This is a genomic window from Amycolatopsis sp. NPDC034160 (assembly GCF_055575355.1).
In genome coordinates this window covers 1-105,840 of the sequence record NZ_JBVISU010000028.1, presented here as the reverse complement: position 1 = coordinate 105,840, position 105,840 = coordinate 1, and the positions used below count along the sequence as shown (strand labels likewise).

The 105,840-nt window shown below is 68.4% G+C and carries 97 protein-coding genes and 2 pseudogenes; 50 read left to right on the top strand and 49 right to left on the bottom strand.

The genetic code is table 11. The features are described from left to right. Window positions 1–95: 95 nt before the first annotated feature. The 3 genes and pseudogenes from ACZ54P_RS36130 to cmtR all read right to left on the bottom strand — a co-directional run. Window positions 96–569: pseudogene (locus ACZ54P_RS36130) on the bottom strand (class I SAM-dependent methyltransferase); the annotation flags it as partial. Window positions 570–579: 10 nt separating this feature from the next. Then, the gene (locus ACZ54P_RS36125) at window positions 580–1,248 is read right to left on the bottom strand and encodes a cation efflux transmembrane domain-containing protein (RefSeq protein ID WP_465466106.1); all 669 of its coding nucleotides are present in this window, start codon (window positions 1,246–1,248) and stop codon (window positions 580–582) included. Further along, on the bottom strand, window positions 1,245–1,586 hold the full coding sequence (gene cmtR, locus ACZ54P_RS36120) for a Cd(II)/Pb(II)-sensing metalloregulatory transcriptional regulator CmtR (RefSeq protein ID WP_465466105.1): 342 nt from the start codon (window positions 1,584–1,586) through the stop codon (window positions 1,245–1,247). Before cmtR ends, ACZ54P_RS36125 begins: the two co-directional genes overlap by 4 nt. Window positions 1,587–2,084: 498 nt before the next feature. Between cmtR and ACZ54P_RS36115 the strand changes: the two genes are divergently transcribed. From ACZ54P_RS36115 to ACZ54P_RS36100, 4 genes are read left to right on the top strand one after another with little or no spacing between them, the layout of a single operon-like run. Further along, window positions 2,085–3,506, top strand: a complete 1,422-nt coding sequence (locus tag ACZ54P_RS36115; RefSeq protein ID WP_465466104.1) for a family 2B encapsulin nanocompartment shell protein — start codon at window positions 2,085–2,087, stop codon at window positions 3,504–3,506. Continuing rightward, on the top strand, window positions 3,503–4,891 hold the full coding sequence (locus tag ACZ54P_RS36110; protein WP_465466103.1) for a family 2B encapsulin nanocompartment shell protein: 1,389 nt from the start codon (window positions 3,503–3,505) through the stop codon (window positions 4,889–4,891). The genes ACZ54P_RS36115 and ACZ54P_RS36110 overlap by 4 nt, the downstream gene beginning before the upstream one ends. 47 nt (window positions 4,892–4,938) lie before the next feature. Further along, on the top strand, window positions 4,939–5,802 hold the full coding sequence (locus ACZ54P_RS36105) for a geranyl diphosphate 2-C-methyltransferase (protein WP_465466102.1): 864 nt from the start codon (window positions 4,939–4,941) through the stop codon (window positions 5,800–5,802). 34 nt (window positions 5,803–5,836) lie between these two features. Beyond that, window positions 5,837–6,979, top strand: coding sequence for a family 2 encapsulin nanocompartment cargo protein terpene cyclase (locus tag ACZ54P_RS36100; RefSeq protein ID WP_465466101.1), 1,143 nt, complete (start codon window positions 5,837–5,839; stop codon window positions 6,977–6,979). Window positions 6,980–7,048: 69 nt separating this feature from the next. Here the strand turns inward: ACZ54P_RS36100 and ligA are convergent, their stop codons facing one another. From ligA to ACZ54P_RS36085, 3 genes are all read right to left on the bottom strand, one after another. Further along, window positions 7,049–9,040, bottom strand: coding sequence for an NAD-dependent DNA ligase LigA (ligA, locus tag ACZ54P_RS36095; protein ID WP_465466100.1), 1,992 nt, complete (start codon window positions 9,038–9,040; stop codon window positions 7,049–7,051). 51 nt (window positions 9,041–9,091) lie between these two features. After that, window positions 9,092–10,189 (bottom strand): calcium:cation antiporter, encoded by a 1,098-nt coding sequence (locus ACZ54P_RS36090; RefSeq protein ID WP_465466099.1) that lies wholly within the window; start codon window positions 10,187–10,189, stop codon window positions 9,092–9,094. 83 nt (window positions 10,190–10,272) lie between these two features. Further along, window positions 10,273–10,518 carry a hypothetical protein gene (locus ACZ54P_RS36085; protein WP_465466098.1) on the bottom strand — a complete coding sequence of 82 codons (246 nt, stop codon included), beginning with the start codon at window positions 10,516–10,518 and terminating at the stop codon, window positions 10,273–10,275. Between the two features lie 264 nt (window positions 10,519–10,782). Between ACZ54P_RS36085 and ACZ54P_RS36080 the strand changes: the two genes are divergently transcribed. Then, complete coding sequence (locus ACZ54P_RS36080) at window positions 10,783–11,325, top strand: hypothetical protein (protein WP_465466097.1); 543 nt, start codon at window positions 10,783–10,785, stop codon at window positions 11,323–11,325. A gap of 222 nt (window positions 11,326–11,547) precedes the next feature. Here the strand turns inward: ACZ54P_RS36080 and ACZ54P_RS36075 are convergent, their stop codons facing one another. Together ACZ54P_RS36075 and ACZ54P_RS36070 are read right to left on the bottom strand one after the other, a co-directional pair. After that, the gene (locus ACZ54P_RS36075) at window positions 11,548–12,603 is read right to left on the bottom strand and encodes a fatty acid desaturase family protein (RefSeq protein ID WP_465466096.1); all 1,056 of its coding nucleotides are present in this window, start codon (window positions 12,601–12,603) and stop codon (window positions 11,548–11,550) included. Between the two features lie 143 nt (window positions 12,604–12,746). Beyond that, complete coding sequence (locus tag ACZ54P_RS36070; RefSeq protein ID WP_465466095.1) at window positions 12,747–13,688, bottom strand: glycoside hydrolase family 43 protein; 942 nt, start codon at window positions 13,686–13,688, stop codon at window positions 12,747–12,749. 184 nt (window positions 13,689–13,872) lie between these two features. Here ACZ54P_RS36070 and ACZ54P_RS36065 point away from each other — a divergent pair, with 184 nt between their 5' ends. Then, a complete protein-coding gene (locus ACZ54P_RS36065; protein WP_465466094.1) occupies window positions 13,873–14,265 on the top strand; it encodes a hypothetical protein in 393 nt (130 codons plus the stop codon). A 262-nt stretch (window positions 14,266–14,527) separates the two neighbouring features. Here the strand turns inward: ACZ54P_RS36065 and ACZ54P_RS36060 are convergent, their stop codons facing one another. Both ACZ54P_RS36060 and ACZ54P_RS36055 read right to left on the bottom strand, forming a co-directional pair. Further along, a complete protein-coding gene (locus ACZ54P_RS36060; protein ID WP_465466093.1) occupies window positions 14,528–14,944 on the bottom strand; it encodes a hypothetical protein in 417 nt (138 codons plus the stop codon). A 119-nt stretch (window positions 14,945–15,063) separates the two neighbouring features. Next, on the bottom strand, window positions 15,064–15,927 hold the full coding sequence (locus ACZ54P_RS36055) for an alpha/beta fold hydrolase (RefSeq protein ID WP_465466092.1): 864 nt from the start codon (window positions 15,925–15,927) through the stop codon (window positions 15,064–15,066). 137 nt (window positions 15,928–16,064) lie between these two features. On the opposite strand from ACZ54P_RS36055, the gene ACZ54P_RS36050 reads away from it, so the two are divergent. Both ACZ54P_RS36050 and ACZ54P_RS36045 read left to right on the top strand, forming a co-directional pair. Further along, window positions 16,065–16,982 carry an AurF N-oxygenase family protein gene (locus ACZ54P_RS36050; RefSeq protein ID WP_465466091.1) on the top strand — a complete coding sequence of 306 codons (918 nt, stop codon included), beginning with the start codon at window positions 16,065–16,067 and terminating at the stop codon, window positions 16,980–16,982. 1 nt (window position 16,983) lies between these two features. Further along, window positions 16,984–18,489, top strand: a complete 1,506-nt coding sequence (locus ACZ54P_RS36045) for an FAD-dependent oxidoreductase (RefSeq protein WP_465466090.1) — start codon at window positions 16,984–16,986, stop codon at window positions 18,487–18,489. A 205-nt stretch (window positions 18,490–18,694) separates the two neighbouring features. On the opposite strand, the gene ACZ54P_RS36040 is transcribed toward ACZ54P_RS36045, so the two are convergent. The 4 genes from ACZ54P_RS36040 to ACZ54P_RS36025 all read right to left on the bottom strand — a co-directional run bounded on the left by ACZ54P_RS36040 (window position 18,695) and on the right by ACZ54P_RS36025 (window position 22,163). Then, window positions 18,695–18,919 carry a hypothetical protein gene (locus tag ACZ54P_RS36040; protein WP_465466089.1) on the bottom strand — a complete coding sequence of 75 codons (225 nt, stop codon included), beginning with the start codon at window positions 18,917–18,919 and terminating at the stop codon, window positions 18,695–18,697. 117 nt (window positions 18,920–19,036) lie between these two features. After that, window positions 19,037–19,198 (bottom strand): hypothetical protein, encoded by a 162-nt coding sequence (locus ACZ54P_RS36035; RefSeq protein ID WP_465466088.1) that lies wholly within the window; start codon window positions 19,196–19,198, stop codon window positions 19,037–19,039. Window positions 19,199–19,252: 54 nt separating this feature from the next. Continuing rightward, window positions 19,253–20,515: an NAD(P)/FAD-dependent oxidoreductase gene (locus ACZ54P_RS36030; protein WP_465466087.1), complete on the bottom strand. Its 1,263-nt coding sequence runs from the start codon at window positions 20,513–20,515 to the stop codon at window positions 19,253–19,255. 109 nt (window positions 20,516–20,624) lie between these two features. Beyond that, window positions 20,625–22,163 (bottom strand): PucR family transcriptional regulator, encoded by a 1,539-nt coding sequence (locus tag ACZ54P_RS36025; RefSeq protein ID WP_465466086.1) that lies wholly within the window; start codon window positions 22,161–22,163, stop codon window positions 20,625–20,627. A gap of 172 nt (window positions 22,164–22,335) precedes the next feature. Here ACZ54P_RS36025 and ACZ54P_RS36020 point away from each other — a divergent pair, with 172 nt between their 5' ends. The 3 genes from ACZ54P_RS36020 (at window position 22,336) to ACZ54P_RS36010 (ending at window position 26,602) form a co-directional block, all read left to right on the top strand. Then, on the top strand, window positions 22,336–23,904 hold the full coding sequence (locus ACZ54P_RS36020; protein ID WP_465466085.1) for a discoidin domain-containing protein: 1,569 nt from the start codon (window positions 22,336–22,338) through the stop codon (window positions 23,902–23,904). An 89-nt stretch (window positions 23,905–23,993) separates the two neighbouring features. After that, complete coding sequence (locus ACZ54P_RS36015; RefSeq protein WP_465466110.1) at window positions 23,994–25,553, top strand: discoidin domain-containing protein; 1,560 nt, start codon at window positions 23,994–23,996, stop codon at window positions 25,551–25,553. 17 nt (window positions 25,554–25,570) lie between these two features. Continuing rightward, window positions 25,571–26,602: a TolB-like translocation protein gene (locus ACZ54P_RS36010; RefSeq protein WP_465466084.1), complete on the top strand. Its 1,032-nt coding sequence runs from the start codon at window positions 25,571–25,573 to the stop codon at window positions 26,600–26,602. Between the two features lie 275 nt (window positions 26,603–26,877). Here ACZ54P_RS36010 and ACZ54P_RS36005 read toward each other — a convergent pair whose 3' ends face one another. Next, entirely contained in the window at window positions 26,878–29,874 is a 2,997-nt protein-coding gene (locus tag ACZ54P_RS36005; RefSeq protein WP_465466083.1) for an RICIN domain-containing protein, read from the bottom strand. Window positions 29,875–30,272: 398 nt separating this feature from the next. Between ACZ54P_RS36005 and ACZ54P_RS36000 the strand changes: the two genes are divergently transcribed. The 4 genes from ACZ54P_RS36000 to ACZ54P_RS35985 all read left to right on the top strand — a co-directional run bounded on the left by ACZ54P_RS36000 (window position 30,273) and on the right by ACZ54P_RS35985 (window position 38,584). Then, window positions 30,273–31,199, top strand: coding sequence for a hypothetical protein (locus tag ACZ54P_RS36000; protein ID WP_465466082.1), 927 nt, complete (start codon window positions 30,273–30,275; stop codon window positions 31,197–31,199). A 305-nt stretch (window positions 31,200–31,504) separates the two neighbouring features. Further along, the gene (locus ACZ54P_RS35995; RefSeq protein ID WP_465466081.1) at window positions 31,505–35,806 is read left to right on the top strand and encodes a DNA/RNA non-specific endonuclease; all 4,302 of its coding nucleotides are present in this window, start codon (window positions 31,505–31,507) and stop codon (window positions 35,804–35,806) included. Between the two features lie 15 nt (window positions 35,807–35,821). Then, window positions 35,822–36,400, top strand: coding sequence for an SMI1/KNR4 family protein (locus ACZ54P_RS35990; RefSeq protein ID WP_465466080.1), 579 nt, complete (start codon window positions 35,822–35,824; stop codon window positions 36,398–36,400). Window positions 36,401–37,030: 630 nt separating this feature from the next. Beyond that, window positions 37,031–38,584 (top strand): sigma-70 family RNA polymerase sigma factor, encoded by a 1,554-nt coding sequence (locus ACZ54P_RS35985; protein WP_465466079.1) that lies wholly within the window; start codon window positions 37,031–37,033, stop codon window positions 38,582–38,584. 29 nt (window positions 38,585–38,613) lie between these two features. Here the strand turns inward: ACZ54P_RS35985 and ACZ54P_RS35980 are convergent, their stop codons facing one another. Together ACZ54P_RS35980 and ACZ54P_RS35975 are read right to left on the bottom strand one after the other, a co-directional pair. Further along, window positions 38,614–39,390, bottom strand: a complete 777-nt coding sequence (locus ACZ54P_RS35980; protein WP_465466078.1) for an SDR family oxidoreductase — start codon at window positions 39,388–39,390, stop codon at window positions 38,614–38,616. A 65-nt stretch (window positions 39,391–39,455) separates the two neighbouring features. Further along, window positions 39,456–41,237: an asparagine synthetase B family protein gene (locus ACZ54P_RS35975; RefSeq protein WP_465466077.1), complete on the bottom strand. Its 1,782-nt coding sequence runs from the start codon at window positions 41,235–41,237 to the stop codon at window positions 39,456–39,458. Between the two features lie 296 nt (window positions 41,238–41,533). Between ACZ54P_RS35975 and ACZ54P_RS35970 the strand changes: the two genes are divergently transcribed. Next, on the top strand, window positions 41,534–42,673 hold the full coding sequence (locus tag ACZ54P_RS35970; protein ID WP_465466076.1) for a cytochrome P450: 1,140 nt from the start codon (window positions 41,534–41,536) through the stop codon (window positions 42,671–42,673). A 130-nt stretch (window positions 42,674–42,803) separates the two neighbouring features. On the opposite strand, the gene ACZ54P_RS35965 is transcribed toward ACZ54P_RS35970, so the two are convergent. Next, window positions 42,804–44,198: a KamA family radical SAM protein gene (locus ACZ54P_RS35965; protein ID WP_465466075.1), complete on the bottom strand. Its 1,395-nt coding sequence runs from the start codon at window positions 44,196–44,198 to the stop codon at window positions 42,804–42,806. A gap of 142 nt (window positions 44,199–44,340) precedes the next feature. Between ACZ54P_RS35965 and ACZ54P_RS35960 the strand changes: the two genes are divergently transcribed. From ACZ54P_RS35960 to ACZ54P_RS35950, 3 genes are read left to right on the top strand one after another with little or no spacing between them, the layout of a single operon-like run. Then, window positions 44,341–45,951 carry an amidohydrolase gene (locus ACZ54P_RS35960; protein ID WP_465466074.1) on the top strand — a complete coding sequence of 537 codons (1,611 nt, stop codon included), beginning with the start codon at window positions 44,341–44,343 and terminating at the stop codon, window positions 45,949–45,951. Window positions 45,952–45,960: 9 nt separating this feature from the next. Further along, complete coding sequence (gene lnt / locus ACZ54P_RS35955; protein ID WP_465466073.1) at window positions 45,961–47,553, top strand: apolipoprotein N-acyltransferase; 1,593 nt, start codon at window positions 45,961–45,963, stop codon at window positions 47,551–47,553. Between the two features lie 26 nt (window positions 47,554–47,579). Next, the gene (locus ACZ54P_RS35950; RefSeq protein ID WP_465466072.1) at window positions 47,580–48,347 is read left to right on the top strand and encodes a polyprenol monophosphomannose synthase; all 768 of its coding nucleotides are present in this window, start codon (window positions 47,580–47,582) and stop codon (window positions 48,345–48,347) included. Here the strand turns inward: ACZ54P_RS35950 and ACZ54P_RS35945 are convergent. Further along, window positions 48,301–49,098, bottom strand: a complete 798-nt coding sequence (locus ACZ54P_RS35945; protein ID WP_465466109.1) for a DeoR/GlpR family DNA-binding transcription regulator — start codon at window positions 49,096–49,098, stop codon at window positions 48,301–48,303. The two genes, ACZ54P_RS35950 and ACZ54P_RS35945, sit on opposite strands and share 47 nt — an antisense overlap. Window positions 49,099–49,149: 51 nt before the next feature. On the opposite strand from ACZ54P_RS35945, the gene ACZ54P_RS35940 reads away from it, so the two are divergent. The 3 genes and pseudogenes from ACZ54P_RS35940 to ACZ54P_RS35930 all read left to right on the top strand — a co-directional run bounded on the left by ACZ54P_RS35940 (window position 49,150) and on the right by ACZ54P_RS35930 (window position 52,385). Then, complete coding sequence (locus ACZ54P_RS35940) at window positions 49,150–49,524, top strand: DUF4406 domain-containing protein (protein ID WP_465466071.1); 375 nt, start codon at window positions 49,150–49,152, stop codon at window positions 49,522–49,524. 125 nt (window positions 49,525–49,649) lie between these two features. Next, entirely contained in the window at window positions 49,650–51,575 is a 1,926-nt protein-coding gene (locus ACZ54P_RS35935; RefSeq protein WP_465466070.1) for a hypothetical protein, read from the top strand. Beyond that, window positions 51,550–52,385: pseudogene (locus ACZ54P_RS35930) on the top strand (dihydrodipicolinate synthase family protein). The gene ACZ54P_RS35935 and the pseudogene ACZ54P_RS35930 overlap by 26 nt, the downstream one beginning before the upstream one ends. A 95-nt stretch (window positions 52,386–52,480) precedes the next feature. Here ACZ54P_RS35930 and ACZ54P_RS35925 read toward each other — a convergent pair. The 3 genes from ACZ54P_RS35925 to ACZ54P_RS35915 form a co-directional block, all read right to left on the bottom strand. After that, window positions 52,481–52,828, bottom strand: a complete 348-nt coding sequence (locus ACZ54P_RS35925; protein WP_005151365.1) for an RNA polymerase-binding protein RbpA — start codon at window positions 52,826–52,828, stop codon at window positions 52,481–52,483. 226 nt (window positions 52,829–53,054) lie between these two features. Then, the gene (locus tag ACZ54P_RS35920; RefSeq protein ID WP_465466069.1) at window positions 53,055–53,813 is read right to left on the bottom strand and encodes a thymidine kinase; all 759 of its coding nucleotides are present in this window, start codon (window positions 53,811–53,813) and stop codon (window positions 53,055–53,057) included. 30 nt (window positions 53,814–53,843) lie between these two features. Further along, window positions 53,844–55,244, bottom strand: a complete 1,401-nt coding sequence (locus tag ACZ54P_RS35915; RefSeq protein ID WP_465466068.1) for an MFS transporter — start codon at window positions 55,242–55,244, stop codon at window positions 53,844–53,846. A gap of 234 nt (window positions 55,245–55,478) precedes the next feature. On the opposite strand from ACZ54P_RS35915, the gene ACZ54P_RS35910 reads away from it, so the two are divergent. After that, a complete protein-coding gene (locus ACZ54P_RS35910; RefSeq protein WP_465466067.1) occupies window positions 55,479–56,189 on the top strand; it encodes a transglycosylase family protein in 711 nt (236 codons plus the stop codon). Window positions 56,190–56,216: 27 nt separating this feature from the next. Here the strand turns inward: ACZ54P_RS35910 and ACZ54P_RS35905 are convergent, their stop codons facing one another. Next, on the bottom strand, window positions 56,217–57,011 hold the full coding sequence (locus tag ACZ54P_RS35905; RefSeq protein WP_465466066.1) for a glycerophosphodiester phosphodiesterase: 795 nt from the start codon (window positions 57,009–57,011) through the stop codon (window positions 56,217–56,219). Between the two features lie 66 nt (window positions 57,012–57,077). Here ACZ54P_RS35905 and ACZ54P_RS35900 point away from each other — a divergent pair, with 66 nt between their 5' ends. Next, window positions 57,078–57,461 carry a hypothetical protein gene (locus ACZ54P_RS35900; protein ID WP_465466065.1) on the top strand — a complete coding sequence of 128 codons (384 nt, stop codon included), beginning with the start codon at window positions 57,078–57,080 and terminating at the stop codon, window positions 57,459–57,461. Between the two features lies 1 nt (window position 57,462). Here ACZ54P_RS35900 and ACZ54P_RS35895 read toward each other — a convergent pair whose 3' ends face one another. Continuing rightward, a complete protein-coding gene (locus tag ACZ54P_RS35895) occupies window positions 57,463–58,443 on the bottom strand; it encodes a tyrosine-type recombinase/integrase (protein ID WP_465466064.1) in 981 nt (326 codons plus the stop codon). 615 nt (window positions 58,444–59,058) lie between these two features. Between ACZ54P_RS35895 and ACZ54P_RS35890 the strand changes: the two genes are divergently transcribed. Further along, the gene (locus ACZ54P_RS35890; protein ID WP_465466063.1) at window positions 59,059–59,898 is read left to right on the top strand and encodes a class I SAM-dependent methyltransferase; all 840 of its coding nucleotides are present in this window, start codon (window positions 59,059–59,061) and stop codon (window positions 59,896–59,898) included. Window position 59,899: 1 nt separating this feature from the next. Here the strand turns inward: ACZ54P_RS35890 and ACZ54P_RS35885 are convergent, their stop codons facing one another. The 4 genes from ACZ54P_RS35885 to ACZ54P_RS35870 are packed head-to-tail and all read right to left on the bottom strand — an operon-like array spanning window position 59,900 to window position 62,596. Beyond that, a complete protein-coding gene (locus tag ACZ54P_RS35885) occupies window positions 59,900–60,541 on the bottom strand; it encodes a class I SAM-dependent DNA methyltransferase (RefSeq protein ID WP_465466062.1) in 642 nt (213 codons plus the stop codon). Window positions 60,542–60,551: 10 nt separating this feature from the next. Further along, window positions 60,552–61,310, bottom strand: coding sequence for a putative protein N(5)-glutamine methyltransferase (locus tag ACZ54P_RS35880; RefSeq protein WP_465466061.1), 759 nt, complete (start codon window positions 61,308–61,310; stop codon window positions 60,552–60,554). Beyond that, window positions 61,307–62,074 carry an NAD(P)-binding domain-containing protein gene (locus ACZ54P_RS35875; RefSeq protein ID WP_465466060.1) on the bottom strand — a complete coding sequence of 256 codons (768 nt, stop codon included), beginning with the start codon at window positions 62,072–62,074 and terminating at the stop codon, window positions 61,307–61,309. Before ACZ54P_RS35875 ends, ACZ54P_RS35880 begins: the two co-directional genes overlap by 4 nt. Window positions 62,075–62,080: 6 nt before the next feature. Continuing rightward, entirely contained in the window at window positions 62,081–62,596 is a 516-nt protein-coding gene (locus tag ACZ54P_RS35870) for a DinB family protein (RefSeq protein ID WP_465466059.1), read from the bottom strand. Between the two features lie 144 nt (window positions 62,597–62,740). On the opposite strand from ACZ54P_RS35870, the gene ACZ54P_RS35865 reads away from it, so the two are divergent. The 6 genes from ACZ54P_RS35865 (at window position 62,741) to ACZ54P_RS35840 (ending at window position 67,571) form a co-directional block, all read left to right on the top strand. After that, window positions 62,741–63,274 (top strand): RNA polymerase sigma factor, encoded by a 534-nt coding sequence (locus ACZ54P_RS35865; protein ID WP_465466058.1) that lies wholly within the window; start codon window positions 62,741–62,743, stop codon window positions 63,272–63,274. Window positions 63,275–63,292: 18 nt separating this feature from the next. Continuing rightward, window positions 63,293–63,751 carry a redoxin domain-containing protein gene (locus ACZ54P_RS35860; RefSeq protein WP_465466057.1) on the top strand — a complete coding sequence of 153 codons (459 nt, stop codon included), beginning with the start codon at window positions 63,293–63,295 and terminating at the stop codon, window positions 63,749–63,751. Window positions 63,752–63,783: 32 nt separating this feature from the next. Continuing rightward, window positions 63,784–64,389, top strand: a complete 606-nt coding sequence (locus tag ACZ54P_RS35855) for a TetR/AcrR family transcriptional regulator (RefSeq protein ID WP_465466056.1) — start codon at window positions 63,784–63,786, stop codon at window positions 64,387–64,389. Further along, complete coding sequence (locus ACZ54P_RS35850; protein WP_465466055.1) at window positions 64,373–65,992, top strand: acyl-CoA dehydrogenase family protein; 1,620 nt, start codon at window positions 64,373–64,375, stop codon at window positions 65,990–65,992. Before ACZ54P_RS35855 ends, ACZ54P_RS35850 begins: the two co-directional genes overlap by 17 nt. Window positions 65,993–66,403: 411 nt before the next feature. Beyond that, a complete protein-coding gene (locus ACZ54P_RS35845) occupies window positions 66,404–66,835 on the top strand; it encodes a hypothetical protein (protein WP_465466054.1) in 432 nt (143 codons plus the stop codon). Window positions 66,836–66,923: 88 nt separating this feature from the next. After that, window positions 66,924–67,571: a DUF4865 family protein gene (locus ACZ54P_RS35840; RefSeq protein WP_465466053.1), complete on the top strand. Its 648-nt coding sequence runs from the start codon at window positions 66,924–66,926 to the stop codon at window positions 67,569–67,571. Here ACZ54P_RS35840 and ACZ54P_RS35835 read toward each other — a convergent pair. Both ACZ54P_RS35835 and ACZ54P_RS35830 read right to left on the bottom strand, forming a co-directional pair. Beyond that, a complete protein-coding gene (locus tag ACZ54P_RS35835) occupies window positions 67,508–68,668 on the bottom strand; it encodes an SWIM zinc finger family protein (protein WP_465466052.1) in 1,161 nt (386 codons plus the stop codon). The two genes, ACZ54P_RS35840 and ACZ54P_RS35835, sit on opposite strands and share 64 nt — an antisense overlap. Beyond that, window positions 68,665–71,382, bottom strand: a complete 2,718-nt coding sequence (locus ACZ54P_RS35830) for an SNF2-related protein (RefSeq protein ID WP_465466051.1) — start codon at window positions 71,380–71,382, stop codon at window positions 68,665–68,667. The genes ACZ54P_RS35835 and ACZ54P_RS35830 overlap by 4 nt, the downstream gene beginning before the upstream one ends. Window positions 71,383–71,452: 70 nt before the next feature. Between ACZ54P_RS35830 and ACZ54P_RS35825 the strand changes: the two genes are divergently transcribed. Further along, window positions 71,453–72,247 carry a TetR/AcrR family transcriptional regulator gene (locus ACZ54P_RS35825; RefSeq protein ID WP_465466050.1) on the top strand — a complete coding sequence of 265 codons (795 nt, stop codon included), beginning with the start codon at window positions 71,453–71,455 and terminating at the stop codon, window positions 72,245–72,247. Between the two features lie 6 nt (window positions 72,248–72,253). Here ACZ54P_RS35825 and ACZ54P_RS35820 read toward each other — a convergent pair whose 3' ends face one another. Both ACZ54P_RS35820 and ACZ54P_RS35815 read right to left on the bottom strand, forming a co-directional pair. After that, the gene (locus ACZ54P_RS35820) at window positions 72,254–72,508 is read right to left on the bottom strand and encodes a hypothetical protein (protein ID WP_465466049.1); all 255 of its coding nucleotides are present in this window, start codon (window positions 72,506–72,508) and stop codon (window positions 72,254–72,256) included. A gap of 107 nt (window positions 72,509–72,615) precedes the next feature. Continuing rightward, window positions 72,616–73,653, bottom strand: a complete 1,038-nt coding sequence (locus ACZ54P_RS35815) for a hypothetical protein (RefSeq protein ID WP_465466048.1) — start codon at window positions 73,651–73,653, stop codon at window positions 72,616–72,618. Between the two features lie 83 nt (window positions 73,654–73,736). On the opposite strand from ACZ54P_RS35815, the gene ACZ54P_RS35810 reads away from it, so the two are divergent. Then, entirely contained in the window at window positions 73,737–74,870 is a 1,134-nt protein-coding gene (locus ACZ54P_RS35810; RefSeq protein ID WP_465466047.1) for a glycosyltransferase, read from the top strand. Between the two features lie 95 nt (window positions 74,871–74,965). Here the strand turns inward: ACZ54P_RS35810 and ACZ54P_RS35805 are convergent, their stop codons facing one another. After that, a complete protein-coding gene (locus ACZ54P_RS35805; protein ID WP_465466046.1) occupies window positions 74,966–75,457 on the bottom strand; it encodes an anthrone oxygenase family protein in 492 nt (163 codons plus the stop codon). Window positions 75,458–75,489: 32 nt separating this feature from the next. Next, entirely contained in the window at window positions 75,490–76,317 is an 828-nt protein-coding gene (locus ACZ54P_RS35800) for a Rossmann-fold NAD(P)-binding domain-containing protein (RefSeq protein WP_465466045.1), read from the bottom strand. Between the two features lie 81 nt (window positions 76,318–76,398). Between ACZ54P_RS35800 and ACZ54P_RS35795 the strand changes: the two genes are divergently transcribed. Beyond that, window positions 76,399–77,337, top strand: coding sequence for an AraC family transcriptional regulator (locus tag ACZ54P_RS35795; protein WP_465466044.1), 939 nt, complete (start codon window positions 76,399–76,401; stop codon window positions 77,335–77,337). On the opposite strand, the gene ACZ54P_RS35790 is transcribed toward ACZ54P_RS35795, so the two are convergent. Then, a complete protein-coding gene (locus tag ACZ54P_RS35790) occupies window positions 77,316–78,269 on the bottom strand; it encodes a helix-turn-helix transcriptional regulator (RefSeq protein ID WP_465466043.1) in 954 nt (317 codons plus the stop codon). The two genes, ACZ54P_RS35795 and ACZ54P_RS35790, sit on opposite strands and share 22 nt — an antisense overlap. A 198-nt stretch (window positions 78,270–78,467) precedes the next feature. Continuing rightward, window positions 78,468–79,271 (bottom strand): pentapeptide repeat-containing protein, encoded by an 804-nt coding sequence (locus ACZ54P_RS35785; RefSeq protein ID WP_465466042.1) that lies wholly within the window; start codon window positions 79,269–79,271, stop codon window positions 78,468–78,470. 273 nt (window positions 79,272–79,544) lie between these two features. Between ACZ54P_RS35785 and ACZ54P_RS35780 the strand changes: the two genes are divergently transcribed. After that, window positions 79,545–80,726: a S8 family peptidase gene (locus ACZ54P_RS35780; protein WP_465466041.1), complete on the top strand. Its 1,182-nt coding sequence runs from the start codon at window positions 79,545–79,547 to the stop codon at window positions 80,724–80,726. 83 nt (window positions 80,727–80,809) lie between these two features. On the opposite strand, the gene ACZ54P_RS35775 is transcribed toward ACZ54P_RS35780, so the two are convergent. Then, window positions 80,810–81,637 carry an SGNH/GDSL hydrolase family protein gene (locus ACZ54P_RS35775; RefSeq protein WP_465466108.1) on the bottom strand — a complete coding sequence of 276 codons (828 nt, stop codon included), beginning with the start codon at window positions 81,635–81,637 and terminating at the stop codon, window positions 80,810–80,812. A gap of 153 nt (window positions 81,638–81,790) precedes the next feature. Here ACZ54P_RS35775 and ACZ54P_RS35770 point away from each other — a divergent pair, with 153 nt between their 5' ends. Further along, window positions 81,791–83,014 (top strand): PucR family transcriptional regulator, encoded by a 1,224-nt coding sequence (locus ACZ54P_RS35770; RefSeq protein WP_465466040.1) that lies wholly within the window; start codon window positions 81,791–81,793, stop codon window positions 83,012–83,014. Here the strand turns inward: ACZ54P_RS35770 and ACZ54P_RS35765 are convergent. Then, window positions 82,973–83,824: a helix-turn-helix transcriptional regulator gene (locus tag ACZ54P_RS35765; RefSeq protein WP_465466039.1), complete on the bottom strand. Its 852-nt coding sequence runs from the start codon at window positions 83,822–83,824 to the stop codon at window positions 82,973–82,975. The two genes, ACZ54P_RS35770 and ACZ54P_RS35765, sit on opposite strands and share 42 nt — an antisense overlap. Window positions 83,825–83,909: 85 nt before the next feature. Here ACZ54P_RS35765 and ACZ54P_RS35760 point away from each other — a divergent pair, with 85 nt between their 5' ends. Further along, on the top strand, window positions 83,910–84,689 hold the full coding sequence (locus ACZ54P_RS35760; RefSeq protein WP_465466038.1) for an SDR family NAD(P)-dependent oxidoreductase: 780 nt from the start codon (window positions 83,910–83,912) through the stop codon (window positions 84,687–84,689). A 99-nt stretch (window positions 84,690–84,788) separates the two neighbouring features. Beyond that, on the top strand, window positions 84,789–86,426 hold the full coding sequence (locus tag ACZ54P_RS35755; protein WP_465466037.1) for a WXG100 family type VII secretion target: 1,638 nt from the start codon (window positions 84,789–84,791) through the stop codon (window positions 86,424–86,426). A gap of 120 nt (window positions 86,427–86,546) precedes the next feature. On the opposite strand, the gene ACZ54P_RS35750 is transcribed toward ACZ54P_RS35755, so the two are convergent. After that, window positions 86,547–87,146, bottom strand: coding sequence for a TetR/AcrR family transcriptional regulator (locus tag ACZ54P_RS35750; RefSeq protein ID WP_465466036.1), 600 nt, complete (start codon window positions 87,144–87,146; stop codon window positions 86,547–86,549). A 97-nt stretch (window positions 87,147–87,243) separates the two neighbouring features. Here ACZ54P_RS35750 and ACZ54P_RS35745 point away from each other — a divergent pair, with 97 nt between their 5' ends. Together ACZ54P_RS35745 and ACZ54P_RS35740 are read left to right on the top strand one after the other, a co-directional pair. Continuing rightward, entirely contained in the window at window positions 87,244–87,621 is a 378-nt protein-coding gene (locus ACZ54P_RS35745; protein WP_465466035.1) for a carboxylesterase family protein, read from the top strand. Further along, complete coding sequence (locus ACZ54P_RS35740; RefSeq protein WP_465466034.1) at window positions 87,576–87,905, top strand: carboxylesterase family protein; 330 nt, start codon at window positions 87,576–87,578, stop codon at window positions 87,903–87,905. Before ACZ54P_RS35745 ends, ACZ54P_RS35740 begins: the two co-directional genes overlap by 46 nt. Window positions 87,906–88,364: 459 nt before the next feature. Here the strand turns inward: ACZ54P_RS35740 and ACZ54P_RS35735 are convergent, their stop codons facing one another. Further along, window positions 88,365–89,066, bottom strand: a complete 702-nt coding sequence (locus ACZ54P_RS35735; RefSeq protein WP_465466033.1) for a class I SAM-dependent methyltransferase — start codon at window positions 89,064–89,066, stop codon at window positions 88,365–88,367. Between the two features lie 455 nt (window positions 89,067–89,521). On the opposite strand from ACZ54P_RS35735, the gene ACZ54P_RS35730 reads away from it, so the two are divergent. After that, entirely contained in the window at window positions 89,522–89,941 is a 420-nt protein-coding gene (locus tag ACZ54P_RS35730; RefSeq protein ID WP_465466032.1) for a hypothetical protein, read from the top strand. Here the strand turns inward: ACZ54P_RS35730 and ACZ54P_RS35725 are convergent. Together ACZ54P_RS35725 and ACZ54P_RS35720 are read right to left on the bottom strand one after the other, a co-directional pair. Further along, the gene (locus tag ACZ54P_RS35725; protein ID WP_465466107.1) at window positions 89,938–90,681 is read right to left on the bottom strand and encodes a dienelactone hydrolase family protein; all 744 of its coding nucleotides are present in this window, start codon (window positions 90,679–90,681) and stop codon (window positions 89,938–89,940) included. The genes ACZ54P_RS35730 and ACZ54P_RS35725 overlap by 4 nt on opposite strands. Window positions 90,682–90,755: 74 nt before the next feature. Continuing rightward, window positions 90,756–91,535: an MBL fold metallo-hydrolase gene (locus ACZ54P_RS35720; protein ID WP_465466031.1), complete on the bottom strand. Its 780-nt coding sequence runs from the start codon at window positions 91,533–91,535 to the stop codon at window positions 90,756–90,758. Between the two features lie 89 nt (window positions 91,536–91,624). Between ACZ54P_RS35720 and ACZ54P_RS35715 the strand changes: the two genes are divergently transcribed. Further along, window positions 91,625–92,251 (top strand): CGNR zinc finger domain-containing protein, encoded by a 627-nt coding sequence (locus ACZ54P_RS35715; RefSeq protein ID WP_465466030.1) that lies wholly within the window; start codon window positions 91,625–91,627, stop codon window positions 92,249–92,251. 48 nt (window positions 92,252–92,299) lie between these two features. Here the strand turns inward: ACZ54P_RS35715 and ACZ54P_RS35710 are convergent, their stop codons facing one another. Further along, window positions 92,300–93,433, bottom strand: coding sequence for an FAD-dependent oxidoreductase (locus ACZ54P_RS35710; protein WP_465466029.1), 1,134 nt, complete (start codon window positions 93,431–93,433; stop codon window positions 92,300–92,302). Beyond that, the gene (locus ACZ54P_RS35705) at window positions 93,430–94,104 is read right to left on the bottom strand and encodes a TetR/AcrR family transcriptional regulator (protein WP_465466028.1); all 675 of its coding nucleotides are present in this window, start codon (window positions 94,102–94,104) and stop codon (window positions 93,430–93,432) included. The genes ACZ54P_RS35710 and ACZ54P_RS35705 overlap by 4 nt, the downstream gene beginning before the upstream one ends. Window positions 94,105–94,351: 247 nt before the next feature. Here ACZ54P_RS35705 and rox point away from each other — a divergent pair, with 247 nt between their 5' ends. After that, window positions 94,352–95,779 carry a rifampin monooxygenase gene (rox, locus tag ACZ54P_RS35700; RefSeq protein ID WP_465466027.1) on the top strand — a complete coding sequence of 476 codons (1,428 nt, stop codon included), beginning with the start codon at window positions 94,352–94,354 and terminating at the stop codon, window positions 95,777–95,779. A 39-nt stretch (window positions 95,780–95,818) separates the two neighbouring features. Here rox and ACZ54P_RS35695 read toward each other — a convergent pair whose 3' ends face one another. Beyond that, a complete protein-coding gene (locus tag ACZ54P_RS35695; RefSeq protein WP_465466026.1) occupies window positions 95,819–96,265 on the bottom strand; it encodes an Lrp/AsnC family transcriptional regulator in 447 nt (148 codons plus the stop codon). A 93-nt stretch (window positions 96,266–96,358) separates the two neighbouring features. On the opposite strand from ACZ54P_RS35695, the gene ACZ54P_RS35690 reads away from it, so the two are divergent. Beyond that, a complete protein-coding gene (locus tag ACZ54P_RS35690) occupies window positions 96,359–97,228 on the top strand; it encodes a TIGR03619 family F420-dependent LLM class oxidoreductase (RefSeq protein WP_465466025.1) in 870 nt (289 codons plus the stop codon). After that, the gene (locus tag ACZ54P_RS35685; protein WP_465466024.1) at window positions 97,225–97,650 is read left to right on the top strand and encodes a nucleoside deaminase; all 426 of its coding nucleotides are present in this window, start codon (window positions 97,225–97,227) and stop codon (window positions 97,648–97,650) included. The genes ACZ54P_RS35690 and ACZ54P_RS35685 overlap by 4 nt, the downstream gene beginning before the upstream one ends. On the opposite strand, the gene ACZ54P_RS35680 is transcribed toward ACZ54P_RS35685, so the two are convergent. Continuing rightward, on the bottom strand, window positions 97,641–98,795 hold the full coding sequence (locus ACZ54P_RS35680) for a cytochrome P450 (protein WP_465466023.1): 1,155 nt from the start codon (window positions 98,793–98,795) through the stop codon (window positions 97,641–97,643). The genes ACZ54P_RS35685 and ACZ54P_RS35680 overlap by 10 nt on opposite strands. A gap of 306 nt (window positions 98,796–99,101) precedes the next feature. Here ACZ54P_RS35680 and ACZ54P_RS35675 point away from each other — a divergent pair, with 306 nt between their 5' ends. Next, entirely contained in the window at window positions 99,102–100,214 is a 1,113-nt protein-coding gene (locus ACZ54P_RS35675; RefSeq protein WP_465466022.1) for a tyrosine-type recombinase/integrase, read from the top strand. On the opposite strand, the gene ACZ54P_RS35670 is transcribed toward ACZ54P_RS35675, so the two are convergent. After that, a complete protein-coding gene (locus ACZ54P_RS35670; RefSeq protein WP_465466021.1) occupies window positions 100,205–100,393 on the bottom strand; it encodes a hypothetical protein in 189 nt (62 codons plus the stop codon). The two genes, ACZ54P_RS35675 and ACZ54P_RS35670, sit on opposite strands and share 10 nt — an antisense overlap. Before the next feature lie 25 nt (window positions 100,394–100,418). Here ACZ54P_RS35670 and ACZ54P_RS35665 point away from each other — a divergent pair, with 25 nt between their 5' ends. After that, on the top strand, window positions 100,419–100,931 hold the full coding sequence (locus ACZ54P_RS35665) for a CGNR zinc finger domain-containing protein (RefSeq protein ID WP_465466020.1): 513 nt from the start codon (window positions 100,419–100,421) through the stop codon (window positions 100,929–100,931). Here the strand turns inward: ACZ54P_RS35665 and ACZ54P_RS35660 are convergent. Continuing rightward, complete coding sequence (locus tag ACZ54P_RS35660; protein WP_465466019.1) at window positions 100,928–102,142, bottom strand: hypothetical protein; 1,215 nt, start codon at window positions 102,140–102,142, stop codon at window positions 100,928–100,930. The two genes, ACZ54P_RS35665 and ACZ54P_RS35660, sit on opposite strands and share 4 nt — an antisense overlap. Window positions 102,143–102,294: 152 nt before the next feature. On the opposite strand from ACZ54P_RS35660, the gene ACZ54P_RS35655 reads away from it, so the two are divergent. After that, window positions 102,295–103,050 (top strand): SDR family oxidoreductase, encoded by a 756-nt coding sequence (locus ACZ54P_RS35655; protein WP_465466018.1) that lies wholly within the window; start codon window positions 102,295–102,297, stop codon window positions 103,048–103,050. A 59-nt stretch (window positions 103,051–103,109) separates the two neighbouring features. Then, on the top strand, window positions 103,110–103,985 hold the full coding sequence (locus tag ACZ54P_RS35650) for a LysR substrate-binding domain-containing protein (protein ID WP_465466017.1): 876 nt from the start codon (window positions 103,110–103,112) through the stop codon (window positions 103,983–103,985). Here the strand turns inward: ACZ54P_RS35650 and ACZ54P_RS35645 are convergent. After that, the gene (locus ACZ54P_RS35645; protein ID WP_465466016.1) at window positions 103,982–104,446 is read right to left on the bottom strand and encodes a MarR family winged helix-turn-helix transcriptional regulator; all 465 of its coding nucleotides are present in this window, start codon (window positions 104,444–104,446) and stop codon (window positions 103,982–103,984) included. The genes ACZ54P_RS35650 and ACZ54P_RS35645 overlap by 4 nt on opposite strands. A 98-nt stretch (window positions 104,447–104,544) precedes the next feature. On the opposite strand from ACZ54P_RS35645, the gene ACZ54P_RS35640 reads away from it, so the two are divergent. Then, complete coding sequence (locus ACZ54P_RS35640; RefSeq protein ID WP_465466015.1) at window positions 104,545–105,621, top strand: epoxide hydrolase family protein; 1,077 nt, start codon at window positions 104,545–104,547, stop codon at window positions 105,619–105,621. Window positions 105,622–105,840: the final 219 nt, after the last annotated feature.

The window sequence follows — 105,840 nt, the reverse complement described above, 5'->3', positions numbered from 1 at the left end:
CGTCCGCACCAGCACCCACCGCGTCACCGCACTAGCCAAAGCCATCCTCACCCTCGAATACAGCCTCAGCTAACCAAGATGGAAAAGGCTCAATGCAGGCCGCGGATCGCACGCGACGAACTCGCGATGTGGTCGAGCAGGATGAGCCGTCCACCTGGCCGGAGGACACGGGCCATTTCCCGCAACGCCCTGTCGTGATCCGGGATGGCACAGAGCCCGAGCGTGCAGAGCACGGTGTCGAACGAACCGTTCTCAAAGGGCAGGTCGTGGGCGTCGGCCCGCCGGAGCGTCACCGGGTGGCCGAGGCGTTCGGCGCGGCCGCGGGCGATGGCGAGCATGCCGTCGCTGAGGTCGACGCCGGTGAGGGTGACGCCGTCGGGATAGAGCGGCAGGTTCAGCCCGGTCCCGACGGCGACCTCGAGGACGTCGCCGGTGGCCTGGCCACAGGCCCATGCCCGGGAATCACCGAAGAGCTTCCGGTCGAGAAACTGCATTTCCCGGTCGTATCCCTGGGATTTGCCGTCCCAGTAGCGATTCCACCTGGTGCGGCGATCGGCGGACCGGGTCATGGCGCTCCTTTCAGCAGCAGTGCTCGCCGCGCCAGGCTTCGCGACCTTCCTTGAGCGCGACGGCGGCGATGACGAGCGCGACCAGCGGATCCGCCCAGTACCAGCCGAGGAGGCTGTTCAGCAGCAACCCGACGAGCAGCACACCGGAAAGATAGGTGCAGAGCAACGTCTGTTTGGAGTCGGCGACGGCACTCGCGGAGCCGAGTTCGCGTCCGGCGCGGCGCTGGGCGAGCGACAGGAACGGCATCACGACCAGCGAGATCGCCGCCAGCACGATGCCGACGGTGGAGTGCTCGGCCTGGTCGGCGCCGAACAGGGTGCGTACGGACTCGACGGTGACGTAGGCGGCCAACGCGAAGAAGGACACCGCGATGACCTTGAGCGTGGTGCGTTCACGGGCTTCAGGGTCCGCGCCGGAGAACTGCCAGGCGACCGCGGTGGCGGAGGCGACTTCGATGACCGAGTCCAGCCCGAAGCCGATCAACGCGGTCGAGGAGGCCATGGTGCCGGCCGAGATGGCCACGATGGCCTCGATGACGTTGTAGGTGATCGTCGCCCCGACCAGGAGCCGCACCCGGCGCGACAGCTGGGCGCGCCGATCCGGGTCGACCGTGGACGTCGTGGTGCAGCAGCCATCCGTGCAGCCGCCGGTCTCGCGGGGAAGAGCGCGCTCGGTCATCGGAGCACCCGGAGGCTGGTGTCGTCGTCGACGCAGGGCTCGGCCGTGTCGACGGCGAGCACGACCTGCACCAGTTCACGGAGTGCGCGGGCAAGATGCTCGTCGGCCAGCGCGTAGCGGACCTGGCGGCCTTCGTAGGTGGCCACGACTAGTCCGCAGCCCCGCAGGCAGGCGAGATGGTTCGACACGTTGGACCGGCTCAGACCGAGTTGTCCCGCCAGTTGACCGGGGTAGCTCACGCCGTCGAGCAGGGCGACCAGGATCTTGCACCGGTTCGGGTCGGCGAGGGCACGGCCCAGCCGGGCGAGCGCGGCACCGTGGGTTTCACACGTCAGCACAGCCAGGACAGTACAGCTTCGGCTGACCTATCAGCAAGGACTGAACTATGACCCGTGCGTACTCAGGGCACGGTGGTCGCCCGGGAGTGACTTACACGACGGGGTGTCCGGACGCGACCCTCTGTTTCGTCGCGGTCTGTCAAGTCGCCGTCGAGCCTGCGCGGAGAGGCGACCCGAAAGTGATCGTCCTGCTCACTCCAACGGCCGCATCGTCGGCGCCGCAGGGAGTTTCGCGGCAGCTTCGCATAACACCTCAGAACAAGTACTGGACCGATTGTGTGAGTATTTTCATTTGCCCGGTCACATTGCCAAAAGGCTTCGACGGCAATGTCGAAACCGGCATTCGGGTGGCCTTTCCTCATTACCCGAAAGTGCGCTTGTGCGGGCAAAACACCTTGCTATGTTGATCCCTGCGGGGCCGTCACCTCGGGGAATACCGGCACTCCGCGGTTTGTGGATCTTGTTTGTTCGCATGACTATCGAAGGGTGGACCTTGCTGTGACCGTGACCGAATCGGACACTTCCGCCGAAGGTGTCCAGGGGCCGGGAAATCCGCAGCTGAGTTTGGGTCGGGCCGCCGCGCGCAACCTGGCGACCACGACCAAAACCGTCCCGCAGATGCAGGGCATTTCGTCTCGCTGGCTGCTGAAGATGCTCGAATGGGTTCAGGTCAACGGTGGCGCTTATCGGGTCAACCGGCGGCTCAATTACGCGGTCGGCGACGGACGGGTGACGTTCTCGAAGGTCGGGACCGAAGTGACCGTCATCCCGGCGGAACTCGGGGAACTGAAGCCGCTCAAGGGTTACGACGACGAAGAAGTTCTCGCCGAACTCGCCCGCCGCTTCGAACAGCAGGAGGTGGCCGCCGGCGACGTACTCGTCGAGTTCGGGCATCGCGCCGACCGGGTCTATCTCATCGCGCACGGCAAGATCACCAAAACCGGCCCCGGCCCTTACGGCGAGGAGACCGCGCTCGGCGTGGTCAAGGATGGCGACTACTTCGGCGCGCAGGCACTCGTCGCCGGTGACGGTATCTGGGAGTTCACCGCCAAGGCGGCCACCGCCTGCACCGTGCTGACGCTGAGCCGCCAGGCCTTCGAGCAGATCCTGGAGCAGTCCGAATCACTGCAGGCGCAGATCGAGCTGGCGTCGCAGGACACCGGACGGTCCAACGACTTCGGCGAGGCCGAGATCGACATCTCCTCCGGCCACGACGGCGAGCCGCTACTACCGGGCACGTTCGTCGACTACGAGACCTCGCCGCGCGAATACGAACTGAGCGTCGCCCAGACCGTGCTGCGGGTGCACAGCCGGGTCTCCGACCTCTACAACCAGCCGATGGACCAGACCGAGCAGCAGCTCCGCCTGACCATCGAGGCGCTGCGTGAGCGGCAAGAACACGAGATGATCAACAACTCGGACTTCGGCCTGCTGCACAACGCCGACTTCACCCAGCGGATCGCCACGCGCACCGGCCCGCCGACCCCGGACGACTTCGACGACCTGCTCGCGCTGGTGTGGAAGGAGCCCGGCTTCTTCCTCGCGCATCCGCGCACGATCGCCGCGTTCAGCCGCGAGTGCAGCAAACGCGGTATCTATCCCACCGGCGCCGACCTCGGCGGGCACAAGGTGCCGTCCTGGCGCGGCGTCCCGATCCTGCCGTGCAACAAGATCCCGGTGGGCCGGAGCAACACCAGTTCTGTGCTGCTGATGCGCACCGGCGAAAAGAACCAGGGCGTGGTCGGCCTGCGCCAGATCGGCCTGCCCGACGAGTACGAGCCGGGCCTGAACGTCCGCTTCATGGGAATCTCGGAGCAGGCGATCATCTCCTACCTCGTCAGCACGTACTACTCCGCCGCCGTGCTCGTGCCGGACGCGCTGGCCGTGCTCGAAGCCGCCGAACTCGGCCGCGAAGGATGACGGCCACTACGCCGGAGGCCGACCGGCGGCTGAGTCTCGGCCCCGCGGCCGCGCGGAACCTGACGACGACCACCAAGACGCGGCCGCAGATGCAGAGCATCACGCCGCGCTGGCTGCTGAAGCTGCTGCCTTGGGTCGAAACGAAAGGCGGCACCTTCCGGGTCAACCGGCGGCTGACCTACGCCATCGGTGACGGGCGGGTGAGCTTCACCAACGTCGGCACCGAGGTCCGGGTCGTCCCGCAGGAACTGGCGGAACTGGCGCTGCTGCGGGGTTTCGACGACGAGGACACGCTCACCGCGCTCGCCGATCGCTTTGTGCAGCACGAGTACCGGCCCGGCGACACGATCGTCGGCCACGGCACCCCGCTCGACGAGGTCGTATTGGTCGCGCACGGCAAGGTCGCCAAGGTGGCGCCGGGTGAGTACGGTGGCGAGTCGACCATCGGGAGCATGGCCGACGGTGATCATTTCGGCGAGGAGATGCTCGCCGGGATCGAGCGGAACTGGCCGTACACGGTCAAGGCCATCACCCCGGTGATCGTGTTGACCCTGCGCTCCGAAGACTTCGCCGACCTCAACGGCCGGTCCGAGGCGATGCGCCGCCACGTGCAGGACATGCTGGCGCAGGGCACCAAACCCCAGAACGCCAAGGGCGAGGCGGAGATCGGGATGTCGTCCGGGCACGACGGCGAGCCACCGCTGCCGGGCACGTTCGTCGACTACGAGACCACGCCGCGCGAGTACGACCTGGCCGTCGCCCAGACGTCGCTGCGCGTGCACACGCGGGTGACCGATCTCTACAACGGGCCGATGGACCAGTTCGCCGAGCAACTCCGGCTGACCGTGGAGGCGCTGCGGGAGCGGCAGGAGCACGACCTGATCAACAATCGCGAGTTCGGCCTGCTGCACAACGCCGACCTGAAATCGCGGTTCCAGACCCGGTCGGGCCCGCCGACACCCGACGACATGGACGAACTCGTCAGCCGCCGCCGCAAGACGAAGTTCTTCCTCGCCCATCCGCGCGCGATCGCCGCGTTCGGCCGGGAATGCACGCGCCGCGGCCTGTATCCGGAGGGCACCACGGTCGACGGAAAGGTGGTCGCCGCGTGGCGCGGGGTGCCGCTCCTGCCGTGCGACAAGATCCCGATCACCGACACGGGTACGTCGTCGATCCTCGCCATGCGGACCGGCCTGGAGGACAACGGCGTGATCGGGCTGCACCAGACCGGTCTGCCCGACGAGTACGAGCCGGGCCTGAACGTGCGGTTCGACGGCATCACCGAACAGGCCGTGGCCACTTACCTGGTCAGCACCTACTACTCGGCCGCGGTGCTCGTGCCCGACGCGCTCGGCGTCCTGGAGAACGTCGAGGTCGCGCGGTGACCCCTCGAACCACACCGAACCTGAACGCCCGCGAAAGGACCACACACGTGACAGTCGCTCGTACCCCCGCTCCCGCCAAGGTTCTGCGCACCGAATACCAGAAGTCGGTGGCGTCGTACTGGAACAAGGAGAAGGATCCGGTCAACCTGCGGCTGGGCGACGTGGACGGGCTCTATCACCACCACTACGGGGTGGGCGAGGTCGACTGGTCGGTGCTGGAAGGGCCGGAGAGCACCCGCGACGAGCGGATCATCGCCGAGATGCACCGCTTGGAGACCGCGCAGGCCGACGTCCTGCTCGATCACCTCGGGGACGTCGAACCGGACGACCGGCTCCTCGACGCCGGCTGCGGCCGCGGCGGGTCCAGCATCATGGCCAACGCGCGGTTCGGCTGTCACGTCGACGGGATCTCGATCTCGGAGAAGCAGGTCGAGTTCGCCAATCACCAGGCGGAGATCCGCGGGGTCGCCGACAAGGTGCGCTACCACTTCCGCAACATGCTCGACACCGGCTTCGAAACCGGCTCGCGCAAGGCGATCTGGAACAACGAAAGCACCATGTACGTGGACCTCTACGACCTCTTCGCCGAACATGCGCGGCAGCTGGAGTTCGGCGGGCGCTACGTCACCATCACCGGGTGCTACAACGATGTGACCGGTGGGCGGTCCAAAGCCGTCGCGCAGATCGACCAGCACTACACCTGCAACATCCATCCGCGCAGCGCGTACTTCAAGGCGATGACGGCGAACGACCTGGTGCCGATCTCGGTGGTGGACCTGACGGCGGACACGATCCCGTACTGGGAGCTGCGGGCGAAGTCGTCGGTGGCTACCGGGATCGAGGGACCGTTCCTCGACGCCTACCGCGAAGGAAGTTTCCACTACCTGCTCATCGCAGCGGACCGCGTCTGATCCCGCATTCACTGAGACCATCGGAGTGACCGCGATGACGGAACATGGCGCTCTGGCCACGCTTCTGGCCGGGCCGAGTGGACTGGGAACGTCCGCCGCGCGCCTGGCGGCCCGGCTCGCACACACCCCGGCGGCTGCGGAGACCCCGCTGCCGCCGGGGCCTGCAACCGGGCTCGACCCCGGGTACGCGTACCGGCCGTGGGGTGACGGGTCGGCGCCGCCGCTGTACTGCCCGGTCACCGAACGGATCAACGATCCGCTCGCGGCGGAGGTCGACCGGCGGCTGGTCGAGTGGGCGGGTGAGTGCGGATTCGACGAGGAGGAGTGCGAGCAGATCGGGAAGGCGGGCTTCGGCAGGCTGGTCATGCTCGCCCACCCGGACTGCGAGGATCCCGACCGGCTGCTGATCTCCGCGCGGCTCAACGCGGCCTGGTGGGCGGCGGACGATCTGTACGCCGACGACACCTCGCTCGGCGCGGTCCCGGCGGAACTGCCGCCGAAGCTCGCGCTGGCGATGGCCGCCATGGACCCGGTGCCATCGCTGGGCGAATTCAGCCGCGAACTCGACGAAGCGCTGCGGAACGACCGGGTTCTCGTGGCGCTGAACTCGGGGACGGACTTCCTGCGGCAAGCCGGGACGGCCGCTCAGGTCCAGCGTGTCTGCTATTCGACCTTCGCGATGTTCGTGAGCTGGACCGCCTACGCGGCATGGCGCCACAGCGGCAAATACCCGCCGGCGTGGGAGTATCTCGCCGCCCGGCAGCACGACAGCTTCTACACCTCGATGACGCTGATCGACGTCCTCGGCGGCTACGAACTGACGTCGAACCTCTACTACGACCCGAGGGTCCGCGATGCGGCGATCCAGGCGGGCACGGCGGCGGTGCTCGTCAACGACGTGCATTCGGTCGCCAAGGATCTGGAGGACGAGTCGCCGCCCTGCAACGCGGTCCTGCTGATCGCCGGAGACCGGAAATGCTCGATCGAGGAGGCCACGGCGATCACCGTCGAACTGCACAACGACGTCGTCCGCGACTTCCAGGCGGCGCACGAGCAGTTGAGCGGGGTTCCTTCCGTCGAACTGCAACGGTTCCTGCGTGGGTTGCGGGGGTGGATGGGCGGCGGGTTCGAATGGCACTCGACGAGCCCTCGGTACCGGACGAAGCCCAGCGTTTAGTCCTCTAGATGCGGTAGTTCGTGACACGAACCTCCGCATCTAGAGGACTAAACGCGGGCAGGCCAGCGGCTAGACGACGCCTGCCGCGATCAGCTGCTGCCAGATCACACCCTGGTCCACGACCTCGACTTCGAGCTTCTCGGCCTTGGTGATCTTGCTCGCCCCGACGTCGGCGCCGGTGATGAGCATGTCCGTATTCGCCGAAACCGACGACGCGGTGGTCGCGCCGGCCTTCTCGCACAACCGCTGGAAGGTCGGGCGCGGCACCTTTTCGCCGGAGCGGGGGTCGCTGATCGACCCGGTGACCACGACGGTCTTGCCCTCCAGCGGCGCACCGGCCACGACGACCGGCGGAAGGTCCTCTTCGCGTACGTCCAGCGAGACACCGACCTCTCGCAGCCGCTCGAGTTCGGGACGCAGCCGGGTGAGGTGCTCGATCAGCGAAGCGGCCACCTTGGGGCCGATGTCCTCGACGGCCACGAGTCCTTCCTCGCCTGCCTCGATGACCGCTTCCAACGAACCGAAACCGGCCCGGCACAGACGTGCGGCCGTACCCTCGGAGGCCATCGGGATCGCCAGCCCGATCAGCGCCCGGCGCAGACCGACGGCCCGGCTCGCGTCGATCGACTCGATCATGCGGGTGGCGGAGATTTCGCCGATGCGGTCGAACTCCAGCAGCCGCTCTTTCGTGAGCCGGTAGAAGTCCGATGGGTGTTCGAGGATCCCGGCCTCGGCGAGCCGCTCGATCCAGACCCCGCCGATCGCGTCGATATCCGCCGCGGCCCGGGAGGACCAGTGGATCAGCCGACGCACGGTCTGGGCTGGGCAGGCGAGGTTGGTACAGAACAATTCCCGGCTGTTGCCCTGTTCGGTCAACGGCTCTTCGCAGGAAGGGCACACCGACGGCGGCACGATCTCGCGCTCCTCGCCGGTGCGCTTGGCGGCGTCCAGGACACCGGCGACGAACGGGATGACGTCGCCGGCGCGGCGAACCAGCACGGTGTCGCCGATCTTGATGCCGCGGGCTCGGATGACCTCTTGATTGGCCAAGGTCGCGCGGGTGACCGTGCCCCCGCCGACGAACACCGGCTCCAGCCACGCCACGGGAGCGATTTTGCCGGTCTTTCCGACATCCCAGACGACGTCGGTGAGCACGGTCGTCTTCTCCTCGGCGGCGAACTTGAACGCCATCGCGCCACGAGGTGAGCTCGACCGGGTTCCTGCGGCGGCGTAGGCGTCGCGATCCGCCAGCCGCAGCACGGCACCGTCGAGGTCATAGTCGAGTTCGTTGCGCTGCTGCTCGATGGTCGTGATGACGGCTTGCGCCGCCTCGGCGTCGTCGCAGTGGCGCATGTCGGCGGCGGTGAATCCGAGTGTCCGCAGCGCGCCGTCCAAGTCGGTTTCCACACTGTCGGGTTCGGTGGTCAGGTCGAAGGCGAAGAACCGCAGACGTCGTTCGGCGACGGTGGCCGGGTCCTTGGCGCGCAGCGTGCCGGCGGCGGCGTTGCGCGGGTTGATCAGCGGTTTGTCCGGATGCGCCTTGTTGTAGGCGGCGAAGGTGGAGCGCAGCATGACCGCCTCGCCACGCACCTCGACCCGGCCGGGCGCGTCGACCTTGTCCGGGACGCCGTCGGTCAGCGCCCGCACCAGCATGGTCACGTCGTCGCCGGTGGTCCCGTCACCACGGGTCACCGCACGCGCGAGCCGACCGTTCTCGTAGACCAGGGCCAACGACAGGCCGTCCAGCTTCGGCATGACCACCACCGACTGGCCGGGGAATCGGGCGAAGAACGCCGCGACCTGTTCGGGTTTGGTCGCCTTCTCCAGCGACAGCATCGGGCGCGAGTGCCGGATGGGCGCGTGCAGCACGGCGGGCGCGCCGACCTGGTCGAGTGGATTCGGATCCGGGGTCAGCTCGGGGTTGGCCTCGATGAGCCCCCGCAATTCGTCCTCGATCGCGTCGTACTCGGCGTCGGCCACCTTCGGCGAGCCCCGGTAGTAGGCGTCGCGAAGGACGACGATCTGATCGGCGAGTTCTTGGATGCGGTCCCGAGCGTTCACGGGGCAGAGATTACCCGTGACCTCCGACAAACAGCGTCCGAAGAGAACGTGTCACGGGTTGATGGCAAGCACGAGGAACGAGGCGAGCAGCACGAGATGTACGCCGCCCTGCAGGCGGGTGGCGCGGCCGGGGACCACGGTGAGCACGCTGACCGCGATCGTGAGCGCGAGCAGCACGATGTGGGTCGCGCCCAGGCCCAGCAGCAGCGGTCCGTCCAGCCAGATCGACGCCAGCGCGATGGCCGGGATGGTGAGTCCGATGCTCGCGATCGCCGACCCGTAGGCCAGGTTGAGGCTCGTCTGCATCCGGTCGCGCCGCGCGGCCCGCGTCGCGGCCAGCGTTTCGGGCAGGAGCACCAGCAGGGCGATCACGACACCGACGAACGACTGCGGGAAACCGGCCGCGCGGACCCCCGCCTCGATCGCGGGCGATTCGACCTTCGCCAGTCCGACCACGGCGACCAACGCGACGAGGAGCAGCCCGAGACTGGTCAACGCGGCTTTGTCGGTCGGCGGCTCGGCGTGCACTTCCTCCTTGATGGAGCCGTCGGTGTCCACCGGCAAGAAGAAGTCTCGGTGGCGCACCGTTTGAGTGAGCACGAAGAGGCCGTAGAGCAGCAGGGAGGCGATCGCGGCGAAGGTGAGCTGTGTGCCGCTGAAGGCCGGGCCGGGGGTGCTGAAGGTGAACGTCGGCAGCACGAGGGTGACCGACGCGAGCGTGGCGACGGTGGCGAGGGCGCCGCCGCTGCCTTCCGGGTTGAAGTGCGCTTCGCCGTAGCGGCGGGCGCCGACCATGAGCGAGATGCCCACGATGCCGTTCGTGGTGATCATCACCGCGGCGAACACCGTGTCGCGGGCCAGCGTCCCGGCCTCGGGGCCGCCGGAGGACATCATCGTGACGATCAAAGCGACCTCGATGACCGTGACCGCGATCGCCAGCACCAGCGAACCGAAGGGTTCCCCGACGCGGTGCGCGACCACTTCGGCGTGGTGGACCGCGGCCAGCACGGTCGCACCGAGGGCGATCGCGACGATGGCCACCGGGACCGGGCCCAGCTCGCGGCCCCAGCTCAGTGTCAGCACCACTATGGCGAGGACCGGCGTGACGGTGGTCCAGGACACGGGGAATCGGCTGCTGGAGGTGGCCATGACGTCACCTTCGCACACCCTGCGTGACATCGCCGTCCAGCGGTCTCGTGAGTGGTAATGACGGTTCTAACCGTCATTACCACTCACGAGACGCGGGCGCCGGGGACCTTGACCGTGATCCACCGGTCGGACGCCACGATCCGCTGCAACCGGAAGCGGCACAGGGTGTGGAACATTTCGCCCAGCTCCTCAGGATCGATCCGCCCTTCGAGGTCACGCCTGCTCGCGTTGAGCACCCGGCTGATCACCGCGGCGGGCACGCGGCCGCCGAACTCGCCCATCAGCCAGACACCGATTTCGCCGATCTCGTCCGTGCACCGCGCGGTCATCAGCCTGACCTCTCCCCATCGACGTGTCGCCGGCTCGCCCGGCGAGGGGGTGACTCGCCATGACGAACCTTGTGACGGAGAACTCGTGAGATTGCTCCGCTCGGCGTAACGGGCTGGTCGGCGGGGCCCGGGCGCCGACGTTTGCACAGAACCGTGTAGCGGCGCTGAGTGATCTCCGGGAAAACCCCGATGTGATCGACATCGGCCTGTGCCAGCCTCGGTAGTGACCATTATGGACAGTGCCGAGAGGAGAGTACACGCGTAGTGACCCCAGCAAGGGATGAAGAAACCGAGCGGTGGATCGCGGAATTGACGGCCTTGACCGAGCTGTACCGGGCGGCGGAGGCGGCGGGCTCGGAGGAGGTGGTGTCACACGAGGGGTGGCATACCGGAGCACGGATCGGGACGAGCGCCGCGAACGGGCGATTACTGGCCTATCACGATTCGGGTCCCGAGGCGGAGTGCGTTTTCCGGGAGGGGGAGCGCACGCTGTTCAACATCATGAGCGGCGGATACGGGAACGACACCACCGAGCGAGGCTTCGCGGTGTGGAGTTCGCGGCCTGGTGTGCTCGGGGCGGTCGACGCCGGGGTGAGCAGACTGGAGGTGGCCGACCCGGACGGCGTGGTCGTCCCGGCCGAAATCGTGGCCCACACCTTCGCCGTGGACGTGGATTTAGGCCCGGAGCCTCGCACGGTCGACGAGGTCTTCGCGCCGTGGGAGCCACCGGAGCTGACGGTCCGGGTGTACGGCGAGGGCGACGCGTTGCGGTACGAAGGACCACTGCTCGCACCTAGCCGGTCCTGACGGCGTGCGGGTGCCGGGCGATATCTCGGCCGGCACCCGCTACCGCGCCCGCTCACGAACCGGCAGTGACCGGCTCGTGCCGGATGGGGAAGTTCACCGAGTTTGGCGATGAAGCACGCGTCATGCGCCTGCTTGTGCAGTGCCTCGACCCGCTCGATCGCGACCGGGTCGGCGACGGCCACCGCGACGCCGAAGCCCGCTGCGCGTCGCCGAACGTGGCCGTCAGGTTCCCGGCAGCGCGAGCCGGAGGATCTTCCGGACGACCGAACCGAGCTGTTTCGAAAGGGAACCGGTGTTGTAGGGCAGGCCGTGCTTCTCACAGATTTCCCGCACTTCGGCGGCGATCTGCGGATAGCGGCGGGAGGGGATGTCCGGGAACAGGTGGTGCTCGATCTGGTGGCTGAGGTTTCCGGACAGCAGATGGAACAACGGGCTTCCGGAGATGTTCGCGGAACCGAGCATCTGGCGCAGATACCACTGCCCGCGACTCTCGTTCTCGCTCTCGTCCTCGGTGAAGACCTCGGCGCCGTCGGGGAAATGTCCGCAGAAGATGATCGCGAACGCCCAGAGGTTCCGCGTCAGGTTGGCGGCGGCGTTCGCGGTCAGGGTGAGTGGCGCCAAGGGACCGGTGAGCAGCGGGAAGACCAGGTAGTCCTTTCCCGTCTGCCTGGCGAGTTTGCGGAGCATCGGCCCGAGTAGTGGCCGGAGGTCCGACCAGCTCCGGCGTCTTTGCACGATCCTGTCCGCCTCGAGGTCGTGCAGCATGATGCCGTACTCGAAGAACAGCGCCTGCGCGGCCGCGTAGAGCGGGTTGCCGAGGTAGTACGGATGCCATTTCTGGTCTTCGGTGATCCGCAGGATGCCGTAGCCGACGTCGCGGTCCTTGTCGAGAATGTTGGTGTAGGTGTGGTGCATGAAGTTGTGCGAGCGGCGCCATTGCTCGCTCGGGCAGACCATGTCCCATTCGAAGGTCCGCGAATTGAGGGTGGGATCCTTCATCCAGTCGTACTGGCCGTGCAGGACGTTGTGGCCGATCTCCATGTTGTCGAGGATCTTCGACAGCGCCAGCGCGCCGACGCCGGCGAACCAGGCGGGCGGGAACCAACCGGCGAACAGCAGTGTCCGTCCTGACAACTCGCAGAGCCGTTGTACCGCGACGACGGTTCGGATGTAGTCGGCGTCGGCCGCGCCGAGGTCGTCGACGACGCGACGGCGAAGCGTGTCCAGGTCCTCGCCGATCTGGTCGATTCGGGCGGGGTCGAGTTCCTTGGTGGTCATCGAGCGATCTCCTGTGGCACGGCCGGATTCACCTTCGCTGGTTCGGCCGCGGTCCAGGGCACGCCTCTTCAGGGTAGGGCGGGCCGGTCGGGACGGTGTTCGGCCACGTGGGTGGTTCGTGGTCCGCCAGACGGACGCGCCGCTCAGCCGAGCTGGGGAAGGTCGTTCGGGAACGTGATGGGCAGCTGGAACAGCCCACGCGCGGTGCGGCCGCCGCCGAGCCAGCCGTGGAAGTAGATATGGCCGTCCACGACGTCTGCGCCACCTGGTGCGTCGACCTTGCCGCCGAGCAGATCGGTGGACAGGAACTGCGCGTCGGCTTTCACGAACGGTCCGTTCAACGCCGGCGCCGAAGCGTATCCGGTGTGGTAGCCGGAACTCTGGAAGGTGTCGGCCGAGTAGAACAGCAAGAACCGGCTCGCGGTCTTCACCACCGCCGGTGCCTCGACGACCGCCTTTTCGGAACTGAGATCCGCACGGAGGAGTTCGATACGCGGGCCGGTCAAGGTCCGGCCGTCAGCCAGCAGCTTCTGCGACCAGATCGCCGCCGGCGGGCCGACCGCCGCGCCGTCGCTCTTGTAGAGCAGGTACCGCGAGCCGTCGGAGTCCACAAAGGTCTGCGGGTCGATGTCACCGCTGTCCTCGGGTACGCAGATCAGCGGGCTTTCCCCTGCGGGCGTGTACGGTCCTTCGATTTTCGCCCCTGTCGCGACCCCGATGCACATCTCTCCTCCGGGGGCCACCGCCGCCGAGAAGTAGAGCAGGAACGTGCCGTCGGAAAGCCGGGTGACATCGGGGGCCCAGAACCCGCCGTCCGGTTTGGCCCACTTCGGAACCGCGGCCAGCGCGTCGCCGGCCACCCGCCAAGGACCTTCCGGCCCGGGAGCGCTCGCGTACGGAACTTTCACCGCGCCGGTGCTCGTGGAGAAGGCGAAGTAGCCGGAGTCGGTCTTCACGATGTCGGGGTCGGGAAAGTCCTGGCCGAGGAGGAGTCGCGGGGTGCCGATGGCGGAAGCCGGGGGAGCGATCGTGAGGCTCATGGCGATGACCACGACAAGCGCCAGGAGACGGTACTCGATCTTCATGCCCGATTTTCTCGACACGATGACGTGGTCGGCAGCCTCACGGGGGCGCTGTCACCGGGAAGCATGCACTTGTCGTTCACCCGGTCCCGGTGGATTCATCCGCTCGCCAACGGGGTAGTGGATGATAAGCATGGGCGTATCATATGCATAGCGCAATCATTTGGCGCTGAGGCGAGGAGCGAGCATGATCAAAAGCAAGTGGGTCACCGGTCAGGCCGCGGACCATTCCGGAGACGTGCTGGTCAGCGTCACCGCGTTGACGCTCGACGGCTTCCGGAATACGCCAGGCGCCTACCGGGCGGGCTGCGTGCTCAGCCGCGAGTGGCCTCGGCTGCCCGGTGCGATCGGCCAGTGGTTGTGGGCCGAACCGCTGCGACGGCGACTGGGGTCGGTCTCGGTGTGGCGCGACCGCGATGGCCTTCGTGGTTTCGTCGGGCTGCCTTCTCACGTGGCGATCATGCGGAAGTATCGCGACCTCGGCACCACTCGCGCTACCACTTGGAACGCCACGGACGTCGATCCGGTGGTCATCTGGCGAAGGGCGGAACGGTGGTTGCGAGATGTCCCTGGAACTTGAGATGCCACGGCCATCCGGTCGTGAGTGGCGATTCAGGTTAGAGCCAAACGTGTTTTAGGTACCTACGGGGGCGAGTTCCCTCGGCTCAGCCGAGGAAACTCGCCCTTCACCCCTTCCCCAGTACATGAAGGCCCCCTTCCTTGCGCCTAGCGCAAGGAAGGGGGCCATCACGTACTTCACGCAGACAACGCCGCAGGGCGTGGGTCCAGTGGGTCGTGAGTGGCGATTCGGGTTAGAACCCGAATCGCCACTCACGACGGAATCAGACGTGCGTGACCAGGAGTGTCACGCCCGCTTCGCCGCCGCAGTCCACCATGACCGGTCCGACGCCGTTGCCGATGTGCTGCGCGAGCTTGGCCTTGGCGACGAAGCGGCCGGGCCCTGGGTCGATGATCCTGATGTCGACCAGTGCCGGATTGGCGACCAGGCCGCCGATGACGGCTTTGAGTCCGGTGCCGCCGTTGCAGCTGCCGGTGATCGTGACTTCCTGGCCGCGCTGAGTGGTGGGGTTAGGCGAGACGTTGACGGTCGCGCGGGTCCCCTTGGGCGGCTGCTGTTGTTGTTCGATTTGAATGCTCCCTGCGGGGTTCGCCGATGCGGCGCTGATTCCGGTGGCTCCTGCGACGATCGCGGCTCCAGCGACGGCGATCGTCGTGACGATCCGGCGGCTGACTGCCATGATCACTCTCCCTCTCCAGGTGTCCATAGAGGACACTGCATCCCCGTGATGTGAGGCTCGTCCGGTAAGTCGGCGAGGACGTCGGCCAGGGTTCCCCAGCGCCCGGATTGTGTCCTGGGTCACCCGGTCTGGGCGTGCTTGCCGGTGGCGGTGCTGTCGATGAGATCGGCCAGTGTCGTGGCCGCCTCTTCGGGAACCCAGTGGCTGATGCCGGGCAGGATTTCCAGCCGGTACCTGCCGTCGACGTACTGGCCGGCGAGTTCGGCGCCGCGACGGGACAGGGCAGTGTCGCCGTCGCTCCACACGTGCGTGGTCGGCACGGAAACCCGGGTGGGCAGAGACGCCGGGCGTTGCAGGAGCATCGCGCGGTACCAGTTCAGGCCGCCGGTCAGAGCGCCGCCGGCGAGGATCTCCTGGTGGACCTGGTCGATCTGAGCCGCTGTCATCCCCGTTTTCGCGAGCGTGCGGTCCACTACGCGCGGCCAGAGCCGCATGACGAGTTCGGGCAGCCAGGGGAGCTGGAAGAAGAACATGTAGTAGGACCGGATGACCTGGTCGCTGGTCAGCATCGCGCGCAGGAACGCCGAAGCATGGGGGACCGACACGGTGGTCAGCGACCTGACCAGGTCCGGCTGCTGGGCCGCGGTCGCCCAGGCGACGTTGGCGCCCCAGTCGTGTCCGACCAGATGTACCGGTCCGGCGCCGATGGCGTAAATCAGTGCGACGGTGTCGGCCACGAGACGGCTCGACCGATAGGCGAAGCGGCCGCGTGGCCGTGCGCGGGGGGAGTAGCCGCGCTGGTCGGGTGCGATCGTGCGGTACCCGCGTTCGTTGAGCAGCGCGGCGGTCTCGGCCCACGACGCGCCGGTCTGGGGGAATCCGTGCAGCAGCACGACGACGACGCCATCGAGCGGGCCGGTGTCGCGTACGTCGAAGGTGAGCCCGTCGTGATCGAACGAGCCGATGCGGCGCGGCGTGGTCATGAGCGGTCTCCTCGTTGGCCGTGGAGTCGGCCCGCCGCCCCCACTCGCGACCGGGCCATTTAGGTGTTACCTTGGGTAACAGTGAATTACGGTAACGTCTAAAACTACACCCAGCCGACGTAGTCAGGGAGGTCCGTATGACCAGCACCGATGTGCCGCGCACCGCGGGGACGGCCGGTAGCGGCCGCCACGAGACCGCGCAGCGACTCCTCGATTCCTCCGCGATGCTGTCCTACGACCCGGCCACCGAAGTGGACTGGGAAACGCCTTTGGACAAGGACTTCCACGGCGCCAGCCCCGAGTGGAGCACTCTCTACGGGACGAGCTACTGGGCTGAGATGACCCCGGAGCAGCAGAAGGAGCTCACGCGCCAAGAGGCCGCCTCGGTCGCGAGTACCGGTATCTGGTTCGAGATGATCCTGCAGCAGATGGTGCTGCGCGATTTCTACGCCAAGGATCCGACCGACCCGGCGTTCCAGTGGGCACTGACCGAGATCGCGGACGAATGCCGTCATTCGATCATGTTCGCTCGTGGTGCGGAGAAGCTCGGCGCGCCCCCGTATCGTCCGCGCAAGCTCGCCGTCGAACTCGGCCGCGTCTTCAAGGCGACGGCCACCGGTGAAGCGGCGTACGCGGCGATCCTCGTCGCCGAAGAAGTCCTCGACGTCATGCAGCGCGACTGGATGCGTGACGAGCGGGTGGTCCCGTTCGTGCGGACCATCAACAACATCCACGTCGTCGAAGAATCCCGGCACATGAAGTTCGCCCGCGAAGAGACGCGTCAACAGCTGGAGGGCGCGGGCTTCCTGCGCCGCCGGATCAACGCGCTGGTCATCGCGATCGCGTCGTACTTCATCGTCAGCAGCATGGTCAACCGCGACGTCTACAAGAACGCGGGACTCGACACCCGGCGCGCGCTGCGCGAGGCGAAGGCCAACGAACACCACAAGGCGATGATGCGGTCCAGCTGTGCCGGCCTGATGGAGTTCCTCGGCTCGTGCGGCCTGCTCACCAAGCCGGCTCTGGTGTTCTACAAGCGGGCGAACCTGATCTGACATGGCCTTCGCGATCACTCAGACCTGCTGCAACGACGCCACCTGCGTGTCGGTCTGCCCGGTCAACTGCATCCACCCGACACCGGACGAGCCCGATTTCGGCACCACGGAGATGCTCTACGTCGATCCGGCCTCGTGCATCGACTGCGGGGCCTGCGCGGACGCCTGCCCGGTGGACGCGATCTTCCCGGTCGACCTGCTGACCGGGCCTCTGCGGGCCTACGAGGGGCTCAACGCGCAGTACTATGCCGACAGGGAAACCGTGCCGTCGGCCGACCCCGCGCCGAACTTCCACCGTTGGGGTCCTCCCACCTTCGGCCGCGCGATTCCGAGCGACTTCGCGCCGCCGGACATCGCCGTCGTCGGCACCGGTCCGGCCGGCATGTACGCCGTCGAGGATCTGCTCCTGCACACGAACGCGAGGGTCACCCTGATCGACCGGCTACCGGTCGCGGGCGGCCTCATCCGCTTCGGTGTCGCCCCGGATCACCCTGCCACGAAACGGATCGGCGAAGCCTTCTCGCGTTTCCACGAGCACCCGCGACTGCGGATGCGCTTGGGCACCCAGGTCGGCCACGATGTCACCGTCGACGAACTGGCCGAGCGCCACGACGCGGTCATCTACGCCGTCGGGGCGTCGTCCGCACGCGGCCTCGGCCTGGACGGCGAGGATCTGCCGGGAAGCATCGCCGCGACCACCGTCGTCGGCTGGTACAACGGCCATCCGGACGTGCCCGCGAACGCGGTGGAGCTGTCCGCGGAACGAGTCGTGCTGGTCGGCACCGGCAACGTCGCGCTGGACGTGGCCAGGATCCTCACTGCCGATCCCGCCACGCTGGCGGACACCACGATCGCCGCGCACGCGTTGGAACGGTTGCGTACGAGCAAGGTCCGTGAGGTCGTCCTGCTCGCCCGGCGCGGGCCGGAGGACGCGGCCTACACCACGCCGGAGCTGCTCGCGCTGGCACAACGCGCCGGGGTGCCGCTCGTCGTCGACGACGCGGATCCTCGCACCGCGGCCGCGATCGAGGCGGGCATTGGAAAAGCGAAGCTGCTGCGCGGACTCGGCCGCGAGACCGTCGACTGGACCGGCCAGCCGGTCGCGGACGCACGCCGGATCGTCGTGCGCTTCCACTCCGCTCCCACCGAGATCGTCGGTGACACGCAGGTCCGAGGCCTCCGTGTCACCGGTCCGGACGGGCCGGTCGAGATCATCGCTGGGCAGGTCGTACGCGCGGTCGGGTACCGCGGAAGCTCGGTGCCGGGCCTGCCGTTCGACGAAGCGCGCGGCACGATTCCGAACACCGCGGGCCGCGTCGACGGTCGCAGCGGTGCCTACGTGGTCGGCTGGATCAAACGCGGTCCCTCTGGCGGGATCGGCACGAACCGGACCTGTGCGGGGGAGACCGTCGCGACCCTGTTGGCGGACATCACTTCCGGCCGGCTGCCGGTACGGGCACGACGCTCCCCGATCGCCGCGTTGGCAGCGCGTTTCCGCGGTCGTTGACCTCCTGACCGTCGTCGCGAGGCAGGCAATGCTGTCGTGGTCACGGGACTGTCGTGCGTGACTGTGTGGATTTCGGGTCATCTGACGTCCCGAAATCCACACAGTGCCGGGCAAGATCTTGGCGGACGCGCTGCACCCGCGCGCCGACACCACTGGCTGACTCACGGCGGCGAATTTCCGGCGCGGGCCGCTGGAGCCGGTCGGCTCAGTCCTGCGGGTGGCGGAACTTCCGGGCGAGGTGGAAGATCCCGGCGGCGACCAGACCAGTGACCAGCCCGAGCACCAGGAAGAACCACCCGATTCCCTGGCCACTGGAAGCGACGATGCTGATGCCCGCCACCACCAGCATGACGGCCATCAACGTGGTTGTCGTTGCCCTCCAAGTGAACGGCGACCGGTTGTCGACGTCCTTGGTTGTGTCGGCTTTCATGGCCCTCTACTACCCGGATAGGGCTTGCATCAATCCCGGGTTCTGCGTTCATTCCACTTCGCCGAACCGCAGCCGACCCCGTCATGAACTCGGGAACCAAACGGACACGACACCTGCCTACCCGGCAGTCCTGACGTCACCTTCCGCGTCGGTCAGTGGGTCTCGGTTCGCGGGTGGCCGCCGGAAGGCGCCCGCGTCGGCGGCGAATCCGATCGCGGCTTTCAGCAGAAGGTCCTTCTCGGTGCGCAGCAGGGCGATCTCGGCGCGGAGTCGGTCCACTTCGGACTGATCGGCCGGGGAAGTTCCGTTGTCTGGGAGCATTTTTATCCGAACTCAGCGAAGGGGGTCGAAAGGTCGCAGGGCTTCAGGTTGTTTGCCGGTGGTGATGTGCTCGGCGAGGAGGCGGCCGGTGATCGGGCCGTGGGTCAGTCCCCACATCCCGTGCCCGCCCGCGACGTAGAGCCCGGGGGTGCCTGTTACGCCGATCACGGGCCGTCCGTCGGTGGTGACCGGGCGGGAGCCGACCCATTCGTCGGTGCGCCGGTCCCAGTCCAGTCCGGTGAGGAACGGCCGAGCCGAGGCGATGATCGCGTCGATCCGGGCCGGATGCAGTGGTGCGTCCGGTTTCCGGAACTCCATCGTCCCGGCCACACGGAGGCCGCCCCGGTACGGCGTGCACGCCACGCGGATGTCCGGCAGATAGAGCGGCCCCGGGACCGGACGGTCGGTCGGCACGGTGAAGGAGTAGCCGCGTCCGGCGCGCACGGGGACCTTGACTCCCCACTTCCGCCCGAGGTCCCCAAGCCAGGCCCCGGTCGCGAGGACGACAGCGTTGGCGTTCACTGTCTGGCCCGTCTTCGACAGCACACTCAGCGCGTGGCGGTGCGCGCGCAGGGCCGCGACTTCGAAGCGGTGACGGATCGTGCCGCCCCGGCCGACCACAGCCCGAGCCAGCGATTCGACGAATCGGCCCGGGTCCACGTAGCGCTGGCCGTCGATGCGGACACCGGCGCCGAGCCTCGCCGTGGCCTGGGGGAATCTTTCGGTGAGTTCGGGCGCGGTGAGCCGGGTGTAGGAGGTGTCCTGTCCGGTTTCGCCGATGCGCCGTAGTTCAGTGATCAGCCTCGCGGCGTGGTCGGCGGTCTCGAACGCCGCCGTGATCGGCGCTTCGATGGTCGGCGCATCCACTCCGTTCGCGGTGAGGACGTCGAAGGCCTCCAAGCATTCCTCGTTCAGCGGCGAGTTCGCCTCGACAGCGCGAGTCCACGAGCGGTCGCCGCAGTTCGCGGCGAACCGGGCGAGGAACGACCACAGCCGTGGATCGGGGGACGGCGGAACGTGCAGGGGCGCCTGCCGGTCTAGTAACGTCCGCAGTCCGTAGCGCAGGACACCGGGTTCGTTGAGCGGGATCGCGAGACCGGGGGAGAGCCATCCGGCGTTGCCCCACGACGCGCCCGCCGCGATGCCCTCGCGATCCAGCACCGTGACGTCTACGCCGCGTTCCTGCAGGAACCACGCGGTCGAGAGGCCGACCACGCCGGCGCCGATCACGATCGCCGAACGCGGGCCGCCGTCGATCCGGTCGAGTTCGCCCATGAATTCCTCCGCTGCACGGGTGGTGCTTTCGCGGTCAGGATGACTCGGATCCAGGCGGTGGCGATTGTCCGGATCCGACAAACAGGGCGGGTGGTTTTGGCGGCGACGGTCAAGAGGCAGGGGCGGACACGGCCAGTTCGATGATCATCGCCAGCCGTTTCGCGGGCTGGTCGAGCCGGAGTTCGGTCACTTCGGTCATCTTCCGGAGCCGGTAGCGGATCGTGTTGGGGTGGACGTCCAGCCGCTCGGCCGCCTCCGCGAGATCTCCTTGTGCCTCGAGCCAGGCCCGCAGCGTCGCGACGTAGCTGGTGCCGTTCGCGCTGTCGTGCCGCCGCAACGCGGTGATCGGGCCGCGAGCCGGTGCCCGGCCGGACGCCGCGGCGGCCCGCAGCCGTTGCACCAGGATGTCGTCCCAGGCTTCGTCGTAGGCGATCGCGGATTCCGTGGCGGGCCGCACGCCGTGCAGCGCGAGGCATTCGTCGGCTTCCCGCCTGCCGGCGGGCAGCTCCGCGGACGTCGCGCCTGCCCCGATCCCGGCCAGCATCGTCACCTGCCGGGGCAGCGCCTCCCGGATCGAACTGACCCACGCCCTGGCGGCCTCTACGTCGTCCCCGGGCAGGACGGTGTAGACGGTGTTGCTGAACAAGGTGCTGCGACCCGCCCGTGACCAGCCGAAACCGGTGGTCGCCCGCTCGAACGCGAGCAGGAGCGCGGCATGGCGTTCGTCGCCGATATGGGCCTGCAGCGCGATCACCCGGAACCGGCCTGGAGGGAGGCCGAGCCTGCTGAGCACCGCCGCGGCGTCCGGTGTGCCCTCCACCAGCCGGATCACCAGATCGGATTCGACCTGCCGCTCCAGGTCCGCGCTCGCCCGGGAGCGCAGCAGGTGCAGGCCCACCGTGCGTGAACTGTCCCGCAGGACCGCACACCGGGCCTCGGTCAGCGGCCGGTCGCATTCCACCCAGATCGAGCCCAGCATCTCCCGGCCCGCGCGGACCGCGACGACCATGCGCCCGGTCAGCCCGTGTTCGGGATCGGCCTCGACGAACAGCGGCTCATCGGAGGCGGCGAGGTGCCCGAACACACCACGCCGCTCGAACAGCTCGCGGACCGGTTCGGGAACGCGCCTGCCGAGGATCGTCTCCAGCCGTGCCCGGTCGGCCAGGTGCTGGCGGCTGGAGTAGGCGAGGACCCTGGAGAGCCGGTCTTCGATGGTCACCGCGCTGCCGAGTGCGTCCGCCAAGCTGTCGGCCAGCGCGAACAGGTCAGTCGGCCCGCGGCCTGACTCGGTCTCGCGCCCTTCCAGTACGAGCCCGTAGACCACGCCGGCGAGCTGGCCCCACGACACGTCCGGTTCGACCAGCAGCACCGCGACACCGCCGCGCTCCGCATGTTCGGTCGCCTCCGGGTCCGGCGGCGCCGATCCTCGGACCAGGACGACCGACGCGTGTGCCGCGGCGGCCAGGCCCACGGCCGTCGTGACGGAGTCCGTGCCGACGGCGAGATAGACGTCCCCGCGCAGGTCACGTGGATCGGCGGCGTCGTGCATCACCACGTCGCGCAAGGCCGCCTCGCGCGATATCGGGCAGCACCACAGTCGCGCCCCGTATCCACCCAGGACGTTCACGAGCCGATCCAGCGTCACCATGGTCGCGACCTTGCCATCAAATGGTGCCGGACTCGACGCGTTCACCCGTTGACTGTGAGTTTAAGAACCTTTTACACTGCGATAGTTAGGAAACTTACTTAACGAACGCGACCCGGCTGACGACGCCGCCCACCGCCGGTACTCGCCGACTCCGCAACGTCGAGGAGTTCGCATGAAACGGAGAACACCCCTGGCCGGGGTCGCGGTGGCGGCTCTGGTCCTGCTGGGGCAGACACTCATCTCTTCAGGTACCGCCGCGCAAGCGGAATCCCTGCTGTCCGCGGGGAAACCGACCACGACCTCGTCGGTCGAGGGCACCGGCTTCGAGGGCGGCAACGCCGTCGACGGCAGTACGACGACCCGGTGGGCGAGCGAGGAGGGGGTGGATCCGCAGTGGATCGCCGTCGACCTCGGCGGCACCGCGACCATCACCAAGGTCAGACTGAACTGGGAAGCCGCCTACGCCAAGACCTACAAGATCCAGGGCTCGGCCGACGGCAGGACCTGGACCGACATCAAGTCGGTGGTCGGCGGTGACGGCGGCATCGACGAGCACCTCGGTCTCAACGCGTCCGCGCGCCACATCCGTGTCCACGGTACGGCCCGCGGCACGACCTATGGCTATTCACTGTGGGAGCTGGGAATCTACGGTGACTCCGTCGGCGGCGGCGACACCCAGGCGCCGACGGTACCCACCGGACTCGCCGCGACGGCGACCACCGCGGACAGTGTCACCCTTCGCTGGACCGCGTCCACTGACAACATCGGGGTCGCCGGGTACGAGGTGCTCCGCGACGGGAACGTCGTCGGAACCACTGCGACGACCACCTACACCGACAGTGGCCTGGCGTCCGGAGTGGAATTCGGCTACTCCGTGCGGGCTCGGGACGCGGCGGGCAACGTCTCCGCGGCGAGTCCGGTGGTCAGGGCCAAAACCCAGCCCGGCGGCACCGGCCCCGTCACCCTCGCGCTCGCGGGTGACATCGCCAACCCCGAACTTTTCTCCACCCACCAGGGGACAGCGAACCAGGTCGCCAGGATCAACCCGCAGTACGTGCTGACCGTCGGCGACAACCAGTACCACAAGGGCACCATCTCCGAGTACCGCTCCCACTACGACAAGACGTGGGGCAAGTTCAAGAGCATCACCAAGCCCACGACGGGAAACCACGAATGGGACGACCAGCTCAGGGGCTATAAGGAGTACTTCGGCGCGATCGCGTACCCGCAGGGCCTGCCGTACTACAGCTACGACATCGGTGATTTCCACTTCGTCGCGATGGACTCGAACCCGATCTACACCGGCGGTGGCTCCGAGCAGGTGACCTGGCTGCGCAACGACCTGGCGAAGAACACGAAGTCCTGCGTCATCGGGTACTGGCACCATCCGCGCTTCAACTCGGGGAACTCCGGTGACAAGAAGCAGATGGCGCCCCTGTGGAACGAGATGGCCGCCGCGAAGGCGGACATGGTGATCGCCGGGCACGATCACCACTACGAGCGGACGAAGCCGCTGGACGTCAACGGACACGTCGACGAGGCCAACGGGGTGCGATCGGTCATCGCCGGTATCGGCGGCGACTACCTCTACAGCGACTACCGGGCGCGCGAAGGGGTCGAGAAGATCCTCGCCAAGCACGGCGTGATGAAGCTGATGCTGAACGGGAAGTCCTACTCCTGGGAAATCCACGACACGAACGGGAATGTGCTCGACAAGGCGGGCCCGTACACCTGCCGCTGATCACCCGTGGTCCGGTGCCGTCCGCGGCACCGGACCCGGTCTGTTGTCCACGACGACGTAGGCCTCATCCAGGAGTACAGGTGAATCGAATGGTGAAGCCGGGCATCGCCGCGATCGCGGCGATCGTCCTGCTCGCTCAGCCCGTGACCGCTTCCAGCGCCACGGCCGGACCGGTGGAATCACTGCTGTCGGTCGGCAAACGCACCACCACCTCCACCGTCGAGAACGAGAGCTTCAGCGGCGCGCTCGCCGTCGACGGCGATTCGACGACCCGCTGGGCGAGCCTGGAGGGCGATCCACAGTGGATCGCGATCGACCTCGGCGGACCCGCGGACCTCAGCGGGGTCAAGGTCTTCTGGGAATCGGCCCACGCCAAGGACTACGAGGTCCAGGTTTCCGACGACGGCCAGAACTGGCGCGCGGTCAAGACCGTCATGGGCAGTGACGGCGGCATCGACGAGTTCACCGGCCTGAACACCTCCGCGCGGCACGTCCGGATCTTCGGTACGGCGCGGGCGACCGTGTACGGGTACTCGCTGTGGGAACTGGAGGTCTACGGCGTCCGCACCGGCGACGGTGACATCCAGCCACCGTCGGTGCCGACCGGCCTCCGGCAGAGGTCGTCCACCACCGAAAGCATCACGCTCGGCTGGACTCCGGCGAACGACAACGTCGGTGTCGTCGAATACGAAGTACTGCGCAACGGCAATGTCGTCGGCCGGTCCCCGGTGACGTCCTACACCGACACGTCGCTGGCGTCCGGCTTCGACTTCCAGTACGCGGTGCGGGCGCGAGACGCGGCGGGGAACCTGTCCGGATCGACCGTGCCGGTGAAGGCGGCCACCCGGCCATCGGCCTCCGACGGCATCGTCATCGCGCTCGCCGGCGACATCGCCAAACCCGAGCTGCCGTCCGAGCACCAGCGGACGGCCGAGCTGGTGAGCAGGATCAAACCGCGATACGTGCTGACGGTCGGCGACAACCAGTACGTCGACGGCACCATCGAGGAGTTCCGGTCCTACTACGACAAGACCTGGGGCGAGTTCAAGAAGATCACCAAACCCACGCCGGGCAACCACGAATGGAACAACGACCTGACGGGATACCTGCAGTACTTCGGGAAGATCGCGGCACCCAAGGGAAAGCCGTACTACAGCTTCGACGTCGGTGACTTCCACTTCGTCGCGCTCGATTCGGACCCTGTGTACAACGGGGGCGGCGCCGAACAGATCGCTTGGCTGCGCAAGGACCTCGCGAGGACCAAGAAATCCTGTATCGCCGGATATTGGCACCACCCGCGCTTTAACTCCGGGAACTCCGGAGACGCGAAGAGCATCGCTCCATTGTGGAACGAGCTGGCCAAGGCGAAGGCGGACGTCGTGTTCGCCGGGCACGATCACCACTACGAGCGGACGAAGCCGCTGGACGTCAACGGACACGTCGACGAGGCCAAGGGGGTGCGATCGGTCATCGCCGGTATCGGCGGCGACAGCCTTTACCTCGATTACAAGGCCCGAGAAGGCGTCGAGAAGATCCTGGGCAAGCACGGGGTGATGAAGCTGGTGCTCAAGGGAAAGAGTTATTCCTGGGAGATCATCGGCACCAACGGGGAGCTGCTCGACAAGGCGGGACCGTTCCGCTGCCGATGACGGCGCAAGGAGACAGGGTGAAGCTTCCGGTGAAGTTCGTCGTGGCGCTGGCGGGTGTCGCCGCCCTCGCCGCCGCCTCGGCGGTGTACGTGGTGCAGGCCAAGGCGAACAGCCCCGAGCGGCGGGCGGCCGACGCGGCGGTCGCGGTGGACTCCTCGCGGCCGGTCGTGCTGGGGGAGCAGGGGAGGCTGCTGTTCCGCAACGAGGCGCCGGGGCCGGGCTACGGCAACGTCGCCTCGGTCCCCGGCTCCGATCCCGGCGGGCCACGACGGATCAGTTCGCTGGCTTGCGAGCGGTTCTTCGCGGCCGCGGACCGCGGCCTGTGCCTGGCGAAGGAACCCACGCCGATGCCCGGCGCGGTCGCCCGGTTCGTCGATCCCGCGCTCGGCGAGGTGAAGCGGGTGGACGTCCCGGGAATCCCCAATCGGGCCAAGTTGTCGCCCGGCGGCCGGATGGGAAGCTGGACCACGTTCGTCACCGGTGACTCCTACTCCAAGCCCGGCACCTTCTCGACCCGGACGGCCATCATGGACCGCGAGCGCAACGAGCTGTCGAGCAACATCGAGGGCATCCCGCTCCGGATCGGGGACGTGCCCCAGCGTGGGGAAGACGTCAACTACTGGGGTGTCACCTTCGCCGCCGACGAGCGGACGTTCTTCGCCACGGTCGCCACCGGTGGGCGAACGTATCTGGCGCGGGGCGACAACGAGGCCTGGAACGCCCACACGCTGCGGGAGAACGCGGAATGCCCGTCGTTGTCGCCGGACGGCACGAAACTCGCGTTCAAGAAACGGGTGGCGGACGGCGACGTCCAGCCGTGGCGGGAGCATGTGCTGGACCTGGCGACCATGCGCGAGACCCCGCTCGCGGAGACGCGCAGTGTGGACGATCAGGTGGTCTGGCTCGACAACGACACGATCGCCTACGGCCTGCCACGCGGGAACGGGAAGGAGAGCGACATCTGGTCCGTGCCCGCGGACGGCAGCGGCGCGGCGCGGCTGCTGGTCCCCCTTGCCTCGTCGCCATCGGTCACCACGGCCGCGCGATGAGCTCAGGCGCTGTCCGGGGCGAACCTGCCGCCCTCGCCGTGCCGTGAAGGACCCCGTCCCCAGTACATGATGGCCCCATTCCTTGCGCTCAGCGCAAGGAATGGGGCCATCATGTACTTCCCGCAAGCAAGGCCGCAGGCCACGGGCAGGTACCTAAGAGCGGGTTCGCCAGAACTCGAATCGCCACCCACGACCACGCACGACGGCCGCGACCCGATACCGGGGCCGCGGCCGTCGTCGTTCACACCTCGATTCTCACGAAACGCGGCGTTCGATCAGCGGGGGTAGACGGTCCACCGCTGATGTACTTGCCCGCTGTCCACCTGCTGGATCACGGCGGTGGCGTTGGGGTCCTGGGCACCGGCCGCTTCGACGATCTTCGCCGAATGCACGCTGCGCAGGGCAACCGAACCGTCCGCGGTCGTGGTGAACTCCCACTGCTGCGTCGACCCGTAGTGGCACTGGTACTGGACGATCGGGTTTCCGTTGCTCAGCTCGCCGTAACGCAGGTCCAGGCACTTGCCGGAGTGGCGGTTCTTCAGCGCGTAGACGTTGTTCCCGAGATGGGTCACGTCCCACAGCTGCTTGACGCCGCCGACACAGTCCCACAGCTCCATGCCGGCGAGGTCGTTCAGCGCACCTTCCCCGATGAGCCCCGCCGTCTGGATGCAGCGGCCCGACTTGGCGCCCCTGAGTTCGACGGTGTTGTGGGGAACGGCGGCGACGCGGTAGGCGATGGTTCCGCCGTTCTCGCTGCTCCAGTCGATCCGGCCGTTCTGGAACACGCTGCGCTTGCCCAGCGGCAGACCGGCCTCGTCCGACTTCGGGTAGCCCAGGTACGACCGCTCCGCGCCCATCGCCTTGTACTTCAGGCTGATGTTCCCGAAGACCATCCGGGCACCGGTGCTCGGATGCCAATAGATCGAGCTGGAACCGATCGAGAAGTCGGCTACCCTGCCCACACCGTCCAAAGTGGCCCGGATGTCGCCCGTCGGGTACCCGAGGGAACCGGTCTCGTAGCCGTACTCGGCGAACTTCCGGTGGATGTCCCCGTTGATCGCGACGGTGCCGTTGCGCGTGAGGTAGATCGAACCCGCCGTGAAGCGCTGCATGGGGCTGCCGTCCGGACCGAAGGTGCCGGCGTCGGCTGCGGGATAACCCATCCCCGCCTCGAAGCCCATGGCGGCGAACTTCCGGTGGATCTCGCCCTTGACCTGCCGGATGGCACTCCCTGGCACGTAGTAGATGGTGCCGGTGACGAAACGGCTGTGGCGGACGTTCGTGCCGCTGACCGTTGCCTCGTCGGCGACCGGGTAGCCGTACGGACCGGTTTCGCCGCCCGACGCCATCCAGATGTCGCCGATCATGCCGAAGACGATGCGGGCGCCCGTCGACGCGCTCCAGACGATGTGAAGATTCTGCCCGCCCATCGTCGGCTTGACGATCCGGAGCACCTGACCGTTGTTGTCCTTGGTCGGTACCTGGTCGGTCATCGCGCCGCCGACCCCGGACGGGCCGCCCAGCGCGAGGAGCTTGTCGAGGACCGGTCCGTTGTAGACCACCTGCACCGCGATGCGCTGGTTGGTGCCGTCATTGCCCGCGGTGAGGTAGAGCCTGCCGTTGTCGTACACCCGGTGGCCCAAGGTGACCCCGTTGGCGGTTCCTCCGGGAACGAAGTCACCGACGGGCTTGCCGAGCTTGTCGCGCAACGGCTTCTCCGCGGCATAACGCCGGTCGATCGGATGCGGTGCCTGAGGGGCTTCGGCGTGCCACTTCGTCGCGATACCGTAGGAGTCGTCGTCGATCGCACCGGTGACGAACAGGTACTTGCTCGAACTACGCGACGGACGGATGGAGACGCTGGACGCGTCACCGCGCACGCACCAGGTGGCGTCGCCCTTGTACGCGCTCGAGCCGTCGCTCGGGTCGGAGTAGGCCGTCACCCGCTGGGACTGCGGGGGAATGAACGCCGCGTTGGCCGCCGAGGATGCTCCCGAACGCCAGCGCAGGTAGTGATTGGGCCGGCTGACCGACTGGAACGAGAAGCATTCCGGATTGCTCAGGCCCGGCTCGATCCGCCACTGCGCTTCCGGCCGATTGCCCGGCTGCCACTGTTCGAGGACGATGTCGCCGTTGCGATCGGTGAGGTAGACGTCGATGCCGCTGCGCGCGTCGACGCGCAGGGTCTGGACCAGGTTCTCGTACTGGCCGGTCCGGAGGAACTTCTCGCGGTCGCTGCGCTTGGCGGCGAGGGCCGCGTCGGCCGCCGCGACGAGTGCGGGCCGGATCAGCTGGTTCGCCGCGCGGGTGCGCAGTTCGGTGATCTGGCGGATGTACTCCTGATCGCGTTTGTTCAGCTCGTTCACGATGTCGCGCAGGTGCGCTTCCTCGGCGCCCTGGTTGATGAAGAAGGTCCAGTCGGCGGGGTCGAGGCTGCCGACGGCGTCTTCGGCGGCGCCGTGCACCTCGGTGTCACGGGGCACGGACTTCCAGATTTCGACGACGAAGTCCCGGTCCTTCAGGTTGATCAGGTACTCCAGTCGCGTCTGGGGCACGGATCCCAGCGTGTGCGACACGGCGTTCGCCTTGGCGGCTTTCGCCCGCTCGGCGGCCTTGGCCGCTTCGTCCTTGGTGGCGTCGTCCTGGATCACCCGATCCACGTCTTTCCTGTGCTCCACGAAGAGCCCGACAGTCAAGAAGCGCCACTGGTCGTCCGCGGTACCCCGCAGGGCGGCGCGTGCGGCTTCTTTGACCGCCATGTCCTTGTAGCCGTCGGCGTTGAGGTCCAGGTGGACGATGAAGTCGAAGATCGACTTGGCCAGGACGGTGTTGTCGGCGGGGATGCTCAGGGTCGAGGCGGCCAGCGCCTTGGCGGCGCGTTCCTGTTCCTGCTGTTGCCGTCGCTCGGTGACGATCTTCTCGTCTTCCCGGTGCGCGTCGTGGATGCCGACCTTGATCCACTGGGTGGACGTCGCCTCGCCGTCGGCGGCGAGGGCGGCGATGGCCGTCTCCTTGAGCTTCTGGTGCTCCGGTTCGAGGGGGTGCTGCTTGTCGATGTCGTCGGCCGCGTAGTACATCGCGGCGACGAAGCCCCGGTCGCTGAGAACCAGCAGATCGGGTCCGGCGACGATCTTCAACACGGCGGCGGCGTTGCCCTTGTCGATATCCGTGGACTGCGCCGCGGCCGAGGGTGCCGATTGTGGCGCGGCGACGGCCGTGGCGGGCATCGCGACATTGGCCGCCGTCGCGACGATCGCGGTGGCGACGATCAATCTTTTGATAACCCCTCTTCGCCGTGCCGATGGCACGCCGGAGGGACCCCAGTATCCGTTCAAGACATCCTCTCCCTGAATAAAGCACACGAGGCCGGAATTCGGTCTCCATCGCGCGTGCGATCAGGAGATCAGGTCACGACAAAAAAGGACCGCGACTGTGACGTGGATCACGTCCTTTACGGGTGTTGTGCCCATGTGCCATAGTCGTCTTCTGCGTGCGTAGGCACGCATTTCTGGGGTCTGGGGTTCTGGGGATGAGACTTCGTGTAATGATCGGCGCCCTCATGCTGTCGATCATCGGGATAAGCGCCAATGTCGCTACGGCGAATGGAGTAACAGGAACGGCCAAAAGTTCTAATGTCCCGGGTATCGAGAATTCGATTTACTATCCGATCGTGCGGCAAAACGCCCTGTACCACTCGGAAGACCTGGTCAGGGTGGCGGCATGGCAGGCGCTGCGCTCGGGCGAAGGTGAGCCGGCACTGCGGGAGTTCGTCCGGAACGGGTTCTCCGCGGCCAGGAAGCGCGCCGAGGACTACCACGCGCGCAACAAGGAGTTCGCGCGCCGGGTCATGAACAACTACAGCGCGCAGTATTCGCCGAACGTGCACGCCGAGGCCACGGCTGCGTACAAGGGCACCTCCGCTCAGCAAGAGCAGTTCTTTCGAACAGGTTTCGCTGCGGCGAAGGCGCTCGACGACGCCGCCCGCGAGGCTGATGAGCAGCACAAACAGCAAATTCTCGACGAGGATCGCGCGTTCGTGCGCTTGCTGGCGGAGTTCGATCCGGGCGAGCAGGTGCGCTTGGCCGCGCAGTACGCGTTGCGCGCCGGGGGCACGGACAGTCACCTCCGGGCGTTCTTCGCCTCCGAGTGGATGGCGGCGTCCGCCACGGACATCGAGATCTTCCGGATCCGCACCCAGGAGGCCGGAGTCCGCTTCTACGCCCTGATCCCGCAACTGATCGCCGATGCCGAGGAAGCCGAGCGCGAGGCGCTCGCGGCCGAAGGCGCGGCAGCGGAACAGGCTCGTGCCGTCGCGGCTCGCGCCTGGGCTACCACCAGGGAAAAGGCCGATGAGGCCCGGGCGGTCTGGGAGAGTGAGGCGCTGGCCTGCGCCGAGCAGGCGCGGTACTGGCGGACGGTGATCGAGCGAGCCAACGCCAGTGTCGACCCGGTGTGGGCGATGATCGCCGCCAAGGCGGACAAGAACCGGGGCAACTGGACCGCTGACGGCACTTTCGCGGACGGGCAGACCCAGTACTGGGCGAGTGTCGAAAGGCATGCGAAAGAACATCGGGACCAGATGTCTCCCGCAGGCTGAAAACGGGTAACTCTTCACTTGTCGCCGAATTTCGTCTTCAGCGTCATCGAAAGACGTTTCGGCATTCAGCATCAACCGCAAATCAGATTATTTCCGATAAGCGGGACGAGGTAGCGCGCTGACGCTCGTCCCGCTTACTCCGGTGCCCGGAAAACGTTTCCACATTCTTCCGGTGCGCGATTTTGCTGATTTGACGACCTTTCGACTACTGGGTTTCGACTACTGGGGAGTGGTGTGCCATGACGAGGAAGACTCGACGCGTAAGACGGGGACGGCCGGCCTCGAGATGGTGTCGTGGCGCGGTCGTGCTGACCGTGTCCACGGCCTTGGTCGTCTCGGGGGCGGGGTTGGAGATCGCCTCGGCAGCGCCCGCGATACCGGTGGTCGCGACCACCGGGCAGGCGGCCGCTCAGCCACCGGTCCCGGCGGGGCCGCCGGCCCAGACGGCGGTGAACGATCCGGAAGAGGAAGCGCTTCTGCGGCAGCTGCAGCTGGATCTGCTCGCCGACATCGCGGCACTGGACGAGGACGAGGAAGTCCGGGTGGCGGCCCGGGAGGCCCGGGCGAAGGCCGAAGCCGGTGACGGCGCGGCCATCTCGGCGTTCTTCGATCATGGGCATCAGGAAGCCAAAACGCGGGCTAAACAGCGTAAGGAAGAGGCGGACAACCGCAACCGCAAGGTGATCGAGTCGCTGGTGGGTACCGGTGGACCGGCCTTCAACGCCGCCGTCGACCGCGCGCTGCGGGGCAACGCCTACGACCGCGTGAACTTCCTGGCCTTCGGTCGGGACATCGCCGCGGAACAGGACCGCCGGGCCGGGGCGTATGAGAAGGAGCTCCGCGACCGGCGGCGGGGGCATGTGCAGATCGCCGCGGACCGGGGGACGCCGGAGGTCTCCGCGGCCGCCAAAACGGCGCTGGCCCAGGGTGACGCCGCGATCGAGGAATACCTCAAGACCGGCTACCTGGCCGCGGCCAAGCGCGACGCGGACGCCCGTGAACGGCAGCTCGCCGACCTGGAGAAGCAGCGCAAGGAAGCCGAAGCGAACTCGGAGCTGGCGCAACGGATCGCGCGGGTCATGCGGGCGCGCCAACATCTGCTGGCCGCACACGCCGACGGGGTCCGGTCGCTGGAGCGGACCGCCAACGACATGACGCTGGCGGCGAACGCGTCCCGGGAAGCGGCGCGAACGCTGGCCGCCGACCAGGCCGGGCACACCTACCATCCCGAGCTGTATCAGCGGGCGAAGGACGAGGTCGCCCGCTTCGTCCGGGACGCGCGGGCCGACGCGCAGCAGGCCCAGTCCACGGCCGCGCTGGCGAGTGCTCAAGTGGACGTCCTGGTGCAGAACCAGATGCCGCACGGCACCCAGTGGGCGAAGGTCGTCCAGGGCATGGCCGCCGCGGCGACCGCCGCGAAACAGGCCGCCGAAACCGCGGCACACGCGATCGACGCGATCTCCGCCGACGCCGCGGCCACCGACGCCGCGGAAAAGGCCGAGGCTCGGGAAGAGAACGCCCGGCGCTGGCGAGAAAACGCCCAGTCCCACGCCGCTGCGGCGGACCGGTTGGCGCAGGCGGCTCGTGAGCAGGCCGCGGCGGCCGCTCAGGCGGCGGCGCAGGCCCAGCAGGCGAAGACCGACGCGGAAACCGCGCTGCAGAACGCCAGAGCGCACGCCGCGAAGGTCAAGCAGGCGCGTACGGACGCCGAACGCGAACGTGACGTGGCCGGTGCCAAGCGGCAGGAAGCCGAGCAGTGGCGTGACCAGGCCGCGCGCAAGAGGCAGGAGGCCGAGGCGAAGCAGCAGGAAGCCGCGAGCGAGCGCGACAAGGCCAAGCGCGAAGCGGGCATCGCTCAGCAGAAACGGCAGGAGGCGGAAGCGCAGCAGAAGATCGCTTCCGAAAAGCGCGTCGCGGCCCAGGGGCAGGAACAGATCGCCGCCGACGCCGCCAAGGAGGCGCGACGTCTGGAACAGGTCGCCGGCGACATCGATACCCACGCCGGGATCGAGGAGAGCAAGGCCCATCAGGCCAGGGAAGACGCCGCCCGGGTGCGGCAGTCGGCCGAGACGACGGCGAAGAAGGCACAGGCACTCGAACAACTGGCGGCGCGGGCCGAGAGCGCGTCGGAGGTCCTTCAAGAGGACAAGCAGAAGGTGCGCGCCGCGGCGACTCAGGCGCGAACCGAAGCGAACACGGCCAGGGACGCCGCGCAGGCAGCGGACGGCCTCGCCACCCAAGCCGGGCAGGCCGCGGCGACGGCGCGTGCGGCGGCGACAGACTCGCAGGCCGCCGCGGGCCGGTCACGCGCCCACGCGGATCGGGCACTGGCCGCGGCGTCGCAGGCTCGTGCGGCGGCGCGGGAAGCCGAGGTCGCGGCGGAGAAGTCGCGTGCGGCCGCGGACGAAGCGCGGGCCGCGGCCGCACGGGCCGACGAGGCGGCGGCACGCGCCGAGCGGGAGGCAGCCGCGGTTCACGCGGAGGCGTTGAAAGCGCGCGCATCGGCGGAAGAGGCGACGGCGGCGGAATCGCGTGCCGCCGAGAACGCCCGTAACGCGGCGAACCTGGCTCAGCAGGCGGCGGTGGAGTCGGAGCGTGCCCTTGGATCCGCGCACCGGACTCAGGAGGAGGCCAACGCGGCCGCGGCGGAGGCGGCGACCGCCGCGACCCAGGCCGGGATCGCCACCCGCGCGGCCGTCGCCGCGGGGCTGTCGGGGTCCGGGATCGCCGCTCCCGCCGACCAGGCGATCAACCTGGTCAGCCCCTTCACCGGAGATGACATCGACGCCGATTTCGTGCTGATCGTGGCCAACCGCGCCAAGGACGTCGGTGACACCCAGGTGCGGGCCGCGCAGGCCGCCGCGACCGACGCGGCGGCTCAGGCGGACCGCGCGGCAGAGGCGGCCAGAAACGCCGGGCTCGAAGTGAAGCCCGCGTTCGAGGCGGCGGCCGCAGCCGCCACCTCGGCGGCCGACGCGGCACGCTCCGCGGCGGCGGCCCAGCAGTCCGCGGCAGCCGCGGCCGTATCCGCCGCAGCCGCCAGGAAGGCGTCGGCCGAGGCCGACGTCGTCGACGCCGACGCGCAGGCCGACGCCAAGGCGGCACGTGCGGCGGCCGACCAGGCCGCGGCGGACGCGGCGTTGGCCGGCCGGGCGGCGGACAAGGCGGCGGCGGACGCGGCAGCGGCGCGGAAGGCCGCCGACGACGCCACTCGCGCGGCGAACGAAGCCGTCGCCGCGGCCGACCGGGCACAGCAAGCGGCGGCCGCGGCTCAGCAGGCGGCGGCGCAGGCCCAGCGGGACGCGGACGCGGCCCGCGAGTCCGCGAACCGGGCCGCGGACTACGCCCGGGACGCCGATTCCGCGGCCACCAACGCGGAGAAGTACGCGAAGAACGTGGAGGACAGGGCAGCGAACGCCGAAGCGGATGCCAAGGCGATCCAGGACCAGCTCGCCGAGATGCAGGAGCAGCTCCGGCAGGAGGAAGAAGCACGGGAACGTGCGGAGGCCGAACAGGCCATCACTGACGACAGCGAGGTCCCCGCGCTGACGCAGGAGGAAGAAGAGCTGCTGCGCGCGGAGAAAGGCCAGGCGGGTGTCGACGAGTACAACCGTGCCCGCGCCGACGCGAACAAGGACCTGATGGGCCTGATCGTCGACGAGGGCGGGCAGGTCATCCTGGACCTGATCGGCTACACCGACGCGAAGCGCTGCTTCATGGAAGGCGACTTCATCTCCTGCGTGATGACCGTCATCAACGCGTTGCCGATCCTCAAGATCGCCTCGGTGCTGCGGAAGATCCCGGACGCGGTCAATGCCACCGTGCGGATCGTGAAGGGCATCCGCACCTTCAAGGACGTCAAGATGGTCGGCCGTCGCATCGCCGACAACCTGCGTGACCTGATCAGGCAGCTCAAGGGATGCAAGAAACCGGGCGTCGCCACCGCGGCCGCCGCCCCGCCCGTTTGCGAGGTCGTCGACCGGGAAGCGATTCGCAAGAAGGTCGAGGACGAACACAACAGCCAGCCCGCGGTCAATCCGCAACCGGGGCAGAAGCTCAGCACCATCGCCCGGCAGCGGGAAGTGGAAGGCTGCTTCAAGAGCGTGTTCCCGGCGAACATCTCCTTCAACTACCCCATGCAGGACTTCACCTGGCTCGGCAAACCGGCCAAGCGGGCGACCGGCGGCATCGTGTGTGTGAACAAGACGTCGGGGCGACACGGGGATCCGGCCACTCCGGCGGGACATCCCGATATGTCCCCGCCCAAACTGAACGGGATTCCGGTCCACAAGGGACATCTGGTCGCGGCCAGGCTGCACGGTTCCATGTCGGTGGAGAACATCGTCACCCAGTGGTCGACGGTCAACCTCTCCGATGTCAAGAAGGTCGAGAACGCGGTCGCGAACATGCTGGACCGGTATCCCAACCAGGACGTCTCGGTCATCTATGAGGTCCACGTGCAGTATTCGACCGCAACGGCCGCGATGCCGAGGTGGGTCTTCATCGAGGCGATCGCATCGAACGGTGCGAAGTGCTTCGCCAAGATCGAGAACGTCCCCACCGGTAACCTCGTGAAGGAAACCTGTCCCTCGTTCCGAGCGGCCTGACCACCAGGAGAAGAGATGACAGACGTGCCGAAACGGTCGTACGTCGAGGAGGTCTGCGAGCTCGTCGGGTGGCGGGCCGGGGACTTCCGGCCGGAGCTGGACTGGACCACCGTCGAACGCGAACTGGGGACACCGCTTCCTGGTGACTACAAGGAGCTGCTCACCCGGTTTCCTTCCGGAGGATTTCGCGACGTCATCGCCTTTTCGAACCCGGGCGAGAGCATCGAGGAGTGCGCGAACGTCAAGAGAGACAACACCGAGCTGCTGGAGATCTTCGGCGACGAGGATCTCGACTACCTCAAAGGCGTGCCGTATCGGCTGTTCCCTGAACCGGGCGGGCTCTATCCCTGGGGGACCAACGGTGCGGGGGGGACGTTCTGGTGGATCCGCGACTCGCCCGACCCGGACGAGTGGGGTGTCGCCTACAACAACCGTGACTACTGGCACGAGGCTCATCCCGGGCCGATGACGAAGGTCATCCAAGAGCTGCTGGTGAGCACCGGGGAGGACAACATCCTCGGCTGGGACATGTCCGGTAAGCCGGTGAGCTTCGATGGTCGGTGGGGAGACCGCTACGTCTCCCATCCCGGCTGAGGGTGGCCCTGCCTGCGCCTGCCTTGCGTGAGGGTGACGGTTCAGCGGATACCGGGATCGACGACGGAGGATCGGGGACGTTCAGTGTCCCCCATCCTCCGTTGATCAACCTCAGGTCGGCCAAGACCTCCGGCCTTCCCCGATCATGGCGCCCGTTTCAGGTGTTTCGCGAGGGGGTCATGAGTGTCAATGAGGGGTATGGCAAACGTGGTGTGTTCGGGCGGGGTGGTGACTTGGGTGACGTCACGCCGTACTCGCGTGCTTAGGGCCGGATCTCGCGTGCTTGGAGGCGTAACACCCGAGTGCGGGGTCCAGGCACGCGAGTTCCGTCTCTGAGCACGCGCGTTACGCCTTCCGCCCTGCGCCCGCAACCAAGACACTTTTGTCTTTCTTCTCGATAGAACCCGAATCGCCACTCACGACCCCCTCGCAGACGCTGAAGCCTTCGCAGTAGGCGCGTCGGCTCTTGGGCGAGTGCGGGCACCGTCCTGCTCCATACGGCGTAACCGGCTGCCCGCACATCGCCCAGTGCGGTATCGGCCTGATGACCGGTGGTGACGGGCGTGGCAAGGTGAGCGGAGCCCTGAACAGGGCCGAGTGGAACGCTCATCTTTGTTTGGCATCCGGAAAGTGGCGACGCCTGTGCTCGGGCACCTCGACGAACGCGACGTGGAGCGGTGGCGTGCCGGTGATGCGAACGCGATGCGCGCCGACCTCGACGACGCTCTCGGCCCGGCCGAGCAGCCGAGCCCGCTCTCCGATGCCGAACTGATCGAGGCCGTGCGCGACGGGACCGTTCAGGCGTACGGCAGCCTCTATACCCGCCACGTCCATGCCGCCCGGAATCTGGCTCTTCAGCTGGCGAAGTCGTCGTCCGACGCCGAAGACCTGGTGTCGGACGCCTTCGCGAAACTACTCATTTCCCTACGCGCGGGCGGCGGACCCGACTCCGCGTTCCGCCCCTATCTGCTCACGACCGTGCGCTACGCCGCCTACGACCGTTTCCGGCAGCAGCGCCGGCTCGAACTGGCGGACGACCTGGAAGCGGTTCCCGGCGCCGAGCGGGTCACCAGCCTGCCCTTCCGCGACACGGCGGTCGCGGGCCTGGAACGCGCATTGATCACCAGGGCGTTCGCCGACCTTCCCGAGCGCTGGCAAGACGTGTTGTGGCATACCGCGATCGAGAACCGACCGCCGGACGAGCTCGCGTCGATTTTCGGCCTCACCCCCAACGGCGTCGCCGCGCTTGCTTACCGAGCCCGCGAGGGCCTGCGCAAGGCCTATCTCCAAGCACATGTCACGGGTGATCCCGCCGAACGGTGCCAGGCCGCGGTCGGCAAACTGGGGGCGTGGACTCGTGGCGGACTGTCCCGGCGCGAATCCGTGCAGATCAATGCCCATCTGGACGAATGCGTCACCTGCCAGGCCGTCGCCACCGAACTGGCCGACGTCAACGGCGCGTTGCGGGGCATCGTCGCCCCGATCGTGCTGGGCGCGGGCGCCGCCGGTTATCTCGCCGCGACGGCCAAGGCCAGTGCGTCCGCCGTCACCGCGCCCGCCTTGCTCGGCGCGGCAGCTTCGGCTGTCGTACTCGCCGTCACCGTCGGGATCGGGACACTCGGCCCGCCGCCTCGGGCGGGGGTCCTCCCGACCGCTGCCGCTCCGCCCGCGCCCAGCAGCATCGCGGGCGCTTCGACCACGCCGACACCGGGCGGGGCGTCCGCTACCACCTTGACCGCTCCGATCTCGACCGGTGCCACAACGCCGGCCACGACCGGCCAGCCGAGCGGCACCACGCCGGTGACCACCACGGCAGCCACCGCGCCCTCGCTGGTCGGAAAGGGGCCCGACGGGTTCACGATGTCCACCGGCGGGCCACCCGCCGACTTCCCGATCACCGTCCGCAACACCGGTTCGGCACCTGCCGCGCCCATGACGGTGACACTGACCTTGCCGGACGGCGTCAAGGTGGTCGGGCCGGGAAACCCTCCGGCCGGATCGATCGGCTGCCCGGCGGGCAGCGGCATGGTGACCTGTACCGCGAAGCAGCAACTCCCACCAGGCGCTTCGGTGACGTTCGTCTTCCGTTTGCTCGCCGGACCGAAGGCCGCCGACGGCACTCTCACGGCCACCACAGGCCCGGTCCGGGTGGACGTGCCCCTCATCGTCAAGGGAAAGAAGTGACCGCTGCGCCCTGCCACCGATCCGCCGGTTCACCGCGCCGGCAGTACCCGTTCCCGCACGAATGCGGCGGTCAGGCGCCGTATCGCCTTGGCAGGGGTCAGACGAAGCACCTTCGCGTCGGTTCGGGTGGCGGCGAGCATCCTCGCCGCCAGCCACGGTGCCACCACCTCCACCGGTTCCGCGAGGACCCGGTAATACTGCCGCTGGCGCTCGCCCCGCAAGTCGTCGGTGGCGATACCCGACTCGGTCACCAGATCCGTCAGCACCAGGCCCGGATCGACCACCCCGACGCGTACCGGTGTGTGCGCCGTCTCGAGCAGCAGTGCCTGATGCAGGTAGTCGAGGGCCCGCTTCGTACATCCATACGCGGCCATTCCCCGCGAAACCCGGGCGTTGCTGCCGAAACCAAGGGTGTTCCAAACGAATCCGTGAGACTGGTTCACCATGCCCGCGATGGCCACCGCACTGCCATGCAGCGAACCGGCGAGGTTGACCGTGATCACCTCGTCGATACCCGTCGACGGTGCTTCCCAGAGCAACTGCGGGCGCATCGCGGCGCCGGCGTTGTTCACCCAGTGGTCCACGACGCCGAACGCGTCCACCGTGCGATCCCACAGACGCTGCAGATCTTCCCGGCGCGTGACGTCGGCGGCCATCCCGAGCACGCCGGGCCCGATGCTCGCTGCGGCGGCCCGCGCCGATCGCTCGTCGCGTCCACAGAGCGCCACACGCTCACCCGCCGCCACGAAGGCCTGCGCGAGCGCGTATCCGATCCCTCGGGTACCACCGGTCATGACGACAGCCATACGACACCCTTTCCTCGGCTGGTGGAGGCGGGCTGAAACCCGGATGGAGGCCGGATCCGCCGGTCTCATCCCGGCAACTGCAGATTTCTCGTTGTCAGCCAGGCGTTCAGGCGCAGCGCCAGTTCCATCTCATTACGGCTCAACCGAGGGGCGTCCGGCCCCATGGGATCGGCATGCAGCGCTTGGAGGAGGTTCTCGTCCACAAGAGGGCGAACCGGCGCGTCCGGATCCGTGTGCAGCTTGCCGACGGCGGTGCGCAACGCCCGGTCGTACCCGGCGTCTCGGGTGAGCGGATATCCGGACTTGCGACGCTCTCGCACCGAGCTGGGGAGTAAATCGCCTGCCGCGGCCCGCAGGAGGCTCTTTTCCCGGCCATCGAAGGTCTGCATCGACCAAGGGGCCGCGAAAACGTACTCGACCAGCGCCCGGTCACAGAACGGGGTGCGGATGTCGAGGCCGATGGCGGCGCCGAACCGGTGAGCTCGTTCCAACTGCTCCGGCAGGAATCGGGTCAGGAACAGCTGGACGACCCACCGCATCCTGGTGCCCGGGCGGGTATCCCGACGATCGCCGACGAACTCGTCGGCGGCCGTGCGGTACTCCTCGGCGCGGAAGCCCGGCACGTCCAGCTCGGCGAACGCCCGCCCGAAGAGCGGTTGGACGACCATGTCCGTCGTGGGTGTCCACGGGAAGTCTTCAGCCAGCGCCCATTGCGGATGATGGAACCACGGGAAGCCGCCGAAGAGCTCATCCGCGCCCTCCCCACCTAGGACAGCGCCGGCCTCTCGGCGGACCCGTTGATACAGCAAGTACATCGACGGCTCGACGTCGGCGAGGATGGTGGGCGCCTCGAGCAGGCCCGCGAGCGTGTCCCACAGATCGGTGGCGGTGAGACCGGCCGCCTCCAGGATCACGTCGGTGTGCCGGGAGCCGATGTGCGCGGCCATGTCGCGCACATACGGGCTGTCCGGTGCGGGCCGGGCGATATGGGGCTGGTAGCCGGTCTCATAGCCGGGATAGTCGACCGCGAAGGTCGCGATGGCGGCAGGCGCCTGCTGGGCGTACAGCGCGGCTAGCGTACTGGAATCCAGCCCACCGGAGAGCAAACTGGCCACTGTGCCACCGGTCGTGCGGCGCCGGACCGCCCGTGCCAGCAATTCGCGCGTCTGCCCCACGGTGGTGGCCAGGTCGTCGGAATGTCCAGCGCTGCCATCCAGCCGCCAGTGCCGACGTTCCTGATCGCCGTCGCGGCTGAACCGCAGGGCGTGTCCCGCACGAACCTCCCGGACCCCCGCATACGGGGTGTCGCCCGGCACCGCGATCCCCGCCAGCATTTGCCGCACGCCATCGGTGGTAAGCCGGGCCGGCACAGCGGGATGGTTCAGGACCGCGTCCAGGCTGGACGCGAAGACGACACCGTCAGGCGTGCGGTAGTAGTAGAGGGGCCGGGTGCCGAGTGCGTCTCGGACAAGGGTCAAGTGCTCCCGGTGGTCGTCCCAAACCGCCAGGGCGTAGTCACCATCGAGCGAGCCGGGCAGGTCGTCGGCCCCCTGTACACAAGCATCGAGCACCGGACCCGCGTCATCGTCGAACGACGCCGTGCCCGGCCCGGCGCTGCAACGGCCGAGCAAAGCGGCGACCAGCCCCGCCCGTGCGGGCCGGCCGGACGCCAAGGCACGCGATGGGCCCGGTTCGGAGGCATGCCCCCGAACCCCGATGACCGCATGCGGCCCCGCCCAGAATCGGTCGTCGCTCGACCGTGGGGCTGGCCGGGGGGCCAGCATGCGGATGGCGACCGCGCGCTCCACGACCGCGGTGAAGCAGACGTAACCTACGAGTTCGGTCATGGTCGGCCCTTCTGCCGTCGGCGCCGCCCACGCCATGCCGGGCCGTCGGACGGCCTCCGTGGAGTGGACGGAATCCGGATCTGACCCGACCACGCTCGAAGCGACGCCGAAAACTGGTCGACTCTCGGTCAGCGCCACAGGGAAAAAGGGACGGACCACCCAATCCAGGAGTTCTCGACCCATTTCCGACCGGTTGGTCCCTATCGTTGCCCCCCAACAAACCATCGCAGGGGGACATCGTGGACGCCTCGCCGAAGGAGCCACTGGAGTATCCATTCGCTTTTGACGGCTTACGGTTGCCACCGGAATTCGGCGAACTGCGGCGGCAGGCGCCGATCACGCGGGTGGTGTTACCCACCGGCGGGCAGGCGTGGTTGGTCACCCGGCACGCCGATGCGCGCGCGGTACTCAGCGACGGGCGGTTCAGCCGGGCGGCGGCCGAGTCGCCATGGGCGACGAAGCTGGGACCGTTCACCCCGAGCACACACAGTTTGCTGGGGATGGATCCGCCGGAACACACGAGGGTCCGGCGGCTGGTGTCGCGAGCGTTCCAACCGCAACGGGTGGCATCGTTGCGGCCGTCGATGCAGGCGGCCGCCGAGACGTCGCTGAAGCAGCTGCGACAGCAGGACGGGCCGGTGGACCTGTTGGCGGCTTTCGCGTTGCCGTTCGCCACCACCGGCGTCTTTCAGTTGCTGGGGATTCCGGAGGCGGACAGTGGTCCCTTGCACGTGTGGACGCCGGTGCTGTTCAACTCCCGAGCCGCCGGGGACGCGGATCCCTTCGAGGAGCTGATCCACTACCTGCGGGGGATCATCGAGAAAATGCGGCGTGACGGCGTCCAAGACGGCGTGATCGGATCCTTGATCGCCGCGCGGGACGAGCAGGGGCAGCTGTCCGAGGACGAGCTGATCCATTTCGTCCTGCTCCTGATCACCGCCGGACACCGCAGTACGGCCAACGCCATCGCGACCGGGATGCTGAACCTGCTACGCCGCCCGGAGTTGTTCGCACGACTGCACACCGACCGCGAACTGATTCCGAACGCGATCGAGGAACTCCTGCGCTACAACGTCCACAACGCACTCGGCGCGTTGCCGCGGGTGGCGGTCGTCGACGTGGAGCTCGGCGGGGTCACCATCCGCGCCAGGGAGACGGTGCTGGTCTCCCTCGGCTCGGCCAACCACGACGAGGATGTCTTCCCCGACGCTGAAACCGTCGACATCGAACGCGATACGAACATGCAGCTGGCGTTCGGGCATGGTGCCCATTTCTGCATCGGCGCGTCGTTCGCGCGGCTTGAGACCGAGGTCGCGCTTGAGTGCATTCTCCGGTTGTTGCCGTCCACCCTGCGGTTGGCCGTGCCCGCCGAGGAGGTGCCGATTCAGCAGTTGCTGGTCGGGTACGCCTTGGCGAAGTTGCCGGTGGTGTGGTGACAGTCGGAATTCGCGGAGTTACCCCGGTTGGCGCCGCCCGACTGTCCACTGTAGACCACTGAGGGGGCGTTCAAAGCTCGCCCTTGAGCCCTGACGCCCCTCTCGGGGGCCTAGTCGATGAGCCGGCCGGTCAGAGCTTCCGGTGCTGCTCGCGCCACCAGCGCTGGCCGGCTTCGGGCAGGGTGGAGATCGGGTCGTAGTAGGGGTAGCGGCGCTGCAAGGCTTCCGGGTCCTCGTGTTCGATCCCGGTGCGGTAGTTCTTGGTCCAGTAGGAGATCCCGAGCTCACGGTCGTACTCGGCGAGCTGATGCACCCACCGCTTCCCGACGTAGGGCACGTCGCAGACGATCCGAGGCGTCGCGTAGCCCGGCAGATACCCCATGATCGCGTGCTGCAGTTCCTGCGCTTCGTGCACGGAAACCCGCCAGTGCTCGGCGTTGGGGATCATGTCGCACATATAGAAGTAGTACGGCAGGATGTTCGCCTCGCCCTGCAGCGCGAAGCACAGGTCCAGCAGTTCGGCCGGCGTCGCGTTGACACCCTTCATCAGTACGCCCTGGTTGCGCACGTCGCGGACGCCGACGTCGAGCGCGGTCCTGGCGGCTTCCGCGACCAGCGGCGTGACCGACTGGGCGTGGTTGACGTGGGTGTGGATGGCGAGGTTGACGCCGCGGCGCTGCGCGGTGCCGGCGACGCGCTCGAGACCTTCGACGACCTTCGGCTGGATCCAGTGCTGCGGCAGGGCGGCGAGCGCCTTGGTCGCGAGCCGGATGTCGCGGACGGTGTCGATGTCCATCAGCCGCATGAGGAACGACTCCAGCTGCGGCCACGGCACGTTGGCGACGTCCCCGCCCGACACCACGACGTCACGCACGCCGGGGGTCTTCTTGAGGTAGTCGATCATCGCGTCCTGGCGGTCGACCGGTTTGAGCGAGAGCTTGTGCTTCTCGACCTGCTCGGTCGAGTTGCCGACGAGGTCCATCCGGGTGCAGTGCCCGCAGTACTGGGGACAGGTGGAGATCATCTCGGCGAGGACCTTGGTGGGGTAGCGGTGGGTCAGCCCCTCCACCACCCACATCTCGGCCTCGTGCAGGGAGTCGCGCTCGGAGTGCGGGTGGCTCGGCCACTCGGTGTCGCGGTCGCTGCGCACCGGGAGCATGTAGCGGCGGATCGGGTCGGCGTACCAGGCCTCGGTGACCTTCGCCGGGTCGGTGCCCGCGTTGGGTGCCATCGTGTTGATCATCTGCGGCGGCAGCAGCATCGACATCGTGGCCATCTCGCGCTGGTCGGCGAGCATGTCCTCGTAGAAGCGCTCCTCGAGCAGGTCGCCCATCAGGGCACGCAGCTGTTTGGCGTTACGGATGCAGTGCACTCGCTGCCACTGCGCGTCTCGCCACTCTGCCTCGGTCACGTCGTGCCAGCCGGGGAAGCGGCGCCAGTCGGGTTCGATCAGCTCGACTCGGGTGTAGTCGTAGGGCTGATCGTAGGCGGCCACCGGCGAGGTCGGTTGCTGGATCGCAGTCACTTGTACTCCTCGTCGTCGGAAACGCGTGAAAATATCCTGTCACATCGTCTGGAAGACGTAAATATTCCTGTCTTGCGTGTTGTGTCGAGATCACGCCGACCCGCCGGTCACGTGGTCGTCCGCACGCTGCAAACTCGGAAGCGTGACCAACGCGCGAACCACACTCCTGCTCGGCGGACGCATCTACAGCCCGTCCGCGCCCGATGCCACCGCCATGGCGATCACGGACGGCACCGTGGTCTGGGTGGGACAGGACGGCCCGGCCAAGGCACTGCACCCGAACGCCGAGCCGGTCGACCTCGACGGCGCCTTCGTCGCCCCCGCGTTCGTCGACGCGCACGTCCACGCCACCGCGACCGGGCTGCACCTCACCGGGCTTAACCTCGCGGACATCCGCGGTGCCGCCGAACTGCTGGCCGCGGTCCGCGACGCCGTGCGGCAGGGCCAGGTGCTCGTCGCGCACGGCTGGGACGAATCACGCTGGGCCGACGGCAGGTTGCCCAGCCGCGCGGAGATCGACGAGGCCGCGAGCGGAACCCCGGTGTATCTGAGCCGCGTCGACGTCCACTCCGCGCTCGTTTCCAGCGCTCTCGTCGCCCTCGCGCCCGGCGTGCGGGACGCGGCGGGCTGGTCGGCCGACGGACCGCTGACCCGCGACGCCCACCACCGCGTCCGCGCCGCGATGCGCGAGGCGATCACCCCCGGCCAGCGACGCGAGGCCCAGCGGGCGTTCCTCGCCGAAGCCGCCGCGCGAGGAGTCGTCAGCGTCCACGAATGCGCGGGCCCGGACATCTCCGGCGCCGAAGACTTCACCGATCTGCTCACCCTCGCGGCGGAACCGGGACTGCCGGAGGTCGTCGGCTACTGGGGCGAGCGCGGCGGGATAGACCGCGCCCGTGCGCTGGGCGCCAGGGGAGTGGCGGGTGACCTGTTCGTCGACGGCGCCCTCGGCTCCCGCACCGCCGCCCTCCACGAGCCCTACGCCGACGCACACGGCACGTCCGGGACGCTCTACCTCGACGCTCCCGCCATCGCCGAGCACGTCGCCGCTTGCACCGAAGCGGGTCTGCAGGCCGGGTTCCACGTCATCGGCGACGCCGCTGTCGCCGAGGTCGTCGAAGGGTTCCGCCTCGCGGAGAAGACCGTCGGTCAACGCGCGCTCGCGGCCCGGCACCACCGGCTCGAACACGTCGAGATGATCGACGCCGAGCAGGCGCGGGCGCTCGCGGGCTGGGGTGTGGTCGCCTCCGTCCAGCCGCGGTTCGACGCGGAATGGGGCGGCGCGCACGGCATGTACACCGACCGTCTCGGCGCCGAACGGGCCGCGAAACTCAACCCGTTCTCCGCCATGGCCGCCGAAGGGCTCCTGCTCGCGTTCGGCTCCGACGCCCCGGTCACGCCGGTCGACCCGTGGGCAGGAGTCCGCGCCGGGACCTATCACCGCACCCCCGGCTCGGGACTGTCCGCTCGCGCGTCCTTCACCGCGCACACCCGCGCCGGGCACCGCGCCGCCGGGGTCAACGACGGCGTTACCGGCAGCCTGGTCCCCGGCGCTCCCGCGCATTACGCGGTCTGGGACGCCACAGAGCTGGTCGTCGCGACGCCGGACTCACGGGTGCAGCGCTGGTCGACCGACCCGCGGGCGGGCGTGCCCCCGCTGCCGAACCTCGAAGAAGGCGCGCCGCTGCCGAGCTGCCTTCGCACGGTGCGCGACGGCCAGGTCATCCACGACGCGTTCACCCGCACGGCTTAGGGTTCAGGAGTGTCCACGACCGTGACCGATCCGGACCCCGAAGCGGCGCCCCGGAAGCGGTTCTCCCGCGCCTGGCTCATGCGTTTCCTCTTCGCCGCGGCGTCGGGTTTCACGTTGTACTTGAGTTTCGCGCCGCGCCCGCTGTGGTGGCTCGCGCCGCTGGCGTTCACCGGCTTCGCGCTGGTGGTGCACGGACGCCGGTTCCGTGGCGCGTTCGGCTACGCGTTCGTGTTCGGGGTGGCGTTCTTCCTGCCGCTGCTGACCTGGCTGCTGGACTTTCTCGGCCCGGGTTTCGGTCCGTGGCCTTGGCTCGGGCTGGCGATGGCGCTGTCGGTGTACCTCGGTTTCGGTGGGGCTTTCGCCACCGTGGTGTGGAGGCTGCCGCTCGGGCCGCTGTGGGCGGCGCTGGTGATCATCGCGCTGGAGACACCGCGCGCCTGGTTCCCTTTCGGCGGGTTCCCGTGGGGCCGCGTCGCGTTCAGCCAGCCCGAGGGCGCCTTCCTTGCGCTGGCCTCGGTGGGCGGCGCTCCGCTGGTCGGTCTCGCCGTCGTGCTGACCGGGTTCGGTCTCGCGGCCCTTTGCCTGCGGCTCAAGGGTTCCTCCCCTCGGCGTTCCCTCGTGGCAGCGTCGGCGCTGACGCTGGTGCCGGTGGTGGCCGGCCTCGCGGTGTGGCCGACGATCGGCACCGAGGCCCAGGACGGTGAACTCTCCGTCGCCACGGTGCAGGGCAACGCCCCCGACATCGGGCTGGCGCTGGAAGGCCGCCGCGACGAACTCCGGAACAACCATCTCGCCGAGAGCGCCCGGCTGCTGGAAAAGCTCAAGGCGAGCGACACCAAGGTCGATCTGCTGATCTGGCCCGAGACCGCGATGGCGATGCGGACCGGTGACGCCGGCGTCGACCAGCTGGTCCGGGACTACGGGGCACAGGCGATCATCGGCGCGCTCGTCCGGCTGCCCGATGGCACGGCACAGAACTCCGCGCTCGTCTGGGACCCGGTCACCGGCCCCGGCCAGCGTTACGCCAAGCAGCAACTGGTCCCGTTCGGCGAGTACGTCCCCGCCCGTGAGCTCGCGAAGCTGGTGACGCCGTTCGTCGACAGCGTCGCGAACATGACACCGGGTGACGGCGCCAACGCCGCCCTGTCGGTCGCGGGGACCAAGGTCGGGGTCTTCATCTGCTACGAGACCGCGTTCGACTACCCGGCCAGGGAGTCGGTCGCCGATGGCGCGGAACTGCTCGTCGTGCCGACCAACAACGCCTGGTATGGGCCGGGGGAGATGAGCTATCAGCAGCTGGCGATGTCACGGCTGCGGGCGGTCGAGCACGGCCGCGCCGTAGTCGTCTCGGCCACCAGCGGGGTCAGCGCGATCGTCGCGCCCGATGGTTCGATCATGGCCTCCACCAGCCTGTTCACCGCAGATTCCCTGGTGGGGCGCGTACCGCTGAGGCAGCAGACTACGCTGTCGGATCTACTCGGTGTGACGACGGAGTACGGACTGCTGGTCCTGGCGATCGCCGGGGTTACCGGCGGGTACGTGCTCCGTTTCCGCACCCGGCGCGCGAGCGCCGCCAAGGCAACGAGGGAAGCGGCGGGCTGACCCGCCGGAACACGGAGGAAAAGCGGATGGCGCAGGCGCCGCGGGGGGCCCAGGGAATCGACCCGGTGCTGGTGGTGGTCCCGACGTACAACGAGCGGGACAACATCGGCCCGATCCTGGAACGCCTGCTCAAGGCACTCCCGGACGTGAACGCCCTCGTCGTCGACGACGGCAGCCCTGACGGAACCGGTGACGTCGCCGACGAGCTCGCGAAGGCCGACGAGCGGATCCACGTCATGCACCGGACCGAGAAGGCGGGCCTGGGTGCCGCGTACGTCGCGGGGTTCCGCTGGGGTCTCTCCCGCGAGTACGCCACCATCGTCGAGATGGACGCCGACGGCTCCCACGCGCCGGAGGATCTGCCCCGCGTGCTGGCGGCACTCGAGGACGCGGACCTGTCCATCGGCTCCCGGTACGTTCCCGGTGGCAGCACGGTGAACTGGCCGTTCCAGCGCAAGGCGCTCTCCTGGGTGGCGAACTTCTACGCGCGGATCGCGCTCGGCACGAAGATCAAGGACATCACCGCGGGTTTCCGCGCGTATCGCCGCACGGTGCTGGAGAAGCTCCCGCTCGACGAGATCGCCTCGCGCGGCTACTGCTTCCAGATCGACCTGGCGTTCCGCACGGCGCTCGCCGGGTTCGAGGTGGTCGAGGTGCCGATCACCTTCACCGAACGCGAGGTCGGTCAGTCGAAGATGAGCGGTTCGGTCGTGCGCGAGGCGATCGTCCTGGTCGGTCTGTGGGGTATCAAGCGTCGCTGGCAGCAGCTTCGCGGGCTGGCCAAGAAGGGCTGACGCCGAGCACGCTCACCCCGAGCCTCCCCAGTTCCTTCACCGTCGGTTCGTCCGGCGCCGCGTCGGTGATCACGCCCGCGACGTCGGACAGGGGAAGCACGGTGAACGGCGAGGCCGCCCCGATCTTCTCCGAGCTGGCCAGCACATAGGTGTCGGCGGCGCGTTTGGCGAGCGTGCGTTTCATCGCGGCCTCGTCCGAGTCGCCGGTGGTGAGCCCGGTTTCGGGGTGCACGCCGGTGACGCCGAGGAAGAACAGGTCGGCGTTGATGCCTCCGGCCGCCTCGGCCGCGGCCGCACCGCACGTGACGGCGGAGTGCTTGAAGAGCCGTCCGCCGATCAGGAACACCTCGACCTTCGGATGCGTGACGAGCGCGGCCGCGACGGTGGGACTGTGCGTGACGATGGTCGCTTCGAGGTCGACGGGAAGCGCCTTCGCCAGCGCGAGCGCGGTCGTCCCGCCGTCGAGGATGACCGTCGAGCCGAGCCGGATCAACGCTGCTGCACGTTTCGCGATCCGTTCCTTGCCCGCGACACTGACCGCCATACGCGTCGCGTAGTCCGCAGTGGCCGGTGAGACCGGCAGGGCTCCGCCGTAGACCCGCTGACAGAGCCCGGCGTCCGCGAGTTCTCGCAGGTCACGGCGGATGCTGTCTTCCGATATGCCGAGTTCGGCGGCGAGGTCCTTGGCCACGATGCGGCCTTCGGTCTTGAGTCGTTCCATCAGCAAGTCTCGTCGTTGCGCAGCCAACATGTGCACGTTCCTCCTTGTTCCTGCCGAGTGTTGCACATTATGCTCCGGCTCATGAACAAACCTTTGATGATCCTCATCGCCGGACCGTTCCGCTCCGGCACCGGCGACGACCCCGAACTGCTCGCCCGCAACCTCGCCCGGCTCGAAGAAGCCGCCTGGCCGATCTTCCGCAGCGGGCACGTGCCGATGATCGGCGAATGGGTCGCGCTGCCGGTGCTGCACGGTGCGGGCGGGAAGACCGTCGCCGACCCGGTCGCCAAGGAGGTCATGTACCCGACGGCCGACCGGCTGCTGCATCACTGCGACGCCGTCCTGCGCCTGCCCGGGGAATCCACCGGCGCCGACCAGGACGTCGCCATCGCGTTGTCCCGCGGCCTGGCGGTGTATCACCGTGTCGAGGACATCCCGGGGTATCAAGCCGCATAATGCGGTCGAGCATGACGTTTAGGGAGAGGGTGAGCCATGGCCGCCCAGGTCGGCTGCGTTGCGAGTCGGCTGCGGGAGCTGACCTCCGCCCCCGATGTGCCGGGTTCGCGGACGATAATCCGGCCATGAGCGCGAAACTGGACATCCTGCTGGCCGATTACCAGGCGATGCGCGAAGACGACCGCGGGTTCTCCAACAGTCAGAGTGCGCTCGCTAGCGTGTTCGTCGCGCTCTTGGCCGGACTTTTCGCCATTGTGGTCGGCGACTGCCGGTTCCGCGGCAAGGCAGCGGGCGCGGCCGAGGCCGCAGGGAGCTGTTACGACCTTGCAGAACCGGTGTACGTCGTGGCTCCGGCGTTGCCGTTCGCAGTGCTCTGCTACCTCGTCATGCTAGGCATACAGGTGACCATCAAAAGCTTCTACATGAGGGCCCTCGAAAACGAGCTGCGCGGTCATCAAGCCGAACTGTGCGCCATCCCTGGGGTGCTGGCCGGCTCGGCGACAGAGCTCATGCTCACGATCACCAGCCCGCGGCGGGGCCGCCGCTCCTACTTCATAATGTTGCTCTTTCTCACGTTGACCTTCGCCATCGCGCTCGGCGGGTGGGTCGTGTTCGTCGCTCTCACGCTGAGCACTCCGGCCATGGTCATCATGTTCGCGCTCTACGGCCCGCTGCTGATACTTCTGCTGCACCAAGGAATCTTGGCCAACACCGGCGGCAGGCGGCTCTTGCGCGGCGCGGCGAACCATCTGCGGGACAGCTCGAACTACCCTCGGACCGATCTGTTGCTAAGGGCAAGCCGAACTGGCCGGACTGATGAGCGGCCGATGTGGTCCTATCTCGTGCTTCCTCGACCTCTCGATACCGTCAAGTGGCTCTTCATCCCGATCGCATACCTCGTCGGGGTGGTGACCGCTTCCCACGGCCACGGCGGGCCAGGGCTGCTCAGCGCAGTCCTCGGCTGGCTGGTCTTCGAGTACCTGATTTACCAGGGCCGTTACCAATGGAATGACATCCGTGGCCTCGCCGACGACCTGGTCCACCCGGCTCGCCGCGAACGCGGACGACTCCCGGTCACGCAACGAGGACCACTCCGGTCGGTCGCGCTCAGCGCTCTCGTGATCGTGGCGCGAGCAGCGGTGGCGGTGATCATCGCGTTCACAATCGTCGCACCCTCGGTCTCGACGATCATCCTGGTCTCGTTCATCGGAGTCTGGGTTCCGGCGTGGCTCTACGAGTTCCTCCGTGCGGGGCGCACCAGACCCGGCGTCCGAGCGGCCGCAACCTGGCTCGTAGTCGGAGTGGGTTACGCCGTGCGTGCCTCCATCGGACTGGCGCTCGCCGGCGTTGTGCCGAGCGGGCAGACCGCCGGGACATTCTTCCTTTTTGCCGGGGCTGCGTGGACCTTCGGGATCGTCTTCGTGACGCTGACGTGGGTGCTGGAGGCGACCGGTTTCTGTTCTTTCCGGGACGGTGACGTGCTCGAACACCCGGCCGAGTTGACGGGCAAACCGCATCTGGCCCGCTTGTTGCGGTTCACCCCGCTAGCCCTGCGTTCGGTCGAAAGTGCCGATCGTTCGGCGTCGTCGCTCCGTGTCCTCGCCGGCAGGTCACCGGTTTTCGCCCCGTGGAACGCCGGGCTGATCGCCGCGGTCGCCTGCGCAGTTGCCGCCTGCGCCTCACCCGATGAACGCCTGCTGCTGGTTGCGGCGGGTGTTCTTGCTACGGCGGCTGTCGTTCCGCTCCCTTCAGTGCCGACCCGCTGGATGGGCACTTCGGTGGCAGTCGCCATGCTCGGCATCACCGCGGCCCTCGTCGACGGCTGGCGTGTGGCGGTCGCCGTTGCCGGGGTGACCGGATTGTTCCTCAGCGTCTACTGCGTGTTCCGCCAGTCGTCTTACGATGACCTCCGATACTCCCTCGTTCGCATACGCGCCGATGTGGCTTCGCTGGGACGCCGAGTGGCGAAGCTCGGAACCGGGGTGCTGGTGCTGCTGCTCGGCAAGCGGACGTGGGCGTTCCTGACTGACCGGACGCCGCCGGCGACCTGATCCCGCGGAACCCGGCGGCGCGCTCAGCGCACCAGGCCTCACCCGCCTGGTCGACCACCTGCTGGCCACCGGATGCGACGGCATCGTCGTCGGCGGCACCACCGGCGAGTCACCCACCCTCAACGACGCCGAAGCCGCCCGGCTCGTCCGCACCGTAGCGACCCGAGCCGGAGACCGCGCCATCGTGATCGCCGGAGTCGGCACCTACGACACCGCCGCCTGCGTCCATCGCGCGAAGGAAGCCCAGGCGGCCGGAGCGGACGCGCTCCTACTCGTCTCATCGCGCACTGCCTGGCCGTGGCCGACGCCACCGACCTGCCCGTGATGCTCTACGACGTCCCCGCCCGCACAGGGACGGCCATGGAAGCGGCCACCCTGATCGAACTCGCCGGCCACCCCCGGATCCGGGCGATGAAGGACGCCAAAGGCGACCTCTTCGAAGCGATGACCGTCATGGCCCGCACCTCGCTGGCTTACTACTGCGGCATCGACGAGCTCAACCTGCCGTACCTGGCGTGTGGCGCCACCGGCGTGGTCAGCGTCGTGGGCAACGCCTTCGCCGACCGCAACGCCGAGCTCATCCGCGCCGTACGCGGGGGAGACCTCGACACCGCACGGAGACTCGGCACCGCACTGCGGCCCCTCACGGAAGCGGTCATGCGCGCCTCACAGGGGGCGATCATGGCCAAGTCCGCACTGGCCGAACTCGGCATCATCCCGCACGCGACGGACCGGCTACCGCTGCTCGAATCACCGCCCGCCCATCTGCGGCGACTGACCGACGCCCGGCGCCCCTCGTCGCCGACCTGATCCCTAGCTGACCCCGGATACGGCGAAGCCCCCGCGGTGGGAGGTCGCGGGGGCTTCGCCGTGTGCGTGGTGAGGCTAGCTACTTGTGCCGTGCGTCAGGCGGACCGGGTGGTCCTGCGTCCCTTCAGCTCGGCGAGACGTTCGTTGAGCAGATCTTCAAGCTCCGGAATCGAACGACGCTCCAGGAGCATGTCCCAGTGCGTCCTCGGGGGCTTGACCTTCTTCTGCTCCGGCTGTCCGCCGTCAACGATCTCGGACTCACTGCCGTGCAGCCTGCACTCCCACACCGAAGGGATCTCGGCGTCGTCGGAGAAGGGCACCTCGAACTCGTGGTTCTTGGGGCAGGCGTAGCGCACAGTGCGGCGAGGCGCGAGGTCGTGGTTGCGGTCGGTCTCGTAGCTGACCGCTCCCAGCCGGCTTCCACGGAGAACACGGTCGGCCATGATGGGGATCCTTTCAGTCAGCTCCGGGTGGAGCCAGGGTGATGCTCACCCTATGCAACGACGGGGAGGGCCAGAGGATTCCCTGGACACCATGTCCTTGCTCACGATGAGCTGTGTCACCCGGTGGCAACAGCTTCTCCTAGTAGGAGTGATTTCGCGCTCTGGCATGACGTCAATACGGCCATCTTGGTGCGGATATCCCCCAGATGGGCTAGTAGTACGCCTGTCACGTCAACCGTAACTGACCGTGTTGGGCAGAGGTGGGGCCCAGGTCGCCCTGGCGAAAGTGCCGGCGGCACAATACCTGATAACGCACTGTGTTCGGCTCACCCTCAAAACGTGATGTTGATGAAGATTCAACTACAGACTGTTCGGTATCCGCCACCACAACGGTGTCCCCGGCGCGCAACACCTCACCGTCGGAGACCCGTGCGTTGAACCGTCCCGTCTGCCCACACCAGCACAACACCTCGACCTGAACCGGCTGCAGGTCGTCCGCCAACTCGAACAGCCTCGCCGCACCCGGGAACAACACGCTCCGGAAATCCGTCGCGATCCCGAAGCAGTACACGTCGATCTGGACGTCATCGGCCAGTTCAGCCAGCTGATCCACCTGATCAGGCGACAAAAACTGCGCCTCGTCGACGATCAAGTAGTCCACGTGCCGCCCCGCCGCCCACTGCTCACGCACCAGCAACCGCAGATCGGTGTCGTTCCCCACCTCGGTCGCCTTCCGCGTCAACCCGATCCGGCTGGTGATCTGCGGCTCACCGGATCGGTCATGCCGCACCAGCACCATCCCGCGACGACCCTGCCGCGCGTGGTTGTGGTCGATCTGCAACGCCAACGTCGACTTCCCGCAGTCCATCGGCCCGTAACAGAACTTCAGCTTCCCGACGACCGGCACACCCCGCCGTGAACCCGCCACCGGCACCGACGACAACGCGTCCGTGGGGTCCGGGCCACTCTCCTTCAGTACGGTCACGACGCTCGACCCTATCGGCACGCCGCAGGCTCACAGCACCGCCGGTGGTCGGTTGCCCGCCGCCTCGATCGCCCGACGCACCGGCACCAGCCACACGAACACGAAACCGAGCACGAAGAAGACCACCAGCGCGATGATCGCGTACCGGAACGACCCGGTGATCTGCCCGACCGCGGCGAACAACAGGGGACCGAGCCACGACGTCCCCCGCTCGCCGACCACGTACAACGAGAAGTACTGCGCGTCCTTCCCCTCCGGGATCATCTGCCCGAACAACGAACGCGACAACGCGTTCGTTCCACCGAGCACCAACCCGATCCCGACGGCCACCGCGTAGAACTGCAGCGGCTGACCGGCTTCGATGAAGAACGCGAAGGCCAGCACGACCACCCAGGCCACCAGACTGCCCAGGATCGTCTTCTTCGCCCCGATCCTGGCCGCGATCGCCCCATGGATCATCGCACCCGCGTAAGCCAGGAACTGGATCACCAGGATCGTGACGATCAGCACCTCAGTGCTGTACTTCAGCTCGTCCTTGCCGTACTGCGCGGACACCGCCACCACCGTCGTGATCCCGTCGGTGAAGACCAGATAGCTCCCCAGGAACGCCAGCGTCAACGGATAGGCCTTCGCCTCCGAGATCGTCCGCTTCAGCTCCTTGAACCCGGCCGTCAAGACCGACAGACCCCGCTCGGCCGACTTCGGCACATGAGTCCGGGGGAGTGCCCGCACCGCCGGGAACGTGAACACCGCCCACCAGATCCCCGACGTCAGGAAGCAGATCTGGACCGCCAGCCCCTCGCTCACCCCGAACGCCTCATGGCCGGTGAAGAACCCCAGCTGCAACGCCAGCGCCAGCCCACCGCCGAGATACCCGAACGCCCACCCCTTCGACGACACCGCGTCCCGCTCATCAGGCTCGGCGATGTCCACCAGGAACGAGTAGTAGACGACCAGCGCACCGCCATAGCCGATGTTGGCCAGGATGAACGTCCAGACGCCGACCTCCCAATTCGTCCCCGAAACGAAGAACATCAACGCCGACGCCACCGCGCCCAGGAACGCGAACCCACCCAGGATCCGTCGCTTGTGCCTGCTCCGGTCCGCGATCGCGCCGGCGATCGGCAACACCAGTACCTGCGTCACCGTCGCGACGGACAGCAGATACCCCCACAGCGACCCCGCCGGGAAATGCAGGCCGAACAACGAGACGGCGCAGTTCTGCAGGGTGCTCGCGACTCCACTCGAATCGGTGCACGGCCTGTCCCCATTAAGGGTGATATTCGCCGTGGCATCCGCGGCCGCGATTTCGCTCAAATACAGCGCACCGAACACCGTGATGACCGACGAATAGAACGGCGAATTGGCCCAGTCGTAGAGGTACCAAGCCCGCCACACCCGCTTGCGTTCACGGGTCACGGCCACCGTCATGTGCTGCTCCTGAGGTCGTAAACGTCGAGGTCAGCGGGAGACTACTGGTGATCACGCCCACCTGTCCGGCACGAGTCCGGACCGTGTTCGTTTCGACGCGTGACGAACCCTTCCCGGCCATCCGCCCGACCGACGTCAGCGTGTCGCTGACACGAACCACGTGTGTTTCGTGTGAGGCTGGTGGGCGAGCTGTGACTGTTGTGAAGCAAGTGTCCGGTATTTACTGTTCCGCTCATGAGGACCCACCGGCTTCGCACCGCACACCGCGTAGTGGCGAGAACGCTTCTGCTCGCTCTAGCCGTCACGGGACTGCAGATCGCCACCACCGGATCCGCCGCCGCCGACCCTCACGGCTCCCACTGGGCCAAGCTCCGCATGTGCGAATCGAGCGGCCGCTATAACATCAACACCGGCAACGGCTACTACGGCGCCTACCAGTTCGACCTCCCCACCTGGCGCAGCGTCGGCGGCCAGGGGAGGCCCGACCAGGCCACTCCCCGCGAACAGGACTACCGGGCCCTCTACCTCTACCGCATGCGCGGCTGGCAACCCTGGGAATGCGCCGGCAAACTCGGCTTCCGCAACGACGGCGACGCCCGCAGCAAACGCGTCCCGTCCTACGAAGACTCCGCCTACATCGGCGGGGGAGGACAGCCCGCCCCGCCGCCTCCGCCCAAACCGAAGCCGACCCCGCCCGCCCCGCCCGGCGGCCCCCAACCCGCCTGGCCCGGCGTCGTCTACGCCTACGGCGACTGCGCCGCCCCACTCAAGCAGTTCCAGCTCAGGATGAACGCCTACGGCTACGGCTTCACCGGCACAGGCTGCTACTACGACAAAACCCGCGAAGCCGTCCTCGCCCTCCAACGCGCCAACGGCATCAACGCCTCAGGCCGCCTCGGCCCCAAAACCTGGGACGCCGCCTGGAACGGCAAACCACCCCGCTGACCCTGCGCTCACAACGCATTCAGAGGACTAAACGCGAGGCTCGGGGTTCGGCCAAGCGCCCCGCTCCCGGAGCACCTCCCGCAGCAGATCCGGCCGATCCGTCACGATGCCGTGCACCCCCAGATCCAGCAGCATCCGCATCTCCGCCGGATCGTCCACCGTCCACGTGTGCACCTCGAACCCCACGCGCGTCGCCTGCCGCAGGAACGCCCGGTCCACCACCTTCAACCGCCCCTGCCGCACCGGCACCTGCGCCATCGCACCCCGCGACAACGCCCGCAACGACACCAGCGGCAAGAACCCGTTCGCCCACATCACCGCCACCGAACGCGGCCCCATCGCCGTCACCAGCTTCGGACCGGCCAGCTTCCGGATCCGCGCCAGCCGCGCGTCGGAGAACGACGCCGCCGCCACCCGATCATGCGCACCGGTCCGCTCGATCGTCCGCACGAAGGGCACCACAGCCTGATTCGACTTCACATCGATGTTGAACCGCGCCTCCGGCAACTCCTCCAGGACGTCCTCCAACCGCGACAGCGGCGCACGACCACCGACCTTGACATTCCGCAGCTGCGCCCACGTCTGCCGGGAGATCAACCCCGCGCCGTCGGTCGTCCGATCCAGGGACTCGTCGTGATGCACGACCACCACGCCGTCCGACGTCGCGTGCACGTCCGTCTCGAGGTAGCGATAACCCTCCGTCACCGCCTGCCGGAAAGCCGGCAGCGAGTTCTCCAGTCCCTCCAGGTCACCGAGGTGCCAGCCCCGATGGGCGAACGCACGCGGGAGCGGGTCGGCTAGGTACGGAAACAGTGTCGGCACCCCACTAGTGTGCACTTCGGCCGTGGCCCCGGCATGATCGTCCGATGGCCAGCTAGGGTCAGAACCGTGAGGGAAGTGGCCGAACAGCCGAAGACGTCCGCCGCAGAGGTGTCCGAACTCCGCCGTGCGGGGGCACCCAAACACTGCGGATGGTGCGGCCGACGCCTCGAACAGGGCGGCAACGTCGGCAGGCGCCGCCGCTACTGTGGGCAATCCTGCCGCCAGCGCGCCTACGAACGCCGTACCGCCCTCCAACGCAGCGGCCTCCCCGAAGACGCCGTCGTCCTCTCCGACACCGAGATCGCGGCCCTGCAGGACCGGCTCTTCCAACTCCGCTGCGCCGCCGAAGACGTCGTCACCGCGGCCGACGACGGAGCCTCACCGGCCGAACTTCGCGGCTTGGCCGACGAGATCGCCCAAGCCGCGAAGGACCTCGAACAGCTCCGCTGACCTACAGGATCCCGTCCAGCGCCCGATAGGTCCGGTTGCTCGCGGCCGCCGCCCGCTGCTCCCGCCCCGTCGCCTCGATGTAGTTCTGACTGGTCGCCAGGCTCGCGTGCCCCAGCAGCGCCATGATCTCCGAAGCCGTCGCCCCGTCCTCGGCCAGCCGTGTCGCGAACGTGTGCCGCAACGCGTGCAGGTTCGCCCCGACCGGCACGCGGTCGTGCAGCCCTGCCCAGCGGTAGCAGGACTTCACCAGGTACTCCAGCGCGCCGCGGCCGATCGGCTCGCCCGCGCGATCCCGGAGGAGGGGAGTGGAGGGCCCGAACCGCTGCTGGGGGAAGCGCCGTCGGCACGAGGCCAGGTACTCCTCGATGATCTTCTCCATGATCGGTTGCACCGGGATCGACCGATCCCGGCTTCCCTTGCCATGGACGTGCAAGCGCATCTCACCCTGACGCCCGACCAGCGACCGTGCGGTGAGCGCTCGCATCTCCGCCGCCCGCAGCCCGGCGACGAGACCGAGCGCGATCACCAGGACGTCCCGCTCCGGCCATGGATCCCGCGTCCGACGCGATCCATCCGCCGCGGCCGCGAGCAACTGCTCCGGAGTTTCCTCACCCCGCAACGGTTTCGGCGTCAACGGCGGCGCCTTCGGCCGGGCGACCGCGCCCATCGGGTTGCCCGCCAACAGCCCGTCGGACACGCAGAAGGTGAGGAACTGATTCCAGGTCGACCACGCGCGCAGGACCGAACTCTTCGCGTGGGTGTCCGCGAAGGCACCGAAGGCGTTCCGGAGGGCCTGGGCGGTGAGCATTTCGACGGTGAGTTCGTCAGGGGAGCGGTCCAGCTCGCGGAGCAGAAGTGCGGTGATGCCGGCGAGGTCTCGGCGGTAGGCGTCAGTGGTGTGAGGAGAATCCTTACGGGGACGACGTGCGGCGAAAAAGGCTTGCTGTGCCTCAGAAACCCTCATAGGCATCTTGTACCGCATGGCACCGACAGTCTTACACTGGGTTATATTCGGTTTCATGCATAATAGCGATTATGCATGAAACGGAGTGATGAGTCCGGAAGCCTCTCATGGGGGATCTCAGGCCACTCGGCGCCCTCCGGGGTGTCATGAGGGGTCCCCATGAGACGTTTTTCTCCTATGGGGACCCCTCACGACATCTCCGGCGACCGATGGACGACTGAATCCCAGAGGAGGGACCGATGAGGATCGGCTGGGTTCACGAACGCGCTGAATCACCGCATCCCGGTCGTCCGCTTGCCCGAGACGCTCACCTCAATACGTCACAGTGACGTATTGAGGTGGAGTGAATGGTCATCCGTTCTACGCCCTCGGGGGTCACCCGTGCGCCCAGTCGCTCAAGGCGCCACCAGGCGCCGGAGAAAGCGGAGTGGTCGAGGTCAGTATCAGCCAGCGAAGGCAGCACTAGCTGCACGACATGCACCGGTAGAAGCCCTCCAAGATGACGCCGAAAGCCCCTCTCGAGCCTTGTTATCCAGGTCAGCTCAAGTGCCGATAATGTACATTATGTCAAGTAGTCGTCAGAACGGCCTCCGCTAGGCTCTCCCCATAGATCGAACCTGGGGGTTGCCGAAAATGTCCGAGACCACTGCTGTCCGCGTCGATCCGTCCAACGAGCGGATGCTGAAGGCGTGGGACGGTGACGACGGCGCGCTTTGGGCGAAGCGCGCTCAGCGATTCAATGACGGTGTCGCCGCGTACCGCGAGATGTTCTTCTCCGCGGCCGCCATCGAACCTTCCGACAAGGTCCTCGATGTCGGCTGCGGCGCCGGCGAGACGACACGGGACGCGGCTCGGCGGGCCACAGCGGGTTCGGCGCTCGGCGTGGACCTTTCCACCCAGATGCTCGGCCTCGCTCGTCGGCTCGCTGAGCAGGAACGTGTTCTGAACGTCTCGTTCGAGCAGGCGGACGCTCAGGTCCATCCGTTTCCCGAGGCGGGCTTCGATGTGGTGATCAGCAGGCACGGCTCGATGTTCTTCGGTACTCCCCTGGCCGCGTTCACCAATCTCGTCCAGGCGACCCGGCCTGGTGGACGGCTCGTGTTGCTGACGTGGCAGCCGTTTCGGCTCAATGAGTGGATCACCACGTTCCGGACGATTTTCGCCGCCGGCCGTGAGGTGCCGTCCTTCGATTTCCCGCTCAGTGACCCGGCCGCGACCGAAGAACTGCTGACTTCCGCCGGGTACACCGATGTCCGATCGACGGCCGAGCACCGGCCGATGTACTTCGGTCAGGACGTCGATGACGCGGCCGAGTTCATCATCGAACAGCACGGCGGGCGGTTGCGCGATCTGGACGAGGCCGCGCGCGCGAAGGCCGTCGACACTCTGCGGGCCGATCTCGCCGAGCACCAGACCGACCGAGGCGTGTTCTACGACTCGGCGGCCTGGCTCATCGAGGCCCGGCGTCCCTGAGCTAGACCTTGCGGGCGATCAGGTACGCCTGCTGGGTGCTCTCGAACTCCTCCGATGGCTCGCGGACGAGCTGGGAGACCACGGCGAACCCGGCCTCCCCCAGTTGTTCGGCGATCTTCTCGGGCAGGAGCCGGTAGGCGTCGCAGGAGATGTCGTGCCCGTAGGCGTGCTCGATGTGGCGCACTTCGTCGCCGACCTGGAAGGCGAGCAACAGATGGCCGCCTGGGACGAGGATCCGGTGGAAGTCGGTGAAGATCTCCGGCAGCCGCTCCCGTGGGGTGTGGATGATCGAGTACCACGCGACGACGCCGGCGAGTGCACCGTCCTCAATGGACAGACCGGGCATCTCCCCTAGCTGGAACTCCAGGTGCGGGTACCACTTGCGGGCGACGGCGATCATCTCCGGCGAGAGGTCGACGCCGTAGATGTCCAGCCCGAGGCTGTGCAGGTACTCGGTGATGCGGCCCGGTCCGCAGCCGATCTCGGCGACGCGGCCTTTGCCCGCGGCCTGTACGAGTTCGGCGTAGGCGCCGAGCGTGGCGCGGTCCCAGGTGGATCCGGTGAGGTGGTCGCGGAGGAGTTCGGCGTAGTCGGCCGCGACCTTGTCGTAGGCGGTGCGGGTGCTGTCGAGGTAGTCGGTCACGGCGGGCACCCTATCCCCCGGCACCGACAACAACCGTCGCGTACAGCTCGTCATCGGTGATCACTTCGGGGGCCAAGCCGTTGTGCGCCATGGCTTCCGCGGTTTTGGCGGCTTGGCTTTCGCCGGTTTCGATCAGCAGGTGCCCGCCCGGTGCGAGCCATTGGGGAGCTTCGGCGGCGACGCGGCGGTGGACGTCGACGCCGTCTTGTCCGCCGTCGAGTGCGACGCGAGGTTCGTGGTCGCGGGCTTCGGGCGGCATCATCGCGATGGCGTCGGTCGGGACGTAGGGGGCGTTGACGACGAGTAGGTCGACGCGGCCGCGCAGTGACTCTGGCAGGGGTGCGTAGAGGTCACCTTCGAAGACCTCTCCCCCGGCATCGGCGACGTTGGCTCGGGCGCAGCGGACGGCGGCGGGTTCGATGTCGGCGGCGTAGAGCCGGATTTCGCCGAGTTCGGCGGCGATGGCCGCGCCGAGTGCTCCGGTGCCGCAGCAGAGGTCGAGGACGACCGCTCCTGGTCGGGCGAGGGTGAGGGCGTGGCGGACGAGGAGTTCGGATCGTCGGCGTGGCACGAAGACGCCGGGTTCGACGACGATGCGGAGTCCGTGGAATTCCGCCCAGCCGAGGATGACTTCCAGTGGTTCGCCGTCGATGCGGCGTTGAACCATGGTGTCGAGTTCGGCGGGTGTGCGGGCTTCGGTGGTGAGGAGGCGGGCTTCGTCTTCGGCGAAGACGCAGCCGGCTTCGCGGAGTCGGTCGGTGATCGTCATTTGTCCCGCAGTCTGGTGAGGATCCCGTCGAGTGCGCGCCGGACGGTGTCGGGGACGCCGTCGGTGCGCAGGTCGGTGAGGAGTTGTTCGTTGAGCCCGCCGGGGGTCATGTGCTTGCCGGTGAGGGTTTCGAGTGAGCCGTCGTGGTGGAGCAGGGCTTGGCCGAGCTGCCCGAAGATGTGGCTGGTGAAGGTGGTCGCGACGGTGTCGTCGAGGCCTTGGTCGGTCATCCAGGCGGCGATGGTGCCGAGGTAGTCGAGGTGGGCGGCGAAGGTGGCGGTCGCGGCGCTGAAGATGTCGAGGTCTTGCTCTTTGCCGGGGACGACGCTGCCGCCGATGCGGTCGAAGAGTGCGCGGGCTTCGGCGTTGTCGGGGTACAGGGCGGTGAGGCTTCGGCGGCGGGAGGCCGGGGGCAGCGGGATGCTCCGGACGACCTCGGTGGCGGGTGCGGCCCATTCGCGTAGTTGGCCGAGTGGGACGCCGGCGAGCGCGCTGATGAGGATGTGGTCGGGGCGGAAGGTGAGTTCCGTGAGGACTTCCCGGGCGATCGGCGGGCGGACGCCGAGAATGATCGTGGTGGCGTTGTCGAGCACGGCTTGGTTGCTGTCGCGCACGTGGACGTTGGCGAAGCGGGAGGAGAGTTCTTGTCCGACGCTGCGGCCGCGGGGTGAGAGGTGGATCGTCGGTGGGTCGGTGATGTCCTTGCTGAGGCCTTCGACGATGGCGGCGGTGATCTCGCCTGCTCCTACGAATCCGTATTCCATGGCGGTTCAGGCTCCCGTGTAGCCGTCGACGCGTTCGCGGATGAGGTCGGCGTGGCCGTTGTGGCGGGCGTATTCGCCGATCATGTGGACGTAGATCATGCGCAGTGAGAACGGATTGCCGTCGAGGTCGAAGGTGTCGTCGAGCGAGCCTTCGGCGGCGGCTTCGTCGGCGAGGCGGATTTCTTCGAGGAGGGTGTTGTAGGCCTCTTCGGCTTTGGTGGCGTCGAGGACTTCGAAGTCGTGGTCCTTGCCGAGGGCGGGGTTGTAGAGGGGTTCGATGTCTTGTGCGGCGTAGCGCAGGCGGAACCAGATGCGTTCGACCTTGGCCAGGTGGCGGATGAGGCCGAGGAGGGTGAGGTTCGAGGGCGGGACCGACGCCGTGGCGAGTTGTTCTCCGGTGAGGCCGGCGACTTTGTGGAGGAAGGTGCTGCGGTGCCAGGCCAGCAGGTTGGGCAGGAGGACGCGCTCGTCGGCGGCGGTGTCGCCGGACGGACGGGTCACCTCGGGGGCGGTCCATGTCATACCGGCGATCATGCCATCGGGTGGCGTGGGGTTCGTGGCGCGCCTGCCGGGGTGAGCGGGGTCACGTGAGGCGAGCTGAATCCTTTCGCGGGGTGCCCGGCTCTTGTAAGGGCCGGGACAAGCTCGGCGTGGGAGGAGGTTGTCGTGGAGGCCGAGTGGCCGAGGGAGCCGTTGATCGTGGCGGCGCAAGGCGGGGACGCGTCCGCCATCGCCGCCTTGGTCTCGGGTTCCCATCCGCATGTGCAGCGGTTCGCGCGCTCGTTGTGTGCTTCGCGGGAGGACGCGGAGGATTCAGCGCAGGAGGCGCTGATCATCCTGTATCGCAAGATCGGTTCTCTGCGGGCTACCGGTGCGCTCGCGTCGTGGATGTTCCGGATCGTGCGCAACGAATGTCTCCGGCGGGCCCGTCGGGCGTTGCGTGGTGACGATCTGGCGGATTCCGTCGTGATGGTGTCGGCCGAAGAAGACGCCTTGGATCGGCTGGAGGCGCGACGGGTGGCCGCGGCGATCGCGGAGTTGCCCGCCGATCAGCGTCGCGTCCTGATCATGCGTGACATCCAGGGTCATCCGGGCCGGGCGGTCGCTGACGCGCTCGGTCTGAGCACGGCGGCGATGAAGTCCCGGCTGCACCGGGCGCGGGCGTCGGTCCGTGCCTTTCTCGACAACCCTGCTTCCTGATTCTGTTGAGGAGTTTTCATGCTCGAAATCGGTTCCGTGGCACCTGATGTCGCCCTGGAGGACACCACCGGGCAGCTTGTCCGGCTTTCGGACTTCCGCCGCAAGGGCAACGTGCTGGTCTACTTCGTGCGTTCGACCACTTGCCCGGTCTGCAACAGCCACGTGAAGGACCTCGCGGCGCGTGCCGCTGAATTCGCGGCCGCCGATGTGCGGGTTTTGATCGCTGTGCCGGAGGGTCGGGCGGAGGCCAAGGTGTGGCGGACGAGGCGAGGGTTGTCGCTGCTGGTGGTCGTTGGTCGGAGCGGTACGCCGCATGAGGCGTTCGGGTTGTCGAAGAGGATGTTGCAGCAGTCGGGCAGCGTGCTGCTCGACCGGGACGGGGTGGTCCGTCATGCGCACGCGGCGACGATGCCCACTGGCGCTTATGACAAGAAGGGCATCGTCGAGGCGGTCGAGGAGCTGGCTGGCGCCCATTGACTGAAGATGTGAATCAGTGCTTCACTTCTTGAGTGCCGTATCGCCGTACACCGAAGGTCCAGGAGCGTCTGGACGCCCAGCGCGACGCTCTCCTCGCCGCCGCCATGGAGCAGTTGGCCGAGCGCGGGTACGCCGGGTGTTCGGTGTCGGCGGTCGCGGAGCGGGCGGGGGTGGCGGTCGGGAGCGTGTACCGCCACTTCCCCACCAAGGCCGCGTTGGTGGTGGAGCTGTTCCGCAAGGTCGTGACGCGTGAGGTCGAGGCGGTGCGGGCGGTGTCGGAAACACCTGGCACGCCGCAGGAGCGGATCGTGGCGGTCTTCGACACCTTCGCGAGCCGCGCGCTGAAGACCCCGCGGATGGCCTACGCGCTGCTGGCCGAGCCTGTCGACGCGCCGATCGAGGCCGAGCGGCTGGTGTTCCGGCGCGCGTTCCGCGATGTGGTGGCCCACCACGTGTCCGATGGCGTCCGTTCCGGGGTGCTGCCCGCCCAGGACACCGAGGTCACCGCGGCGGCGCTCGTCGGCGCGGCGGCCGAGGTACTGATCGGCCCGTTGACCACCGGCGGTGCGGACGACGTGTCCGGGCTGCGCACTTTCGTCCTGCGTTCTTTGGGAGGTTCCGATGCCGGTCACTCATGAGGTCACCAACCAGGTCCCGCCGCTGGCGGAGTACGACGTCGCCGCGGATCCGGCGTTGCTGGAGGGGTTGGAGCGGGCGGACGCGGGCTGGGCGGTGGCCGAGGTGCACGCTCTCGGCAGGCTGGCCGGGAGTGAGCAGGCGCAGGAGTGGGGCAGGCTGGTCAACGAGAACGAACCGGTGCTGCGGACGCACGACCGGGTCGGGAACCGGATCGACGAGGTCGAGTTCCATCCGTATTGGCACGAGCTGATGGACGTCGCGGTCTCCCATGGGCTGCACGCGGCGCCGTGGCGGGATTCCCGGCCGGGCGCGCACGCGGCGCGGGCGGCGAAGATGTACGTCTGGGGCCAGGTCGACGCCGGGCACACGTGCCCGATTTCGATGACCTACGCGGCGGTTCCGGCGTTGCGGTTCAATCCGGAGCTCGCCGAGCGGTACGAGCCGTTGCTGGCCTCGACGGAGTACGACTTCGGGCTGCGTGAGCCGAGCACGAAGCGCGGGCTGATCGCCGGGATGTCGATGACGGAGAAACAGGGCGGTTCCGATGTCCGGGCGAACACGACCACGGCGCGGCCGATCGGTGACGGCAGCTATGTGATCGTCGGGCACAAGTGGTTCACCTCGGCGCCGATGTCGGACATGTTCCTGACGCTGGCGCAGGCGCCGGGTGGGCTGTCGTGCTTCCTCCTCCCCCGTGTCCTGCCCGACGGCTCGCGCAACGGGATCCGGTTGCAGCGGCTGAAGGACAAGCTGGGCAACCGGTCCAACGCGTCGTCGGAGATCGAGTACGACGACGCGATCGGCTGGCTGATCGGCGAGGAGGGCCGCGGGGTGCGCACCATCATCGAGATGGTGAACAACACCCGGCTGGACTGCGCGGTCGGGAGCGCTTCGGGCATGCGGTACGGCGCGGTGCGGGCCCTCCACCACGCTCGGCATCGTCGCGCGTTCGGGGCGAACCTGGTGGATCAGCCGCTGATGGGCAACGTGCTGGCGGATCTCGTCGTGGAGTCCGAGGCGGCGACGACAGTGGGGATGCGGCTGGCGGCAGCCACCGACCGGCCGGATGACGAGCAGGAACAGGCGTTCCGGCGGCTGGGGCTCGCGGTGACGAAATACTGGGTGTGCAAACGCGGTCCATCGCACGCGGCGGAGGCGCTGGAATGCCTCGGCGGGAACGGGTACGTCGAGGAGTCGGGGATGCCGCGGCTCTACCGTGAGGCTCCGCTGATGTCGATCTGGGAGGGTTCGGGCAACGTCGCGGCGCTGGACGCGTTGCGGGCGATGGCCAAGCAGCCGGAGTCGGTGGCGGCGTACTTCACGGAGGTCGAGCAGGCCGCCGGTGCCGACGCGCGGCTGGACGACGCGGTGGGCGGGCTGCGCAAGGAGTTGTCCGACCTGTCGGACATCGAGTACCGGGCGCGGCGGCTGGTCGAGTCGATGGCGCTGGTGTTGCAGGGCTCGTTGCTGGTGCGCCACGGTGCGACGGCGGTGGCCGACGCGTTCTGCGCGTCGCGGCTGGGTGGCGACTGGGGTGTCGCGTTCGGAACCCTTCCGTCCGGAGTGGATACCCGGGCGATCGTCGCCCGTGCGGAGGTTTGATGGGTCGTGAGTGATTTGGGTCGTTCGGGCGGGATGGGGCCTGGGCGACGTGGCACCGCACTCGCGTGCTCAAAGACGGATCTCGTGTGCCCGGAGCCGGATCTCGTGTGCTTGGAGGCGTAAGACCCGAGTGCGGGATCCAGGCACGCGAGTCCCGTCTCTGAGCACGCGAGTCACGCCTTCGCCCTGCCCGCCACCCCGGCGAACAAACCCATTCACAACCACGACACGTTCGACCTTCTCCTCAATAACCCTCGTCAACACTCACGACGCTCGGTGCCCGGATGACCACGTGGCGCGCCGGTCCGGCCCGTTCCCCCGGTCGGACCGCCGCCGGGCACTGCGAACAGCCGCACGATTGCGGAATTCGGGTGCATCCAGACGTTCGTGTGTCGGCTACGTTCGTCGGTCATGGTCGATCGCCGAAGATGCCTGTTCCTGGTCCCCGTGGTGCTGCTCGCCGCCGGTTGCGCGACGGCTGAGCCGACGCCGATCTTCTCCGCCACGAGTTCGAGACCTTCCGCGGAGAACGTGCCGATGATGGACGTCGCGGCCCCGCCCGGGACACCGTTCGTCGCGGAGGACGACCGGAATCTGAGAGCGTGCGCCGACGGGACGTGCGAGGTCCTCGTCAAGACGGGCGACCAGATTCCCAACGACGGCGGCGCGGGGCCGCTGTCGGTCTCCGTCCAGGCGGGGAAGGTGGGGCTCGCCCCCGCGTCCGGTGGGATGGGCGAGGCGGTGGCCGGTCCGGCGGGGATGGTCCACCGGATCAACCGGCAGGTGATCGTGGTGGTCGCGGTCCGCGACGGTGAAGGAATCGTGCGGCTCAGCAAGAAATAACGTACTTCGCCGGGGGCGGTGAAGTTTCCACCGGCGGGATCGGAGCGGAGTCCCCTGCCCGCGTTCTGTACCTACTAGTATGTACGGCATGCATGCGATGCAGTACGAGATCACCCTGCCCGCCGACTACGACATGGGCGTCATCCGCGAACGCGTCACCACGCGCGGGCACCTGCTCGACGACTTCGCCGGCCTGGGGCTGAAGGTGTACGGGATCCGCGAGCGCGGCGTCGACGGCTCGACGCTGAACCAGTACTCCCCCTTCTACCTCTGGCACGACGAGGCCGGAATGAACGCGTTCCTGTTCGGGGGTCCGTTCAGCGGTATCGTCGAATCCTTCGGGCGTCCCGCGGTGCGGCACTGGACCGTGCTCGGCTTCGAAGAGGGGTCCGCTTTCGGCACTCCTCCGGTCGCGGCGGGAAAGCACGTCACGCGGATTCCCGCGGAAACCGACCCGGTGGCGTTCCTGGGTGAGGCTCTCGACGGGCTTCGGGAGCATTTGCGACAGGACGGCGCGCACTCGGGAGCGCTGGCCGTCGATCCCCACACCTGGCAGGTGGTGCGCTACAGCTTGTGGCGTGACCGGGCGCCGGAATCGGATGAGATCCGGTACCGGGTGCTCCACCTGTCCTCGCCGCACCTGCACGAGCTGCGGCGAGGACGGCAGTGGGATCAGCCGAGCAACGCGGCGAACAGCACGCCGGGATCGGCCTCGGGCGGACCGGCAGGCCACTGATCCCGGTACGGGTACCAGCGCCCGTCCTTCCCCAGCCGGATCTGCACGCCGGTGCCGCGGACGGCGCAGTGGTTGCGCTCGATGTCGAGGACTTGGCCGGGTTCGTCCACCACATCGGTGAAGGCCGCCCTGGCCCGGCCGATGGCCTGTGACGGCGGTGTCCACGCGGTCTCCAGGACTTCGAGACCGGCCCGGCCGCCGTGCCGCCACGCGAGGACCGCGCGATCGAAGTCCTCACCGCTTCCGGCCGGACGCAACCGCTCGGCGACCTCCGGATGGGCGGCGGCGAGGCGGACAGCGTCCTGCTTGCGGGTGAGTTTCGGCTGTGATGTCAGCAGCGCACCGGCCACCTGGCCGGCGTTGGCGACCAGCAGACTGAAGGCCTCCGCCGGGATACCGGGGGCGCCGGGCACGGTCGGGCCTGGCGTCGGAGCGAACTCGGCGAGGTCGGGCAACGGGCCAGGTTCGTCGGCGTAGGCACGCTCCGGTGTGGTGCCGTCGTCCCCGGTGCGCACGAACCGCGGTGCGTTGCGCCGCTGCAGCTCGTCGAGGAGTTCCCGCTCTCCCTTGCCGCGCATCAGCAACAGGACGAAGGGATCGGCGTCGAGCAGCCACGAGACCTGGAACGACAGCGCCGCGGCGTGACGGCACGGCAGCTCCCAGCCGGGGCAGTCGCAGTCCGGGTCGAGGTCGCCGATCCCGGGCAGCAGGTGCACCCCGGCGTCGTCGGCGGCCTCGACGAGATCGTGTGGCATGTCCCGGTCCAGCAGCGCGGCGAGGTGCCCGGCCCGGGAGGCGACCCGATCGAGGAACCGATCCCAGTCGTCGTCGGTCAGTTCCGCGAGGCGGACCTCGGTGCGGTACTGGCCTTCCTGGTCGTCGACCACGGCGGCGATGCGGCCGGGGCTGACCGTGATCGGGCCGACCCGGCCCGCCGCGGCGTACTTGCGGCCCTGTTTGAGCTGCCGCAGGTCCAGTGCGGTGTCCTCCATCGCGCTGATCCACGCGCGGCCCCACCACGAGCGGGCGAACTGGCCGTGGCCACCCTGCCGCCCGAAGGCGGGGAACCCGCGGACGCGATCGTCGGGCGTACTCATCGGCGACTCCTCAACTCGACCAGATCGGCCAATTCCGCGTCGGTCAATTCGGTCAGGGCGGCCTCGCCGCCGGTGAGCACCGCGTCGGCCAGGGCGCGTTTCTCCCGCAACATCGCCGCGATGCGGTCCTCGACGGTGCCTTCGGCGATGAGCCGGTGCACCTGCACCGGGCGCGTCTGCCCGATCCGGTAGGCACGGTCGGTCGCCTGATCCTCCACCGCCGGATTCCACCAGCGGTCGTAGTGCACGACGTGATCGGCGCGGGTGAGGTTGAGCCCGGTGCCCGCGGCCTTGAGCGACAACAGGAACACCGGCACCTCACCGGCCTGGAACCGGCGCACGAGGTTCTCGCGTTTGGGCACCGGCGTGCCGCCGTGCAGCAGCTGGGTGCCGATCCCCCGCTGCGCGAGATGGCGTTCCAGCAGCCGCGCCATCGCGACGTACTGGGTGAACACCAGCACCGCGCCGTCCTCGGCGAGGATCGTGCCCAGCAGCTCGTCGAGCAGTTCGAGTTTGCCGGACCGGCCGTCGAGCACCGCGTCCGCGGGTTCTTTGAGGTACTGCGCGGGGTGGTTGCAGATCTGCTTGAGGCCGGTGAGCAGCTTGACGATCCGGCCGCGGCGCGCGATGCCCTCGCTGACGGAGATCTCGGCCATCAGTTCGCGCACCGTCGCCTCGTACAGCGCGGTCTGCTCGGCGGTGAGCGTCACCGGCCGGTCGGTCTCGGTCTTGGCAGGCAGCTCCGGCGCGATCCCCGGATCGGATTTACGGCGCCGCAGCAGGAAGGGACGGACCAGCCGGGACAGCCGTTCCGCCGCGTCGGGGTCCTTTCCGGCCTCGACCGGTTTCGCCCACACCCGGCGGAAGTCGGCCATGGTGCCGAGGAGACCGGGAGTGGTCCAGTCGAGGATCGCCCACAGCTCGGAAAGATTGTTCTCCACCGGCGTGCCCGTCAACGCCACCCGCGCCGACGACGTCAGCGTCCGCAACGCCTTCGCCGTGCCGGAGCGGTGGTTCTTCACGTGCTGGGCCTCGTCGGCGACCAGCAGTCCCCAGTGGACGCTTCCCAGTGGTTCCGGGTCGACGCGCAGTGTCCCGTAGGTCGTGAGCACGAAGCCGTCGTCGAGGCCCTCGAGTGACCGCTCCGTGCCGTGGAACCGCCGCACCGGCACGCCGGGGGCGAACCGGGTGATCTCGCGTTCCCAATTGCCCAGCAGGGAGGCGGGGCAGACGACCAGCGTCGGGCCCTGCGCGCGGTGCAGATGCAGGGAGATCAGGGTGATCGTCTTGCCGAGGCCCATGTCGTCGGCGAGGCAACCACCGAGCCCGATCGAGGTCATGGCGGTGAGCCATTGCAGGCCGCGCAGCTGGTAGTCGCGCAGGGTCGCGGCCAAGCCCGGTGGTGGTGCCTGTGGTTCGGGCGGGGCCAGCAGCCGTTCCCGCAGGGCGGTGAGCCAGCCGTCGGTGAGGACGTCGACGCGTTCGCCGTCGATCTCGGCGGTCCCGCTCAAGGCGGCGCCGAGCGCGTCGATGGGGGTGAGCGGTTTGAGTGCGCGATCCCGTGCTTTCGCCGCCAGCGCCGGGTCCACGAGGACCCACTGGTCCCGCAGCCGCACGACGGGACGGTGCGCCTCGGCGAGCGCGTCCATCTCGGCCGCGGTGAGCGGGGCGCCGCCGAGCGCGAGCTGCCAGTCGAACTCCAGCAGTTTCCCGCCGGCGAAGAAGGACGGAAGGTCGTCCGGTGGCGCGTCACCGCCGCCGACGACGGCCTTCGCACTCAGGTCGCGGGCGAGCCCGGCTGGCCAGTGGACGTCGATCCCCGCGGTGGCGAGCAAGGGCGCGCCGGTGGTGAGGAGTTCGGTGATGTCGGCGTCGCCGAGTCCGATCTCGTCCGGGACCGCCGCGCTGAGCAGTGGTTCGAGTGGCGGCCACACCTGGGCCGCGCGGCGCAGCGCCAGCATCACGTCGATGCGGGCCCTCGGGCCGAAGCGGTCGTCACCGGCCCACAAGGCGGCGGCGTCGGTCAGGACGCCGGGGTCGGCGAGGCTGTGTACCTGGACCACGCCGGTGAAGCGGCCGTCCGCGAAGTCGTCGCCGGGCGCTTCGATCCGCACCGAGACCCGGACCCCGGAATCGAGTCCGGCCGCGACCTCGGCCGCCCAGTCCCGCAGCTGCGGGACACGGTGCGACGGCGGGGCGGCGAAGGCCTTGACGCCGGTCGCCTGCGCGGCCGCGGCGGTCCGGGGAAGGGTGTCGGCCACGGCGTCGAGGAACGCGCGTAACAGCGGATATCTCGCCGGAAGGAGGTTCCCCTCCTCCGGGATCGCCCGTGCCCGCGGCGGCATCGCCTCGGACAGCGTCCGCAACCACGCGGCGTCGGCGGGTTCCAGCGGACCCGCGCGCCAGGCGTCCACATCGGACTCGGTGATGCCGGGGAGCAGGCGGCCCGCCTCGGCGAGCTTCAGCGCCGCCACGGCCGCGGTGCTCCAGAAACGCGCGGAGGCGTCGTCACTCCCACCCGACCGCAGCAGGACGGGGAGCGCCTCGGCCATCGGGAGCCGTACGCAGGGCACCGTCTTGAGCTCGGGAAGGGCGACCGTCACCTCCTCGGCCCCCGGTGTGTCCCCGTCGGCGTTCCAGAAGACGAATCCGCTGGTCCGAGGGGGGTTCTTCGGTTCGAACACGACACTGTCGAAACCGTCGCGAGACGTCACTCAGCCCCAATCTCTGTACGGTGTACAGTTCAGGATAACACAAACTCCGTACACCGTAGAGAGAACAGGGATGACGTACGCGGACCACACCGGCACGGGCGATCCACGGCGGACCATCGAGCTGCTCTGGGGCGTACGGGACAAACTCCGGCGCGGTCCCAAGCCGAAGCTGACCGTCGAGGAGATCGTCACCGCCGCGATCGCACTCGCCGACTCCGAGGGGATCGCGGCGCTGTCGGTCCGGCGGGGTGCGGAACGGCTCGGCGTCTCCCCCATGTCCCTCTACACCTACATCCCCAGCCGCGCCGAGCTGCTCGACCTGATGATGGACCGGGTGCACGGTGAGCTGACCGATCCGCCGCCGAGCCATGACTGGCGGGTCACGATGACGATCCTCGCCGAGGACGCCTGGGAGATGTACCACCGGCATCCGTGGATGCTGCAGCTCATCACCAGCCGTCTCCCCCTCGGCCCGCACACCTTTGCCAAGCACGAACGCGAGCTGAGCGCCCTCGACGCGATCGGGCTCACCGATCTGGAGATGGACGCCGTGGTGGCGATGGTGAACGGGTTCGTCCAAGGCATCGCGCGGGGCTCGGTCGAATCGGCGAGTCTCGTACGGCGGTCCGGGATGACGGACCTGGAGTGGTGGACGGCCAGCGCTCCGGTGCTCGCGGAGATTCCCGAGGCCGACGCGGGGCTCTTCCCGCTGGCGGCCCGGGTCGGCCAGGCGGCCGGGGAGGCACATGGTTCGGCGAGCGCGCCGCTGTACACCTTCCGGTTCGGGCTGGCGCGGATCCTGGACGGGGTCGAACAGCTGGTGAACGGCGCCGCACGCGGGCCGGAGCGGCAACCGCCCTCCTGATCCAGGTCACCTGCCGCGTCGGCGCAGTGAGCGGTAGAGCAGCCACAGTGCCAGCGCGACCGGGGTCAGGACCGCCGTGAACAGGATTCCCGCGAACATCCCGTAGCCGTGCGGATCGGAGGACGAACCGGTCGCGCTGAGCACCACGCGGCCGGCGAGCAGCACGATCACCGCGGCGACGCAGACGAAAGCGCCGAGCACGAAGCGTCGGAACACCGTCCGCGACGCGCTCGTGCGGGCAGGGCCATCCGGCGTGTCCATGTTCGGCTCCGCTACGTCACTTCGGGTCGGAAGTGCAGATGGTCAGGAACGACTTCCGGTTCTCGCGCTGGACGTCCGACGCGTCCAGCCAGCCGCTCCGCGGCACTCTACGGGACCTCGGAAGCCTCCACCGGCGATTCGGGCGAAGGGGTGGCCGCTTCTTCGACGACCGGTGGACGGGCGAGTTCGGCCAGCTGACGGACGACGTCGTCGTAGCGTGCCTGGTCGGCGGCGGCACGGGCCTGTGCGCGCTCCACTTCTTCGGCCAGCGCCGTCGCCCGGGCTTCGGCGAGGCTGCGGGCGGTGTGCTCCTGCGCGAGCTCGGCGCGGACGCGGTCCAGATCGCCTCGGAGCGCGGCGGATTCCGCCCGTGCCGCGGCACAGTCCTTTTCGGACACGGTCGCCCTGGCCTTCGCCTCGTCGAGCCGGTCCAGCAAGGCTTCGAGTTCGGCCACCGCACGTGCCAGCGCGGTGTCGCGCTCAACCAGCTCCGACGTCAGCCGGGTCTTTTCCGCTCGCACGGCCGCGAAGTCCTCGCGCAGCGTCCGGAGATCGGAAACCAGCGCGTCGCGGGCGCGTTCCGCGGCGACGGTTGCGGCTTCCGCAGCGCCACGGGCCCGTTCGTGTGCCGCGACCTCGGCCCACGAACGCTGGCGGGTCTCCTCCGCGTCCTTCAATGCCTGTTCGGCGGTGCGTTCCGCCTTCGCCTTGGCCATCTTGTCGTCGCGGGAGGACGCCAGCGCCGTCGCGCGCGCCGCATCGGCCTTGGCCGCCGCCTGCTGGGCGTCCTCGGCCTCGCGCCGGGCCGTGGCCGCCTCGGCCTCCGCTTCGGTGACCCGGCCCAGTGCCGCCGCGGCGGCGTCGTCGAACCGCGAGCGCATCGCGTCCAGCAGTTCCACGAGCGAGGCGGCCGCCGGGGTGAACTCGTCGGCGATCCGGCGGACCTCGAGCAGCGGATCGGCCACACTCGCCACCGCGGCGGCCCGCCGGGCCCGCGACGCGGCGTCGGCGTGTGTCTTACCGCAGTAGGCGGAAGGCCGGCCGCCCTTGCGTTTCCCCTCGGCGTCCACCGCGGGCGGGGGCAAAGGATTCTCGCAGCCTTCCAGCGCGCACAGCCGGACCTCGTCGGCGTCCGTATCGATCACCGCAGCAGGGTAGCGCTGCCCGCCCGCATGGGAAGCGGGGCAACGCCGGGAAAACCGTCGGTCCCGCCGATAGGGTCGACCGCGTGCGTGTCCTGTTCACCTTCGCCGGCGGCAACGGCCATTTCCGGCCGCTCGTCCCGATCGCCCGCGCGCTCGCCGCCGCGGGCCACACGATCGCCTTCACCGGCGAGCCACTGATGGTCCCGATCGTGGAGGCGGCCGGTTTCACCGCGTTCCCCTCGGGTCCGAACCTCGGCAGCGAGGGCGAACGCCGACCGCTGCTCCCCGTCGACAGGGATCGCGAGGACGCGGACCTCCGTGACGGCTTCATCCGCCGCACCGCGCCCCGCCGCGCCGAGGACGTCCTGACACTGTGCCGAGACTGGGCACCGGATCTCCTGGTGTGCGACGAGGCCGATCACGGTCCGATGATCGCCGCCGAGAAACTCGGGCTTCCCCATGTGACCGTCCTGGTCATCGCCGCCGGCGTGCTCATCCGGCCCGATCTGGTCGACGAGCCGCTCAACGAGGTCCGCGCCGCCTACGGTCTTCCCCCGCAACGGAAGCTGGAGCCGGCCCACCGTCATCTCGTGCTCAGCCCGTTTCCCGAGAGCTTCCGCGATCCCCGGTTTCCGCTGCCGCCGACCGCCCGGTCCTTCCACACCCCCATGTCCGGTCGCGGCCCGGCGCCGGGCTGGCACGTCGAGGGCCGCCCGTCGGTCTACTTCACCCTCGGCACGATCTTCAACACCGAATCCGGTGACCTGTTCGCCCGGGTGCTCGCCGGACTGCGCGAGGTCGACGCGACCTGCGTGGTGACCGTCGGAAACCTCATCGACCCCGCCGAGTTCGGACCGCAGCCGGAGCACATCCACCTCGCGAAATACCTGCCGCAGGACGAAATCCTCCCGTACTGCGACGCGGCCGTCACCCACGGAGGCTCGGGCAGCCTGCTCGGCGCGATCGCACACGGACTGCCGATGGTCCTGCTGCCGATGGGCGCCGACCAGCCGCACAACGGCGACCGCGTCACCGCGCTCGGCCTCGGCGTGGTGTTCGACGTCATCGGGCTGACGCCGTCGGACATCCGCGACGCCGTGTCCTCGGTGCTGGCCGAACCGTCCTACCGGGACGCGGCCGGGCGGCTGCGGGACGAACTCCTCGCCTACCCGCCGCCAGAGAAGATCGTTCCCGCGCTCGAAGGGCTCGTCCGGTGACTTCCGGCGGTTGAGACCCGCGATGTCATGAGGGGTCCCCATGGGACGGAATTCGTCCTCTGGGGACCCCTCATGACACGTGCGGGGGCGAAGGATCAGCCGCGGGCGTGCACGATCAGCCCGCCCACCAGAGCGCCGAAGCCGCCGATCGCGGCCAGGGTCCGGACCAGGTTCCACCGTTCCCAGACGCCTTCGAATTTCGCCCGCAACGCTTCGAAGTCGGTGTTGTCGCCGTCGAAGCCTGCTTCGAGCGCGTTGTTCAGCGGCACGTTGATCGCCATGGTCACGATCAGCATCACCAGCAGCAGGACGAAACCCGCGATGAGCCATGGCAGCGCGGACCGCAGCTCGGACCGGAAGTGCAGTGCCGCGGCCACCGCGGCGAGCAGTGGCGCGCCGCCGAAGCTGAGCGCGAACCAGCCGTTGAGGATCGCGATGTTGATCTCCCGCATGCCGGTCACATACGTCCGGGCGTCGGCCCGCGCCAGTCCCGGCATCACCGAGCAGGTGTAGGCGTAGAACAAGCCCGCGATCAACCCCGCGGTGATGACTGCCGCGATCAGGGCGATCTCGCTCAGCGTCGACATTCCGGTCGCCTTCCTTCCGAGCATCGCTCGGTTCATCGATTCCAGACCCCAGTGGCCGCGGCCTTCGCGGCGTACGCGGAGAAGTCCCTCGCGGGCCTGCCCAGCACCTTCTCGACGTCCCCGGTGAGCGTTTCGTTCCGGCCGTCGAGGATCCGCGTGAACAGGTCGGTCAGGCCCTCGATCTCCTCCTCCGGCACGCCCTGCTCGGCCGCGCCCGCCGCGAACTCCGCGGCGGAAACCGGAACGTACCGGACATCCCGCCCCACAGCCGCACCGATTTCCGCCGCCACGTCCGTGAAACTCAGCAACCGGGGTCCGGTCAGCTCGTACACCCGGCCGTGGTGCCCGTCGGTGGTGAGCGCCGTCACCACGACGTCGACGATGTCCTCGACGTCGATGAAGGGCTCGGTCACCTGCCCGGCGGGCAGCACGATCTCGCCGGCGAGCACCGGCTCGAGCAGGAAGTGCTCGCTGAAGTTCTGCGCGAACCAGCTGGACCGCACGACCGTCCACTCGGCACCGGAGTCCCGCACACCCTGCTCGCTGACCACGGCTTCTTCCTCGCCACGGCCGGACAGCAGGACCAGCCGTCGCACACCGTGTTCCACGGCCAGTTTCGAGAAGTCGCGGATCGCTTCGGCCGCGCCGGGGAAGGCGAGGTCGGGGTAATAGGTCAGGTAGGCCGCGCTGACTCCGGTGACCGCCGCGGTCCAGGTCGACCGGTCGTCCCAGTCGAAGCCCGGCCGCGACGCCTTGCGGACCTGGATTCCCCGGTCGGTCAGCCGCTGTGCCACCCGGCGCCCGGTCTTGCCCGTCGCCCCGAGGACCAGGACCGTCTCGATGTTCTTCGTCTCTGTCATGCCCCTAGTCAAGCGTCTCCGAATGAGACTCGACATAGTTCAAAGGATCTGTTCCATGTTTTATCGTCTACACTCCGTGGCATGGATCCCCTCGCCGGTCTGCTCGACGGACCCCGCGCCCGCGGCGCGTTCCTGCTGAAGTCGGTCATGACCCCACCATGGTCACTGCGCGTCGAGGACAAGGCACCGCTGACGGTGATGGCCCAGGTGCGCGGCGAGTCCTGGGTCGTGCCCGATCACGGGGACGCCGTCCGGCTCGGCACCGGCGACATCGCCATCGCCCGCGGCCCCGACCCGTACCTCGTCGCGGACGACCCGGCCACCCCGCCGCAGGCGATGATCCTGCCGGGACAGGAATGTCTGGCCCCGGACGGGCGGCACCTCACCGAGCTGTCCGACCTCGGTGTCCGGACCTGGGGCAGCGACCCGGGCGGCCCTGTCGTACTGCTGACCGGTACCTATCCGCTCGAAGGCGAGATCAGCAGGCGGCTGCTCAACGCGCTGCCATCACTGCTGGTCGTGCGGGACGAGGACTGGGAGAACCCGCTCGTGCCGCTGCTCGCCGGGGAGATCGTCAAGGATTCGCCGGGCCAGGAGGCCGTCCTGGACCGGGTGCTCGATCTTCTGCTGGTCGCCGCGTTGCGGACCTGGTTCGACCGGCCGGGCGCCTCGGCGCCGGCCTGGTACCGCGCGCATGGCGACCCCGTCGTCGGGCGGGCGCTGAAACTGGTGCAGCACAAGCCTTCCGAGCCGTGGACGGTGGCGAGCCTCGCGGCGGAAACCGGGGTTTCGCGGGCCGCGTTCGCCCGGCGGTTCGCCGCCGCGGTCGGCGAAACCCCGATGGCCTACCTCGCGAGCTGGCGGATCGCGCTCGCCGCGGATCTTCTGCGCCAGCACCCCGACCTCACGATCGGCGCGGTCGCCCGGCAGGTCGGCTACGGCAGTTCGTTCGCGCTCAGCACCGCGTTCAAACGCGAACACGGCGTCAGTCCGCAGGGTTACCGCACCGGCGCCCTGTAGCGCTCGACCAGTTCCGCGCCGATCCGCGCGAGTTCCTCCTGGACCGACGGCGGCCCCAGCACTTCGATCATCGAACCCCAGCCCGCGAGCTGCTGGGCGATCATCCACGCCACCGGGGCCGACACCGTCACTCGCACGCGCCCGTCGTCGAGCGTCTCCTCGACGACCGACTGCCGCCCGAAGTGGTCTTGCAGGATCGGCAGGTGCCGCTCGGCGATGAGCACGGTCGCGTCCAGTCCCGACCGGCGCCGCTCGACCTGATCGACCACCTGCTCCCACGCCCTCGACAACTCGAAGTCGTCCGGGCGCGCGGCGGGCAGGTCGCTCACCTCGGCGTCGGACATGCGGTCGACACGAAAGGTCCGTTGCCCCTTCTCCGTACCCGCGATGAGGTACCAGATGTCGTCCTTGTCCACGAGTCCCCACGGATCCACCAGCCGCTCGACCGGGGCGGCTCCCTTTTTGGTGTAGTCGAAGCGAACCTTGCGGCGGCGGACGATCCCGGCCTGCAGGATGGCGAGCAGTTCGGGTCGTTCCTTCTCCCGTTCTCCCCAGCGCGACGGGTCGATGACGACCGCGTCCGCGGCGGCCTCCGCGTCGGCGCGGAAGGTGTCGGGCAGGGCGCGGACCAGTTTCCGCAGCGCGGATTTGACCTCGGGCGAGATCGACGCCGCCGGCCCGGCGAGCAGGAACAACGCCTGCGCCTCCGAGGCCGACAGTCCACTGAGGTCGGTCCGCGCGCCGCCGATCAGCGACCATCCGCCGCCCCGGCCCGGCTGCGGGTACACCGGCACACCCGCCGCGGACAGCGCTTCGAGGTCACGTCTTGCCGTGGCGACCGAGATCTCGAGTTCGTCGGCCAGCTCGGCAGCCGTGACCCGGCCACGGGCCTGCATCAACAGAAGGGTGGCCACCAGGCGATCGGCACGCATGGGGCTGGAGTCTGCCAGGTAAACCGCTCACCTGATGCGCACTTTGGGGCACCCCCACCCCGCGTTTCGTCCTCTAACAGTGGTGGTTCGTGATGCCAACTACCGCATCGAGAGGACGAAACGCGGGGTGACCAAGCCGTGACACCCGAGTGCGGGGTCCAGGCACGCGTGTCCCATGGCTGAGCACGCGAGTCAGGGCTACCAGTGCGCGGGGTGGGACAGCGACTCCGGGAGCTTCGTCGTCGCGTCGCCCTTGGCCGCGTCCAGCTGTGACTGGATGAGGAAGAGTGCGCCGCGGAGGTCCGCGCCACGGATATCGGCGTCGCGCAGGTCGGCCCCGATGACGTCGGCCTGGCGCAGGTCTGTGCCCCGCAGATCCGCGCCGATGAGGTACGCCCCGCGAAGAAGCGCGCCACGCAGGTTCGCGCCCTTGAGCTTCGCGCCGATGAGGTCGGCACCCCGCCGGTCCTTCTTCTTTCCCGGCACCTCGGCGCGGGCGAGTTCGCTCGCGCGCAGCAGCAGGCCGTTCACGCCGCCCCGGTGCGTGTGGACGTCCAGTTTCCGCAGCACGTCGGACTTCTCGAGGGTCATCCGCTCGGTCCGGTCGATCATCTCGGTCAGATCGCCGCGGATCGGTGCGGACGTCGGCAGCGCGGCCGCCTCGGTGAGGTAGTAGAGCAGTTCCTGCAGATCCCGCATGACCGGGAACACCGCGAACATCGACCTCGCCGTCTTCGGCGCCTTCCGCCAGTCTTCGCCGTCGAAGGTGACCTGGGAGACCTTCTGGCCCGCGCCGAAGCAGTCGTAGACCGTGCAGCCGGTGAAACCCGTCTTGCGGAGCTTGTCATGGATGCCGCACCGGGAGTCCGCGAGCAGGTTCGGACAGGCCTGGCCCGCCGGTTTGGTGATGGCGAAGTCGGCCGACGCCGCGAAGGCCGGGACGACACAGCACAGACCGAAGCAGTTCTCGCAGTCGGCTCGCAGGCTCGAAGTGGCTGGCACGGTGGTTCGGACTCCAGGTGATCGTCAGGTGTTCCCGATACAGGGTACGGAGGGGCCGGGGTGCACTTTCCGTGCAGGGCACCCCGCCGCTAATGGACGCCAGACGAAGGTCGGGCCCTGCCCCATTCAGTCGATTCGGACATGTCAAGCGCTCAATAACCTCGATCTTCGTGGGCTTCGGCAGGTGCCGTCCCATGCGGTCGTGCTGACCCGCCTTTTTCCGCCGCTGTGGTCTTGACCGGCCGGTCCCCTGCGAAACGACAGGACGAACACATGCGAGAGACGAGACAAACGCGTTGGCTGACCGGTGCCGGAATGGCGGGCGTGGTCGCTGTGGCGATCAGCGTCACCGCCGCTCCCGCACAGGCCGCCGAAGGACAGATCCTCGCCGCGGGATCACCTGAAGCGATCCCGAACAGCTACATCGTCACGCTGAAGGACACCGGCGTCGTGGGCGCGCTGGCGAACCGCTTCGGCGCGAAGGTGGAGCAGGTCTACAGCGGCTCACTCAAGGGCTTCTCCGCGTCGCTGTCGGAGAAGCAGGCCAAGCGGCTCGCCGCGGACCCGTCGGTCGTGACCGTCGAGCAGAACCAGGTCGTCCACGCGACCGCGACGCAGGTCAACCCGCCGTCCTGGGGCCTCGACCGCGTCGACCAGCGCAACCTCCCGCTCGACCAGCGCTACAGCTACACCTCCACCGGCGCCGGCGTGAACGTCTACGTCATCGACACCGGCCTGCGGGTCAGCCACACCACCTTCGGCGGCCGCGCCCGCAACGGCTACGACTTCGTCGACAACGACGCCGTCGCCCAGGACGGCAACGGCCACGGCACCCACGTCGCGGGCACCATCGCCGGTTCGCAGTACGGCATCGCCAAGGGCGCCACCGTCTACGGCGTCCGCGTCCTCAACAATTCCGGCAGCGGCACCACCGCCGGTGTCATCGCGGGCATCGACTGGGTCACCAAGAACCACGTCAAGCCGGCCGCGGCCAACATGAGTCTCGGCGGCGGGGCCTCGACCACCCTCGACGATGCCGTCCGCCGGTCGATCGCCGCGGGCGTCACCTACGGCGTTGCCGCCGGTAATTCCAACCAGAACGCTTCGGGCTTCTCCCCCGCCCGCGTGACGCAGGCGATCACCGTCGGCTCGTCCACCAACACCGACGCGCGCTCCAGCTTCTCCAACTACGGCTCGGTCGTGGACATCTTCGCTCCGGGTACGAGCATCACCTCGTCGTGGAGCACCGGCGACTCCGCGACCAACACCATCAGCGGCACCTCGATGGCGACCCCGCACGTCGTCGGCGTCGCGGCCCGCTACCTGCAGAACAACAAGACCGCCACGCCCGCGCAGGTGGCCACCGCGCTGATCAACGCGGCCACCCCGAACAAGGTGACCAACCCGGGCTCCGGTTCGCCGAACCGGCTCCTGTACTGGGCGCCGACCGCCTGATCTCACGCCCCACGCGCGCCAGGAAAGGACCTTTCCTTGCAAATTCTGCCAGGAAAGGTCCTTTCCTGGCGTCGGCGGCGGGCCTAGAGCACCTTGCGGATGCTGGGCACCACGGCCGCGAGCCCGGCGGCGTTCGGGTGCAGTGGCGCGAAGCTGTTGTTCACCACCGACGGGATGAGTCCTTCGATCCATTTGACGCCGATCGGCTGACACGCGTCGTGACCGATGCTCGGCGTCCGGATGTCGACGTAGCTCGCGCCGTGCGCCGCGGACTGCTCGGCCATCCGCGCGTTGAGCCGGTCGATGTTGGCCTGGATGTAGTCGGCGTCCTGCGGCAGCACCGGGACCACCGGCCAGCAGCCGCCACCCTTGATCCCGGTCGGGTAGCCGACCATGACGATCTTCGCCCGCGGGGCGCGCTGGCGGATCTGCTCGATGACCATGCCGTAGGTCGCGGCGAAGGCGTCGATCTTGGCCGCGTACTTGTCCACCCCGCCCGCGGTGTTGGCGGCCTTGCACGAAGCACCCACCGGAAGCAGGTTCACACACGACGTGGCGAGCCCGACCAGTCCGATGTCGTTGCCGCCGATCCCCACGGTCACCAGCGTCGTGTCGGCCGAAAGCGCGTCGTACTGCGGGGGGTTGGTGCCGGAGATGATGCCCTTCTGCGGGTTGGTGAAATGGGACGTGGTCGCGGCGCCGCAGGTGACGTCGCGCAGTTCGTCGACCTCGATCTGCTTCGCCAGCAGGCCCGCGTAGTTGATCGCGGAGCGGGCGCAAGTGAGCAGATCGGATTGCGGCAGGACCACGGAACCGGCCGAGAACGAGTCACCCATCGCGACGTACACCTGCCGCTCCGCCGCGTTGGCCGGGGTCGCGAGTCCGGCGAGGGTCAATGCGGTGCCCGCCACCGCGGCGATACGAACGAGTCTTCCCCAGCGAGAACGTGTCACTGCCGCCTCCTGCACGCGTCGTCGAATGCTGCGAGCAGCGTCCGCCGGGAAGTGGGTGGACCACTAGGACGGAGGCGCGCGTTCTTGATCGGAGTTTTATAGGTTGCCTCTATGACTACGCCGTCGGCACAGCCGTGGCGCCGGCTGGACGCCTCGGTGCTCACCCGGCTGGAGCCGGACACCGCCGCGATCGCGTCGGCCGCGATGGACCAGATCCGCGCCGGGCTGCGGATCCCGCTGGACCACCGGACGGCGGCGAACCTGCAACGCACCCTCGACGTCGCACTGGGCGCCTTCTTCAGCGAGATCGGCCATCCCGACGTCACCACCGACCGCGAGGTCTACCGCGCCCAGGGCCGGGCCCAGCACAACTCCGGCCGCAGCCTGGAGGAGATGCTCGGCTTCTACCAGTCGGCCGCGCTCGGGGTGTGGCGGCAGCTCACCTCGGCGGCACCGGCCGTGGACCTGCCGACCCAGGCGATCGTCGAACTCGGTGAAGCGCTTTTCGCCTTCATCGCGGAACTCTCGGCCGCGGCCGCCGACGGATACGCCGAAGCGCGGTCACAGGCGGCGCGGGCCGGGCAGGCGCGACGGGACCGGCTCCTCGGTCTCCTGCTCGCCGAACCGGTGACCGCCCGCGACGTGCTGGAGGACGCCGCGAGCCAGGCGGCGTGGGTGCTGCCCGACCGGCTCATCGTCGCCGTCACCAGCGCAGAGGTCGCGCCGCGCCTGCTGGACCGGATGCCGGGCCGGGTGCTGATCGGGCGGCACCACGACCTCACGGCGGTGGTCATGCCCGCCGACCGGCTCGAGTGGTATCTCGGCCGATTGCGGGACCTGCTCGGCCGTGACCAGGCCGGGGTCGGTCCGGTGGTACCGCTCCGCTCGGCCACGCTCAGCGCCAGGCGGGCGAGCGCGTTGTGGCGGTTGGCCAGAACCGGTGCTCTCGGCGACAGCGCCCTCGTCCACACCACCGATCACCGCATCGACCTGCTGTTGACCGCCGATCCGGAACTCGCCGCCGAGTTCGCGAAGGACGTCCTCGCCCCGCTGGCCGGTCTGCCCGAACCGGCACGGCAACGGCTGACCGCGACCCTCTCCGTGTGGCTCGCGCGACCGGACCAGCCGCAGGCGATCGGGGTCGAACTGCATGTCCACGTCCAGACCGTCCGGTACCGGATCCGGCAACTGCGGACGCTCTTCGGCGGCACGATCGACGACCCGGCCGGCCGTTTCGCGCTGGCGATCGCGCTGCGGCTCGATCCACTGGTATCGAGGGAACCTACAAAAGGCTCAGCGCGCGACGTCCATTCGCTGCGTCCCGACGACCGATAGCAGCCGCAACGCGTTCTCCGACGGAGTACCAGGGTCGGCGGTGTAGATCACGACCTGCTGATCCCGGTCGCTGATGTCGAGGACGTCGCAGTTGACGCTGACCGGGCCGACCACCGGGTGCCGGAACGTCTTGCACAGCGTGGGCGCGGCGCAGACCTCGTGCGCCGCCCACAGCCGGGCGAAGTCCTCGCTGCCGTCGCGCAGTTCGCGGATCAGCGCGGTGAGTTCGGGATCGTCGGGGTAGCGGCCGGCGGTGGCCCGCAGGTTCCGGACCGCGCTCGCGGCGAACTCGTCGGCGTCGGACACCCCGTACAGCCGTCTTCCCTCCGGCCGTGGCCCGAGGAACGCGCGGCGCACGAGGTTGCGGTCGCGGCGTGGCAGGGCGGAGAAGTCCTCCATCAGGGCGGCGGCGAGGTCGTTCCAGGCGAGCACCTCGTAGGTCGCGGACAGCACGATCGCCGCTGCGAGCGGAAGACGTCGCAGCAGCGCGAGGATGCTCGGCCGGACCTCACGGGACGGACCGGGCGGTGGTCCCGGCGGCGCACCGGCGAGGTGATGCAGGTGGTCGCGTTCCACGTCCGACAGCCGCAGCGCCCTGGTCAGCCCGCCCAGCACCTCGCGAGAGGGCCGGGGACCGCGAGCCTGCTCCAGCCGCGTGTAGTACTCGGTCGAGATGAACGCCAGCTGCGCCACTTCCTCGCGGCGCAGTCCCGGCGTGCGGCGGCGTGGCCCGGCGGGCAGGCCCACGTCGGCCGGGGTGATCCGCTCGCGCCTGCCGCGCAGGAAGTCCGCCAGTTGTGCTCTGTCCACCCCTCCAGTGTGGACGATCGCCGAGCCCCAGCCAGGTACCGCCGATGCCTGGATACGTCTTCGGTGCCGGTGAACTCTCGGTGCCATGACCACCACAACGACTGTTTCGGGCCTGCTGGACGGCAAGGTCGCCTTCATCACCGGTGCCGGGCGCGGTATCGGCGCCGCCGCCGCGCGGCTGTTCGCCAGGGAGGGTGCCCGCGTCGTGCTCGCCGCCCGCACCGAGTCGCAGCTGAAGGCCGTGGCCGAGGAGATCCGTGAGGCAGGCGGCGTCGCGGACCACGTGGTGTGCGACCTCGGCGACGCGACGAGCGTCCGCGCGGCCGTCGGCCGTGCCGTGGAGTTGCACGGCAGGCTCGACGTCGCGTTCAACAACGGCGCGACGAACGTGCCGCCCGGGCCGATGGATCAGGTGGCGGAGGCCGATTTCGACCGCATCTACGCGGTGAACCTCAAGGGGCCGTGGCTGTCGATGGTCGCCGAGATCGAAGCGATCCGGGCCACCGCGAAGACCGGGGCCATCGTCAACAACACCAGCGTCGGCAGCCTGATGGCCAACCCGGAACTGCCCGCGTACGGGGCGATGAAGCGTGGTGTCAACAGCCTCACCGCCTCGGCCGCGACCACCTACGGCCCGGAAGGGATCCGCATCAACGCCGTCGCCCCCGGCACGACGTTGACCGAGATGTTCACCGAGTGGGTCGAGAGTTCGCCAGGCATCCTCGACCAGCTCAACGCGCGCACCCCGCTGGGGCGCGTGGCCGAACCCGAGGAGGTCGCCGAGGCCGCGGCGTGGCTGCTGAGCGACCGCGCCTCCTATGTGACCGGCACGGTCCTGCGGGTCGACGGCGGCATGCTGTCCTGAATGGTGGCGGGGTGGGTGATGTGGGGGAACCGGTGTCCGCTTGGCGGCGTCTGAACGCGCACGACCCACCCTGACCAGGGGTTGCCCGAGGAGAAGCCGATGCCGTTCCTTGATCCCGAACCGCTCTACGCCAAGCTCACCTCGGGGGACGCGGCGGGCATCGCCCAGGTCGGTGCCTCCATCGCCGATACCAGGGCCTCGTTGCAGACCGTCGCGGACGGCATCTCCGATGGCGCTCTGCGGGCGGCACGGTCCTGGCGCGGTACGGCGGCCGCGGAGTTCGTCGGCAAGGCGAAAGAGTCCTCGCGGGCCGTCGCCGAGGTCTACGAACAGCTCCACACCGCTGAGTCCGCCGTCAAAGGCGCCGCGAAGGCGTACTCGGCGCTGCGCACGTCGGCAGAGGCGGCCATCGCACCGTGGCGCAAGCTCGGCCTGAGCGACCTCGCCGAAGCACCGGAAATCGCCATGCGGACCGTCCGGGCACTGACCGCCGCTCAGCACACCTACGAAAGCAAGCTGACCACGCTGGCGGCCACGACCGACGGCGGCTGGGACAGCGACGGCAACGCCGACATCAGCGGCGTCGATCCCGGACAGCCGTGGACATCCCAGGGATTGGCCTACGACGGTGAGAACCTGCTCGTGGGCTCGTACCACGACGGCGACGGAGACGGGTCCGGCGACAACCCGATCGGCCCGGGATTGACACCGAGCAGGCTCACCTATGTCGACTACGAGACGGGCCGGGAAACGGGGAACGTCTACCTCAATGGCAACGGCGAGGTAGGCGCGCCCACCCATACCGGTGGTGTCGCGACGGACGGAAAGCACGTTTGGGTGTCGTCCAACGGGCACGTCTACGTCTACGACAAGGCCGAACTCGACGCCGCACAGGACAGCGGCAGACCGGTCGAAGCCGTGGACGTGGTCGCGACGCCCGCCCACAGCTATGTCACCTACGCCCAGGGCAAGCTCTTCGTGGGCGACTACACCAACAACCGGCTCTACGAAGTCCCCGTCGGCGAGAACGGCTCACCCCAGCCGGACAAAGCCGGAGACCCGATCGAGACACCGAACAACGTCCAGGGAGTCGTCGTCCGTGACGACGAGTTCATCTTCTCCTCCTCCGACGGGCACAGCGGCAAGTTCTACAAGCAAGACCGGACGCCGGAGTGGTACGACTTCAACGATCGCGAAGAGATCGAGCTGAAGGGCGGCGAGCCGGGCAACGACGACGGCTACGACTCGCACGGTGTCGAGGAAGCCGTCGAGATCGACGGGGAGATCGTGCTGGCGCACGAATCCGGCGCCTACGGTTATCAGAAGAACCCGGGTTCGAAGTGGGATGAGCCTGAGCTGACCAGGATCTCCCTGGAAGAGCTCGGCCTCGACCCGGACGGTGCGCTCTCCCCCGGCGACGCCGGATATGAAACCGATCCCGATTCGCTGGTCGGTGCCGCGGGTGTCCTGGACGAGGCGACGTCGACGTTGAAAGGCGCGGCAGGTGCGATGTCGCGGCTGCAACTGGTGGCGCACCTGCTGGGCGAGGTTCCCGCCGCCACCACGTTCAGCGACACGCTGACCGAACGCCTCTCCGTGGCGGGCGACCGGCTCACGGCGGGGGTGGACGCGGTCGGTGGCATCGCGGACAGCCTCGTCACCGGTGCGGACACCTACCGGCGCATCGAAGATGGGATCACCGAGGGTCTGCACAAGCTCGGCAAAGTCCTTCCCTGATCGAACCTTACGGCTGGTGGGTGCCTCGCCGCATGGTCCGTCGCAGATGCCTGGCGTGGTGAGCCAGCGGCCGGACTGGAGCTGATCTTGTCCCGACCTGCCCCCGTGTCCGAGGGCAGGTCACGCACTCCTGAACAGCCGGTCCAAATGCACGTCGATCGCGGCGAGCGCGTCCTGGGGCTCGATCACGTCGAGTTCGATCAGGGAGGTGAAGCCGGTAAGGGCGAGGAGCAGGTTGGTCTCGGTCACCGGGTCGCGACCGGAGTCGATGTGCCCGTCGGCGATCGCCTGGCGGACCAGCTGCTCGACGAGGGCCCGTCCTTGGACGAGGCCGCGGCGCGCCTGCTCGTGCACGGCCTCGTCGTGCAGTGCCTCCAGGACGTAGGCGGCGCTCATCCAACTGGTCGCGCGGGCGTCGGCATGTAAGGGAAGCATTTCCGCGAGCGTCAGTCGCAGCACGTCACGGGGGTGCGGACGGTCACCGAGCTTTTCGAGCCCCTGGTGTATGCGCACCGAGGTCTGTTCGGACGCGAAATCCATGGCGAAGGAGAGCATGGCAGTCCGGGAGGCGAAGTAGTGCTGCAGCTGCCCGAGTGACATGCCCGCCTCCTGCGCCACCACGCGCATCGTCAGCTGGGTAACGCCGCGCTGCTCCACCACCCGCCACAGTGCGCGGGCGATCGCTTCGCGGCGTCCGCGGTGATCCACCTGTTTCGGCATCGCCGGTCCCTCCCTCGTATCCCGAGACTATTCCAATACAGTTGACATAATACACCTGACCCATAAACCTGGGGCTCATTCGAGGAAAGGAACCGTCATGTCCGAACAGCCGAAGGTACGAACCACGGAAGGCGTGGTGCAGGGGCGCCGGCGGCAGGGGCACGCGGTGTTCCGCGGCATCCCCTACGCCCAGCCCCCGGTCGGAGCGCTCCGCTTCGCCGCGCCCGTGCCGCCGCACCGCTGGGAGGGGACGAGGCAGGCGGTCGAGTTCGGCCCCGTGGTGCCGCTGTCACTGCCGATCGACGTGCCCCCGCAGGGCACCGACTGGCTGACACTCAACGTCGGCACTCCGGATCCCGGCGCGGCGGGACTGCCGGTGCTGGTGTGGATCCCCGTGGGCGGCTACCTCTCGCGGCGTCGAGCGATCCGATGTATGACCCGGCAGCGCTGGCCGAGGCGGGAGTTGTCGTGGTGACCATCAACTGCCGCGTGGGCGCGGAGGGATTCGCGTTCCTCGACGATGTGCCGCCCAACCGCGGATTTCTCGACCAGATCGCGGCGCTGGAGTGGGTTCAGCGCAACTCACCCGCGTCCTGGACACCGAGTCGAAGACTCTGCCCTACCCCGAACAGGCATCCCGCCACATCTGGGAAGGCCACCACCCCGCCCCCTTCGATCTCTCGTAATTGTCTGGGTCGGCTCCTAGGCCTCTCTTCGTCATGCCCACCGGCCTCATCGCTCGTCGGTCCCAGCCCGTGAAGGGTCCGGAGTCTTCCCGCGCTGTCCACGGCAAGTCAGCCCACTTACTTGCCGTTGCGAGCCCGTGCATCCAGCTCTATTCGGGGTATACGCGATACGTTAAACCTGTTTCGCGTCGCTAGTTCGCGAAACCAACGGACGGATGATGACCCGTGATAATGCCCCTTATGACTGAGCATCGGCGGACATGGATCGCCGACGGGTTCGGTCGGCTGTCGCCGACCGATTTGAGGGCGCGAAAACTGGGGTCCCGGTGAATCGCCAACGCGCCCGGATGGACCGACCTTCGCCGGGGTGATGACACCGGGCGGTCGGGTTTCGGCGCTCAGCGGCGATCTGAGAGCGTTTTGCCTGGTCAGCGGCCATGCCGTCGGCAGGCCGCTGACCGGCGTCCCGAAGAGTTCGTCAAGAAATGTGTGCGTTGGGCTCAGGCAAGCACCGCGACTCCGCTGAGGTCGTTCAGACGGCCTCGAGCACGAAGAACAGGAAACTCAGAAAGGCGGTCTTCCCGGCGAGCTCGTCGGGGAACCGCTCCCGGGCACCTGGTGCCGGGTAGGGCTCGCTGATGACGGCGGTCCGGAAGCCGGCCGCGGTGAAGGCGTCGCTCATCGCGTGCAGTGGCCGGTGCCAGTAGGTGAGCACTGCCTTCTGGCCGTTGAAGGTGTACTCGTCGGACCACTTGACGGTCGCGAAGTAGTCGGCTTCCGGATACAGCAGTTTGAAGATGAAGGGGTGATTGACCGCCAGGATCAGCCGGCCGCCCGGCCTCAGCACGCGCCGGATTTCGGCCAGCGGCGCGGCCCAGTCTTCGAGATAGTGCAGCACCAGTGCGGAGACGACGTCGTCAAACGCGTCGTCGGGATACGGCAACGGTTCGCTCATGTCGGCGACTCGCAGGGCCGCGTCGGGGCCGAGCCGCTCGCGGGCGAGTTCCACCATTTTGGCGCTGGAGTCGAAGCCGGTCATGATGGCGCCCCGGTCCCGCAGGTCCGCGAAAATCGGACCTGCCCCGCACCCGGCGTCGAGGATTCGCCGTCCTGCCACGTCACCTGCCAGGTCCAGGATCGCGGGCCGCGTGTAGTAGGCGTTGTTGAGACTGGTCTCGTTCTCGGCCGCATACGCTTCGGCGAACGTGTCGTAGTCGTTTTCCGCGGTAGGCATATGGCCTAATATGGCACGGCCGGGCTGTCCCGCGTCGGCTCCGCACACTCACCCCACTAACCTGCTGCGAATGCAGCCACACCAGGCGAATCCACCACACGGTCATCCGCAACAGGGCTACCCGCCACCGGGTTATTGAGGGGTAAGGCAAATATGGCGTGATCGGCTCGGTGCCGTGAAGGTCCCCTTGCTTACCCTGAAGGTAGCGAAGGAGGCCTTCGCTACTGGTTGCAGTCAGCTACTCCCCGCGCCAGCCGCCACGGCAGCGAGCCATGCCCGGCGCGAACCCTCGAAGTACATGATGGCCCCCTTCCTTGCGCTAGGCGCAAGGAAGGGGGCCATCATGTACTGGGGACGCCGCTGAATCCCCCGGCGAGCCCTCGCGCCACAGGACCCTGTCACGCCATATTTGCCCTACCCCTCAATATCCCCAGCAGTTCGGCGCACCCGTACGGTTGCGCGCCAACGCGGTCGCCTCCGCGCTCGCGGGTCTGCTGGCGCTGCTCACCGCTGGTTTGTTCGTCTGGTTCGCCGTCGCCAACATCTTGGCGAACAACACCCCGGAGCCCTGGCCGAGCGTGGTGCGGATCAACGTGATCGCCGGGTTCTGCTCGGCGGGCTTGCTGGTGCTCCTCGCCGTGTTCACCTTCGCACGCACGGTCTCGGGCGCGTGGACGCTGGGCGCCGTCAACGTGTTCTTCGTGATCATGAACCTCGTTTTTTCACCGCTGGTGCACGGCGTGAGTTTCAACGCCCAGTTCGACTTCGTGTTCGGGTTCCACAAGGTCACCGGCATCGCCGTCGGGCTGGGCACGTTCTTCGGCACGCTGACCGCGATCTTCGCCGTTGTCGCCGCCGTCGCGAAGCGGCCCTAGCGCAAGATTCGGTCGAGGAGGGCGAGCAGCCGTTCCCAGTGGCGTCGCGATCCGGCGTCGTCGAAGGCGTCGGTGTCGGCCATGGTGAAACCGTGGACTGTGCCGGGGTAGATCTCGCAGGTGTAGCCGACGCCCGCGGTGTCGAAGGCCTGGCTGAGTTCGGTGATGGCCTCGGGTGTCATGTCGTTTTCGGCGAGGCCGAGGTGGACTTCGGCGGTGAGGCCGGGGACCTGGCGGTGCGGACTGTCGGGCGCGTCGGTGACCAGGGCGCCGGGGTGGAATCCGGCGACGGCCGCCACCTGGGCGGGGTGGGTGGTCGCGGTGCGCATCGCGAGGACCGCGCCCATGCAGTAGCCGATCGCGGCGACCGGTCCGGCGCTCACCTCCGGCCGGCTGGTGAGGAAATCGAGGTAGGCCTCGGCGTCGCGCAAGGCATGTTCGGTGGTGTGGGCCTTGAGGAACGGCATCAGGGCGGCGAAGACGTCGGCCCGGTTTTCGGCGGTGATGTGCGCGGGCAGGTCGATCACCGGTGCGGGGCCGTGCCGGTAGAAGACGTTGGGGACGAGGACGTAGTACCCGTGCCCGGCCAGTTCGAGGGCCATCTCGCGGAGAACGGGGCGTGGCCCGAAAGCGTCCGGGTACAAGAGGACGCCTGGATGCCGTTCGTCGTCGTCGGGGAAGGCGGCGAAGGCGTCGGCCTGACCGTCCGGCGTGGGGATCTGTGCTGTGGTGGTGGGAATGGTGGATCTTCCTTCGCTCGTCCGGAGTGATCGTTGCCTGCGCCCGGAAAGCTACCGTGAGCGGCGCCGGGACCTCAGCCGAGGCGCAGGCGGTCGGCCAGGCCTGCGGCGGTGAACGCGGCCACGAAGTCGTCGCGGTTCTCGGTGAAGTGGTCCCAGCTGTCGACGTGGACGGGAACCACCGTGCGGGCGGCGAGGATCTTCGCGGCTTCCGCGGCCATGGCGCTGTCGAGTACGAGCGGGGAGCCGTCGAAGACGTCCTTCAGTCGTGGGGCCCCGGCGAAGAGGACGGTGGTGTCGATCGGGCCGAACCGTTCGGCGACTTCCCGGACCACGTCGAGTGAGGCGTTGTCGCCACTGACGTAGACCGTCGGCAGGTCCTGGGCGGTCAGCACGAAACCGACGACCTCTCCGGTGACCTTCTCCGCGCCTTCCGGTCCGTGGAGCGCGGGTGCGCCGGTCACGGTCACGACTCCCCCGTCAGGGCGGGTCAGTTCGACCGGTTCCCACGACGCGAGCCCCTTCGCCGTGCCACCCAGGCGGCCCGCGCCACTGGGTGTGGTGAGCGTCAGTGGCACTTCGGCCAGCAGTGCCCGGCCGGAGTTGTCGAGGTTGTCGGCGTGCTCGTCGTGGGACAGCAGGACCGCGTCGATGGGGCCGAGGTCGGCCGCCTTGACCGAGGGCGGCGCCGTCTTGCGCAGGCCGGGCCTGCCACCGGGCCGCGGGTAGCCGCCGGGCTCGTCGAAGGTCGGGTCGGTCAGGAACCGCAGGCCGCCGTACTCGATCAGGGCCGTCGGTCCGCCGACGACCTGGACGGAGAGCCGGTCGCTGATCGGGTTCACGCCTACTGCCATTACCCACCTCACGGATAGATCTTATTCTTTCCGTGAGTAACCCTAGGGACCCTCACGGAAAAGTGCAAGGTGATCCGTGAGGCTTTCTCATGGTTGAACTCACCGCTTACCATGAGGACGTGGACGACTACGCCGACACCGCCCTCCTGCCGCCCGCCCCGGGGACGGAGCACTATGTCGCGCTCGCCTTCGCCAACACCGCCATCGCGCTGCCCGGCGGGCAGGTCATCGACCAGGTCGGTACTCCGGACGCCGCGACACATTGGCTCGTCGAGCACGGTTTCGCCCCGCCCGGCACCGGTTTACAGGAGATGTGCGCGGCGCAGATCCGGTCGCTGCGTGAACAGGTGCGGGTGCTGTTCGCCTCGATGTCCTGTGCGGAGCCGGCCCCGCAGCGCGCCCTCGACGCCGTCAACGACGCGCTGAGCAAAGCGCCCACCGCCGCACTGCTGACCTGGGACCCGGTCCAGGGACTGTGCCGCATCGCGCCGCATCCGGTCACCCAGATCGTCGAACACGCGTTGGCCGCGCTCGCGGCGAACGCCGCCGACCTGCTCACCGGGCCGGACGCCGAACGGCTCGCCGCCTGCGGATCAGCGCCGTGCAACCGGTTCTTCCTGCGCAACGGCCGTCGTCAGTGGTGTTCGGTCCGCTGCGGTGACCGGGCGCGCGCCGCCCGGGCCTACGCCCGACGTACCCAGCACGAACCGGTCTGAGCCGGGCCGATCACGTCGCGTCGAGCGGTGGTCCAGGACGGCGGTTGTCTAGCGGTACGAGGCGAACAGATCCAGCAGAGGCTTCGGAGAGTCGTCGGCGAAGCAGAGGTCGAGGCTTCGGGCGGACTCGGCGGCCGAAGCTTCGCTGCGCGGGAACAACGCCTTCTCGTATACGTGGAGGGCGGCTTCGGTGTCGCCGGGATGAGCGGCGAGGGCCAGGCCGAGTTCGGCTCCGTCGTGCATCGCGAGGTTGGCGCCCTCGCCGGCGAACGGTGACATCAGATGGGCGGCGTCGCCGAGGAGGGTGACACCGGGGATCCGGTCCCAGCGGTGACCGATCGGCAGTGCGTGGATCGGCCGCGGCGTCAGGTCGCCGTCCGCGTCGGTGATCAGTGCGCGCAGGCCCGCGTCCCAGCCGTCGAAGTGCTCCAGCACCGCGGCCTTCGCGGCGGCGGTGTCCCCGAAGTCGATCGTGGAGATCCAGTCTTCGGCGGTTGTGAGCGCGACATAGATGTGGAGGCTGCCGGTGGAGTCCATGTGTCCCAGGAAGCCTTTGCCCGCACCGAGTGCGAACAACATGCCGCCTCCGACGAGCGCGGAACTCTCGGGGTGGCGGGTGTTGGCGTCGTGGAGGTGGACTTCCACGAAGGACACGCCTTCGTAGGACGGAGAGGCATCGGAGACCAGGGGGCGGATCTTGGACCACGCGCCGTCCGCGCCGATGAGCAGCTCGGTGGTGAACACGGCGCCGTCGGCCAGGGTGACCTCGTGCGCGCCGCCGCCGAGCGGACGTGCGCCGGTGACCTTGGCGCCCCAGCGCACGGTGTCCTCGGGCAGGGAGCCGAGCAGGAGCTCACGCAGGTCGCCGCGGGCTGTTTCGGGACGGCCGCCGTCACCGTCGTCGGTCTCCTCGTGGTGCACGACCGCGTGCTGATCGAGGATGCGCACGGCTTCGCCGCCAGGGTGGACGAGCGCGCGGAATTCATCGTGGAGACCGGCGGCGCGGAGTGCTTCCTGGCCGGATTCCTCGTGGATGTCGAGCATGCCGCCCTGTGTCCGGGCGGACGGCGACGCGTCGAGGTCGAAGATGGCCGCCTCGATGCCGTTGACGTGCAGGACGCGGGCCAGGGTGAGTCCGCCGAGGCCGGCGCCGATGATCGCGATGGGGTGGTGTGTGGTCATGTCAGGTTCCTTTCGGTGGGCACGGCGGTGCCGGTGATTCCGGTGATCAGCACCCGGATGCCCCACGACATCCGCTGGGCGGGCTGTCCGCTGAGCAGGTCTGCCGCGTGTGCGGCGATCTGCGGGTGGGTCGTCTCGTCGGCGTCACGCACGGCGCGGGCCAGCGCGTCCCATTCCGCCGGCGATTCCTCGTCGGCGTGCTCGGCCGCGGTCGCCGTCGCGTACTGCAGGAGGACGTCGATACCCCAGGCGCGCCGCTCGGGCGGCACGACGCCCTCGGCGAGCAGGGCGAGCATGGTCTCGACCAGGCGGAGGTAGTTCTTCCCGCTCGGACGGGCCACCAGTGCCGACAGCGCGAGACCGGGGTACTCGAGAAGCGTCGCCGTGTAGGCCGTCAGCAGCTGTTCGAGCCGGTCACGCCAGCCGCCACCGGACGACGGCTGGGCGATCGTGCCCAGCAGTTCGTCCAGGATCGCCGCGTGCAGCTCGGCGGTGTTGCGGACGTAGACGTAGAGCGAGGCCGCGCCGGTGTCGAGTTCCTGCGCCAGGCGACGCATCGTGACCTTTCTCAGGCCTTCCTCACGCAGGATCCCGACCGCCGTGGCCACGATGCCGTCACGGGTCAGCGCGGGTTTGGCCGGTCGTTCCCGACGGCTCTTCTCAGGTGCCATGACCCCACCGTAACGAACATGTTCGTCACGAACAAGTTCGGAGCGAACATGTTCGTCACAGGTCACACCACACGCGCTGAATCCCACGGGGGTTTGTCCGTCCACGGCGGACTGAAATGACGAAGGCAGAGAGATCGACACTCCCTGCCACTTTTAACGTATAGCGCACCAGGGGGCTTGCGGCAAGACCCCTGTCATGCCGCAGAATCCCCGCCGGACAACACGGGCTCGACAATCGGGGGAAATCTTGATCGACGTGATCATCGCCGGCGGCGGACCGACCGGCATGATGCTGGGCGCCGAACTGCGACTCCACGGCGTCCAGGTGGTCGTCGTGGAGAAGGACGCGGAACAGACCAAGGTCGTCCGCTCCATGGGCCTGCACGCACGCAGCATCGAGGTGATGGACCAGCGAGGTTTGCTCGAGCGCTTCCTCGAACACGGCACGAAGCACCCCGTCGGCGGCTCCTTCGCGGGCATTCCGAAATCGGCGCCGCCGCTGGACAGCGCCCACGCCTACATTCTCGCCATTCCGCAGACCCTCACCGACCGCCTGCTGAGCGAACACGCCGCCGAGGTGGGCGTCGACATCCGGCGCGGTCGGGAACTGGTCGGCCTGCGGCAGGACGAGGACGGCGTCGACGTCGAACTCTCCGACGGGACGACACTCCGCTCGCGCTACCTCGTCGGCTGCGACGGCGGTCGCAGCACGGTGCGCAAGCTCCTCGGGATCGACTTCCCGGGTGAGCCCGCCACCGCCGAGACGCTGCTGGGCGAGATGGAACTGACCGAGGACTGGGACACGGTGCTCGCCGTGATGACCGAGGTCCGCAAGACCCAGTTGCGGTTCGGTCTCTCCCCGCTCGGTGACGGGGTGTACCGGGTGGGGGTGCCCGCCGAAGGACTGGCCGAGGATCCCCGCGTCCCGCCGACCTTCGACGAGGTCAAACGGCAGCTCAAAGCCGTGGCGGGCAGCGACTTCGGCGTGCACTCGCCACGCTGGCTCTCCCGCTTCGGCGACGCCACGCGGCTGGCCGAGCGCTACCGGGCAGAGCGCGTGTTCCTCGCGGGCGACGCGGCGCACATCCACCCGCCGGTCGGTGGGCAGGGGCTCAACCTCGGCGTCCAGGACGCGTTCAACCTCGGCTGGAAACTGGCCGCCGCGGTCAACGGCTGGGCACCGGAAGACCTGCTGGACACCTATCACACCGAACGGCACCCGGTGGCCGCCGCCGTACTGGACAACACCCGCGCGCAGATGCAGCTGATGTCGCTCGATCCGGGGTCACAGGCCGTCCGGCGGCTGCTGGCGGAACTCATGGACTTCGAGGACGTGAGCCTGTTCCTCACCGAGAAGATCACCGCGACCGCGATCCGCTACGACTTCGGCGACGGACACGAACTGCTGGGCCGCCGGATGCGGGACGTCACTCTGAAACAGGGGCACCTTTACGGGCTCATGCACAGCGGCCGCGGCCTGCTGCTCGACCAGACCGGGCGGCTTTCGGTGCAGGACTGGGGAGACCGCGTCGATCACGTCGTCGACGTCAGCGAGGAGTTGGTGGTGCCCGCGATGCTGTTGCGGCCGGACGGCCACGTGGCGTGGGCCGGTGAAGATCAGGAGGAGCTGCGCGGGGCGCTGCGCCGGTGGTTCGGCGAGGGCGACGTGCGCTAGTCCGGCGACGAGGCTGCTATCGGGAGCCGGAGGGTGCCGTCACGGGCCCTGCGGCCCCCGATAGGGCAGCGTCTGGTTGTAGACGATGTTGGTGTTGGTGCTCCCGAACAGCGCCAGTTCGTTGACGATCTCCTCAAGCCGCCCCATCGACGGCGCCGCGATCTTCAGCGCGTAGCAGTCGTCACCGGTCGTGCGGAGGCATTCGAGGATCTCGGTGCGCTCGGCCAGCAGCTTGTGCAGCGGCGCGTGCTTGCTGCCCGGATACTTCAGCCGCACCACCGCGAGTACCACGTACCCGGCCTTCTCGAGGTCGACGTCGGCGCGATAGCCGGTGATCACCCCAGCCGACTCCAGCCGCTTGACCCGCTCGGTCGTGGCCGACGCGCTCAGGCTGACCCGCTTTCCCAGCTCGGTGAGCGGGAGACGGCCGTCTTTCTGCAGCTCGACCAGGATCGCCCAGTCCGTCGCGTCGAGAGTCTCGGTCATCGCGCCAGATTACCGGCAGATCCACGGCGCAACCGCCTTTACACCGGGAATGATCTCTTCCCGGTATCCGTCCGGCACCGATAGCCTTGACCTGTGCAAATTGGTGTCAACGTCCCGAATTTCGGCCCGGGGACCGACCCCGGAATCCTCCGCGGCTGGGCCACCACCGTCGAAGGCCTCGGCTACGACCTGCTCATGGTGTCCGACCACGTCGCGATCACCCCCGACGTCGCCGAGCAGTATCCGGCGCCGTTCTACGAGCCGTTCACGACGCTGTCGTGGCTCGCCGGGGTGACGGACAGGATCCGGCTGGGCACCACCGTGCTCATCGTCCCGTACCGGCATCCCCTGCTGATCGCGCGCATGGCCGCGAACCTCAACCAGCTCAGCGGCGGACGGCTCGTGCTGGGCGTCGCGTCCGGATGGGCGCGCCAGGAGTTCGAAGCGCTCGACGTCCCGTTCGAGAAGCGAGGACGGCTGACCGACGACCACCTCGACGCCGTCCGCGCCGCCTGGGCGAACGACTCCGACTACCGCGCCGGTGACATCCCGATCTGGGTCGGCGGCAACAGTGACGCCGGGATCCGCCGCGCCGTCCGGGTCGGCGACGCCTGGCATCCGCTGCGGACCAGCCTCCCCTGGCTCACCGAAGCGCTCACCAGGGTCAAGACCATCGCCGACGCGCAAGACCGGCCCGTCCCCGCGTTCACCCCGCGGATCCTGCTGAACGTCACCGACCGCCCGGTCACCGGGCCCGACCGGCTCGCCGGGGAAGGCACGATCGAGCAGATCGTCGACGACCTCGACCGCCTTCGTCTCCTCGGCGCCGAGACGGTCGTACTCGACCCGTTCTCCGGGAACCCCGAAGAGACCCTCCGCCCGGAAGCCGCCTGGCAGGCACTGGCGACCGTCGCCGCACATTGGGAATTGGGCCGCTACCGGCCAGAACAGGAGCGATCATGACCGAAGAAGACGAGAAGTTCCTCCGCCGCGCCATCGAGCTGGCCGCGAAGTCCCGCGCCGACGGCGACCCGCCTTTCGGCTCACTGCTCGTCGGGCCCGACGACACGGTGCTGGCCGAGGACCACAACACGACGGTGTCCCAATCGGACATCAGCCTGCACCCGGAACTGAAACTCGCCGTCTGGGCCGCACGCGAACTCGAACCGGCCGCCGCGGCCGCGACGACGATGTACACCAGCTGCCAGCCCTGCGGGATGTGCCAGGGCGCCATCGAACGCTCGGGCCTGGGACGGGTGGTGTTCGCCCTTTCCGGGGAGCAGGTGAACGCCCTCAAACCACCCTCAACCGCACCGGCCGTGCGCCTGGAAGGTCCGGCGTTGTACGACGAGGCCCGTGTGCCGGTGGAGGGTTATTACACCTGAGCCCCGGCGAATCGGAATTCCGGCGGGGCCAGAATCGGCCCCATCACCGGATTCTCTTTCCGCAGCTCGATTTTCGCGGGCGGCAATTCACTCCAGCATTCCAGCACCCGCGCCGTCGCCTGGTTCACGAAACGCGAGCCGACACACGCGGCCGCCCCGAAACCGTAGGGAAGATAGACCGCTTTGTACCCCTCCGGCGGATTTTCCCAGCGCGCGGGCAGGTATTCGTCGGCGTCATTCCACACCCGCGGATCCCGATGCAGGAGGAAAGTGCACAGATAGAGCCGCTCGCCCGGTGACAACGCCACGCCGCCGACCTCGATCGGGACGGTGGCCTTCCGGGACATCAACCAGGCCGTCGGCCACAGCCGCAACGCCTCACGCACCCGGTTCTCCACCGGGTCGCTCAGCGCTCCCCTGGTCAGCGTCGTACCGGCGGGCAGTCCGATCCGCCAACCGCTGTCGAGCAGCACACACCACGCGATGACCATCGCGGTCGCCCGGCAGATCGCCCCGATGAGGCCGTGCAGCATCAGCGCGACATCGTCCATCGACTTGACCGTGTCGTGGATGGCCTTCTGGAAACCGGTATCGCCGTCCCGGTCCGACGCCCACCGGTGGAGCGCGGCATCCGCCCGGCTGTGCGCGACGCGACGCCGAAGCGCGAGAACGGCGGATTTGTCCCGGTCACGCCGGTTCGAGAACGACAGCGCCCGGTTCAGCGCCTTGCGAGCGGACGGCGACAGGTCGGGCAGCAGCCGCTCACCGAACAACCGCAGGTACAGCTCCGAGACCGCCGCGGGCCAGACCTCACCGCCCATCGCGGCCGTCAGTTCCTCCGCGATGCGCTCTTTCGGCAGCGAACGCAGCACGGTGTCCAGTTCCCGCGCGATGGCGGCGTTCACCGGACGGCTCTTCTCCGACCCCGGGATCCAGTCCGAGGCCGCCCCCAGCGTGGCCGCGCGAGCCTCGAAAGGCTCGGTCGTGCTCGCGAGGACCGTGCGGACCAGCTCCGCGTCGGAGACCAGATAACGACCCGGTTCGAACAGGACCACCGGCGGCTTCCCGGCCCGGTCCCACGCCAGCAGATGCCCCAGCGGATCGGCCATCAAGCCACCCGGGACGCCGTCGACGACTGTATGCATGACTCCCCCAGAAAAGACGGTTGCGGCGGCGATCCGAGACCGCCGCCGCAACCGGAAAACACTCAGGCTCAGTAGTCCATGTAGTAGATCAACCAGCCCGACTCCTTGCTGCGCATACTGCGCAGCACCGAGCGCGTGAAGAAACGAACGGCCTTCATTGTGCTTCCCCCAATCCCCAGTAGTCATCAACGTGACGAGCAGAAAAATATGGGGCCGATTACGATCTTGTCAATAGTGGAAACAAACCCCGTTCCGGAGGACCGGCTTCTCCATCGCGAGAGGTCGCTCTGCGTTAGGATGATCGCGATGTCCGCCGAACTCGTGCCCGCCATGCCGCACCTGCCGGAAACCAGGGCCGAAAACCGGCGACAGGTCCTCGCCGAAGCCGTCGCGCTGCTGCCCGCGCTTCCCCCGGCCGACCCCCTGGACCGGTACGCGATCCGGCACATCACCGCACTCTGGCTCGAGACCGACAAGACCGACCACACCCGTCGCGCCTACTACGCCGACCTCTCCGCCTGGCTCGGCTGGTGCGCCCGCACCGGACTCGACCCGCTTCAGGCCCGCCGCGCCGACGTCGACGCCTGGAAGAACACCCTCACCGTCACCGGCAGAGACGGCCTGCCCAGGCCCGCGGCCGACTCCACCGTCGCGCGCACCCTCGCCGGCATTTCCAGCTGGTACCGGTACCTGCAGTCCAACGACGTCGCCGACCGCAACCCCGTCTCCGCGGTCAACCGGCCCAAGACCGGCAAAACCCCGCCACTGCCCGCACTCGACGGGGAATCGACGGCGAAACTGCTGAACCACATGGAGAACCGGGCCCGCGCCAACGACACCGAACCGTCCTGGCGCGACGCCGCCGTCGTCGCGATCCTGTTCTACACCGGCCTTCGCGTCTCCGGCCTGACCACCGCCACTGTGCGCGACCTGGACACCGACGCCGGGCACACGATCCTGCGCTACACCGCCAAAGGCGGCCACCGCGACTTCGTCCCGCTCGTCCCCGCCGCCCAGCACCCGCTGCGCCGCTACCTCGACCTGCGCGCCGCCCGCGTCGGCGTCCGACCCGACGAGCTGACCGGCCCGCTGCTTGCGACCATGCCCCACCGCTACGACGGCACCAAACCCGGCGGAAAGCCGTTGGCGCAACGCGACGTCTGGTTCCTCCTGCGGACACAGGCCCGCGCCGCCGGACTCGACGCCGCGAACACCATCTCCCCGCACACCGCGCGGCGGACCACCGGAACCCTGCTGCTGGCCAACGACGTCCCGGTCCAGAAAGTCCAGGACCTGCTGGGCCACGCCGACATCCGCACCACCCGCGACCGGTACGACGCGCACCGGCACAAGCTGGAGACCTCACCCGTGCACGCCCTCGCGCAACTGCTCGCCGACGCGCGCCACCGTCAGAACTGAACCTGCCCCAGCTGGGACTTCGTCGCCCCGATCACGACACCGTCGACCCGCGCGAGCCAGCTCCCACACAGACACCGCACGTACTCCAGCCTCCCCTGGGAGACCTGCTGGGACTTGGCCGTACTTCCGGGCAGTTCGGCCAGCGGCCACCCACACCGCGGGCACTTGTTCGATTCCATACCCCGATCGTGCTGTAATGAGTTAATGCACTTCAACCCTTACGGCGGAGCGGCGGCTCAAATCGCCGCCGACCTGGTCAACCTGGGCGACACCGCCGGACCGGCCGAACTGACCGCCATCTTCAAAGACCGCATGACCGTCGCCGCCGTCCTCGAACACGAAGCGAGCGAGGTCGTCACCTGGACCAGAAAGCTCCGGCAGGTCTTCGAGGCGGACCCGACGGCACGCGTCGACCTGGTCAACGCACTCCTCCACGACTCCGCGTCCAAGCCCTACATCTCCACCCACGAGGGCAAAGCACCCCACCTGCACTACGTCGACGCGCACGCCGGAACCGTCTCCCGGGTCCGCGCCTACACCGCGGGCGGACTCGCCCACCTCGTCTGCGACGCCCCGGACCGCTTCGGCGTCTGCTCCCGAGAGAGCTGCGACACCGTCTACGTCGACGTCTCCCGCAACGGACGCCGCCGATTCTGCTCCACCCGCTGCGCCACCAGGGTCCACGTCGCCGACCACCGGACCCGGCAAGCGAGCTAGATCGCGTACCGCCACGCCGTCAGCGCATGCGCCGAGAACCACGCCCCCAGCACCACCCAGGCGACCGAGGCCGCCACGGCCGTCCCCGTCCGCCGCTTCGACAACCCGATCGCGAGCGGGATCAACACCGGGAACGCCGGCAAGATGAACCGGATCTTCGCATCCGGCAACCCCCGCGTACCGATCGCCAGCAACAGCACACCGAGGCCATAGAGCGTCAACGGCCACGGCACCCGCGTGCACACCGCCACCACCACCAGCGCCACCGCGCCCAGCAGGAACAACACCGTCAGCGTGCTGAACACCGACTCGTCCGCGGTCAACCGGGCCAGCACCGACTCCCAGGTCTCCACCCCGAAATCGAACTCCGTGTTCCAGCCCCGCAACTCGATGTCCTGCCAGCCCGTCCAGCTCCCCGTCCGGTACGCGACGAACCCCAGATACCCCGCCACCCCCAACGGCGCGACCATCGCACCCAGCAGCGCGGGCAACCGCTCCTCGGCCCGCCGGAACGCCGCGACCAACGCCGCGAGGACCACCACCGCGACCAGCACCACCGCCGTCGACCTCGACAACCCGGCCGCGAACGCGCACAACCCGGCAAGCACCCAGCGCCGCTCAAGCACCCCGACCAGCGCCCACACCGCGAACGCGCAGAACACCGCCTCCGTGTAAGCCATCGAGAACACGATCGCCATCGGCGCCCCGGCCCACAACGCCACCAACAGCAACCCCGTCCGGTCACCCCGATCCGCCGACACCGCACGCCCGATCCGGATCAACCCGCACGCCAGCACCAGACCCGCCAGCACCGACACCGTCAGCGCCGCCGTGACGACGTCCACGCCGAGCCACATCACCGCCTCGACGAACTTCGGATACAGCGGGAAGAACGCCATCGGCGCGTCCGAATACGGCTGCCGCGCCGCGTCCAACGTCCCCGGCAGATCCGCGTACCCGTGCACCGCCAGCCGCAGATACCACTGCCCGTCCCACGCCGTCAGCCGATCCGACAGCGTCATGCCCCGCCGAGCGGCCAACAGGTCGAGCAACTGGACACTGGCCGTACGGATGACGAGGTAAAGCACGATCGCCTTCGGATACGGCGACCACGCCAGCCGATCGAGAAATTTCTCGACCACACGCGCCCGACGCCCGGACTCGGGCACCACAGGAGCATCGGCGGGCTGATCATCGACTTCTCGGAGCACGGCAACGAGTGTCCACAATTCGGCGTGATTCCGCCGTTCAATCTGGGATATTCGCACGCCGCGACACGTGGGAAAGGCCACAACCCGGCCTTGTGACCCCACCCGGATCTTGTGTTTCCCAGCGCCCGCCCCCGGCTCCTACGGTCGAAACCATGACCGAACAGCACCTGAACGGAACAGTCGCGATCATCGCCGGCGGCGCCAAGAACCTCGGCGGACTCCTGTCCACCACCCTCGGTGAAGCCGGCGCCAAGATCGTCGTCCACTACCACGGGGACGCCTCGGCGGCCGACGCCGAGAAAACCGTCGAGACCGTCCGCGGCACCGGGTCCGAAGCCGTCGCCGTCCAGGGCGACCTCACCCGGGTCGCCGACGTCCATCGCCTCTTCGACACCGCCGTCGACACCTTCGGCCGCGCCGACATCGCGGTCAACACCACCGGCATGGTCCTGCGCAAGCCCATCCTCGAAACCACCGAAGAGGAATACGACCGCATGTTCGCGATCAACGCGAAAGCGGCTTACTTCTTCATCCAGGAAGCCGGACGGCGCCTGTCCGACAACGGCAAGATCATCAGCCTCGGCACCTCCCTGCTCGCCGCCTTCACCGACGGCTACTCCACCTACGCCGGCGGCAAGGCACCACTTGAGCACTTCACCAGGGCTGCCGCCAAGGAGTTCGCCGACCGCGGCATCTCCGTCAACGTCGTCGCACCCGGCCCGATGGACACCCCGTTCTTCTACCCGCAGGAAACCCCCGAGCGGGTCGAATTCCACCAATCACAGGCCATGGGCGGCCGGCTCACCCACATCGAGGACATCGTGCCCATCATCCGGTTTCTCGCCACCGAAGGCTCCTGGTTCACCGGCCAGACGATGTTCCCGAACGGCGGCTACACCACGCGGTGACCGCAGGTCCTCCATACGCTGGTGACGACGCGGTAGACCGACATGAAGGGGACCCCGAGGTGGGCCTGGACCTGTACAAGCTGAACCACCTCATCGCCGTCGCCGAAGAAGGCAGCTTCACCCGCGCGGCGACCCGGCTGCACCTGAGCCAGCAGGCGCTGTCGACCTCGGTGCGCACGCTCGAGCGGGAAGTCGGCGTCCCCCTGCTCGAGCGCAGCGCCACCGGGGTCACCGTCCTCCCTGCCGGGCAGGCACTCATCGCCGACGCCCGCCTCCTGCACGGCATCGCCGACTCCGCCGTCCAGCGCGCCCGCCGCATCGGCCGGGGCGAAGCCGAACGACTTCGCATCGGTCACACCCCCGCCGTCACCGGCGACGAGGTCACCGCCCTGCTGCGCAGCCACCAGCCCGACCCCGACCTCGTCATCGACGTCCACCAACGCTATCCCGACGAACTCACCGCACAACTGCTCGACGGACAACTCGACCTCGGCCTCGGCCGGGCCCTCACCCCGGCGCACGGCCTTGTCGGCACCACCCTGATCCGGCAGCGGCTCAACATCGCCGTCGCCTCGGGACACCGGCTCGCCGAACGCGACGAAGTCCGGCTGAGCGACCTCGACGGCGAGGAGATCACCGTCTGGGGACGCCCCGGCCGGTCCGGATACACCGACCTGCTCGTCAACCTCTGCCGGGACGCGGGATTCGAACCACGCGTCCACCGGAGCCCCATCCAGGGCACACCCCCGGTCACCGCCGTACTCGACACCGACGGCGTCGCTTTCGTCACCGCCTCTCCCGGACCGGCCGCCGGTGGCGCGGTCCAGGTCAAGGAGCTACAGCCGCCGGTGCACGTACCCCTTCAGGCCCTCTGGCCTCAGCACAGCACTTCCGACGCTCGCCAAGCCTTCCTTGCGGCCGTTCAAGGCTTTTAAGGGTGAGAAGCTTGCCGGTCGTGATGGTCCAGCAGCTTCGACAGCAGCTCAGTGAACCGCTCTCGTTCCTCGGCTGACAGCGGAGCCAGCAGCTCCGCCTGACGTTCGGCGAGCTGCTTCTCCAGGCGCCGCAGCTGCCGCTTGCCCGCCGTGGTCAGCGAGACGACGTTGCGCCGCCGATCGCCGGGGTCCGGGGCGCGCTCGACCAGCTCACGCTCGGCGAGCTCGTTGACCGTCGCGACCATCTCGCTGACGTGGATACCGCTACGGCGGCCCAGCGTGGCCTGGCTGGCCGGACCGAACTCCTCCAACGTCGCCAGCACGCGGTAGTGGTAGCCCCGCGCGTGTAAGGCGGAGAACCCTTCGGTCACCAGGCGATGCGCGTGGTTCGCGGTCTGCGTGAGCAGCCAGCTGGGCAGACCCTGCCAGCTGGCGTGCGTCTCTTCCGAAGGGTGCTCCATGTGACGAGTCTAACGAATCATTGGGCGACCGAACGATCGGAGTATCGTTGGGTGACCAAACGTTTAAGCACCGAACGAAACTTACCGGAGCCGAGACCATGATCAAGCCCTTCCGCGTCGCCATCCCCCAAGCCGACCTCGACGATCTCCACGACAGACTCTCCCGCACCCGCTGGCCCAACGAGGTCGCCGACGCCGGCTGGGACTACGGCTTCCCACTGACGCGTCTCAAGGAACTGGCCGAGTACTGGCGTACCGGCTACGACTGGCGCGCCCACGAAGTCGAACTCAACGAGCTTCCCCACTTCACGACCGAGATCGAAGGCCAGAACATCCACTTCGTCCACGTCCGGTCAGCGAACCCGGACGCGCTCGCGCTGATCCTCACGCACGGCTGGCCGGGCTCGTTCCTGGAGTTCCTCGACGTCATCGGACCACTGTCGCGGGACTTCCACCTGGTGATCCCGTCCATCCCCGGCTACGGCTTTTCCGGACCGACTCACGAACGCGGCTGGGACATCGTCCGGATCGCACGCGCCTGGGCCGAACTGATGCACCGCCTCGGATACGACCGCTACGGCGCACAGGGCGGCGACTTCGGCTCGGGTATCTCGACGGCACTCGGCGCGGTGGCGCCCGACCAGGTCATCGGGGTGCACGTCAACTACCTGCCGACCCGGCCGGATCCCGACGTCGAACTGTCCGCAGAAGACGAAGCTCGGCTGGACAAGGTCCGCCGGCTGATGGCGAACCGCCCGCCGTACCAGGCTCTCCAGGCCGCCACCCCGCAGACCATCGGCTACGCGCTGACCGACTCACCGGTCGGCCAGCTGGCCTGGATCGCCGAACGCTTCGCACAGTGGACCGACCCTCGCTCACCGATCAGCGACGACCGGATGCTCACCGACATCTCGCTGTACTGGCTGACCGCCACCGCGGCTTCGTCGGCACGACTGCACCACGACGCGCCGACAGGAACCGTGCCGTGTCCGGTACCGCTCGGCGTGGCGGTGTTCCCGCACGACATCACGCAGTCGGTGCGGCCACTGGCGGAGCGACTGTACGACATCAGGCACTGGTCGGAGTTCGAGCGCGGTGGCCACTTCGCCGCGATGGAAGTGCCGGACCTGCTCGCCGAGGACATCCGGAAGTTCTTCCTCGCCCTGCTCAAATAGCGGTCCTTTCTGGCGTGGCCATGAAGGCTTCATCCCTACTCTCACGGCGAAGTCGAGATATTGCTTGCCGTGAGTGCCAATGAGGGCTCTATTGAGGGGAAATCGGGAGCCGACCTGTCCCCAATGAGGTTTTCTCAGTGGTGGTCTTGGGGGTGGGGTGAGTTGGGACGGAGAGCCTTGCTAGGACTGGATTTGCGAAGATCAAGTCCGACTGCGAAG

Coding starts and splice junctions, on each gene's coding strand:
- ACZ54P_RS36110 (WP_465466103.1), top strand. CDS start 3,503: ATGACGGCCACTACGCCGGAGGCCGACCGGCGGCTGAGTCTCGGCCCC.
- ACZ54P_RS35825 (WP_465466050.1), top strand. CDS start 71,453: ATGACGTACGCGGACCACACCGGCACGGGCGATCCACGGCGGACCATC.
- ACZ54P_RS36030 (WP_465466087.1), bottom strand. CDS start 20,515: ATGGGCGAACTCGACCGGATCGACGGCGGCCCGCGTTCGGCGATCGTG.
- ACZ54P_RS35950 (WP_465466072.1), top strand. CDS start 47,580: ATGGCGCAGGCGCCGCGGGGGGCCCAGGGAATCGACCCGGTGCTGGTG.
- ACZ54P_RS35800 (WP_465466045.1), bottom strand. CDS start 76,317: ATGACAGAGACGAAGAACATCGAGACGGTCCTGGTCCTCGGGGCGACG.
- ACZ54P_RS36090 (WP_465466099.1), bottom strand. CDS start 10,189: ATGGCCACCTCCAGCAGCCGATTCCCCGTGTCCTGGACCACCGTCACG.
- ACZ54P_RS35820 (WP_465466049.1), bottom strand. CDS start 72,508: ATGGACACGCCGGATGGCCCTGCCCGCACGAGCGCGTCGCGGACGGTG.
- ACZ54P_RS36100 (WP_465466101.1), top strand. CDS start 5,837: ATGACGGAACATGGCGCTCTGGCCACGCTTCTGGCCGGGCCGAGTGGA.
- ACZ54P_RS36020 (WP_465466085.1), top strand. CDS start 22,336: ATGAAACGGAGAACACCCCTGGCCGGGGTCGCGGTGGCGGCTCTGGTC.
- ACZ54P_RS35990 (WP_465466080.1), top strand. CDS start 35,822: ATGACAGACGTGCCGAAACGGTCGTACGTCGAGGAGGTCTGCGAGCTC.
- ACZ54P_RS35745 (WP_465466035.1), top strand. CDS start 87,244: ATGTCCGAACAGCCGAAGGTACGAACCACGGAAGGCGTGGTGCAGGGG.
- ACZ54P_RS35705 (WP_465466028.1), bottom strand. CDS start 94,104: ATGGCACCTGAGAAGAGCCGTCGGGAACGACCGGCCAAACCCGCGCTG.
- ACZ54P_RS35915 (WP_465466068.1), bottom strand. CDS start 55,244: ATGACGGTGGCCGTGACCCGTGAACGCAAGCGGGTGTGGCGGGCTTGG.
- ACZ54P_RS35975 (WP_465466077.1), bottom strand. CDS start 41,237: ATGACCGAACTCGTAGGTTACGTCTGCTTCACCGCGGTCGTGGAGCGC.
- ACZ54P_RS36050 (WP_465466091.1), top strand. CDS start 16,065: ATGACCAGCACCGATGTGCCGCGCACCGCGGGGACGGCCGGTAGCGGC.
- ACZ54P_RS36060 (WP_465466093.1), bottom strand. CDS start 14,944: ATGGCAGTCAGCCGCCGGATCGTCACGACGATCGCCGTCGCTGGAGCC.
- ACZ54P_RS35880 (WP_465466061.1), bottom strand. CDS start 61,310: ATGACGATCACCGACCGACTCCGCGAAGCCGGCTGCGTCTTCGCCGAA.
- ACZ54P_RS36070 (WP_465466095.1), bottom strand. CDS start 13,688: ATGAAGATCGAGTACCGTCTCCTGGCGCTTGTCGTGGTCATCGCCATG.
- ACZ54P_RS35840 (WP_465466053.1), top strand. CDS start 66,924: ATGCATGCGATGCAGTACGAGATCACCCTGCCCGCCGACTACGACATG.
- ACZ54P_RS35945 (WP_465466109.1), bottom strand. CDS start 49,098: ATGTTGGCTGCGCAACGACGAGACTTGCTGATGGAACGACTCAAGACC.
- ACZ54P_RS35670 (WP_465466021.1), bottom strand. CDS start 100,393: ATGGAATCGAACAAGTGCCCGCGGTGTGGGTGGCCGCTGGCCGAACTG.
- ACZ54P_RS35685 (WP_465466024.1), top strand. CDS start 97,225: ATGACCGAAGAAGACGAGAAGTTCCTCCGCCGCGCCATCGAGCTGGCC.
- ACZ54P_RS35835 (WP_465466052.1), bottom strand. CDS start 68,668: ATGAGTACGCCCGACGATCGCGTCCGCGGGTTCCCCGCCTTCGGGCGG.
- ACZ54P_RS35980 (WP_465466078.1), bottom strand. CDS start 39,390: ATGGCTGTCGTCATGACCGGTGGTACCCGAGGGATCGGATACGCGCTC.
- ACZ54P_RS36075 (WP_465466096.1), bottom strand. CDS start 12,603: ATGACCACCAAGGAACTCGACCCCGCCCGAATCGACCAGATCGGCGAG.
- ACZ54P_RS36015 (WP_465466110.1), top strand. CDS start 23,994: ATGGTGAAGCCGGGCATCGCCGCGATCGCGGCGATCGTCCTGCTCGCT.
- ACZ54P_RS36125 (WP_465466106.1), bottom strand. CDS start 1,248: ATGACCGAGCGCGCTCTTCCCCGCGAGACCGGCGGCTGCACGGATGGC.
- ACZ54P_RS35695 (WP_465466026.1), bottom strand. CDS start 96,265: ATGACCGAGACTCTCGACGCGACGGACTGGGCGATCCTGGTCGAGCTG.
- ACZ54P_RS35860 (WP_465466057.1), top strand. CDS start 63,293: ATGCTCGAAATCGGTTCCGTGGCACCTGATGTCGCCCTGGAGGACACC.
- ACZ54P_RS35680 (WP_465466023.1), bottom strand. CDS start 98,795: ATGCATACAGTCGTCGACGGCGTCCCGGGTGGCTTGATGGCCGATCCG.
- ACZ54P_RS35875 (WP_465466060.1), bottom strand. CDS start 62,074: ATGGAATACGGATTCGTAGGAGCAGGCGAGATCACCGCCGCCATCGTC.
- ACZ54P_RS35655 (WP_465466018.1), top strand. CDS start 102,295: ATGACCGAACAGCACCTGAACGGAACAGTCGCGATCATCGCCGGCGGC.
- ACZ54P_RS35720 (WP_465466031.1), bottom strand. CDS start 91,535: ATGGCAGTAGGCGTGAACCCGATCAGCGACCGGCTCTCCGTCCAGGTC.
- ACZ54P_RS35795 (WP_465466044.1), top strand. CDS start 76,399: ATGGATCCCCTCGCCGGTCTGCTCGACGGACCCCGCGCCCGCGGCGCG.
- ACZ54P_RS35735 (WP_465466033.1), bottom strand. CDS start 89,066: ATGCCTACCGCGGAAAACGACTACGACACGTTCGCCGAAGCGTATGCG.
- ACZ54P_RS35770 (WP_465466040.1), top strand. CDS start 81,791: ATGACTACGCCGTCGGCACAGCCGTGGCGCCGGCTGGACGCCTCGGTG.
- ACZ54P_RS35640 (WP_465466015.1), top strand. CDS start 104,545: ATGATCAAGCCCTTCCGCGTCGCCATCCCCCAAGCCGACCTCGACGAT.
- ACZ54P_RS36045 (WP_465466090.1), top strand. CDS start 16,984: ATGGCCTTCGCGATCACTCAGACCTGCTGCAACGACGCCACCTGCGTG.
- ACZ54P_RS35750 (WP_465466036.1), bottom strand. CDS start 87,146: ATGCCGAAACAGGTGGATCACCGCGGACGCCGCGAAGCGATCGCCCGC.
- ACZ54P_RS35740 (WP_465466034.1), top strand. CDS start 87,576: ATGTATGACCCGGCAGCGCTGGCCGAGGCGGGAGTTGTCGTGGTGACC.
- ACZ54P_RS35925 (WP_005151365.1), bottom strand. CDS start 52,828: ATGGCCGACCGTGTTCTCCGTGGAAGCCGGCTGGGAGCGGTCAGCTAC.
- ACZ54P_RS35675 (WP_465466022.1), top strand. CDS start 99,102: ATGTCCGCCGAACTCGTGCCCGCCATGCCGCACCTGCCGGAAACCAGG.
- ACZ54P_RS35890 (WP_465466063.1), top strand. CDS start 59,059: ATGTCCGAGACCACTGCTGTCCGCGTCGATCCGTCCAACGAGCGGATG.
- ACZ54P_RS35850 (WP_465466055.1), top strand. CDS start 64,373: ATGCCGGTCACTCATGAGGTCACCAACCAGGTCCCGCCGCTGGCGGAG.
- ACZ54P_RS35645 (WP_465466016.1), bottom strand. CDS start 104,446: ATGGAGCACCCTTCGGAAGAGACGCACGCCAGCTGGCAGGGTCTGCCC.
- ACZ54P_RS35710 (WP_465466029.1), bottom strand. CDS start 93,433: ATGACCACACACCACCCCATCGCGATCATCGGCGCCGGCCTCGGCGGA.
- ACZ54P_RS35845 (WP_465466054.1), top strand. CDS start 66,404: ATGGTCGATCGCCGAAGATGCCTGTTCCTGGTCCCCGTGGTGCTGCTC.
- ACZ54P_RS35870 (WP_465466059.1), bottom strand. CDS start 62,596: ATGACATGGACCGCCCCCGAGGTGACCCGTCCGTCCGGCGACACCGCC.
- ACZ54P_RS35780 (WP_465466041.1), top strand. CDS start 79,545: ATGCGAGAGACGAGACAAACGCGTTGGCTGACCGGTGCCGGAATGGCG.
- ACZ54P_RS36025 (WP_465466086.1), bottom strand. CDS start 22,163: ATGGTGACGCTGGATCGGCTCGTGAACGTCCTGGGTGGATACGGGGCG.
- ACZ54P_RS35760 (WP_465466038.1), top strand. CDS start 83,910: ATGACCACCACAACGACTGTTTCGGGCCTGCTGGACGGCAAGGTCGCC.
- ACZ54P_RS35755 (WP_465466037.1), top strand. CDS start 84,789: ATGCCGTTCCTTGATCCCGAACCGCTCTACGCCAAGCTCACCTCGGGG.
- ACZ54P_RS35935 (WP_465466070.1), top strand. CDS start 49,650: ATGAGCGCGAAACTGGACATCCTGCTGGCCGATTACCAGGCGATGCGC.
- ACZ54P_RS35910 (WP_465466067.1), top strand. CDS start 55,479: ATGAGGACCCACCGGCTTCGCACCGCACACCGCGTAGTGGCGAGAACG.
- ACZ54P_RS35940 (WP_465466071.1), top strand. CDS start 49,150: ATGAACAAACCTTTGATGATCCTCATCGCCGGACCGTTCCGCTCCGGC.
- ACZ54P_RS35895 (WP_465466064.1), bottom strand. CDS start 58,443: ATGCGGTACAAGATGCCTATGAGGGTTTCTGAGGCACAGCAAGCCTTT.
- ACZ54P_RS35790 (WP_465466043.1), bottom strand. CDS start 78,269: ATGCGTGCCGATCGCCTGGTGGCCACCCTTCTGTTGATGCAGGCCCGT.
- ACZ54P_RS36065 (WP_465466094.1), top strand. CDS start 13,873: ATGATCAAAAGCAAGTGGGTCACCGGTCAGGCCGCGGACCATTCCGGA.
- ACZ54P_RS35715 (WP_465466030.1), top strand. CDS start 91,625: ATGGTTGAACTCACCGCTTACCATGAGGACGTGGACGACTACGCCGAC.
- ACZ54P_RS35805 (WP_465466046.1), bottom strand. CDS start 75,457: ATGTCGACGCTGAGCGAGATCGCCCTGATCGCGGCAGTCATCACCGCG.
- ACZ54P_RS35665 (WP_465466020.1), top strand. CDS start 100,419: ATGCACTTCAACCCTTACGGCGGAGCGGCGGCTCAAATCGCCGCCGAC.
- ACZ54P_RS36055 (WP_465466092.1), bottom strand. CDS start 15,927: ATGACCACGCCGCGCCGCATCGGCTCGTTCGATCACGACGGGCTCACC.
- ACZ54P_RS36040 (WP_465466089.1), bottom strand. CDS start 18,919: ATGAAAGCCGACACAACCAAGGACGTCGACAACCGGTCGCCGTTCACT.
- ACZ54P_RS36085 (WP_465466098.1), bottom strand. CDS start 10,518: ATGACCGCGCGGTGCACGGACGAGATCGGCGAAATCGGTGTCTGGCTG.